Source organism: Streptomyces sp. NBC_01498 (assembly GCF_036327775.1).
Taxonomy (GTDB): domain Bacteria; phylum Actinomycetota; class Actinomycetes; order Streptomycetales; family Streptomycetaceae; genus Streptomyces.
This window is the reverse complement of the sequence record NZ_CP109598.1, coordinates 4,600,001-4,715,343: the sequence shown is the minus strand read 5'-3', so window position 1 is coordinate 4,715,343 and position 115,343 is coordinate 4,600,001. Positions and strand designations below refer to the sequence as shown.

General features: G+C 71.6%; 85 protein-coding genes, 1 tRNA gene, 2 rRNA genes and 1 other RNA gene (2 of these 89 running past the window's edge). 32 read left to right on the top strand and 57 right to left on the bottom strand.

Annotated features, from left to right (window positions below; translation table 11 throughout):
• Positions 1 to 1,250: the 5' portion of an FAD-binding oxidoreductase gene (locus OG875_RS20160; RefSeq protein ID WP_330175608.1), read on the bottom strand. 163 nt of this gene lie to the left of the window's left edge; the window shows 1,250 of its 1,413 coding nt (coding positions 1-1,250); it begins with the start codon at positions 1,248 to 1,250; its stop codon lies off the left edge, out of view.
• A gap of 98 nt (positions 1,251 to 1,348) precedes the next feature.
• Here OG875_RS20160 and OG875_RS20155 point away from each other — a divergent pair, with 98 nt between their 5' ends.
• The 5 genes from OG875_RS20155 (at position 1,349) to OG875_RS20135 (ending at position 7,433) form a co-directional block, all read left to right on the top strand.
• Positions 1,349 to 3,031 carry a tetratricopeptide repeat protein gene (locus tag OG875_RS20155; protein WP_330175607.1) on the top strand — a complete coding sequence of 561 codons (1,683 nt, stop codon included), beginning with the start codon at positions 1,349 to 1,351 and terminating at the stop codon, positions 3,029 to 3,031.
• 80 nt (positions 3,032 to 3,111) lie between these two features.
• Entirely contained in the window at positions 3,112 to 4,761 is a 1,650-nt protein-coding gene (locus OG875_RS20150) for a hypothetical protein (protein ID WP_330175606.1), read from the top strand.
• Positions 4,762 to 5,018: 257 nt separating this feature from the next.
• On the top strand, positions 5,019 to 5,786 hold the full coding sequence (locus tag OG875_RS20145; RefSeq protein WP_330177830.1) for an ABC transporter substrate-binding protein: 768 nt from the start codon (positions 5,019 to 5,021) through the stop codon (positions 5,784 to 5,786).
• Positions 5,787 to 5,799: 13 nt separating this feature from the next.
• Positions 5,800 to 6,585: an amino acid ABC transporter permease gene (locus tag OG875_RS20140; protein ID WP_330175605.1), complete on the top strand. Its 786-nt coding sequence runs from the start codon at positions 5,800 to 5,802 to the stop codon at positions 6,583 to 6,585.
• A 77-nt stretch (positions 6,586 to 6,662) separates the two neighbouring features.
• Positions 6,663 to 7,433 (top strand): amino acid ABC transporter ATP-binding protein, encoded by a 771-nt coding sequence (locus OG875_RS20135; RefSeq protein ID WP_330177829.1) that lies wholly within the window; start codon positions 6,663 to 6,665, stop codon positions 7,431 to 7,433.
• A gap of 121 nt (positions 7,434 to 7,554) precedes the next feature.
• Here OG875_RS20135 and hppD read toward each other — a convergent pair whose 3' ends face one another.
• Entirely contained in the window at positions 7,555 to 8,709 is a 1,155-nt protein-coding gene (gene hppD, locus OG875_RS20130) for a 4-hydroxyphenylpyruvate dioxygenase (RefSeq protein WP_330175604.1), read from the bottom strand.
• 132 nt (positions 8,710 to 8,841) lie between these two features.
• Between hppD and OG875_RS20125 the strand changes: the two genes are divergently transcribed.
• From OG875_RS20125 to OG875_RS20090, 8 genes are all read left to right on the top strand, one after another.
• Positions 8,842 to 9,360, top strand: a complete 519-nt coding sequence (locus OG875_RS20125; protein ID WP_330175603.1) for an Lrp/AsnC family transcriptional regulator — start codon at positions 8,842 to 8,844, stop codon at positions 9,358 to 9,360.
• Between the two features lie 42 nt (positions 9,361 to 9,402).
• Positions 9,403 to 10,050 carry an ABC transporter permease gene (locus OG875_RS20120; protein ID WP_330175602.1) on the top strand — a complete coding sequence of 216 codons (648 nt, stop codon included), beginning with the start codon at positions 9,403 to 9,405 and terminating at the stop codon, positions 10,048 to 10,050.
• Between the two features lie 91 nt (positions 10,051 to 10,141).
• Positions 10,142 to 11,371, top strand: coding sequence for a betaine/proline/choline family ABC transporter ATP-binding protein (locus OG875_RS20115; RefSeq protein ID WP_330177828.1), 1,230 nt, complete (start codon positions 10,142 to 10,144; stop codon positions 11,369 to 11,371).
• Positions 11,368 to 12,210 (top strand): ABC transporter permease, encoded by an 843-nt coding sequence (locus tag OG875_RS20110; protein WP_330175601.1) that lies wholly within the window; start codon positions 11,368 to 11,370, stop codon positions 12,208 to 12,210. Before OG875_RS20115 ends, OG875_RS20110 begins: the two co-directional genes overlap by 4 nt.
• Positions 12,211 to 12,260: 50 nt before the next feature.
• Positions 12,261 to 13,226 (top strand): glycine betaine ABC transporter substrate-binding protein, encoded by a 966-nt coding sequence (locus OG875_RS20105; protein WP_330177827.1) that lies wholly within the window; start codon positions 12,261 to 12,263, stop codon positions 13,224 to 13,226.
• 85 nt (positions 13,227 to 13,311) lie between these two features.
• Positions 13,312 to 14,001, top strand: a complete 690-nt coding sequence (locus OG875_RS20100) for an ArsR/SmtB family transcription factor (protein WP_443079150.1) — start codon at positions 13,312 to 13,314, stop codon at positions 13,999 to 14,001.
• 230 nt (positions 14,002 to 14,231) lie between these two features.
• On the top strand, positions 14,232 to 14,549 hold the full coding sequence (locus OG875_RS20095) for a hypothetical protein (protein ID WP_330175600.1): 318 nt from the start codon (positions 14,232 to 14,234) through the stop codon (positions 14,547 to 14,549).
• Positions 14,546 to 15,871: an MFS transporter gene (locus OG875_RS20090; protein WP_330175599.1), complete on the top strand. Its 1,326-nt coding sequence runs from the start codon at positions 14,546 to 14,548 to the stop codon at positions 15,869 to 15,871. The genes OG875_RS20095 and OG875_RS20090 overlap by 4 nt, the downstream gene beginning before the upstream one ends.
• Here the strand turns inward: OG875_RS20090 and OG875_RS20085 are convergent.
• The 6 genes from OG875_RS20085 to OG875_RS20060 all read right to left on the bottom strand — a co-directional run bounded on the left by OG875_RS20085 (position 15,801) and on the right by OG875_RS20060 (position 21,797).
• Entirely contained in the window at positions 15,801 to 16,598 is a 798-nt protein-coding gene (locus OG875_RS20085) for a S16 family serine protease (protein WP_330175598.1), read from the bottom strand. The genes OG875_RS20090 and OG875_RS20085 overlap by 71 nt on opposite strands.
• 67 nt (positions 16,599 to 16,665) lie before the next feature.
• Entirely contained in the window at positions 16,666 to 17,307 is a 642-nt protein-coding gene (locus OG875_RS20080) for an IclR family transcriptional regulator (protein WP_330175597.1), read from the bottom strand.
• Between the two features lie 379 nt (positions 17,308 to 17,686).
• Positions 17,687 to 19,471, bottom strand: coding sequence for a DEAD/DEAH box helicase (locus OG875_RS20075; protein ID WP_330175596.1), 1,785 nt, complete (start codon positions 19,469 to 19,471; stop codon positions 17,687 to 17,689).
• Positions 19,472 to 19,622: 151 nt separating this feature from the next.
• On the bottom strand, positions 19,623 to 20,018 hold the full coding sequence (locus OG875_RS20070) for a type II toxin-antitoxin system death-on-curing family toxin (RefSeq protein ID WP_330175595.1): 396 nt from the start codon (positions 20,016 to 20,018) through the stop codon (positions 19,623 to 19,625).
• A gap of 3 nt (positions 20,019 to 20,021) precedes the next feature.
• A complete protein-coding gene (locus OG875_RS20065; RefSeq protein WP_443079272.1) occupies positions 20,022 to 20,219 on the bottom strand; it encodes a CopG family transcriptional regulator in 198 nt (65 codons plus the stop codon).
• Positions 20,220 to 20,264: 45 nt separating this feature from the next.
• Positions 20,265 to 21,797: an MFS transporter gene (locus tag OG875_RS20060; RefSeq protein WP_330175593.1), complete on the bottom strand. Its 1,533-nt coding sequence runs from the start codon at positions 21,795 to 21,797 to the stop codon at positions 20,265 to 20,267.
• A 241-nt stretch (positions 21,798 to 22,038) separates the two neighbouring features.
• Between OG875_RS20060 and OG875_RS20055 the strand changes: the two genes are divergently transcribed.
• Positions 22,039 to 22,110, top strand: a tRNA-Cys gene (locus tag OG875_RS20055).
• Positions 22,111 to 22,187: 77 nt separating this feature from the next.
• Here the strand turns inward: OG875_RS20055 and OG875_RS20050 are convergent.
• A complete protein-coding gene (locus OG875_RS20050) occupies positions 22,188 to 22,955 on the bottom strand; it encodes an SDR family NAD(P)-dependent oxidoreductase (RefSeq protein ID WP_330175592.1) in 768 nt (255 codons plus the stop codon).
• A gap of 160 nt (positions 22,956 to 23,115) precedes the next feature.
• Here OG875_RS20050 and OG875_RS20045 point away from each other — a divergent pair, with 160 nt between their 5' ends.
• Positions 23,116 to 23,349, top strand: coding sequence for a hypothetical protein (locus tag OG875_RS20045; protein ID WP_330175591.1), 234 nt, complete (start codon positions 23,116 to 23,118; stop codon positions 23,347 to 23,349).
• Positions 23,350 to 23,426: 77 nt separating this feature from the next.
• Here OG875_RS20045 and OG875_RS20040 read toward each other — a convergent pair whose 3' ends face one another.
• The 7 genes from OG875_RS20040 to OG875_RS20010 all read right to left on the bottom strand — a co-directional run bounded on the left by OG875_RS20040 (position 23,427) and on the right by OG875_RS20010 (position 32,367).
• A complete protein-coding gene (locus tag OG875_RS20040) occupies positions 23,427 to 24,527 on the bottom strand; it encodes an RNA polymerase subunit sigma-70 (protein ID WP_330175590.1) in 1,101 nt (366 codons plus the stop codon).
• A complete protein-coding gene (locus OG875_RS20035; protein WP_330175589.1) occupies positions 24,524 to 26,833 on the bottom strand; it encodes a xanthine dehydrogenase family protein molybdopterin-binding subunit in 2,310 nt (769 codons plus the stop codon). The genes OG875_RS20040 and OG875_RS20035 overlap by 4 nt, the downstream gene beginning before the upstream one ends.
• Positions 26,830 to 28,311 (bottom strand): 2Fe-2S iron-sulfur cluster-binding protein, encoded by a 1,482-nt coding sequence (locus tag OG875_RS20030; protein ID WP_330175588.1) that lies wholly within the window; start codon positions 28,309 to 28,311, stop codon positions 26,830 to 26,832. The genes OG875_RS20035 and OG875_RS20030 overlap by 4 nt, the downstream gene beginning before the upstream one ends.
• Positions 28,308 to 29,204 (bottom strand): FAD binding domain-containing protein, encoded by an 897-nt coding sequence (locus OG875_RS20025; RefSeq protein WP_330175587.1) that lies wholly within the window; start codon positions 29,202 to 29,204, stop codon positions 28,308 to 28,310. Before OG875_RS20025 ends, OG875_RS20030 begins: the two co-directional genes overlap by 4 nt.
• Before the next feature lie 245 nt (positions 29,205 to 29,449).
• Positions 29,450 to 31,096 (bottom strand): beta-N-acetylhexosaminidase, encoded by a 1,647-nt coding sequence (locus OG875_RS20020; RefSeq protein ID WP_330175586.1) that lies wholly within the window; start codon positions 31,094 to 31,096, stop codon positions 29,450 to 29,452.
• Positions 31,097 to 31,467: 371 nt separating this feature from the next.
• Complete coding sequence (locus OG875_RS20015) at positions 31,468 to 31,761, bottom strand: DUF3039 domain-containing protein (protein WP_330175585.1); 294 nt, start codon at positions 31,759 to 31,761, stop codon at positions 31,468 to 31,470.
• A gap of 45 nt (positions 31,762 to 31,806) precedes the next feature.
• Entirely contained in the window at positions 31,807 to 32,367 is a 561-nt protein-coding gene (locus tag OG875_RS20010; RefSeq protein WP_330175584.1) for a YqgE/AlgH family protein, read from the bottom strand.
• 286 nt (positions 32,368 to 32,653) lie between these two features.
• Between OG875_RS20010 and murA the strand changes: the two genes are divergently transcribed.
• On the top strand, positions 32,654 to 33,994 hold the full coding sequence (murA, locus tag OG875_RS20005) for a UDP-N-acetylglucosamine 1-carboxyvinyltransferase (protein WP_330175583.1): 1,341 nt from the start codon (positions 32,654 to 32,656) through the stop codon (positions 33,992 to 33,994).
• A gap of 131 nt (positions 33,995 to 34,125) precedes the next feature.
• Here the strand turns inward: murA and OG875_RS20000 are convergent, their stop codons facing one another.
• From OG875_RS20000 to ftsE, 15 genes are all read right to left on the bottom strand, one after another.
• Positions 34,126 to 34,407: an HU family DNA-binding protein gene (locus OG875_RS20000; RefSeq protein WP_003954777.1), complete on the bottom strand. Its 282-nt coding sequence runs from the start codon at positions 34,405 to 34,407 to the stop codon at positions 34,126 to 34,128.
• A gap of 269 nt (positions 34,408 to 34,676) precedes the next feature.
• Entirely contained in the window at positions 34,677 to 36,110 is a 1,434-nt protein-coding gene (locus tag OG875_RS19995) for an NAD-dependent malic enzyme (protein ID WP_330175582.1), read from the bottom strand.
• 435 nt (positions 36,111 to 36,545) lie between these two features.
• On the bottom strand, positions 36,546 to 39,062 hold the full coding sequence (locus OG875_RS19990) for a HelD family protein (RefSeq protein ID WP_443079149.1): 2,517 nt from the start codon (positions 39,060 to 39,062) through the stop codon (positions 36,546 to 36,548).
• 61 nt (positions 39,063 to 39,123) lie between these two features.
• Positions 39,124 to 40,026 (bottom strand): anti-sigma factor family protein, encoded by a 903-nt coding sequence (locus OG875_RS19985; RefSeq protein ID WP_330175581.1) that lies wholly within the window; start codon positions 40,024 to 40,026, stop codon positions 39,124 to 39,126.
• A complete protein-coding gene (locus tag OG875_RS19980; protein WP_330175580.1) occupies positions 40,023 to 40,655 on the bottom strand; it encodes a sigma-70 family RNA polymerase sigma factor in 633 nt (210 codons plus the stop codon). Before OG875_RS19980 ends, OG875_RS19985 begins: the two co-directional genes overlap by 4 nt.
• Positions 40,656 to 40,721: 66 nt before the next feature.
• A complete protein-coding gene (locus tag OG875_RS19975) occupies positions 40,722 to 41,324 on the bottom strand; it encodes a CGNR zinc finger domain-containing protein (RefSeq protein WP_330175579.1) in 603 nt (200 codons plus the stop codon).
• Between the two features lie 117 nt (positions 41,325 to 41,441).
• The gene (locus tag OG875_RS19970; RefSeq protein ID WP_330175578.1) at positions 41,442 to 41,969 is read right to left on the bottom strand and encodes a GNAT family N-acetyltransferase; all 528 of its coding nucleotides are present in this window, start codon (positions 41,967 to 41,969) and stop codon (positions 41,442 to 41,444) included.
• A 78-nt stretch (positions 41,970 to 42,047) separates the two neighbouring features.
• Positions 42,048 to 43,475, bottom strand: a complete 1,428-nt coding sequence (locus OG875_RS19965; protein ID WP_330175577.1) for an acyltransferase family protein — start codon at positions 43,473 to 43,475, stop codon at positions 42,048 to 42,050.
• Positions 43,472 to 45,592 carry a glycosyltransferase gene (locus tag OG875_RS19960; RefSeq protein ID WP_330177824.1) on the bottom strand — a complete coding sequence of 707 codons (2,121 nt, stop codon included), beginning with the start codon at positions 45,590 to 45,592 and terminating at the stop codon, positions 43,472 to 43,474. The genes OG875_RS19965 and OG875_RS19960 overlap by 4 nt, the downstream gene beginning before the upstream one ends.
• An 86-nt stretch (positions 45,593 to 45,678) precedes the next feature.
• Entirely contained in the window at positions 45,679 to 46,371 is a 693-nt protein-coding gene (locus OG875_RS19955; RefSeq protein WP_330175576.1) for a hypothetical protein, read from the bottom strand.
• Positions 46,372 to 46,869: 498 nt separating this feature from the next.
• Positions 46,870 to 47,257, bottom strand: a transfer-messenger RNA (tmRNA) gene (ssrA, locus tag OG875_RS19950).
• A gap of 97 nt (positions 47,258 to 47,354) precedes the next feature.
• Positions 47,355 to 47,840 (bottom strand): SsrA-binding protein SmpB, encoded by a 486-nt coding sequence (gene smpB, locus OG875_RS19945; protein ID WP_330175575.1) that lies wholly within the window; start codon positions 47,838 to 47,840, stop codon positions 47,355 to 47,357.
• 18 nt (positions 47,841 to 47,858) lie between these two features.
• Positions 47,859 to 49,052, bottom strand: a complete 1,194-nt coding sequence (locus tag OG875_RS19940; RefSeq protein ID WP_330175574.1) for a S41 family peptidase — start codon at positions 49,050 to 49,052, stop codon at positions 47,859 to 47,861.
• Between the two features lie 67 nt (positions 49,053 to 49,119).
• Complete coding sequence (ftsX, locus tag OG875_RS19935; RefSeq protein WP_330175573.1) at positions 49,120 to 50,037, bottom strand: permease-like cell division protein FtsX; 918 nt, start codon at positions 50,035 to 50,037, stop codon at positions 49,120 to 49,122.
• Between the two features lie 35 nt (positions 50,038 to 50,072).
• Positions 50,073 to 50,762 carry a cell division ATP-binding protein FtsE gene (ftsE, locus tag OG875_RS19930; protein WP_329387078.1) on the bottom strand — a complete coding sequence of 230 codons (690 nt, stop codon included), beginning with the start codon at positions 50,760 to 50,762 and terminating at the stop codon, positions 50,073 to 50,075.
• A gap of 306 nt (positions 50,763 to 51,068) precedes the next feature.
• On the opposite strand from ftsE, the gene OG875_RS19925 reads away from it, so the two are divergent.
• Positions 51,069 to 51,266 (top strand): hypothetical protein, encoded by a 198-nt coding sequence (locus OG875_RS19925; RefSeq protein WP_330175572.1) that lies wholly within the window; start codon positions 51,069 to 51,071, stop codon positions 51,264 to 51,266.
• Between the two features lie 105 nt (positions 51,267 to 51,371).
• On the opposite strand, the gene OG875_RS19920 is transcribed toward OG875_RS19925, so the two are convergent.
• The 4 genes from OG875_RS19920 to OG875_RS19905 form a co-directional block, all read right to left on the bottom strand.
• A complete protein-coding gene (locus tag OG875_RS19920) occupies positions 51,372 to 52,190 on the bottom strand; it encodes a hypothetical protein (RefSeq protein WP_330175571.1) in 819 nt (272 codons plus the stop codon).
• A 376-nt stretch (positions 52,191 to 52,566) separates the two neighbouring features.
• Complete coding sequence (prfB, locus tag OG875_RS19915; RefSeq protein ID WP_330175570.1) at positions 52,567 to 53,673, bottom strand: peptide chain release factor 2; 1,107 nt, start codon at positions 53,671 to 53,673, stop codon at positions 52,567 to 52,569.
• 189 nt (positions 53,674 to 53,862) lie between these two features.
• Positions 53,863 to 55,113, bottom strand: coding sequence for a serine/threonine-protein kinase (locus OG875_RS19910; RefSeq protein WP_330175569.1), 1,251 nt, complete (start codon positions 55,111 to 55,113; stop codon positions 53,863 to 53,865).
• 188 nt (positions 55,114 to 55,301) lie between these two features.
• On the bottom strand, positions 55,302 to 56,987 hold the full coding sequence (locus tag OG875_RS19905; RefSeq protein WP_330175568.1) for a serine/threonine-protein kinase: 1,686 nt from the start codon (positions 56,985 to 56,987) through the stop codon (positions 55,302 to 55,304).
• A 415-nt stretch (positions 56,988 to 57,402) separates the two neighbouring features.
• Between OG875_RS19905 and OG875_RS19900 the strand changes: the two genes are divergently transcribed.
• The 5 genes from OG875_RS19900 (at position 57,403) to OG875_RS19880 (ending at position 67,402) form a co-directional block, all read left to right on the top strand.
• Entirely contained in the window at positions 57,403 to 60,696 is a 3,294-nt protein-coding gene (locus tag OG875_RS19900; RefSeq protein WP_330177823.1) for an FHA domain-containing protein, read from the top strand.
• A gap of 631 nt (positions 60,697 to 61,327) precedes the next feature.
• A complete protein-coding gene (locus OG875_RS19895; protein WP_330175567.1) occupies positions 61,328 to 62,740 on the top strand; it encodes an ABC transporter substrate-binding protein in 1,413 nt (470 codons plus the stop codon).
• Positions 62,741 to 62,744: 4 nt separating this feature from the next.
• Positions 62,745 to 64,109 carry a carbohydrate ABC transporter permease gene (locus tag OG875_RS19890; RefSeq protein WP_443079148.1) on the top strand — a complete coding sequence of 455 codons (1,365 nt, stop codon included), beginning with the start codon at positions 62,745 to 62,747 and terminating at the stop codon, positions 64,107 to 64,109.
• Positions 64,106 to 65,017 (top strand): carbohydrate ABC transporter permease, encoded by a 912-nt coding sequence (locus tag OG875_RS19885; protein ID WP_330175566.1) that lies wholly within the window; start codon positions 64,106 to 64,108, stop codon positions 65,015 to 65,017. The genes OG875_RS19890 and OG875_RS19885 overlap by 4 nt, the downstream gene beginning before the upstream one ends.
• Positions 65,018 to 65,155: 138 nt before the next feature.
• Entirely contained in the window at positions 65,156 to 67,402 is a 2,247-nt protein-coding gene (locus OG875_RS19880; RefSeq protein ID WP_330175565.1) for a bifunctional glycosyltransferase/CDP-glycerol:glycerophosphate glycerophosphotransferase, read from the top strand.
• Positions 67,403 to 67,538: 136 nt separating this feature from the next.
• On the opposite strand, the gene OG875_RS19875 is transcribed toward OG875_RS19880, so the two are convergent.
• The 9 genes from OG875_RS19875 to OG875_RS19835 form a co-directional block, all read right to left on the bottom strand.
• Positions 67,539 to 68,711, bottom strand: coding sequence for a helix-turn-helix domain-containing protein (locus OG875_RS19875; RefSeq protein WP_330175564.1), 1,173 nt, complete (start codon positions 68,709 to 68,711; stop codon positions 67,539 to 67,541).
• A 95-nt stretch (positions 68,712 to 68,806) separates the two neighbouring features.
• Positions 68,807 to 69,313, bottom strand: coding sequence for a hypothetical protein (locus tag OG875_RS19870; RefSeq protein WP_330175563.1), 507 nt, complete (start codon positions 69,311 to 69,313; stop codon positions 68,807 to 68,809).
• A 437-nt stretch (positions 69,314 to 69,750) separates the two neighbouring features.
• Positions 69,751 to 70,932 (bottom strand): glycosyltransferase, encoded by a 1,182-nt coding sequence (locus tag OG875_RS19865; RefSeq protein ID WP_330175562.1) that lies wholly within the window; start codon positions 70,930 to 70,932, stop codon positions 69,751 to 69,753.
• Positions 70,929 to 73,934, bottom strand: coding sequence for a bifunctional glycosyltransferase/CDP-glycerol:glycerophosphate glycerophosphotransferase (locus OG875_RS19860; RefSeq protein ID WP_330175561.1), 3,006 nt, complete (start codon positions 73,932 to 73,934; stop codon positions 70,929 to 70,931). Before OG875_RS19860 ends, OG875_RS19865 begins: the two co-directional genes overlap by 4 nt.
• Positions 73,931 to 77,599 carry a bifunctional glycosyltransferase/CDP-glycerol:glycerophosphate glycerophosphotransferase gene (locus OG875_RS19855; protein WP_330175560.1) on the bottom strand — a complete coding sequence of 1,223 codons (3,669 nt, stop codon included), beginning with the start codon at positions 77,597 to 77,599 and terminating at the stop codon, positions 73,931 to 73,933. Before OG875_RS19855 ends, OG875_RS19860 begins: the two co-directional genes overlap by 4 nt.
• A gap of 61 nt (positions 77,600 to 77,660) precedes the next feature.
• A complete protein-coding gene (locus OG875_RS19850; protein WP_330175559.1) occupies positions 77,661 to 78,488 on the bottom strand; it encodes a TylF/MycF/NovP-related O-methyltransferase in 828 nt (275 codons plus the stop codon).
• Positions 78,489 to 78,547: 59 nt separating this feature from the next.
• Positions 78,548 to 79,369: a methyltransferase domain-containing protein gene (locus tag OG875_RS19845; RefSeq protein WP_330175558.1), complete on the bottom strand. Its 822-nt coding sequence runs from the start codon at positions 79,367 to 79,369 to the stop codon at positions 78,548 to 78,550.
• A gap of 196 nt (positions 79,370 to 79,565) precedes the next feature.
• Entirely contained in the window at positions 79,566 to 81,113 is a 1,548-nt protein-coding gene (locus OG875_RS19840) for a glycosyltransferase family 4 protein (protein ID WP_330175557.1), read from the bottom strand.
• A gap of 1,283 nt (positions 81,114 to 82,396) precedes the next feature.
• Positions 82,397 to 83,023, bottom strand: coding sequence for a TetR/AcrR family transcriptional regulator (locus OG875_RS19835; RefSeq protein WP_443079147.1), 627 nt, complete (start codon positions 83,021 to 83,023; stop codon positions 82,397 to 82,399).
• Positions 83,024 to 83,179: 156 nt separating this feature from the next.
• Between OG875_RS19835 and OG875_RS19830 the strand changes: the two genes are divergently transcribed.
• Entirely contained in the window at positions 83,180 to 84,178 is a 999-nt protein-coding gene (locus tag OG875_RS19830) for an ABC transporter permease (RefSeq protein ID WP_443079146.1), read from the top strand.
• A complete protein-coding gene (locus tag OG875_RS19825; RefSeq protein ID WP_330175555.1) occupies positions 84,171 to 84,995 on the top strand; it encodes an ABC transporter ATP-binding protein in 825 nt (274 codons plus the stop codon). The genes OG875_RS19830 and OG875_RS19825 overlap by 8 nt, the downstream gene beginning before the upstream one ends.
• Before the next feature lie 108 nt (positions 84,996 to 85,103).
• On the opposite strand, the gene OG875_RS19820 is transcribed toward OG875_RS19825, so the two are convergent.
• The 3 genes from OG875_RS19820 to OG875_RS19810 form a co-directional block, all read right to left on the bottom strand.
• Positions 85,104 to 90,152, bottom strand: coding sequence for an NAD-glutamate dehydrogenase (locus OG875_RS19820; protein WP_330175554.1), 5,049 nt, complete (start codon positions 90,150 to 90,152; stop codon positions 85,104 to 85,106).
• Positions 90,153 to 90,545: 393 nt separating this feature from the next.
• Positions 90,546 to 91,214, bottom strand: coding sequence for an HAD family hydrolase (locus OG875_RS19815; RefSeq protein WP_330175553.1), 669 nt, complete (start codon positions 91,212 to 91,214; stop codon positions 90,546 to 90,548).
• Between the two features lie 45 nt (positions 91,215 to 91,259).
• A complete protein-coding gene (locus tag OG875_RS19810) occupies positions 91,260 to 91,766 on the bottom strand; it encodes a DUF6912 family protein (RefSeq protein WP_330175552.1) in 507 nt (168 codons plus the stop codon).
• Positions 91,767 to 92,060: 294 nt separating this feature from the next.
• On the opposite strand from OG875_RS19810, the gene OG875_RS19805 reads away from it, so the two are divergent.
• Positions 92,061 to 92,513: an Rv3235 family protein gene (locus OG875_RS19805; RefSeq protein WP_330175551.1), complete on the top strand. Its 453-nt coding sequence runs from the start codon at positions 92,061 to 92,063 to the stop codon at positions 92,511 to 92,513.
• An 826-nt stretch (positions 92,514 to 93,339) separates the two neighbouring features.
• On the opposite strand, the gene secA is transcribed toward OG875_RS19805, so the two are convergent.
• Positions 93,340 to 96,168, bottom strand: coding sequence for a preprotein translocase subunit SecA (gene secA, locus OG875_RS19800; RefSeq protein WP_330175550.1), 2,829 nt, complete (start codon positions 96,166 to 96,168; stop codon positions 93,340 to 93,342).
• A 240-nt stretch (positions 96,169 to 96,408) separates the two neighbouring features.
• Between secA and OG875_RS19795 the strand changes: the two genes are divergently transcribed.
• Entirely contained in the window at positions 96,409 to 97,014 is a 606-nt protein-coding gene (locus tag OG875_RS19795; protein ID WP_330175549.1) for a GNAT family N-acetyltransferase, read from the top strand.
• 55 nt (positions 97,015 to 97,069) lie between these two features.
• Entirely contained in the window at positions 97,070 to 98,278 is a 1,209-nt protein-coding gene (locus OG875_RS19790) for a winged helix-turn-helix domain-containing protein (RefSeq protein ID WP_330175548.1), read from the top strand.
• Here the strand turns inward: OG875_RS19790 and OG875_RS19785 are convergent.
• From OG875_RS19785 to mtnA, 7 genes are all read right to left on the bottom strand, one after another.
• Positions 98,271 to 99,032: a response regulator gene (locus OG875_RS19785; protein ID WP_443079145.1), complete on the bottom strand. Its 762-nt coding sequence runs from the start codon at positions 99,030 to 99,032 to the stop codon at positions 98,271 to 98,273. The two genes, OG875_RS19790 and OG875_RS19785, sit on opposite strands and share 8 nt — an antisense overlap.
• 190 nt (positions 99,033 to 99,222) lie before the next feature.
• The gene (hpf, locus tag OG875_RS19780) at positions 99,223 to 99,912 is read right to left on the bottom strand and encodes a ribosome hibernation-promoting factor, HPF/YfiA family (protein WP_330175547.1); all 690 of its coding nucleotides are present in this window, start codon (positions 99,910 to 99,912) and stop codon (positions 99,223 to 99,225) included.
• 317 nt (positions 99,913 to 100,229) lie between these two features.
• Positions 100,230 to 100,952 (bottom strand): ComF family protein, encoded by a 723-nt coding sequence (locus OG875_RS19775; RefSeq protein WP_330175546.1) that lies wholly within the window; start codon positions 100,950 to 100,952, stop codon positions 100,230 to 100,232.
• 172 nt (positions 100,953 to 101,124) lie between these two features.
• A complete protein-coding gene (locus tag OG875_RS19770) occupies positions 101,125 to 102,975 on the bottom strand; it encodes an LpqB family beta-propeller domain-containing protein (protein WP_330175545.1) in 1,851 nt (616 codons plus the stop codon).
• Positions 102,965 to 105,055, bottom strand: coding sequence for an MtrAB system histidine kinase MtrB (gene mtrB / locus OG875_RS19765; protein ID WP_330175544.1), 2,091 nt, complete (start codon positions 105,053 to 105,055; stop codon positions 102,965 to 102,967). Before mtrB ends, OG875_RS19770 begins: the two co-directional genes overlap by 11 nt.
• Position 105,056: 1 nt before the next feature.
• Positions 105,057 to 105,734, bottom strand: coding sequence for a two-component system response regulator MtrA (mtrA, locus tag OG875_RS19760; protein ID WP_003968748.1), 678 nt, complete (start codon positions 105,732 to 105,734; stop codon positions 105,057 to 105,059).
• A 246-nt stretch (positions 105,735 to 105,980) separates the two neighbouring features.
• Positions 105,981 to 107,129: an S-methyl-5-thioribose-1-phosphate isomerase gene (gene mtnA / locus OG875_RS19755; RefSeq protein ID WP_330175543.1), complete on the bottom strand. Its 1,149-nt coding sequence runs from the start codon at positions 107,127 to 107,129 to the stop codon at positions 105,981 to 105,983.
• Between the two features lie 183 nt (positions 107,130 to 107,312).
• On the opposite strand from mtnA, the gene OG875_RS19750 reads away from it, so the two are divergent.
• Genes OG875_RS19750 through OG875_RS19730 form a run of 5 tightly spaced genes read left to right on the top strand, consistent with a single transcriptional unit; the run spans position 107,313 to position 112,824 of the window.
• Positions 107,313 to 108,560, top strand: coding sequence for a DUF7544 domain-containing protein (locus tag OG875_RS19750; RefSeq protein ID WP_330175542.1), 1,248 nt, complete (start codon positions 107,313 to 107,315; stop codon positions 108,558 to 108,560).
• Between the two features lie 4 nt (positions 108,561 to 108,564).
• The gene (locus OG875_RS19745) at positions 108,565 to 109,254 is read left to right on the top strand and encodes a DUF4129 domain-containing protein (RefSeq protein ID WP_330175541.1); all 690 of its coding nucleotides are present in this window, start codon (positions 108,565 to 108,567) and stop codon (positions 109,252 to 109,254) included.
• On the top strand, positions 109,251 to 110,522 hold the full coding sequence (locus OG875_RS19740; RefSeq protein WP_330175540.1) for a DUF4350 domain-containing protein: 1,272 nt from the start codon (positions 109,251 to 109,253) through the stop codon (positions 110,520 to 110,522). The genes OG875_RS19745 and OG875_RS19740 overlap by 4 nt, the downstream gene beginning before the upstream one ends.
• Entirely contained in the window at positions 110,519 to 111,502 is a 984-nt protein-coding gene (locus OG875_RS19735; RefSeq protein WP_330175539.1) for an AAA family ATPase, read from the top strand. The genes OG875_RS19740 and OG875_RS19735 overlap by 4 nt, the downstream gene beginning before the upstream one ends.
• An 11-nt stretch (positions 111,503 to 111,513) precedes the next feature.
• The gene (locus OG875_RS19730; protein WP_330175538.1) at positions 111,514 to 112,824 is read left to right on the top strand and encodes a DUF58 domain-containing protein; all 1,311 of its coding nucleotides are present in this window, start codon (positions 111,514 to 111,516) and stop codon (positions 112,822 to 112,824) included.
• A 116-nt stretch (positions 112,825 to 112,940) separates the two neighbouring features.
• Here OG875_RS19730 and rrf read toward each other — a convergent pair.
• Together rrf and OG875_RS19720 are read right to left on the bottom strand one after the other, a co-directional pair.
• A 5S ribosomal RNA gene (rrf, locus tag OG875_RS19725) occupies positions 112,941 to 113,057 on the bottom strand.
• An 80-nt stretch (positions 113,058 to 113,137) separates the two neighbouring features.
• Positions 113,138 to 115,343: ribosomal RNA gene (locus OG875_RS19720) — 23S ribosomal RNA — on the bottom strand; it runs 919 nt beyond the window's last position.

Sequence of the window (115,343 nt, the reverse complement as noted above, 5' to 3'; positions counted from 1 at the left end):
AGCGCCATGATCTCGTCGAACGACTCGCGGGCCCGGCGGGACTCGTCCGCGTCCGAGGCGTCGAAGCAGACCGTGGGATGGGTGTTGCCGTCACCCGCGTGGGCGCAGACACCGATCGTCAGGTCGTGCTTGGCGGCGATACGGTCGATGCCCTCCAGGACCTCGGCCAGCCGTGAGCGGGGCACGCACACGTCGTCGATCATCGTCGTGCCCTTGACGGCCTCCAGCGCGACGAGCGCCATCCGCCGTGCCTGGAGCAGCAGTTCGGACTCGGCCGGGTCGTCGGCGGGGACGACCTCGGTGGCCCCGGCGGCCGTGCAGAGTTCACCGACGGCGGCGAGGTCGGCGGCCGGGTCGGCGGTGTCGAACGCGCAGAGCAGCAGGGCCTCGGTGGTCTCCGGAAGGCCCATGTTCGCCAGGGAGTTGACGGCGCGGACGGTGGTGCGGTCCATCAGCTCCAGGAGGGAGGGGGTGTGGCCGCGTTCCATGATCCGGCAGATCGCGTCGCAGGCGGCGGACGCCGAGGCGAACTCGGCGGCCAGCACGAGCTGTCGGGGCGGCTGGGGCTTGAGCGCGAGCACGGCCTTGACGACGACCCCGAGGCTGCCTTCCGACCCGACGAACAGCCGGGTGAGGTCGTATCCGGCGACGCCCTTGGCGGTGCGCCGGCCGGTGGTCAGCAGCCGGCCGTCGGCCAGGACGACCTCCAGGCCCAGCACATACTCGGCGGTGACGCCGTACTTGACGCAGCACAGCCCGCCGGACGCGGTGCCGATGTTGCCGCCGATGGTGCAGGTCTCCCAGCTGGAGGGGTCCGGCGGGTAGTACAGGCCGTGTTCGCCGACCGCGCGGGAGAGCACGGCGTTGACGACACCGGGCTCGACCACGGCGATCCGGTCGACCGGGTTGATCTCCAGGATCCGGTCCATCTTGATCAGGGACAGCACGACGCAGCCCTCGGACGCGTTGGCGGCGCCCGACAGTCCGGTACGGGCGCCCTGCGGGACCACGGGGACGCGCAGCGCGGTGGCGGTGCGCATGACGTGCTGGACCTGCTCGACGGTGCGCGGCAGGACGACCACCGCCGGGGTGCCCGCCTCGCAGAAACTTGCCATGTCGTTGGCGTAGGAGGCGGTGATGTCGGGGTCGGTGATCAGGGCTTCGGCGGGCAGACCGGCTCGCAGCTCGGCGAGCAGACCGTCCGTGGCGGCGGGGAAGGTGGGGGGCGCGTCCGCGACGAGATCGTCCATGGGCCCAGCGTGGCACTCCGGGGCCATCGGTGTGAACCCGTCTGCGATCCACCCGCGCACAACCAGGTGTGGTGGTCGTATTGACGCACAGTAATTACATGGACGCCACGGACTCCCTGCACGCGCAGCACATGAGGCACATCCGACGCACCGCGCTGGCCGGCACCGTGGGGGCGGTCCTCGTCGCGGGCGTCCTCGTCCTCGTACCCGACCGGGAACAGGCGCCGCCCGCGCCGGGCCCCGAGGCGCGGGCCAGTGCCGCCGTCGGCGCGGGCGCGCCCGCCTCCCTGCCGGACGTGGCGGCGCTGATCCGGGACCGCGAGGCATGGCTGCGGGACCACCCGAAGGACGCGGGCGCCTGGGCGGTGCTGGGCGCGGCGTACGTGGAGCGCGGCGGGCTGCGCGCGGACACCGCGTACTACCCGAAGGCCGAACGGGCGCTGCGCCGCTCGCTCACCCTCGCCCCCGGCGAACGGCGCAATCCGGCGGCCGCGGTGGGCCTGGCCTCGCTGGCGAACGCGCGCCACGACCACGCGGCGGCCCGGACCTGGGGCGAGGCGGTACGGAAGGCGGACCCGGCGCGCTGGACGGCGTACCCGGTCCTCGTCGAGGCGTACAACGGGCTCGGCGACTACGCGAAGGCCGGCAAGGCGCTCGACACCCTGCGGGCGCTGCGCCCCGGCACTCCCCTGGTGCTGTCCGTGTCGTCGGGGGTCTACCGCGACCGGGGATGGCGCGAGGACGCGGCGGCCAAGGCGGACGAGGCGCTGTCGCAGGCGCGTACGACCGCCGAGCGGGCGGAGGCGCTGCACGCCCTCGGCGGGCTGGCCTGGGAGCGGGGCGAGCCGAAGGAGGCGCTGCGGCACTACGACGCGGCGCTGAGGACCGCGCCGGACCACCATCCGTCGCTGGTGGGACGGGCGCGGGCGCGGGCGGCGCTGGGGCGCGGGCACGAGGCGGTCCAGGACTACCAGGCGGCCGTCGCGGAGCGCCCGTTGCCTGAATACGCCCTGGAAATGGGCGAGTTGTACGACTCGCTGAAGCTGGACGGGGACGCCAGGAGCGCGTACGCGCTGCTGCGGGACCGGACGACGCGGGCGCGGGCGGACGGGGTCAACGACGAGCTGCCGCTGGCCCGTTACGAGACCGACCACGGCGACGCGCGGGCGGCGGTGGAGCGGCTGGAGGCCGAGTGGCGGCGCGGCCATCGCGGTATGCGGGTGTCGGACGCGCTGGGCTGGGCGCTGTACCGGACGGGGGACGCCCGGAAGGCGCTGCCGTACGCGAAGAGGGCGACGGAACAGGGGATGCGCAGCGCGCTGTTCGCGTACCACCGGGGGGAGATCGAGCGCGCGCTGGGGATGGACGGCCAGGCGCGCCGCCATCTGGAGGAGGCGCTGCGGACGAACCCGTGGTTCTCGCCGCTGCTGGCGCCGAGGGCGCGCGCGGCGCTGGTGGCGCTGGGCGAACTGCCGGACGGCGGTCCGAAGGACATGTACGGCGACGGGGAGAGCACGCCGCTGACGGCGCCGTCCGCGACGCCGTCGGGTGCCGCGTCCTCGGCGGAACGGCGGCCGGCGCCGTCCGGGGCGGGGTCCGTGTCGTCCTCGGGCGCGGGGTCCGGGCAGGGTTCGGGCGCGGGGTCCGTGGCCGAGGCCGTGGCCGTGGCCGGGTCCGGGGCCGGGTCCGGGTCCGGGGCTGTGGGCACTCCGCCCGTATCGGCATCTTCCGCCGCCCTCAGCCGACCGGACGCCCGAGGTGGGCCCGTAACTGGGCCCTGAGGCCCTGCGTCTGGGCCCGCCCTCGTCCTTAGTCTCCTCCCGGCCGGGGGAAGCGGAGACAGCTGGGGCGAGGAGTCCGGATGAACGGCGCGCGACGTGCACAGGAACCGCGGCGACGGCGGCGGTGGGGGGAGCGCGGTCAGGGCGGTGTCGAGTACGTCGCGCTGATCGGCGTCGTCGCGGCGATCGTCGCCGCGATCGTGGCGGTCGCCGTCCCCGCCGACACCGCCGTGGCCCTGGACGACGCGGTGTGCCGGATCGTCAACGCGGCCGACGGCCCCGAGGAGTGCGACTCCGGTGACGGCGGGGAGGACGGCGACGGGGACGACGGGGACGGCGAGATACCCGACGGCCCGCCGGGCGACCCGTTCCAGCCCGCGAAGTGCCTGCTCTCCCAGGATCAGACCAAGACCACGGTCGTCATCCAGATCGTCTTCATCAAGATCAGCGGCTCGGAACAGCTCAAGGTCCAGCAGTGGTCGGACGGCACGGTCACCCTGGAACGGGTGACCGACAGCAGCGTCGGTGTCACCGCCAGCGTCTCGGCGGGCATTCCGGGGCTGAAGGACTGGGGCGGCAGCGCCTCGCTCAACGGCACGTACAGCAAGGGCAAGGGCCAGGGCGGGCAGTGGGTGTTCGCGAGCAACAAGAGCGACGACCCGCAGGCCGATCTCGCCGCGAACCTCGCCGACGCCGAGGAGTTCGCCGCCGCCCTCAAGCAGTCGGACGTGTGCGACGCCATGATCGGCTCCCCCGTCTCGCCGATCAGCCAGGTCGGGTGCAAGAACAACGCCGTCTCGCAGATGCAGGCGGCCAATCCGGAGCGGATGCCGGACGTCGACATCACCAAGACCACCACCGAGGCGTCGGGCGGTCTGAGCCTCGGCAAGTCCTTCAAGAAGGGCGCCGGCGGCAAGGACGCCAACGGCAAGTCCACGGACCTCGGCAGCGTTTCGGGCGACGGGCTGACCGGTTCGATGACCGAGGACGTCGTGGTCCTGCGGACCAACACCGGGCCGGACGCCGGGAAGATCACCTTCGTCTACACCTTCACCGTCGACGGCAAGGGCGGTCAGGTCGCCCAGGGCAAGGCCACCCGCATGCAGCAGGTGGCCGTGACGTACGACGCGGCGACGTACGACCAGGAGGAGCGCGACGGCAGGGAGCACCGCCCGCAGAAGATGGTGATCACCACCAGCGAGGAGAACGGCGCGGGCGCCGGCGTCCAGGTCGGCGCGGGCGCCAACGTGCCCGGTACGCCGGTGACCATCGACGTCGGCGGGGGCGGCGGCACCATCCAGTCGCAGATCCACACCGAGTCGGCGGAGCTGGTCCTGGACAACGACCCGGACAGCAAGCTCGTCGAGGACTGGCTGCGCGGCCGGGGCGACTTCCCCGCCTCCGACGCCCTGCCGACCCCGTCGGACGCGGCGGAGGTGCCGGGACCCGACGCGGGGCCGATCGAGCGGCTGCTGCACGACAAGGGCAAGCTGTCGCGGCTGGACTACAACGCCAACACCGACTGGTGGAACGCGTCGCTGGGCATCGGCTTCGGCATCTCGGCCGGTCAGGTGACCATGGGCTTCAAGCTGTTCGGCATCGACATCACGCACGAGGAGAAGGAACAGACGATCACCGGGGACCCGACGTACGCGACGGGGCCGAAGAACGGCGGCGCGCGCCCCTGGGTGGAGTGGAAGAACTGCACACAGACCAGTCCGATCGTCTGACCCCACCGGACCGGACGGCTCCGCTCGTGCGACCCGACCGGACCGGACGGCTCCGCTCGTGCGACGCACGGGACGGGGTCGTCCGGTGTGACGCACGAGGCCGGTTCGTCCGGTGTGACGACCCGGTTAACCCCGCGCCTGATCAGGAGACATCCGGCATCTCCGGTGGCAAGATCGGCGCAACTCGCACACCATGTCCCCTGTCGTCCGTCCCCCGCCCTGGAGGCGTCTTGTCCCCGCGTACCGCGTTGCCCGTGATAGCCACCGCCGCCGCACTCGTCGCACTGACGGCGTGCACGAGCACCAAGACGACCGCGTCGGACGGCTCGAAGGTGTCACTGGTCAACCCCGGCAAGCTCACGACCTGCACCCATCTGCCGTACGAGCCCTTCCAGTCCCGCCAGGGCGACAAGATCGTCGGCTTCGACGTCGACCTGGTGGATCTGGTCGCCAAGGAACTCAAGGTCACCCAGGAGATCGTCGACACGCCCTTCGAGGGCATCCAGACGGGTGAGGACCTCAACGCCAACAAGTGCGACGTCGCCGCCGCCGGGATGACGATCACCCCCGTACGGGAGGAGAACCTGGACTTCTCCGTGCCGTACTTCGACGCCACCCAGGCCCTGGTCACCAAGAAGGGGGCGGGGTTCGACTCGCTGGCGACCCTGAAGGGCAAGAAGCTCGGCGTCCAGCAGGGCACCACGGGCGAGGAGTACGCGAAGAAGAACGGCAAGGGCGTGGAGACCGTCCAGTTCGAAGACCTCGCGCTGCTGCTCACGGCCGTGAAGACCGGCCAGGTCGACGCCGCCGTCAACGACAACGGTGTCCTCTTCGAGTACGTGCGCAAGAACCCGGACACCGAGGTCACCGCCGAGTTCCAGACCGGCGAGAAGTACGGCGTGGGCGTGCGGACCGGCAACGACGCGCTGCGCGCGGAGGTCGACAAGGTGATCGAGGCGGCCCGGTCGGACGGCCGGTACGACGCGATATACGCGAAGTGGTTCCCCGCCGCTCCGAAGAACTGAGGGGCCACCACCGATGTCCATGACCCGCCGACAACGGACCCGTGCCATCAGGGGCGTTCAGTACGCCGTACTGGCCGCCGTGCTGCTCTTCGTCGCCCTGGCCGCCGACTGGGGCGAGATCCAGCGGGCGTTCTTCGACGTCGAGGTCGCCAAGGCGCAGTTCCCCGACATCATCACGACGGCGCTGGTCAACACCGTCGTCTACACCCTGCTCGGCTTCGGCTTCGGGCTGACCCTGGGACTGCTGCTCGCGCTGATGCGGCTCTCCCAGGTCCCGCCGTACCGCTGGCTGGCCGTCGTCTACATCGAGTTCTTCCGGGGCGTGCCGGCGCTGCTCGTCTTCATCGCGCTCGGGTTCGGTGTGCCGCTGGCCTTCCAGGTGGCGCTCAACCAGTACGTGACGGTGATGCTGGCCCTGGGCCTGGTCGGCGCCGCGTACATGGCGGAGACCATCCGGGCGGGCATCCTCGCCGTGCCCAAGGGGCAGACGGAGGCGGCGCGTTCGCTCGGGATGTCGCAGGGCCGGGCGATGATCTCGATCGTCATCCCGCAGGCCCTGCGGATCGTACTGCCGCCGCTGACCAACGAGTTGATCCTGCTGACGAAGGACTCGTCACTGGTCTACCTGCTGGGTCTGTCGCTGTCCCAGTACGAGCTGGCCAAGTTCGGCCGGGACGCCCTGAACCAGAACCGCAGCCTGACCCCGATCCTGATCGCCGGTCTCTGCTACCTGGTGATCACCCTGCCGCTCGGCCATCTGGTCCGGCGGCTCGAAGCGCGTACGGCAAGGGCGAGGTGAGCGCGGTGGAACCGGAGAAGTCCTCCACGACCGGTCCGGAGGCGGCTCCCGCGGAGACGTCCGGTGCGGCGCCCGCGATCGAAGTACGCGATCTGCACAAGTCGTTCGGCTCGCTGAAGGTCCTCACGGGCATCGACTTCACGGTGGGGCGCGGCGAGGTGGTGTGTGTCATCGGCCCGTCCGGTTCGGGCAAGTCGACGCTGCTGCGCTGTGTGAACCGGCTGGAGGAGCCGACGTCGGGCACGGTCCTGGTGGCCGGCGCGGAGGTCACCGACCCGGACGTGGACATCGACCGGGTGCGGCGCGGCATCGGGATGGTCTTCCAGTCGTTCAACCTCTTCCCGCATCTGACGGTGCTTCAGAATCTGACGCTCCCTCAGCGCCGGGTGCTGGGCCGTGACAAGACGGAGGCGGCGCGGGTCGCCCGCGACCGGCTGGCCCGGGTCGGTCTGACCGACAAGGAGTCGTCCTATCCCGCCCAGCTCTCCGGCGGTCAGCAGCAACGGGTGGCGATCGCACGGGCGCTGGCGATGGACCCGGAGCTGATGCTGTTCGACGAGCCGACGTCGGCGCTCGACCCGGAGCTGGTGGGTGATGTCCTCGCGGTGATGCGTTCGCTCGCCGACGAGGGGATGACGATGCTCGTCGTCACGCACGAGATGAGCTTCGCCCGCGAGGTGGCCGACCGGGTCGTCTTCATGGACGGCGGCGTCATCGTGGAGGACGGCCCCCCGGCGCAGGTGATCGGCGCACCGCGCCACGCCCGCACCCAGTCCTTCCTCTCCCGTGTCCTCGACCCGGCGGCGGCGGGGCTGGCGGAGGGCGGACCGCGGAACGCGAAGGAGTAGCCGGCTCGTACGAACACGGCGCGGCCCCACGGGAGTTCCCGTGGGGCCGCGCCGTGTTCCGGGGGAACGGCGTACCGGACCGCGCGTCCGGACCGCGCGCCGGACGTGAACCGGCGGATCGTCAGAGGTTGCCGCGCTTCTCCTGCTCGCGCTCGATCGCCTCGAACAGGGCCTTGAAGTTGCCCTTTCCGAAGCCCATCGAGCCGTGGCGCTCGATCATCTCGAAGAACACCGTCGGCCGGTCCTGGACCGGCTTGGTGAAGATCTGGAGCAGGTAGCCGTCCTCGTCACGGTCCACGAGGATCTTCAGCTCGCGCAGGGTCTCGACGGGCACCCGGGTCTCGCCCGCCCACTCGCCGAGCGTGTCGTAGTACGAGTCGGGGGTGTCGAGGAACTGGACGCCGGCCGCCCGCATCGCGCGCACGGAGGCGACGATGTCGTTCGTCGCGAGCGCGATGTGCTGGACGCCCGCGCCGCCGTAGAACTCCAGGTACTCGTCGATCTGCGACTTCTTCTTCGCGATCGCCGGCTCGTTGATCGGGAACTTCACCTTGAGGGTGCCGTCGGCCACGACCTTCGACATGAGGGCGGAGTACTCGGTGGCGATGTCGTCGCCCACGAACTCCTTCATGTTGGTGAAGCCCATGACCTTGTTGTAGAAGGTCACCCACTCGTTCATCCGGCCGAGCTCGACGTTGCCCACGCAGTGGTCCACGGCCTGGAAGGTGCGCTTCGCGGGGGGCGCGACCATCGGGGCGGCGGTGACGTAGCCGGGCAGGTACGGGCCGTCGTAGCCGGTCCGCTCGACCAGGGTGTGGCGGGTGCGGCCGTACGTGGCGATGGCGGCGCGGACCACGGTGCCGTGCTCGTCCTTGACCTCGTAGGGCTCCTCAAGACCGGTGGCGCCGTGCGCGGTGGCGTAGGCGTACGCGGCGCGGGCGTCCGGGACCTCGATGGCGAGGTCGATCACGCCGTCGCCGTGCTCGGCCACGTGGTCGGCCAGGAAGCGGCCCCACTCGGACGTCGGCTTGATGACCGACGTCAGGACGAAGCGGGCGGCGCCGTTGGTGAGGACGTAGCTGGCGGTCTCACGGCTGCCGTTCTCCGGGCCGGAGTAGGCGACCAGCTTCATGCCGAACGCCGTCGAGTAGTAGTGCGCCGCCTGCTTGGCGTTGCCGACGGCGAACACGACCGCGTCCATCCCCTTGACCGGGAAGGGGTCGGCGTCGCGCGCGGTGGACGGGACGGAATCGAGGTTCACCGAGGTATCTGCCATGACCGCAGCGTCCCGCCGATCCGCAAGGTGCGCAACACTTCGCGTATTCACTGGGCAGTCTGTACAGCAAGGCACCGGGCACACCGGACCATCTGCACAGGATGCCCACCACCGACCGCCCCAGGAGGCGCCATGGGAATCGACGGACTCGACGGCAGGCTCATCGTGCTGCTGGCCCGGGAGCCGCGCATCGGGGTGCTGGAGGCGTCCCGCAGGCTGGGGGTCGCGCGCGGCACCGTACAGGCGCGGCTGGACCGCCTCCAGGCGAACGGGGTCATCCGGGGATTCGGCCCGGACGTCGACCCCGCCGCTCTCGGCTACCCCGTCACGGCGTTCGCAACCCTGGAGATCAAGCAGGGCCAGGGCGCGGATGTACGCGCCCATCTGAGTGGTGTTCCCGAGGTACTCGAACTGCATACCACCACCGGAACTGGAGATATGTTCTGCCGACTTGTCGCCCGGTCCAACGCCGATCTTCAGCGCGTGATCGACCGGGTTGTCGGTTTTGAAGGGATTCAGCGGTCCTCCACGGCCATCGTCATGGAGAACCCCGTCCCGCTGCGGATCATCCCCCTGGTGGAACAGGCCGCTCGGGACACCGACGGCGACCGGTCGTACGAACGGCCGATCACCCGACCGGCCGACGCATGACGTACCACCCCGAACCACTACGAAACACCAGAGAGGAGCGCCGTGGACTTCTGGGACTATCTGGCCAACCGCCACCAGCAACTGCTCACCGACTCGTTCCAGCACGCCAGCGCCGTCTTCCAGTGCATGGCCATCGCCACCGTCCTGGGCGTCGCCATCGGCGTCCTGACCTACCGCAGCCCCTGGGGCGGCAATCTGGCGGTCCTCTCCACGGCGGCCGTGATGACCATTCCGTCGCTGGCCGCCATCGGCCTGCTCATCCCGCTGGTCGGCCTGGGCGTCGCGCCCACCGTGATCGTGCTGACCCTGTACGGGCTGCTGCCCGTCGTCCGCAACGCCGTCGTCGGACTGCGCGGGGTGGACCCGGACCTGGTCGACGCGGCCAAGGGCATCGGCATGTCCCGTACCGCCCGGCTGCTGAAGGTCGAGCTGCCGCTCGCGTGGCCGCCGATCCTCACCGGCATCCGTGTCTCGACGCAGATGCTGATGGGCATCGCCGCCATCGCCGCGTACGCCTCCGGACCCGGCCTCGGCAACGAGATCTTCCGCGGGATCGCCTCGCTGGGCAGCGCCAACGCCATCAACCAGGTCCTCGCCGGCACGGTCGGCATCGTCATACTCGCCCTGCTCTTCGACGCCGCGTACGTCCTGCTCGGCCGGCTCACCATCCCGAGGGGGATACGTGTCTGAGAAGACCGCCGAAACATCACCGACCGGTTCGCCGTCCACGGACGGCGTCGCCACGTCCACGTCCACGTCCACGGAGGGCGCGGCGTCCGGGATCGGTGCCGCCTCCACGAGTGGCGCCACCATCCACCTCGACGGGCTCACCAAGCGCTATCCGGGTGGCTCCCAACCCGCCGTGGACAACGTCTCCATGGAGATCAAGGCGGGCGAGACCGTGATCCTGGTCGGCCCGTCCGGCTGCGGCAAGTCCACCACCCTCAAGATGATCAACCGGCTGATCGAGCCCTCGTCCGGGCGGATCAGGATCAACGACGAGGACGTCACCGACATGGACCCGGTGAAGCTGCGCCGGCAGATCGGTTACGCGATCCAGTCGTCCGGACTCTTCCCGCACATGACGGTCGCCGAGAACATCGCGCTCGTCCCCAAGATGATCGGCTGGTCCGCGACCCGGGTGAAGGACCGCGTCGAGGAGATGCTCGACCTCGTCGGGCTCGATCCGCGCGAGTTCCACGGCCGTTACCCGCGCAAGCTCTCCGGCGGGCAGCAGCAGCGGGTGGGCGTGGCGCGGGCGCTCGCCGCCGACCCGCCCGTCCTGCTGATGGACGAGCCGTTCGGCGCGGTCGACCCGATCACCCGTGACCATCTCCAGGACGAACTGATCCGGCTTCAGCACGAGTTGCACAAGACGATCGTGTTCGTGACGCACGACTTCGACGAGGCGATCAAGCTCGGCGACCGGATCGCGATCCTGCGGGAGCGTTCGCAGATCGCCCAGTTCGACACCCCGGAGGCGATCCTCACCAACCCCGCCGACGACTTCGTGTCGGGCTTCGTGGGCGCGGGGGCGGCGCTGAAGCGGCTGAACCTGACACGTGTGAGGGAGGTGGAGATCGCCGAGTTCCCGACGGTGACGGTCGAGGACCCGCTCCAGTCGATCTTCAACAAGCTGAGCAGCGGCCCGCACAACGAACTGCTGATGCTGGACCGGAAGAACCGCCCGTACAAATGGCTGCGCCGGGGCGACCTCTCGCGCGCCAAGGGTTCGCTCGCCAACGCGGGACAGCTGGTGCAGGACACCGTGACCAGGGACGCGACCCTGCACGACGCGCTGGAGGCCGTGCTGACCGACAGCGGCGGCCGGGTCGCGGTGACCGGACGGCGCGGCGAGTACATCGGGGTCGTCGACATGGCGACGCTGATGACGTCCGTCCAGGAAATGCTGGAGGCGGACCGGCTCACCGCCTTCGAGCACCAGCACGAGCTGGCGGACCAGCGCCGGCAACGGGCGGGCCAGGGGCCCGAGGGCGGTGCGGACGCATGACCTCTCCCCCGCAGGAGGCAAGCCCGGCGGGCGGGTACGACGCCGGGGAACCGGCCCCCGTCGCCGAGAAGCCGGCGCCGGACACACCGCCCGCCGCTCCCGAACGCCGGATCACCCGCGCGAAGCTGCTGACGGTGCCCGCGTCGGTCGCGGTCGTCCTGGTCCTGACATACGTGTGGATCACGAACGTCACGCTCGACTCGATCGCCCGGAACTCGCTCGCCGACGGCAATGTGACGCTGCGCCTGTGGCAGCACGTCGAACTGACCGCGATCTCCACCTTCTGGGTGCTGGTCATCGCGATTCCGCTGGGGGTCGCACTGACCCGGCGCGGGCTGTCGCGGGCGGCGCCCCTGGTGACGGCGCTGGCCAACATCGGCCAGGCGACGCCGGCCATCGGACTGCTGGCGCTGCTGGTGATCTGGCTGGGCATCGGACCCTCGACGGCGATCGTCGGCATGGTCGCCTACGCGGTGCTGCCGGTGCTCGCCAACACCGTGGCGGGCCTGCGGGCCATCGATCCGCAGATGGTGGAGGCGTCGCGCGGGATCGGGATGTCCTCGCTCGCCACCCTGACCAAGGTGGAACTCCCGCTGGCCGTGCCGCTGATACTCGCGGGCGTACGGACGGCGCTGGTGCTCAACGTCGGAACGGCGACGCTGGCCACCTTCGGCGGTGGCGGCGGGCTCGGCGACCTGATCACCTCGGGCATCCAGACACAGCGCATGCCGGTGCTGGTCCTCGGCTCGGTGCTCACGGTGACGCTGGCGCTGCTGGTGGACTGGCTGGCGTCGCTGGTCGAAGTGGTGCTCACCCCGCGCGGACTGGAGGAGCGCTGATGCGACGGACACGTGTAACGCGGTACGGCTGCCGGAAGGCGCGCCGCAAGATGGTGACGGGCGGGCTGGCGCTGATGCTGAGCGCCGCCGCACTGAGCGGATGCGGTCTCAAGAGCGGCTCGCCGCTGGTGGACGAGGTCGCGCCCGGCTCGATCGGCAAGGGCGAACCCCTCAAGGGGGCCTCGCTGACGGTGACGTCGAAGAACTTCTCCGAGAACATCATCCTCGGCCAGATGATCGGTCTGATCTTCAAGGCGGCGGGCGCGGAGGTCGTGGACCGGACGAATCTGCCGGGCTCGATCAGCGCGCGCGAGGCCATCGTCAAGGGCGACGCGGACGCGATGTACGAGTACACGGGCACGGCCTGGATCACGTACCTCGGCAACGCGAAGCCGATCGTCGACTCGCGGGAGCAGTGGGCGGCGGTACGGGACGCGGACCGCGCGCACGACGTGACCTGGCTGCCGCAGTCCACGCTCAACAACACCTACTCGCTGGGCATCAGCAAGCGGAACAACGCGAAGTACAAGCTGAAGACGATGTCGGACGTCGCCGCCCTGTCGAAGAAGGAGCCGGGCGCGGTCTCGATCTGTGTGGAGAACGAGTTCGCGTCCAGGGACGACGGGCTGCCGGGAATGGTGAAGGCGTACGGGATGAAGATCCCCGCGTCCAGCGTGAAGAAAATGGACGCCGGAATCATCTACACGCAGGTCTCGGAGTCCGACTCCTGCCTGACCGGTGAGGTGTTCACGACGGACGGCCGGATCAAGGCGATGGATCTGGACACGGTCACCGACGACAAGCACTTCTTCCCGAACTACAACGCGGCGCCGGTGATCCACAGCGCGACGTACAAGAAGTACCCCGAGATCGCGGGGCTGCTCGACCCGCTGACCGAGCGGCTCACCACCGGCATCGCGCAGACGCTGAACGCGAAGGTGGACGTGGAGGGCCAGGATCCGCACGAGGTGGCGAAGGACTGGCTGATCGAGGAGGGGTTCATCAAGGAGGGCTGAGCCGGACGGGGGCGTTCCCGAAGCCCGAAGGAGTGGTTGCAAAGAAACCCTTGCAACCACTCCTTTGCATGTCTACGATGGAGTCATGGCCGAGAACCCCGATGTCCCCGCTCAGGACCCCGCCCCCCGCGACGGGTCCGGCGAGGACGTTCCCGTACCGGACATGCGCACCCTGGACCCGCGCTCGCTGCGCGGGCTCGCCCATCCTCTGCGGATCCGGCTGCTGACCGCCCTGCGGCACCACGGTCCGGCCACCGCGTCCCAGCTCGCCGACCGGCTGGGCGAGTCGAGCGGCGCCACCAGCTATCACCTGCGGCAGCTCGCCGAGTACGGGTTCGTGTCGGACGACCCCGGGCGCGGCAAGGGCCGGGAGCGCTGGTGGAAGGCGGCCGACAAGGGGTTCACGGTCGACACCGACCTGCACCACGACCCCAACCCCGAGGTGCGCGGGGCGCTGAACACCTTCCTCCACGAGGTCGCCAACCTCCACGGCCAGGAGGTGAACACCTGGCTGGGGACCATGCACGACTGGCCGGACACCTGGTCGACCCGGGCCGACTTCAGCGACTTCACACTGCGGCTGACGCCCGACCTGCTCTCCGAACTGGAAAGCCGGGTGCACGACTTGATCGAGGACTATCAGGACCGCGAGATAGCGGAGAGCGACGCGGACGTGGCGCAGGTACGCATCCATCTGCACGCCCTGCCGCAGCGCCGGCTCAACCTGCCCGACGCCGCACCCGATTCCCGAACGGGTGTCGGACCGGACGCCTGATCCGGCACCCGAGCCGGCGCCCGTACGAACCCCCGAACGACGCCTGAACCGACGCCCGAACGGCGCCCGACCCGACGCCCGACCTGGTTCCCGACCCGCTTCCCGACCTGGTTCCCGCACCGACAGCGGTCGCGCCCGGCTGCCCTGCCGTAGCCCGTCCGCTCCCCCTCCAGCCTCCGAGCACCACTGCCGCGCCCCACCACAGGCGGCGCGTGAAGGGACGATTTGTCATGTCATTTTTCGATACGTATCTCCAGCCGCACGCCCTACGCGAGGCCGAACTGCGCGCCGAGGCCGAGGCGTACCACGTCCGCGCCGTGGCCCGCGCCGCCGCTCACGAGCACGGTCCCAACCCCAGCCACAGCCCCAACCCCAGCCGCGACCCGTACGCCGTTCCGGCCCTCCCCACTCGCCCGGCTCTTACCGCCCTTCCCGCCCTTCCCGCCCCTCGATCCGCTCGGCTGCGGTCCCGGCTGGGCTGGCTGCTGGTCGAGTGGGGGCTCCGGCTCGTCGGCCCGTCCGCGCGGTCCCGGATCCGGGCCGCGTGAGCGCGGCAGTGGCGTGGCGGCGGTGGCCGCTCACCGCCGTCCTGACCGCCAACGCGATCTCCGCGACGGGCCGGACACTGAGCCTGATCGGTATCCCGTGGTTCGTGCTCCGGACGACCGGCAGCGCGGGAAGCGCGGGGGTGGTGGCGTTCTGCGCCACCCTGCCGATCGTCCTCTCCGCGCTCATCGGCGGCCCGGTCATCGACCGGATCGGGCGGCGGCGCGTATCGGTCGCCTCCGACCTGGTGTGCGCGGTCTCCGTCGGGGCGATCCCGCTGCTGCACCACGCCGGCGCCCTCCCGTTCTGGGCGCTCTGCGCGCTGGTGGCGCTGCACGGACTCGCCCACACACCGGGCGACACGGCCCGCTACGTCCTCGTGCCGGACCTCGCCGCGCACGCGGGCACCACCCTCCCCCGCGCCGCCAGCCTCTTCGACGCCGTCGAGCGAGGCGCAAGGATGGCCGGCGCGGCCCTCGCGGGCCTGGTGATCGCCCTGCTGGGCGCCGAAGTCGCCCTGCTGCTCGACGCGTTGACGTTCCTGCTGTCGGCGGCGCTGACAGCCGCCGGGCTGCGCGGGCTCAAGGCCGCGCGCCCGGTCAAGGACATGCCGCCGGTCTCCCCGCGTACGTACGTCGCCGAACTGCGCGAGGGCTACGCCTGTCTGGCGCGCACCCGGCTCCTGGCGGCGGTGGTCGTCATGGCGATGCTGATGAACGGCATCGACCAGGGCTGGAACGCGGTCCTGCTCCCCGTCCACGCGGAGCGGAACCTCGGCGGCGCCGCCGAACTGGGCCTGGTCATGGCGATGATCGGCGCCGGTGGCCTGCTGGGCGCCCTGCTGTACGGCGCGGTGGGCCACCGCTTCACCCGCCGTACGGTCCTCGCGGTCGCCGTCCTGCTCTGCGGTACGCCGCGCTTCCTGGTGGCCGGTCTCACCGACTCCACGGCGGCACTCGCGGTGGTCATGGGCGGGGCGGGCCTGGCGGGCGGGATGATCAACCCGATCCTGACGACGGTCATGTACGAACGCGTCCCGGACGAACTGCGCAGCCGGGTCGCGGGCGCGATGACCGCCGGGTGCGAACTGGCCATGCCCCTGGGCGGCCTGACAGCCGGTCTCCTGGTCGAGGGCCCCGGGCTGCCGGCCGCGCTGCTGCTGATGGGCGGCGCCTATTTCCTGGTGAGCCTGAGTCCGCTGCTGCCGGTGTGGCGGGGACTGGACGCGGCGCCGTCCGCGAGCGCCGCTCACCTCAGCAGGCCGGAACCTTCCCGCCCCGTTCCAGCGCCTTCAGGGACGACACCGCGCCCTTCAGGGTCGTGACGGGGATCAGGCGCAGGCCCTTGGGGAGTTCGGACCGGGCGTCCGCGCATTCCGCCGCCGGGACCAGGAAGACCGTGGCGCCGTCGCGGCTCGCCGCCTGGGTCTTCAGGGAGACTCCGCCGACCGCGCCCACCTCGCCGTCGGCGCCGATGGTGCCGGTGCCCGCGACGGACCGGCCGCCGGTGAGGTCGCCGCCCGAGCCGTCGCCGTCGAGCAGGTCGACGACGCCGAGGGCGAAGAGGAGGCCCGCGCTGGGGCCGCCGACGTCGGCGAGGTGGAGGGTGACGTCGACGGAGCCCGGCTCGCGGCCGAGCTGGGCGAGGGCCGCCTCGACAGCGACGTTCTGCGACTTCACCATCTCGTCGGTGTTGTGCCGCTCGATCTCCTTGTCGGACCGGCCCGCCGGGTAGACGGAGTCGCGCGGCAGCACCGCGCGGTCGGTCCGGAACCAGCCGTCGAGGACATCGGCGAGGTCGACGTCGGCGGACGGGCCCGTCGCCAGGATCGTCGTCATCCTCAGCTCGCCCTCGGGCTCGCGGGTCCGCGTGCCGTCGACGGTGATGACGGGCGTGCCCCGGTAGTCGCCGAGGACGTTCGCGGTCAGGCCCGGCTGGGCCACCGCGTACGGCAGCGGGGCGGCGCCCACGACGACGAGCAGCGCGGCGACGGGCAGCGCCGAGAGCGCGAGGGTGCGGGGGCGTGAGAGACCGGAGAGACGAGAGAGCACGGCGCCAATCTATCGGCCGGTCGGGGGAGGGGGTTCAGGGCCTGTCGCCGGGTGCGCCCGGCCCGGTTCAGCGCAGCGCGTCGGCCACCTCGCGCGCGGCGTCGACCACGCGCGGGCCCACCCGTTCCGGCACGGAGTCGGCGAGCATCACCACGCCCACGCTGCCCTCGATCCCGGTGACGCCGACGAGCGCGGCGGCGGCGCCGCTGGCCCCCGCCTCCAGCTCGCCGTGGGTGAGGGTGCAGCGGGCCTCGGTGTACGAGCCCTGCCGGGCCGCCAGGATGGCCTTGCCGGCCGCGCCCCGGTCCAGGGGATGCCGGAAACCGGCGCGGTAGGCGACGTGGTAGTCCGTCCAGGTCGGCTCCACGACGGCCACGGCCAGCGCCTCGGCGCCGTCCACGAGGGTGAGATGGGCGGTGGCTCCTATGTCCTCGGCGAGCGACCGCAGGGCGGGCAGCGCGGCCTCCCGTACGAGCGGGTGCACCTGGCGGCTCAGCCGCAGCACCCCGAGGCCCACGCGGGCGCGCCCGCCGAGGTCGCGGCGGACCAGGGCGTGCTGTTCGAGGGTGGCGAGCAGCCGGTAGACGACGGTGCGGTTGACACCGAGCTTGGTGGACAGCTCGGTGACGGTCAGCCCGTGGTCGGTGTCGGCGAGCAGTTTGAGGACACGTAGTCCCCGGTCGAGCGTCTGGGAGGTCTCCGCGGTCACGACGCCCTCTCCTTCGGAGTTTCGGAGTGAGTGACGACGGCCGTCTCACGTGTGGGGACGCGGCGCCGGTCCGACGGCGACGCACACGGAGGCCGTCGACAGGCCGGTCGTGGCGCACCGGCTGCGGTCCGCAGCGGTGGAGCCACGGCGCGTGTGTATTGCCGGGACAGTAGCGATCCGTACCGCTCAGCGGAAGACCTCGTCCAGAATCCGGTCATGGGCGGTCGGTTGGTCCCTCTTCGCGCCACAACGAGCACCAAAAAGGCACCAAGGAGGACAAAGCACTTGATTTCTACTGAATGGACGCGCGTAGAAGCACCCCGGAAACACCTCGGAGACGCCAGGACGGCGTCTCCGAGGGCGGAAAAAATCTTCGGGCTCAGCGCATCCGGGTGGCCCACTCCTGAACTTTTCGGATCCGTTCGCGGAGTTGGCCGCCCGTCGCCTCCGCGCTCGGCGGGCCGCCGCAGACCCGGCGCAGCTCGGTGTGGATCACTCCGTGCGGTTTGCCGCTCTGGTGGACGTAGGCGCCGACCATCGTGTTGAGCTGCTTGCGCAGTTCGAGCAGTTCCTTGTGGGAGACCACGGGGCGCCGGTCGGCGGGCAGCTCCAGCAGATCCGCCTCGGCGTCCGGCTTCTTGCGGCTGTGCGCGATCTGCCGGGCCTGCCGCTTCTGGAGGAGCATCTGGACCTGGTCGGGCTCCAGCAGTCCGGGGATACCGAGGTAGTCCTGCTCCTCCTCGCTGCCGGGGTGCGCCTGCATGCCGAACTCGGCGCCGTCGTACAGCACCCGGTCGAAGACCGCGTCGGACTCCAGCGCCTCGAAGGGCAGCGCGTCCTGCTCGCCGGTGTCCTCGTCGAGTTCGCGCTCGGCCTCCGCCATCTCCTTCTCGGACTCGGCGTACGGGTCGTCCTCGCCGGCCTTCTTGGGCTTGTCGAGGACATGGTCGCGCTCGATCTCCATCTCGTTGGCGAAGCCGAGGAGATTGGGGATGGTCGGCAGGAACACGGACGCGGTCTCACCGCGCCGCCGCGAGCGGACGAAACGGCCGACGGCCTGCGCGAAGAACAGCGGCGTGGAGATGGTGGTGGCGTACACGCCGACCGCCAGGCGCGGTACGTCGACGCCCTCCGACACCATCCGGACGGCGACCATCCAGCGCTCCTCATTCGCGCTGAACTCGTCGATGCGCCGGGACGCGGCGTCCTCGTCGGAGAGCACGACGGTCGCCTTGGTGCCGGTGATCTCGCGGATCAGCTTGGCGTAGGCGCGGGCCGAGTCCTGGTCCGTGGCGATGACCAGTCCCCCGGCGTCCGGGATGGACTTGCGCACCTCGGTGAGCCGCTGGTCGGCGGCGCGCAGCACATTGGGCATCCAGTCGCCGCGCGGGTCGAGCGCGGTGCGCCACGCCTGCGAGGTCGCGTCCTTGGTCATGGGCTCGCCGAGCTTGGCGGCGACCTCGTCACCGGCCTTGGTGCGCCAGCGCATGTTCCCGCTGTAGCTGAGGAAGATGACGGGCCGCACGACGCCGTCGCCGAGCGCGTTGCCGTAGCCGTAGGTGTAGTCGGCGGCGGACCGGCGGATGCCGTCGTTTCCCTCCTCGTACGCGACGAAGGGGATCGGGTTGGTGTCCGACCTGAAGGGCGTACCGGTCAGCGCGAGGCGCCGGGCGGCCGGCTCGAACGCTTCGAGACACGCCTCGCCCCAGGACTTGGAGTCACCGGCGTGGTGGATCTCGTCGAGGATGACCAGGGTCTTGCGCTGCTCGCAGCGGTTGCGGTGGAGCATGGGGCGTACGCCGACGCCCGCGTACGTCACGGCGACCCCGTGGTAGTCCTTGCTCAGCGGTCCCGCGCTGTACTCCGGGTCGAGCCGGATTCCGATCCGCGCGGCGGCGTCCGCCCACTGCTTCTTCAGATGCTCGGTCGGCGCGACGACGGTGACCTGCTGCACGACGTGGTGGTGCAGCAGCCACGACGCGAGGGTCAGCGCGAAGGTCGTCTTCCCGGCGCCGGGGGTCGCGACGGCGAGGAAGTCACGGGGCTGGTCCTGGAGATAGCGCTCCAGCGCTTTCTGCTGCCAGGCACGCAGCTTGCCGGCGGTACCCCAGGGGGCACGGCCGGGGAAGGCGGGTGAGAGGTGGTGGGAGGCGGTAGTAGTCACGGTCTCCGGTTCACGGGCGCTCGGGTGCACGGGTTACGGGACTCGGGGGCGGCGGGGCCCCGGGTTCGGATATGACAACCGGGCCACCCTACCGGCGGCCCGGCCCGATCCCGCCCCGAACGAACGGGGGGTCCCTCAGGTGCGACCCGGGTCACACGGCAGGCGCCCCGGCGAGGTGCAGGGCCCGCAGCCGGTCCCCGATCCGGCCGGGGTCCTCGACGCTGCCGGTGGCGACGTCGATGACGAGGTCGTACGCCTCGTCCTGATCGACGTCCAGCATGCCGATGCCATTGAGGTCGAGAAAGACAGCCGTCGACATCCACGCCATCCGCTTGTTGCCGTCCACCAGGGGGTGGTTGACCGCCAGCGACTGGAGCAGCGCCGCCGCCTTCTCGAAGAGGTCCGCGTACGCCTCGACCCCGAACATCTGCGATTGCGGGCGGTGCGCCGCCGAGCTGAGCAGCCCGAGGTCGCGGACCGCGACCCGCTGTCCGTCGCAGCCGAGTTCCGCCAGGTCGAGGGTCTCCTCGACGGTCAGGTATTTCATGCCCTACTCCCCCAGCCGCCGGAGCAGTTCGGAGTGACGCGCCGCGTAGGTGGCGCCGAGCCGCCGGACGGACGCCCGGTCGCCCTCGAGTCGCAGATAGTGGTCGACCGCCTTGAGCACGATGGCGTGCATGCTGAGGCCCTCGGCTTCCGCCTGGCGCCTGAGCGCTTCGTGCTGGTCGTCCCGGAGACGCAGGTTCATCGCCATATCGAAAAGGTACCGATCTTGGGGCCGGAGCAGTACCGGTTATCGCGCTGCCCGGACCCGGGTCGCCACCCATACGCCTGCCAGGGCCACGGCCGCCATCGGGAGGAAGACCGCCGCGAAGGCCGCCGGGTGGGAGGCGGTGGTCGTGGAGAGGTCGTGGGTGCCGACCGCGCCGCCGCCCAGGGCCGCGAACGCCGCGCCGCCCGCCGACAGGAGCAGGATGTTGGACAGGCCGTCGGATATCTGGAGGGCGGCGGAGTTGGTACCCGCCTCCTCCGGCGGGGAGAGCTTCAGCAGCAGCACGCTCGTGGACGCGATGACCGCGCCCATGCCGAGGCAGCCGACCGCCCAGGCGACGCCCACGACCCAGACCGGGACCGCCTCGATCAGGACGCTCGGCGCGGCGGCGATGGAGGCGGCGACCAGCACCATGCCGCCCATCAGCAGCCGTTCGCGGTGCCGTTCCGCTCGGGGGCGGGACTGGATGTACGAGCCGAGGGCCCAGGTCGCGCCGCCGACCGCCAGGGAGAGGCCCGCCAGTGTCGGCGACAGGCCCCGCTGGGTGACGAGCATCAGCGGGACGAAGCTCTCCGCCGCGATGAAGGAGCCCGCCGCGACCCCGCGCAGCAGGACGACGGACGGCATGCCCCGGCGGGCCCGGTAGGTGCCGGGCGGCAGCAGGCCGAGGACGGCGGGTACGACCAGGGCGGCGCCGGCCACGCCGGGGAGCAGCGAGAACCAGTTCAGGTCCTGGCCCGCGTACTGGAGCAGTCCCGCGCCCAGCGAGATCGCCAGCGCCAGCCGGATCCGGCGCCGGTCGAAGGGGGGTACGGGCTCCGTGGGGTCGGCGGGCCCGGCCGCCATCTGCCGGATCGCGGGCAGCGCCGTCGCCAGCGGCAGCACGACCAGGACCGGGATGCCGATGAACACCCAGCGCCAGCCGAGGTGTTCGGTGACCGTCCCGGAGGCGAGCGGGCCGACCACGGAGGGGATCACCCAGCTCGCGGCGAACGCGGCCATGATCGAGGGGCGCAGCCGTTCCGGGTAGGCGCGGCCGACCACCACGTACAGCGCGACGATCACCAGTCCGCCGCCGAGCCCCTGGACCGCCCGGCCGGCGATGAACTGCCACATGGCGCCGGCCGTGCCGGAGAGGAGCAGTCCGGCCGCGAAGGCGCTGATGCCGGTGACGAGCGGCCGGAGCGGGCCGCTGCGGTCGGCCCACTGGCCGGAGAGCACCATCGCGAAGAGGCTGGTGGTGAAGTACGCGGAGAAGGAGAAGGCGTACAGCGAGACGCCCCGCAGCTCGCGCGCCGCCACCGGCATCGCGGTACCGACCGCCGTGGCCTCGAAGGCGATCAGCAGGACGACGCAGATGATGCCGACGCTGAGCGCCCGGTGGGTCCTGCCGAGGATGCCGTCCCCACCGAGGTCCCCGCTGATGTCTCCACCGAGGTCCCCACCGATGCCCCCGCCGAGGTTCTTGGCCAGGGGCGGGCCGGGCAGGACGGGCGGGGCATGCGGGGCGGCTTCGGCGGCGACATCGGCGTCACCCGGTTCCAGGGCGGTCATGGGCTCAGCGTAAGGGGCTTGGTGACAGGTGGAACCTGTCGGTGGTCGTGACCGCGCTGGTCCCTTCGTCGTACGCCTCCGAGGCCCCCGCCGGGGTCCCGCCCGCCCGTGCGTGAACGGGGTGTGGCAGTCGCGTTGCGGGGCGCCCGGCGCCCTTGAGCGGTGCCGGGCGCCCCGCCTACGGTCGAATCACGACGCACCGCCGGAAGGTACGGAACACGTACGCGACGGCGGTCCGCACGGCCGTGTGCCCGAGTGGTTCAGGGGCTCGACTGCAAATCGAGTTACGTGGGTTCGATTCCCGCCACGGCCTCTCCTTCCCCCGTCGCGAACGCCTCCCCCGTCCGGGAGGCTCGCCCGGCTTCCCGGCCGGGCTCCTCGCCCGCGCGGTCAGTCCAGGCTCGCGCCCACCGTCATGTTGACCGCCGTCCCGCTGAGCGTCCGTGCCCGGTCCGACGCCACGAACGCCGCGATCTCCCCCGCCTCCGCCAGCGTCGCGGCCCGCCCGGTAAGCGTCCGCCCGTCGAGGAAGGACCGGATCGCCCGGCCCTCGTCGTAGCTCTCCGGGATGCTCTCGGGGAACCCGCTGGTGCGGAGGGTGAGAACGCGTACGCCGTACCGGCCGATCTCGGCGGCCAGTTGCCTGCGCAGCGACTCGACGGCGTCCAGCGCGGGCTGGAGCCCGCCGACGTACACGTCTCCGGCCACGGAGCGGTCGAAGGTGCCGCCGACGAAGAGGATCACCCCGGAGCGCCGGCCCGTCATGTGGCGGGCGGCGGCGCGGCTGGTGAGGAACTTCGAGCGGAGCGCCACGGTGACGGGCCGCAGATAGTCCTCGATGTCCATCTCCACCAGGGGCGTGCCCTGGATGTCGGCGTCGGAGATGACGTTGACCGAGATGTCGAGCCCTCCCGCCGCCGCGGCGACCTCGTCGGTGTGCCGGTCGACGGCGCCGGCGTCGAGCGCGTCCACGACGGCGGCACTCGCGCGGCCGGGCCCGCCGGTGGCGTTGATGTCGTCGGCCACGGCCCGCAGGGTCGCCTCCGTGCGCCCCGCCAGATGTACGTGCGCGCCCTCACGGGCGAAGGCGCGGGCGACGGCCGCGCCGATGTGGCCGCCACCGCCGTAGACGATCGCGGTCTTCTTCTCCAGCAGCATGGGCTCTCCTGTGTGAGGTGGTGGGTCGGTCTCTCACAGGTGCAACCCGGCGGGGCGGCGGAACTGATCGGGGCGGCGGGCAGAACTTTCCGCGAGGCGGACGGGGGCCGGGCGGACGGAGGCGGGGCGGGTGGAGGCCGGGCAGGTGGAGGCAGGGCGCATGGAGGCAGGGCAGGTGGAGGCGGGGCGGGTGGAGGCCGGGCGGGTGGAGGCCGGGCGGACGGAGGCGGGGCGGGTGGAGGCCGGGCAAGTGGAGGCAGGGCGCATGGAGGCAGGGCGGACGGAGGCCGGGCAGGTGGAGGCCGGGCAGGTGGAGGCCGGGCAGGTGGAGGCCGGACGCATGGAGGCCGGGCAGGTGGAGGCCGGGCAGGGCTGTGGTGGGGCGCGGCTGTGACGGGCGGAGCAGGCGCGCGCCGGGCGGCGGACGCGCGCGGGGCCGTCCGTGCGGCCCTGGCCCCCACCCGGCACGCGCTACTCCGCGCCTGGTCCTTCGCCCGGCCCCGCGTCCGGTTCCCCGGCCGGCTCTCCGGCCGACTCCCCCTCCAGCTCCCCCTCCGGCGGCTCCTCCGGCAGCCCCCACGGCGTCAGATCCGCCGTCAGGAACGCCGTGACGGCCGACACCCGCCCCGACCGCAGTGTCAGGACGTCCACCCCCACCGGCCGGAACCGGCCGCTCCCCTCGTCCAGCAGGTACGCGCCGAACGCGAGCTGACCGTTGGACCGGGTGGGCACGAACCGCCACCGCAGGGTGAGCGGGTACCGGACCAGGAACTCCCTTACCGCGTCCGGGCCTTCGTACCAGGTGGCGCCCGGCGGCATCGAGTACCGCACGTCGTCCCCGAGCATCGCCACGATCGCGTCCACGTCGCCCCGGTCCCACGCCCGCGCGTACCGCCGTGCCAGCGCCCGCAGTTCGCCGGGCGGCAGCGCGCCGAGTTCCTGGCGCTGGGTGCGGGAGTCCCCGGGGCGCCGGCCGGCCGCGAGGGCGCGGCGGGCCCGCTGAAGCGCGCTGTTGACCGAGGGCACCGTCGTGTCGAGGACGTCCGCCGCCTCACGCGCCGGGAAGTCGAGCACGTCGCGCAGCACGACCGCCGCCCGCTGCATCGGTGACAGCCGCTGGAGCGCGACGACGAAAGCGAGTTCCACCGATTCGCGGCGCAGCGCGGCCGTCCCCGGGTCGGCGTCGAGCAGCGCGTCGGGGTACGGCTCCAGCCACGCGATGTCGTCCGGCGGGCGTTCGTCGTGCCCGAAGCCGGTGGGCAGTTCGCGGCGGGCGCGGGTCTCCAGCAGGGTCAGACAGCGGTTGGTGGCGATCCGGTAGAGCCAGGCCCGTACCGGATCGTCCGCCGTGCCCCGTCGCTCCTCGAAGCGGTCGAGGGCGCGCCAGGCGCGCAGGAGCGTCTCCTGGACCACGTCGTCCGCGTCGTGGAAGGAGCCGAGCATCCGGTAGGCGTGCAGGTGCAGTTCCCGGCGGTAGGGACCCACCAGCCGGTCGAACGCCGGGCGGTCGCCGGTCCGGGCGAGCGCGAGTGGCCCGCCCCGGCCCCCCGCCCCGGTGTCCGGGGCGTTCACCCGCCGGACGTCACCACCGCCGACTGGGGCCGGATCGGCAGCCGGTTGACCGGGCGGCCGGTCGCCGCGCGGACCGCCGCCGCGACCGCCGCCGGGGAGGTCACGACCGGTACCGCGCTGGCGGGCTTGGCGCCGAACGGGGCCACCACGTCGCGTTCCTCGACCAGTTTCACGATCCGGATGTCCGCCGCGTCCAGGGACGTCGGCAGGGCGTAGCCGGTGAGGTCGGGACGGCGTACCAGACCGCGGTTGGTGCGGAGGTTCTCCGTCAGCGCCGTACCGATGCCCTGGGTGACGCCCGCCTCGATACGGGTGGCGAGCTGCGCCGGGTTGAGGACCCGGCCGACGTCCTGCGCGACGGCCATCTCCACGACGCGCACGGAGCCGAGTTCGATGTCGACGTCCACGACCGCGCGGATCGCGCAGAAGGCGAGCCCCACGAACGCGTCGCCCTGGCCCGACTCGTCCAGCGGTTCGGTGGGGTGCGGGCGGCACTGGGCCGTGGCCCACAGTTCCTTGCCGTCCATCGCCTCGGTGACGGTGGTCGACAGCACACCGTCGTACGAGGTGATCTTGCCGTCGGTGATCTGGAGCAGCTCCGTCGACATGCCGAACTTGTGGGCCAGCGGCTGGAGGAGCTGGGTACGGACCATCTTCGCGGCCCGCTCGACCGCGCCGCCGGAGACCCAGGTGTGGCGGCCGTGCGTGGCGGGTCCGGCCGGGGGCTGGTCGGTGTCGACCGACGCGACGTGGACCTCCTCGATGCCGAGCGTCTCCTGGACGATCTGGCGGGCGAGGGTGGAGAAGCCCTGGCCGGTCTCGACGGCCGCGCAGATGACGGTGGCGACACCGTCGTGGACCTTGACCGTGGCGGTGGAGACCTCGTCGGTGCCCTCGGCGCCGAGCATGTGGACCATGCCGAGCGCGTAGCCGACGCCTCTGCGTACGGCGCCGGGCTCGCCCGCGCCCTCCGGTCCGCCCGGCAGCAGCCAGGACGACTCGGGGATGTCCTTGGGGAGCTTGGGCAGCGGGAAGTCCCTTACGGCGCGCAGCAGTTCGGCGACGGGTGCCGGACAGGTCACCGTCTGGCCGGTGGGCAGGATGTCGCCGGTCGCCAGGACGTTGCGCAGCCGCAGTTCGGCGGGGTCGATGCCGAGTTTGGTCGCGAGCTTGTCCATCTGGCCCTCGTACGCGGCGCAGACCTGCATCGCGCCCTCGCCCCGGACGTGTCCCGAGGGCGGGTTGTTGGTGCGGACGGCCCAGCCCTCGATGAAGGCGTGCGGGACGATGTAGGGGCCGCAGGCGAACGCCACGGCCGCCGCGAGGGATTCGGACGAGGCGTCGGCGTACGCCCCGGCGTCGAGCAGGATCTGGGCCTCGACCTTGACGAGCCGGCCCTCGGTGTCCGCGTGGTGCCGGTAGCGCAGCAGCGTCGGGTGCCGGTGGGCGTGCCCGAGGAAGGACTCCTCGCGGGTCGCGGCCAGCTTGACGGGGCAGCCGGTGCGCAGCGCGAGCAGGCCGAGCGGGATCTGGAAGCCGGGGTCCTCGCGGTCGCCGGTGGCGCCGGGGACGCCGGTGACGACGACCTTCACCTGGTCGGGTTCGAGGCCGAAGCAGGCGGCGGCGAGGTCCCGGTCGGTGTGCGGGTCGGTGGAGCCGGTGTAGATCTCCACTCCGCCGTCGGGGCGGGGCACGGCGAGTCCGGCCTCGGCGCCGATGGGCGCGGGGTCCTGGCGGCCGATGCGGTACAGCCCTTCGACGACGACCTCGCCGACGAGGTCGGGGTCGCCGTAGCGCAGCGGGATGTGCCGGATCAGATTGCCGTCGGGGTGCAGCGGCTCGGCCTCGAACGCCTTCTCCGGGTCGGTGACGGGGTCCAGGACCTCGTATTCGACGGCGATGGCGGCGGCGGCCATCCGGGCGGTGTCGGGGTGGTCGGCGGCGACGGCGGCGATGGCCTCGCCGTGGTGGCGCACGAGGTCGGAGGCGAAGACGGGGCGGTCGGCGACGAGCCGTCCGTAGGAGGGGTCGCCGAGGACGTCGGCGTGGGTCACCACGGCGCGTACACCGGGCATGTCGGCCGCGGCGGAGGTGTCGATGGACACGATGCGGGCGTGCGGGTGCGGGGAGCGCAGCAGCGCGGCCCAGAGCAGGCCCTCGGCCCAGAGGTCGGCGGCGTAGGGGAAGGTGCCCTCGGTCTTGGCGCGGGCGTCGGCCGGGGGGAGGGACGCCCCGAGGCCCAGTGCGGGCGGCTCCTGCCGGGGGCCGTCGAGTGCCTGGGTCTCGGTGGCCGCGTCGTTGCTCACGCCATGCCTCCGTCGTGCGGGTCGAGAGGTGCGGTGCGGGCGCCGCCGGCGCCCGGTGGTGCCTGGTGCGGGATCCGGGCCTCGTCGGCGGCCTCGGCGCTCGCCGCGCGTTCGGCGATGACCTCGCCGACGGCGTCGAGGACGCCCCGGTATCCGGAGCAGCGGCAGAGGTTGCCGCTGAGTGCCTGGCGGGTCTCCAGCTCGGTGGGGGCGTGGTTGCCTTCGAGCAGGTCGTGGACGGTCATGGCCATGCCGGGGACGCAGAAGCCGCACTGCACGGCGCCGCAGTTGGCCAGGGCGCGCTGGACGTCGGACGGTTCGCCGTCGGAGGCCAGGCCCTCGACCGTACGGACCTCGGATCCGGCCGCCGTGGCCGCCGGGACCAGGCAGGAGGCGACGAGACGGCCGTCGACCTGGACGTTGCAGGCCCCGCACTCGCCCTGGGAGCAGCCGTCCTTGGCGCCGGCGAGGCCGAGGCGTTCGCGCAGCACGTAGAGCAGGGACTCGCCGATCCAGGCGTCGGTGACCGGGCGGTCGGTGCCGTTGACGCTCAGGACGTAGGAGTCGGCGGGGTGTTCGGCGCTGTTGTTGCTGCTGCTGAGGGGGGCCGGTTCGGGGTCCGGTTCCGGGTCGGTGCCGGCGGTCGGCTCGGGTACGGCCTCGGGGTCCGGGCCGGGTTCCGTCACGGCCTCCGGCTCCGGCTCCGGTCCGGTGCCGGTGTCCGTGTCCGGGGCCGTCTCGGGGGCGTGCGCCGGTGCGTCGGCGACCGCCCCGGGGGCGGGTTCGGGCTCCGTGACGGGCTCCGGCGCCGGTTCCGGTTCGGTCGCCCACGGGGCGCGCGCGCCACCCGGAAGGGTGGCCGGGGGCGCCCCGCCGGACCACTGCGAGGTGGAGGGCAGGGAGGTGGTGAACTCGCCGGACTCGTCGGGGAGCTCGTCCCCGATGACGGGGATCACCCACTGTCCGGCGGGCTGCTGTGCGGCGGACCGGTGTTCGTCGGACCGCTGTTCGTGGGGCCGCTGTTCGTGGGGCCGCTGTTCGTGGGACCGCGCCGGGGGCGCCTGGCCGGGTCCCGGTCCGGCCGTCCCCGGGGCGGTGGGGAAGGACCACTGCCCGCTCGCCGACGGATCGTGCGGCAGGTCCGGGCCGGGGCCGTACCCCTGCGGGTGGCCCTGGCCGTGGCTGTGCCCGTGTCCCTGCCCGTAGCCGTACGGGTCGGGCTGCGCCTGCGGGGTGTGCGGTGCCCATCGACCGGCGCCCCCCGGATCGGCGGCGCCCGCTCCGCTGTCCGGCCGCTGGTCGATCGTCGGTGGTACGTAGCCGTGGCCGCGCGCCGCCAGGGGCGCGTCCGCCGTGTCCTCGGGCGGCAGTTGGACGAAGGCGGTGGCGTCGGAGTCGTACTCGCCGCTCCCCGGGATCGGCCGCCAGGCGCCGCGCCCCTCCGGATTCCCGGAGTTCTCGTTCTCGTCGGTGGTCACGGCAGCGCCCTCCCCAGTGCTCGTCGAGCCAGCGTGGCGACGGTACGCCTCAGGTGCAGCACCGCGGGCGGCAGGGCGGGCGGCTCACTCCCGTCCGCCTCCGGGGGCGGGTCGGGGATACAGGCCGCGGCCACGTACTCCCCGAAGGCCGCCAGTGCCTCGGGCGCCAGCCCGCGGTCGGCGTCCCAGTCGATCAGCGAGGCGATCCAGCGCTCGGCCTCCAGCGGGCGCAGCGGCATCGGCGCGATGGCGCCGACCGCGCAGCGCACACCGCGGCGTGCCGGGTCGAGCACCACGGCCACGGACGCGGTGGCCCGGCCGGGGCCGGTGCGGCCGGTCGCCTTGAGGTAGACCTGCGGGGCGTGCAGCAGCGGGACCCGTACGAAGCCGATGAGTTCGGCGGGCGCCAGCATGTCGCGGCCCGCCAGCAGATGGGAGACGGGGATCTCGCGGCGCGCGCCGCCGGGGCCCGCGATGACGAGGTCCGCCTCCAGGGCGGCCAGCACGGGCAGGGAGTCGCCGGTGGGGGCCGCGGTGGCGATGTTGCCGCCGAGGGTGCCCGCGTTGCGGATCTGGGGCGGTCCGGCGGCGCGTGAGGACGCGGCCAGCGCGGGGATGAGGGCGGCGAAGTCGGGCCGTCCCATGCGCGCGTGGGTGAGGCCGGTGCCCAGCAGGGCGTGGCCGTCCTGGTAGTGCCAGCCGCGCAGTTCGCTGATCCGGCCGAGACCGACGAGCCCCGCCGGCCTGAGCAGGCCCTTGTTGACGGCGGCCATCAGATCGGTGCCACCCGCGACGGGCACGGCGGCGGGCATGGCGCTCAGCGCCGCCACGGCCTCGTCGAGCGAGGCCGGCAGCGTCACGGACTGCGCCGTCTGCGGTGCGTGCGTGGTCAACCCAGCTGCCCCTTCCCGGTGTCCCGGCTGTCCGTCTGTGTTGGCCGTACCGTACGTGCTCACAGGCCGGACGAGGCAACTCTGGCACATCTTCCGCGCCTGCCGGTCCGAGGGTCCATGAAGCGCACATCCGACCCCGAACGGGAGGAAGGTCCGCTTTCATGTCTCTTCACCGACAGATGCGGAATGACACCTTTCGCCATGTGTGATGGGACTTATTCGTACGGGCAACCCCGGGCGGGGGCTCACATGTTCGGGGGCGCCCCCTCGATGGGCCGGCCGAGAATGGCCGAATCGCCGTGGGGGCCCGGCCGCTTCTGCCAGGGCAACGGGCCGCCGGGCGGCCGGTATTCGACCCCCAGGGCGTCAAGGCGCTTGTAGTGCGCGGTCATTCGGCGTTCGAAATCGGCGTAGTCACGGTCCGGGGACGCGGGCAGTGCGGACCAGGCGACCTCGGCGAACGCGGCGAGTCTCGGGAAGAGCTGGTAGTCGACGCGGGAGCGGTCCTGCATCACCTCGGTCCACACATTGGCCTGGGTGCCCAGCACATGGGCGGCGTCGGCGCCGGCCAGCTGCGGCGGCACGGGCTCGAAGCGGTAGACGTCCTCCAGGGTGCGGACGTAGCCGATCGGCATCGGCTCGTCGGGACCCGCCGCCTGACGGTGGTCCAGATACACCTGCTGCTCGGGGCACATGACGACGTCGTGCCCGGCCTGGGCGGCGGCGATGCCGCCCGCGTACCCGCGCCAGGACGAGACGGCCGCGCCGGGCGCCAGTCCGCCCTCCAGGATCTCGTCCCAGCCGATGAGCCGGCGGCCGCGCGCGGAGAGCCAGTTGTCGAAGTGCCGGACGAACCACGACTGGAGTTCGTCCTCGTCGGCCAGGCCGAGGTCACGGATGCGCTGCTGGACGGCGGGCGACCGCTTCCACTGGTCCTTGGGGCACTCGTCGCCGCCGATGTGGATGAACGGCGAGGTGGCGGCGGGGAACAGGTCCAGCAGTTCCTCGAAGACGCCCTCGAAGAAGCGCAGGGTGGTGTCGGTGGGGGCGAGCACGTTGGGGTTGACGCCCCAGGTGTCCCAGACCTCCAGCGCCGAGGTGTCGACGACGTCGGTGTTGCCGAGTTCGGGGTGGGCGGCGATGGCGGCCTGCGAGTGGCCCGGGATGTCGATCTCGGGGACGACGGAGATGTGCCGCTCGGCGGCGTACGCGACGATCTCGCGGATGTCGTCCTGGGTGTAGTAACCGCCGTGCGGCTTCTCGTCCCAGAGGTCGGAGAACCGGTGGCCGTACTTGGTCCGGGCCCGCCACGCGCCGATCTCGGTCAGCTTCGGGTAGCGCTTGATCTGGACGCGCCAGCCCTGGTCGTCGGTGAGATGGAAGTGGAAGACGTTGAGCTTGTGCGCGGCCATCAGGTCGAGAAGGCGGAGCACGCCGTCCTTGGGCATGAAGTGCCGCGACACGTCGAGCATGACGCCGCGCCAGCCGAACCGGGGCCGGTCCTCGATGACCTGACGGGGGATCTCCTGCCGTACGCCCGGGGAGACCGGCGCCCGGCGGAACGCCTTGGGGCCGAGGAGCTGACGGAGCGTCTGGGCGCCCCAGAAGACCCCGGCCGCGCTGCCGCCCTGGATCTCGGCGCCCCACTCGGCGGTGATGTCCAGCCGGTACGCCTCGGGGGGCATCGACTCGTCGATCCGCAGCGACACGGCGTTGCTGCCGCCGGCCGGGCCGGGGGCGAGCGGCAGCCCGAGGGCGGCCCCGAGGGTGGCGCGCAGCCAGCGCTCGGTGCCCTCCGTCCCGGGGGCCGCCCAGAGGGTGGTGGCCGAGTCGGGGACGAAGCCACCGCTCTGCGGGCCTTCGACACTGGCGGGCGCCGGGATCAGGTCCATCACGTGAGTCCTCGTCCTCGTTCGGCTGGCATATGCCGGAGTCAATTGGGTCGCAAAGTGTCCTGGAGGACCCTAGGCCGGGCCCGGAGATTGGGACAAGTGGTCTCGACCAGTCGGTCTTCGGGCCCTGCGCGGGCACCGGCGTACGGCCCGACCGTTCGCGCACTCCCCCTCCTACCCGCTCACACCCCCGCGCACGCGAACGGCCCCGGAGCGCGCGTGCGCGCTCCGGGGCCGTTGCCGACGCCCACCGGCAACCGCCGGCGGGCGTCGGCAGCCACCGACAGGACGGGCCGGACCGGGACCGTGCGGGAAACCGGGCCGGACCGTACGCAGGACCCGGACTCAGCGAGAGGCCGGGACCGGCAGCCCTACTTCTTGTCCTTGCCGCCCTTGTCCTTGTCCTTGTCCCCGCCCGGACCCATGGACTCGTAGATCTCCTTGCACATCGGACAGACCGGGTACTTCTTGGGGTCACGCCCCGGCACCCAGACCTTCCCGCACAGGGCCACCACCGGAGTGCCGTCGAGGGCACTCGCCATGATCTTGTCCTTCTGGACGTAATGGGCGAAGCGCTCGTGGTCGCCGTCGCCGTGCGACACCTTGGGTGTCGGCTCCACGAGGGTGCCCGTACCTGCCCCGCGCTCGGGCTCAAGAGTGCTCATAAGCGTCAAGGGTACCCACGCCCGCGCCGTCCCGAGCGCCGCGTGTCAGTTGAGCGACGGGTCGTCCGGGTACGTGGCCACCATGGCGAGTTCACTGCGCTGCCGGCGCAGCACCGCCCGCCACAGACTCTCGGGGCGCGGCGACGACACGTCACCGGGCTCGGACTCCACCACGTACCAGGCGCCCTCGGCGAGTTCGCCCTCCAACTGGCCCGGTCCCCACCCCGCGTACCCGGCGAAGATCCGCAGGGAACCGAGGGCCCGCGCGAGCAGTTCGGGCGGCGTCTCCAGGTCGACCAGACCGATCGCGCCGTGCACCCGCCGCCAGCCGAGCGGCCCCTCGTCGCCGGGGATGACGGCGAGCCCGAGGGCCGAGTCGAGGGAGACCGGGCCGCCCTGGAAGACCACGCCGGGGTCCCCGGCGAGGCCGCCCCAGGACGCCAGGATGTCCCCGACGTCCACGGGTGTGGGCCGGTTGAGGACCACGCCGAGGGACCCCTCCTCGTCGTGGTCGAGCAGGAGCACCACCGCACGGTCGAAATTCGGATCCGCCAGGGCCGGAGTCGCGACGAGCAGCCGCCCTGTGAGCGAGGACACCTCGGTCATGCCTGACATGGTCCCGCACAATCGGCCGCCGCGGGGCCCGCCGGGGAGAGTGCGCGTGATCGCAGCTCAGGCGCACGGCGGCACGGGGAGCGCAGGGACACGCCGGACGGCGGACGGAACCGGGCGCGGAGAGAGAGGGTCACTCACCGCGACGGGCACCCGACAGAACGTGCTCCGCCGACGATTTCGCCGCTCCAGCACGGCCGTTGCCTTACGGCACAGGGGTGCGAGCCCCTTACTCTTTTGCTTTGGCCCCCTGTCCGACGACTCCCGGAACGCGAGATTCATGACCGGCACAGACGATGTAATGCTTGTCCACGGCGGAACCCCGCTGGAGGGCGAGATCCGCGTCCGCGGCGCGAAGAACCTGGTGCCGAAGGCCATGGTCGCCGCGCTCCTCGGCAGCGGGCCCAGCAGACTGCGCAACGTGCCCGACATCCGTGACGTACGGGTCGTCAGGGGGCTGCTCCAGCTGCACGGGGTGACCGTGCGCCCCGGCGAGGAGCCGGGCGAGCTGATCCTCGACCCCTCGCACGTCGAGAGCGCCAACGTCGCCGACATCGACGCCCACGCGGGTTCGTCCCGTATCCCGATCCTGTTCTGCGGCCCGCTGCTGCACCGCCTCGGTCACGCGTTCATCCCGGGTCTCGGCGGCTGCGACATCGGCGGCCGGCCCATCGACTTCCACTTCGAGGTGCTGCGCCAGTTCGGCGCGACGATCGAGAAGCGGGCGGACGGGCAGTACCTGGAGGCCCCGCAGCGGCTGCGCGGCACGAAGATCCGGCTGCCGTACCCCTCGGTCGGCTCGACGGAGCAGGTGCTGCTGACGGCCGTACTGGCCGACGGGGTCACCGAGTTGTCGAACGCCGCCGTGGAGCCGGAGATCGAGGACCTGATCTGCGTGCTCCAGAAGATGGGCGCGATCATCTCGATGGACACCGACCGGACGATCCGGATCACCGGGGTCGACACGCTCGGCGGCTACAACCACCGCGCCCTGCCGGACCGGCTGGAGGCCGCCTCCTGGGCGTCGGCGGCGCTGGCGACCGAGGGCAACATCTACGTGCGCGGGGCGCAGCAGCGGTCGATGATGACCTTCCTGAACACCTTCCGCAAGGTGGGCGGGGCGTTCGAGATCGACGACGAGGGCATCCGCTTCTGGCACCCGGGCGGCCCGCTGAACGCGATCGCCCTGGAGACCGACGTACACCCCGGTTTCCAGACCGACTGGCAGCAGCCGCTGGTGGTGGCGCTGACGCAGGCGGCGGGGCTGTCCATCGTCCACGAGACGGTGTACGAGTCGCGGCTGGGCTTCACCTCGGCGCTCAACCAGATGGGCGCGCACATCCAGCTGTACCGGGAGTGCCTGGGCGGCTCGGACTGCCGCTTCGGCCAGCGCAACTTCCTGCACTCGGCGGTCGTGTCCGGCCCCACGAAGCTCCAGGGCGCCGACCTGGTCATCCCGGACCTGCGGGGCGGCTTCTCGTACCTGATCGCGGCGCTGGCGGCGCAGGGCACCTCACGGGTGCACGGCATCGACCTGATCAACCGCGGTTACGAGAACTTCATGGAGAAGCTGGTCGAGCTGGGCGCGAAGGTGGAGCTGCCGGGCCGCTCGCTCGTCTGACGGCGGGTGTGCGGCCGTCGGCGCCCGTTCCCGCCCACCCACCCACCCGGACGGACAGGGCGGACAGCGCGGACAGACGAAAGGGCGGTCACCCCGACCGGGGGGTGACCGCCCTTCGCTCTGCCCAGGGGTTACTTGCCCTTGGCGGCTTCCTTGAGCTTGGAGCCCGCGGAGACCTTCACGCTGTAACCGGCCGGGATCTGGATCGGGTCGCCGGTCTGCGGGTTACGAGCGGTGCGAGCGGCCCGGTGGGTGCGCTCGAAGGTCAGGAAGCCGGGGATGGTGACCTTCTCGTCACCCTTGGCGACGATCTCGCCGACCGTCTCGGCGAGGGCGGCCAGCACGGCGTCGGCGTCCTTACGAGTCACCTCGGCACGGTCGGCCAGGGCGGCCACCAGCTCACTGCGGTTCATTTTGTTACTCCCGTGTTCTTCTTGCGTGTGAGGCGTGAGATCGAAGCCGATGCTGCCAGGCCCCTCCGACAATCCCCGTGACCGGGTCTGTCCTTCGGGTCCTGCGCCCCAGTGGGGTATCCCCGGGACATAGTCCCTGGGAAAGCATCCTGCCCCCACCAGCGGCGGGAAAGCCAATCCGGGCCCTGAAACCCCCGTGGAGCAGCGGGCTCATGGTCCGTCACCCTAGAGGTGGGGTCACGGTGCCGCGAATCGCGACGCGCCGGGCGTCAGACGGACGTGGCGGCGGTCACAGCGGGCCCGGCGGCCTTGGCGGCGGTGCGTACGGCACCGGCCACGGCGCCCGCGACCTTGTCGTTGAAGACCGAGGGGACGATGTAGTTCGGGTTGAGTTCGTCACCGGTGACGACGTCCGCGAGGGCCGCCGCGGCGGCCAGCATCATCTCGGTGTTGACGGTGCGTGACTGGGCGTCGAGGAGGCCCCGGAAGACGCCCGGGAAGACCAGGACGTTGTTGATCTGGTTGGGGAAGTCGGAGCGCCCGGTGGCCACAACTGCCGCCGTCTCGCGGGCGATTGCCGGGTCGACCTCGGGGTCGGGGTTGGCCAGCGCGAAGACGATCGCGCCGTCGGCCATGGCCGCGACGTCGCCGCCGTCGAGCACGTTCGGGGCCGATACGCCGATGAACACGTCCGCGTCGACCACGGCCTCCTTGAGGGTGCCGGTGACGCCCTCCGGGTTGGTGTTGTCGGCGATCCAGCGCAGGGGCGAGTCGGCGGTCGCGGCCACCAGGTCGGTGCGGCCCGCGTGGACCACGCCGTGGATGTCGGCGACGACGGCGTGCTTGACGCCGGCCGCGATAAGAAGTTTCAGAATCGCTGTACCGGCGGCACCGGCGCCCGACATGACGACCCGTACGTCCTCGATCGCCTTGCCGACCACCCGCAGGGCGTTGGTCAGCGCGGCGAGCACCACGATCGCCGTGCCGTGCTGGTCGTCGTGGAAGACCGGGATGTCCAGGGCCTCACGCAGCCGGGCCTCGATCTCGAAGCAGCGGGGCGCGGAGATGTCCTCCAGGTTGATCCCGGCGAAGCCCGGCGCGATGGCCTTGACGATCGCGACGATCTCGTCGGTGTCCTGGGTGTCGAGACAGATCGGCCACGCGTCGATCCCGGCGAAGCGCTTGAAGAGGGCCGCCTTGCCCTCCATCACGGGCAGCGCGGCCATGGGGCCGATGTTGCCGAGGCCCAGCACCGCGGAGCCGTCGGTGACGACCGCGACGGAGTTGCGCTTGATGGTCAGCCGGCGGGCGTCCTCGGGGTTCTCGGCGATCGCCATGCAGACGCGGGCCACCCCCGGCGTGTAGACCATGGAGAGGTCGTCACGGTTGCGGATGGGGTGCTTGGACTGCATCTCGATCTTGCCACCGAGGTGCATCAGGAACGTACGGTCGGAGACCTTCCCGAGGGTGACGCCCTCGATGCCGCGCAGCTCCTCGACGATCTCGTCGGCGTGGCTGGTGGAGCTGGCGGCGATGGTGACGTCGATCCGCAGCTTCTCGTGGCCGGACGCGGTGACGTCCAGACCGGTCACCGAACCGCCGGAGGATTCCACGGCCGTGGTCAGCTGGGAGACCGCGGTACCGCTCGCGGGCACCTCCAGTCTGACCGTCATCGAGTACGAGACGCTTGGCGCCGTTGCCATGACCGTGTTCCTCTGCTTTCCCTGGCTTCACTTGCCGCCCCGCCTCGCGCCGGGCGTCCGGCGGAACCGTCCGATGGTCGCACCTACCTGCTGGTAGGCGGTAACGGGGGTGAAACCGGGAGAGCGGGCCGGGAGACGGAAGCGGGTCCGCGTCAGTCTGTGACGCGGACCCGCTCCTGTGAAGGCGTGTGCCGGGGATTGTCCGTGAACTCTAAGAAGAAAAAGAACCCAACGGCGGAGCCCGGAGGCCCCCGGAGCTGCCCGGAGGAAGAAAGTGACACCGACCCGCCATGCTCGCCTCGCGGCAAGTGGTCGCTCGAAGCGACGAAGGTTGGGCCCGGGGGCTTGGATCGGGCCGGTGCCAACACCAGGCTAACAAACCGCCCCGGAAATGGATTCCCGCGCGCACGGGCCGGCCCGGGGCCACCGCCCCGGTCACTCCCTCAGCAGGTCGGGAACCCCCTGCCCGTCGGGGTCGTCGCGGTCCGCCGAGACCACCGTGAGCTGCTGCGTCGCCCGGGTGAGGGCCACGTACAGCACCCGCAGTCCGGCCGGCGACTCGTCGGCGATCTCCGCCGGCGAGACGACCACCGTGGCGTCGTACTCCAGCCCCTTGGCCTCCAGGCTGCCGAGGGCCACCACCCGTTCGCCGAGCCCGGCCAGCCAGCGCGCCGCCTGCTCCCGGCGGCCCATGGCGACGACGACGCCGATCGTGCCGTCGACCCGGTCCAGCAGCCGCGCCGCCTCCGCGCGTACGGTCCCGGCCAGATCACCGTCCCGTACGGCGCTGAAGCGCGGCTCGACGCCCGTGGAGCGGACGGCGGCCGGGGACTCCATGCCGGGCATCGCGAGGGCCAGGACGCGGGCGGCGAGCGCCGCGATCTCCGCCGGGTTGCGGTAGTTGACGGTGAGGGTGAAGTGGCGGCGCGGGCGGTTGCCCAGGGCCTCGTCCCGGGCCTCCGCCGCCTCGTCCGGGTCCGACCAGGACGACTGGGCGGCGTCGCCGACCACCGTCCAGGTGGCGTGCCGGCCCCGCCGGCCCACCATCCGCCACTGCATCGGCGTGAGGTCCTGCGCCTCGTCCACGATGACGTGGGCGTACTCGGTGCGCTCGGCCGCCAGCCGCTCCGCGCGCTCCCGCTGGGTCTCCTCGCGCGTCGGCATCAGCTCCTCCAGACCGGTGAGCTGGTCCAGCGGGTCCACCTCGCGGCGCCTGCGCGGGCGGGGCGGTGCGCCGAGCAGCTGCTCCAGCTCGTCCAGGAGCGCCACGTCGTGCACGGACAGCGGGCCGGTGCCGTCGGGGCCCGCGCGCCGCAGCGAGCGGGCGACCCGTCTGGTCTCGTTCGGGTTGAGGACGCGGCGGGCCCAGCGGCCGAGGCGCCGTTCGTCCGCCATCGCGGCCAGCACCCCGCGCGCGGTCAGCTCGGGCCACCACGCGTCCAGGAACTCGGTGAAGCTGTCCTCGGACGCCACGTCGTCGTCGAAGCCGGAGCGCAGCTCGGCGGCGAGTTCGGCGTCGCCGCGCGCCGAGTACTCCCCGGCCCGCGAGGCGGCGCCCGATCTGGCCCACAGCGCGTCGAGCAGCAGTCGCCGGGCGCGCGGGCGCAGCAGATTGACGGGCGCGGTGCCGCCGAGGACGGACTGTCTGATGCGGTGCAGGTCGTCGGCGTCCAGTTCCAGCCGGCGGCCGAACGCGACGACCCGCAGCCGGGTCGGGGCCGCCGTGCCGGACGCGCCGGCGGCGTCGTCGCCGCCGAGGGTGAGCTGGCCGGCGGGCCGCCCGGCGGTGGTACGCCGGCGGCCCCCGGCGGGCGCCCGGTCCCCCTCCAGCGCCCCCCGGGCGGCCTTGCGCAGCACCTTCAGCATGCGGGCCGAGCCCTTGACGCGGGCCACGGCCGGTTCGTCGTACGCGGTGGCCTCGGCGCCGTCCACCAGTGACCCGACGGCGCGGATCGCGACCTGCCCCTCCTCGCCCAGCGACGGCAGCACGCCCTCGGTGTACGCGACGAGCAGCGGGGTCGGCGAGACGACCAGGATGCCGCCCGCGTATCTGCGCCGGTCCTGGTAGAGCAGGTAGGCGGCGCGGTGCAGGGCGACGGCGGTCTTGCCGGTGCCGGGGCCGCCGGAGACCTCGGTGACGGAGGCGGCGGGTGCCCGGATGACCAGGTCCTGTTCGGCCTGGATGGAGGAGACGATGTCCCGCATGGTGTGGCTGCGGGCCTGGCCGAGGGCGGCCATGAGCGCGCCGTCGCCGATGACGGGGAGGGTCTCGCCGTTCAGGGAGGCGGTCAGCTCGGGGCGCATCAGGTCGTCCTCCACTCCGAGGACCCGGCGGCCCTTGGAGCGGATGACGCGGCGCCGTACGACCCGGCCGGGGTCGACGGGCGTCGAGCGGTAGAACGGCGCGGCGGCCGGCGCCCGCCAGTCGATGACCAGCGGCGAGTAGTCGGAGTCCAGGACCCCGATCCGGCCGATGTGCAGCGTCTCGGCGATGTCGGCGGTGTCGTCGGGGCGTACGGCGTGGTCGGCGGGCTCGACGGAGGTGTACGCGCCGTCGGGACCCTTCTCGCCGTCCTTGCCGGGCAGCAGGTCGACGCGGCCGAAGAGGAAGTCCTCGAACTCGTTGTTGAGCCGGTTGAGGTGCACCCCGGCCCGGAAGACCTGGGCGTCGCGCTCGGCGAGCGCGCCGGGGGTGCCGACCTGGCCGCGTTTGGCGGCGTCGTTCATCAGGAACTCCGCCTCGTCGATCTTCTCTTCGAGGCGGCGGTAGACCTGGTCGAGGTGTCGCTGCTCGACACCGATCTCACGGTCGCGGACGGTGTCGGCCCCCGCGGGGTGCGCGGGTTCCTTCCCCGTCGGGCGGGCGGGGTCGCTTATGGCGTCGTTTCCCTTGTCGCGTACGGGATCGACAACCGATCCGGCGGATTCAACAGCGGCATCCTGCGCGGCCACCGAGGCCCCCTTCTGACGTGCACTGGGCAGCCGTCAACCGTACGCGAAGGGGGCCGGTATGTCAGGCCTCGACCTCCACCAGAGCCCGGCCGTCGAAGGTCCGGACCTCGAAGTGGTCGATGTCGTCCCGGTTCATGGCCGAGCCGCCGTGCACGTACAGCGGGTTCTTGGCCGACTCGTGCGGGCTGTCCGGGAGGCCGTAGCCCCACGTCGGGACGGACCAGGACGTGACGACCTCCTCCTCGCCGGTCTTGGAGACGGCGACGAGGCTGCACTTCAGCGGGCCCTTGACGTTCTTCAGCTCCAGGACGGCGTGGGTGCCCCAGCCCTTGGGCTCGGTGCCGACGGTGGCGCTGACCTTCGTCGTGGGGTCGGTGGCGGCGACCTTCTCCGTCATGTGCTCGAAGAAGGCGTCCTCGGCGGGGCTGGTGGGGTGCGGGTCGGCGGCCTGATTGCTCGTGCCACCGCCGGAGGTGGTCACCACGGCGATGGTGGGGCCGCCGATGACCAGGGCCGCCGCGGCGGCGACCAGGTACATCGAGCGGCGCCGACGCTTGGCGCGCTTCTCCGCGACCTCGTCGACGAGCCGCCCGAGGAGGCGCGGGCTCGGCTGCATGGAGACGGAGGGCTCCGGGGCGGTGCCGCGGCCGAACGGGGCGGGCACGGGGGCGGGGGCGGGGCCGCCGAAGGGGTCGGCTCCGGCGAACGGGTCGGAGCGGCCGAACGGGTCGGACCGGCCGAACGGCGAGGACTGGCCGACGGGGTCCGGATTGTCCTTCAGCAGGGCGAGCATCGGCTCCATCCCCGCGAACTCCTCCAGATGGAGGGCGCAGACATGGCAGCCCGCCAGGTGCGCCTCGAAGGCGGTGGCGTCGGCGTCGTCCAGGATGCCGAGCGCGTACGCCGCCGCCGCGTCGTGCGTGATCGTGCCGTCGTCCTGCCCGGACTGTTCGTACGTGGTCATGCCGAGACCCCCCTCTCCTCCAGTGCGAGCTTCATGGAACGCAGTGCGTAGAACACACGCGACCGCACGGTGCCACTGGGTATGCCAAGCGTCTCGGCGGCCTCGTTGACCGTGCGTCCCTTGAAGTACGTCTCCACCAGAACTTCCCGGTGGGCGGGGGTCAAATCATCGAGGGCATCAGAGAGCGTCATCAACCACAACGCCTTGTCGATCTCGTCCTCCGCGGGCATGACCTCCAGCGGCGACGGGTCGACCTCCTGCGGCCGGGCCTGCCGGCTGCGGTGAGCGTCGATGACGATGCGTCGGGCGACCGTCACCAGCCAGGGTCGGACAGAGCCGGTCGCCCGGTTGAGCTGACCGGCGTTCTTCCAGGCACGGATGAGCGTCTCCTGCACGACGTCCTCGGCCCGCTGGCGGTCACCCGCGACGAGCCGCAGAACATAGGCGAGCAGGGGTCCGGCGTGCTCCCGGTAGAGGGCTCGCATCAACTCCTCGTCCGGCGGGGACGTGCTGGTGCGCTGTGCCTCGCTCCGGTGCCTGGCCCGGTGAGGTCGGTCGTCGGCCACGGCCGCATCCTTGCGCACCTGAACCTCCCGGGTCGAGTCCTTGAGATGGCTGGTTGTTCCCATCACAGGTCTCTTACGGGCGGCTTCGGTGATCTGCTCAACCGCGAGGCGGAAATCTTCGCGTTTTTCTCAGGCGCGGGCGACCGCCGCCCGTCGCCGGTGCCGGGCGACCCGTTCCCGGTTGCCGCACACCTCGCTGGAGCACCAGCGGCGGCGCCGCCCGCGCGAGGTGTCCAGATACACCCGGCGGCAGCTGTCGCCCTCGCACTGCCGCAGCCCGGCCCGCGCGACCGGGTCGGTCAGCAGGTCCACCGTGTCGCGTGCCACCGCAGCCAGCAGCGCGCCGCACTCGGGCTCGGCGCACAGTGTCCGGACGAGCGCGCCGCCCGGTTCGCGTACGGCCCTGATGCCGGGCGGGGCACCGGCGGCGATCACGTTGACGCGCTCCAGCGCCGCCGCCGCGTACCGCCCGTCGATCTCGGCGCGCACCAACTGGCCGACGCAGTCGCGCAGTTCGGCGAAGCGCCGGACCCAGCCGGTGTCGACGGCGGCCAGCGGGGTACCCGGTGGCACCAGGCCGGAGCGGGTGAGCCAGCGGCCGAGGAGTCCGGCGTCGTCGGCCCGTGGATGCTCCTCGAACCCCTTCGGGGCCGGTTCCCCGGTGGCGACCAGATCCAGGCACAGGCGCCCGGAGTCGAATCGCCACTCGTACGAGCCCACGCCCGTAGTCATGTGCCTGTCACCGCCTCGCACCGTCCTGCCGCGTTCTTCCAGAGTGCATGCCCAGGAACGCGGACGAAACCCCTCGGAAGGCGTCTCACTTCGGCCGCTTTCCGCGAATCGGGCGGCTCACGGCGCGGTGTTGGGGGGTCCGTCGTGCAGAATCCGCTGGAAGAGCTCGTGGTCGCGCCAGGCGCCGTCGATGTGCAGGTAGTTCGGCGCCGTCCCGATCAGCTCGAATCCGCAGGCGGCCAGGACCCGCCGTGAACCGGTGTTGGACGGCATCGTGCTGGCCTCGACACGGTGCAGGCCCAGATCCTCCAGAGCGGCCCGGCAGACCTCCTCGACGGCCCGGGTGGCCAGCCCGCGCCGGGTGTACGCGGCGTCGATCCAGTAGCCGATGTCGGCGCTGCGGAACGGTCCGAGGACGAGCGTGGAGAGGGTCGCCTGGCCCACCACGGCGTCGCCGTCGAGGTAGTGCCAGCGCAGGGCGGAGGGGTCGGCCAGCCGGTGGGCCTGCGCCTCCGGGGTGAAGAAGTCGGCGGGGTGGTCGGGCGACCAGGGACCCATGTGGTCCCTGTTGCGCAGCAGGGCCTCGGCGAGGGGGCCGGCGTCTTCCGCTCGCGCGGGCCGGAACGGAAGGGAGTCGTTGACCATCCGATTAAAATAGACGCCCCCCTTCCGGTTCGATACCTCAGCGAAGGCCCCGATCCACGGACGGTCACCCGGCGCTGGTCACACGCGCCCGTGCCGCCCGCCCGTCCGCCCGGCGCCGTCCCCGCCCGTCCCCGGGCTCCCGGCGATCCCCGGGAACCCAGGGCGGCTCCCCGGGTCCTGCGGGAATCCCGGCCCGTCCGCGCCCCGGGGCCCGTCCGCGTCCTTGAGGGCCCCGCCGCCCCGGGAGTCCCCGGAGCCCCGGGAGTCCTTCGAGCCGTCGGAGCCCTTCGAGCCGTTGGGCCAGAGCCTCGGCCGCCGCTTCGCCGCGACGTCCTCGACCCACCCGAAGGCCAGGATCGCCACCGCCAGCAGCGGCCAGATCAGCACCAGCGGCAGCACGTCGTACGCCCGGTCGATCAGGTCGCTGTGGTCCGACAGACCCGGGACCTCGTAGAGCAGGTCGATGAGCGGGAAGGTCGCCATGATCAGCAGGTTGTGCCAGAGGTAGATCGTCACGGCACGGTTGTTGGCCAGCGTGATCGTGGAGTCGTACCGCGCCAGCCTGCCCGGCAACTGCCGCCAGGCGGGCGCGTACTGGAGCAGGATCGCGCAGAACCCCAGCGACCAGGTCGCCTGGGCCAGCGGGATCTCGTCCAGGTTCCAGCCCTCGTCGGTGAGATGCCCGGAGGCCCACCAGAGCCCGAAGGCCATGGTGAACGTGGCCAGCGAGATCGTGATGTAGCGCGGTACCCGGGTGAACAGGCCGTCGTTGTGGGCGAATCCGAGGATCCAGCAGGCGCCGTAGACCGCGAAGTCCGTGAGCGCCTCACCGGTCTCGCCGGGGATCTCCACCAGTCCGGTGCCGATGACCGCCGTCAGCGCGAGCGGCGCCAGCAGCGTGGCCCACGGCACCCGCCGGAAGGCCCACAGCAGCAGCGGCGAGGCCAGCACGAACCACAGGTAGGCACGGATGTACCAGAGCGGGCCCGCAGCCTGGTCCGCCCAGGTCTGGTCGAGCAGACCGCCGGGGTCCCCGCTCTCCCACGGGTACGGCGGGGCCCCCACCGGGAAGAGGTAGTTGGCCAGCTTGAGGAACCACCACAGGCCCTCCTCCCTGACCGGCTTCCAGCCCATCGCGAACATCACCGGGACGACCACCAGCGCGAACGCCCACATCGGCGGCAGCAGCCGCCGCATCCGGGACCGGATCACGCCGAGCGACGGCCGGCCCAGCGAGCGCGCCATCAGCGAGCCCGCCAGCGCGAACATCACGCCCATGGACGGGAAGAGGATCGTCAGCCAGGCCCACCCGAAGAGGTGGTAGATCACCACCCGGCCCAGGGCGACGGTGCGCAGCAGGTCGAGATAGCGGTCACGCCCGGAGGGCCGTACCGCAGCTTCCGCGCCCGCCGGGGTGCCCGCCGGTCCCTGCGCCTTGTGCCTGGCCCGCGGAACGCCCCCGGCGCTCCCGCCGGGCCCCGCCGTGTCGATCGTGCCGCCGCTCATGCGACCGGCCTCCGGATGCCCTCGGTCCGCCGGGCGGTCGTGGCGCCCGGCGCCTCCACCGCGCCGGTCCGGCGCAGTTTCTGCCAGCGCAGCCGGCCGCCGGTGAGGGCGGTGATCCAGGACTGGAGCAGGACGACGTACATGAGCTGCCGGTAGAGGACCTGCTGGAGCGGGAGCGAGATCAGATGGACCATGCGCTCGCCGTCGAGCCGGAAGGCGTACGCGGCGCAGACCGCCTGGACGGCCAGGACGCCCAGCCACGCGAGGATCGTGTTGCCGGTGGGGCCGAAGACCAGGCCGTACAGCAGGAACACGTCGATGAGCGGCGCCAGCAGCGGGAACAGCACCATGAACAGCGAGACCAGCGGGAGTCCGACACGGCCGAAGCGCCCCGAGGGGCCGCGTTCGATCAGGGCGCGGCGGTGCTTCCAGATCGCCTGCATGGTGCCGTAGCTCCAGCGGTAGCGCTGGGACCACAGCTGCTGCACGGACTCCGGCGCCTCGGTCCAGGCGCGTGCCCGCTCCGCGTACACGACCCGCCAGCCGTCGCGGTGCATGGCCATGGTGATGTCGGTGTCCTCGGCGAGGGTGTCCTCGCTCATCCCGCCGACCCGTTCCAGGGCCTGGCGGCGGAAGGCGCCGACGGCGCCGGGGATGGTGGGCATGCAGCGCAGCAGGTCGTACATGCGGCGGTCGAGGTTGAAGCCCATCACGTACTCGATGTGCTGCCAGGCGCCGATGAGGGTGTCGCGGTTGCCGACCTTGGCGTTGCCCGCGACCGCGCCGACGGCCGGGTCGCCGAACGGCTGGACCAGCTCACGGACGGTGGCCGGCTCGAAGACGGTGTCGCCGTCCATCATCACGACGATGTCGTGACTGGCGTGCGCGATGCCGTTGTTGAGGGCGGCGGGCTTGCCGCCGTTGACCTGCCGTACGACATGGACGTTCGGCAGCCACATCGCCTCGACGATGTCCGCGGTGCCGTCCGTCGAGCCGTCGTCGATGACGATGACCTCGATCGGGTGGTCGCTCTCCATCAGTGAGCGGACGGTGTTGGCGATGCACTCGCGTTCGTTGTACGCGGGCACGAGCACCGTCACCGGTTCGGTGACCGGCGGGCCCCAGCTGAAGTCGCGCCCGCGCACCTTGCGGGCGTGGGCGAAGGACAGCACCAGCATCAGCCCGAACCGCCCGATCACCAGCACGCCGATCGCGGCGAGCCCGGCCACCAGGGCGGCGGTGGTGCCCTCCGAGACGGCGACGGCGCCGACGAACGCCTTGCCCTTGAGCAGTTCGACACCGGAGACGGGCGTGTGGGCGCTCGGGGCACCCAGCGCCTCGGTGAGGTTGGCGAACTCGAAGCCCCGGGCCTGCATCTCGGGCAGGAACGTGTCGAGCGCGGCGACGGTCTGCGAGCGGTCGCCGCCGGAGTCGTGCATCAGGACGATGGAGCCACTGGTGCCCTTGGGCGCGGCCCGCCGGATGATCTCGTCGACCCCGGGACGTTTCCAGTCCTCACTGTCGGTGTTGTTGAGGACGGTGATGTAGCCGAGGCTGCCGATGTACTCGGTGACGGGCCAGGACTTGTCGTCCATCGCGTCGGAGAACGAGGAGTACGGGGGCCGGAACAGCGAGCTGCGGATACCGGCGGCGCCGGCGAGCGCGAGCTGGTTCTGGGTCAGCTCCCAGTCGATACGGGACTTGGTCTGGTACGCGAGGTCCGGGTGGTTGAAGGTGTGCAGGCCCACCTCGTGGCCCTCGTCGACCATCCGCCGCACCAGATCCGGGTGGCGCGAGGCCATCGTGCCCGTGACGAAGAACACGCCGTGCGCGTTGTACTTCTTGAGCTTGTCGAGGACCTTGGGCGTCCACTCCGGGTCGGGACCGTCGTCGAAGGTCAGGACGAGTTTGCGGTCGGGAACCTTCAGCGCCTTGGCCGCGGTCGTGCCGCGCGCGTCGATGACGGGACCGCCCTTGAGTATCCGGTCCGGCACCTGGCCGGTGGCGTCCGGGGGACGTACGCGGTGGTCCGCGAGTATCTCGCTGTGCACATAGCCGCGCAGCATCAGCATCGCGAGAAGGGCGACGAGGAGCAGTGACGGCAGCAGATAGCGCATGGGAAGCCTGCGCCGGGAGACGCGCCCCTGCTTCTGCTTGTGCTGGCCGTGCTTGTGGGACGGGGCCCGCCTGCCGGGAGAGGTCATTACTGCTCGGAGCCTTCCGCGACTACTTGCTGGCTGTCTCCGACGGGCGTGTCGGTCGGTGTGTCGGGGGGAGTGGGTTCGCCCGAACCGGGGTCCGTGCCGGGGTCGGTCGTCCCCGGCTCCTCGGTCTCACCGGGGCCGGGACCGGGACCGGGGTCGACCGTGCCGGGATCGGGGTCGCCGCCGGGGTCCGGATCGGGGTCGGCGCCACCGGGCTTCGGGTCGGGGTCCGGCTTGCCGGAGGCCGACTCGGAGGGGTCCGGTGACGGGGAGCCGTCCGCGCTCGGCCCGGTCGAGGAGGGGCTGCCGGAGGCCGAGTCCGAGGGGCTGGGGCCGAGGTCACCGGCGCCCGGAGTGGTCTCGACGGTGGGCCGGTCCGACGGGGGCTGCTGTATCTCGACCTTGTCGGCGTCGCGCTTGTCGCTGACGCCGGGTATCTGGAGCCAGGGCGCGCTGGAACTGCCGCCGATCAGGGCGGCCACGAGCGCGACGGCATAACAGGCGCTGGCTATGGCCAGCACCCAGCCGAGCCGCCGGAGCTTCTTGCTCCGCCGGCCGCTCTCGTCGACGAAGACTGGACCGTCGGAGCTGTCCGTGGTCTGCGCCACGGATATCCGGCTGGTCTCCGCGGCCGGGCCGGGCAGCTCGGAGAGCTGCCGTCCCAGGCCGTCGAGCTCGACGGTGACGTCCATCGGCTCATGCGTACGCCCCTGTTGGGCGTTCTCTCGCCAATTGTCCACTGTTGTACGCACATCCCCCACAAGATCACTGGGTGCATGCATGAATCTGGCCGGAATACGGCCATCGGCCGAGCCCCCACCCGAGCCGAACGCCCCCTACCACGTGCACCCGAAACAGGAATGTAGCGCACGGGGACCCCACACGCGCTCCTGCTTCAGCAGTTGATAGGCATCTGTACGACTTCGTTGCCGAACGGTCGATCTTGAGGGAATCATTCCGGCCATCCGTTCATTGCGCCCGGGGCGGCCCCGAAGCGCTGAACTGCCTTTGTTCCCGGGTGTGTCGGTCCGGCGGGGCGCCGCCGACGGACGCGTGGCCGAGGACGACCGGCTCCCCGGACGGCGCCCTGTGTCCGACATCACCGGGTGCGGCGGCGGCCGAACTCCCGGTCCGGGCACGGCGAAGGCCCCGCCGCGTGATCGCAGCGGGGCCTTCGCCTCACATGGGAATTGTGGAGATGGCGGGAATCGAACCCGCGTCCAACGGTGCGGAACCAGGGCTTCTCCGAGTGCAGTCCGCTACGTTTTTACTCGGCCCCGGAGGTCACACGGACAAGCCTCCGACAGGCCCAGTCACTGTTTGATTTCCCACCGTGTCCCGTGACCGGACGCGATGGTTTAGTTCCCTAGTTGATGCCAGGATCCGGGTCGGGAACAGCCCCGGGCTGACACTCCACGGAGTCTTCGCTAGCTGCTAATTAAGCAGCGAGAGCGAAGGTGGAGGAATCGCGCTTGGAATTGGCGATTATTGTTTGCGACATATGGTTAACGAGATCATTGCCGCTTCCTCGACTCGCTTCCCCTGCCTCGACATCCGCTGTCGAAACCGATCATCCCCATGTTGATTTTTCAAACGCCGTCCCTGCTGTGCGGGACTTCCCCCATGGTACGTGACCGATGAGGGGCGGGGCCACCTTATTCCGCCCGCCGGGCGATCAGGCCCGCTGACGGCGGCGTACGGCCGAGACCGCCCGCTCCGTTTCCCGCCGGTCCTGCTTCTCGCGGAGGGTCTGGCGCTTGTCGTACTCCTTCTTGCCCTTCGCCAGCGCGATCTCGATCTTGGCCCGGCCGTCCTTGAAGTAGAGGGCCAGCGGCACGATCGTGTGACCGGACTCGTTCGACTTCTGCTCCAGCTTGTCGATCTCCAGCCGGTGCATCAGCAGCTTGCGCTTGCGGCGTGCCGAGTGGTTGGTCCAGGTGCCCTGGGCGTACTCGGGCACATGCACGTTGTGCAGCCACGCCTCGTGGTCGTCGATCTGGACGAAGCCGTCCGCCAGGGAGGCCCGTCCCTGGCGCAGGGACTTGACCTCCGTACCGGTCAGCACGAGACCGCACTCGTAGGTGTCGAGAATGAGGTAGTCGTGCCGCGCCTTCTTGTTCTGCGCGACCATCTTGCGCCCTGGGTTCTTTTCCTTTGCCATAGTGCGTTCATTTTCGCACTACGACCCGCCCCCGAGGCCACTCAATACCGTCCGGGCCCGCTCCTGGGCCCGCTCGTCCACCACCAGATCGGGTGTGATGCCCTTGTCGTCCACCTTGTGACCCGCCGGTGTGCGGTAGTGCCCGACCGTCAGCTCGGCCACGGAACCGTCCGGCAGCCGGCTCGGCATCTGCACGGAGCCCTTGCCGAAGGTGGGCGAACCGACCGTGATCGCCCGGCCCCGGTCCTGGAGGGCGCCGGTGACCAGCTCGGCGGCGCTCATCGTGCCGCCGTCGACCAGCGCGACCAGGGGCCGCTCGGTGTCGCCGCCCGGGTCCGCGTACAGGGCGCGCTGCTCGCCGCGTATGTCGTACGTGGCGACCAGGCCGCCGTCGAGGAAGGCGGAGGCCGCCTGGACGGCCTCGGTGACCAGCCCGCCCGCGTTCCCCCGGAGGTCGAGCAGGACGCCGGCGCCCCGGGGGGCCTCCAGGACGGCGTCCCTGATCTGCTTGCCGCTGCCCTTGGTGAAGGCGGCGACCTTGATCACGAGCGCGCCCTGGGCGTCGGTCCGCAGGATGACGGCGTCCGTACTGAGGCTGGCGCGGCGCAGGGTCTCGGTCCACTCGCGGGCGCCGCGGGTGAGACCGAGCACCACGGTGCTGCCCTCGGAGGCGTACCCGGCCCGGCCGGTCGCCCCGTGCGCACCGTCCCCGCGCAGCAGCGCGACGACCTCGGTCACGGGTCGGCGGCCCACCGGCCGGCCGTCGATCGTACGGAGGATGTCACCGGCCCGGATCCCGGCGCGGGCGGCGGGCCCGCCGGGCTGCACCCGGCTCGCCGCGATCCGGCCGTCGGCCAGCCGCTTGGCGGAGAGACCGACCCCGGTGTACTTGCCGTCCAGCGCCCGCTCGAACTCCGCGTACTCACCCTTGTCGTAGACGGCGCCCCAGCGGTCACCGCTGCGGCTGACGACGTCCTCGGCGGCCTCGGTGGCGGACTTCCCGTCGGCCATGGCCTCGGCGGCGGCCCGTGCGACCTCGTCCCGGTCGGCGGTGGAGGCGACGGAACGGGTGCTTATCCGGGCGGCCTCCTCCTCGGCGCGCGGCAGCGAGTCGGTGGCCGCGGCCGTGGCGAGCACGCTCGCGAAGAGCAGGGTCAGGGCCGCCCCGCGGTAGAGCCCGTGGGGTTTGAGGTGATTTTCGTGGCCCGGCATGGCGACGAGTCTAGGACAACCCCCGGCGCCGCAACGCGGCTTGGCGAGACGACGCCAGGGGCGATCATCACACCTTGAGGTACTTGCGCAGCGCGACCGAAGCGGCAACGGCCGGCATGAGGAGACCGATCACCAGCACCAGCGGGAGGATCGCCAGCACGGCGTCCCAGCCGATGAAGTTGACCAGTTGCATCTTCTCCTCCAGCGCGATCCCGCCGTCAATGAGGAAGTAACGCCCGGCGAGGAGAAGGACACAGGCGACGAGCCCGCCGATCAGCCCGGCGAACGCGGCCTCCATGATGAACGGCATCTGGATGTAGAAGCTCGACGCGCCCACCAGCCGCATGATGCCGGTCTCCCGCCGTCTGCTGAACGCGGACACCCGGACGGTGTTCACGATCAGCATCAGGGCGATGACCAGCATCAGCGCCATGACCCCGAGTGCGGCGACGTTCATGCCCTGCATCAGGTTGAACAGGTTCTCCAGGATGTTGCGCTGGTCCGCGACGGACTGCACCCCGTCCCGGCCCTCGAAGGCGGTGGCCACCACCTTGTACTTCTCCGGGTCCTTGAGCTTGACCCGCAGCGACTCCTGCATCTGGTCCGGGGTGATCATCCCGGCGATGGGGGTCTCGCCGTACTGCTCGCGGTAGTGCTTGTACGCCTCGTCGGACGACTCGTGGAAGACGCTCTCGACGATGTCCATCTTCTTGAGGTCGCCCTCGATGGACTTGCGCTGGTCCGCGGTGACCGGGCCCTTCGCGCACTTCTCGGTGGTCTCGGCGTCACCCTTGTTGCAGAGGAAGATCGAGACGTTGACCTTGTCGTACCAGAAGTCCTTCATCACGCTGACCTGCTCGCGCATGAGCAGCGCGCCGCCGAACAGAGCGAGCGACAGGGCTACGGAAATGATGACGGCGAACGTCATCGTCAGATTTCGGCGGAGACCGACGCCGATCTCCGACAGGACGAACTGGGCGCGCATGGCGTCCTTTCAGCTTTCGATGCTCTTCGCGTTGCTCAGTGCTGGTAGCCGTAGACGCCTCGCGCCTGGTCTCGCACGAGACGGCCCTTTTCGAGCTCGATCACACGCTTGCGCATCTGGTCGACGATGTTCTGGTCGTGCGTCGCCATCACGACAGTCGTGCCGGTGCGGTTGATGCGGTCCAGCAGCTTCATGATGCCGACGGAGGTCTGGGGGTCGAGGTTGCCCGTCGGCTCGTCCGCGATCAGCAGCATGGGACGGTTGACGAATGCACGGGCGATCGCGACGCGTTGCTGCTCACCGCCGGAAAGTTCACCGGGCATCCGGTCCTCCTTGCCGCCCAGCCCGACGAGGTCGAGGACCTGGGGGACGGATTTACGGGTCTCGCCGCGGGACTTGCCGATGACCTCCTGCGCGAACGCGACGTTCTGCGCGACGGTCTTGTTCGGCAGCAGACGGAAGTCCTGGAAGACCGTGCCGAGTTGGCGGCGCATGCTCGGCACCTTCCAGTTCGACAGCCGGGCGAGGTCCTTGCCGAGGACGTGCACCATGCCGTGGCTGGCGCGCTCCTCACGCAGGACGAGGCGCAGGAAGGTCGACTTGCCGGACCCCGAGGAGCCCACCAGGAAGACGAACTCGCCCTTCTCGATCTCCAGGGAGACGTCACGCAGGGCGGGTCGGTTCTGCTTCGGATAGGTCTTGGAGACGTTGTCGAATCGGATCACGGGTGCACCACGGTCGGCCGGGAGTAGGTGAGCGAGACCTTACGCGAACCGGCGCGGACCGCGCAGTCGGCCACAGGGGTTGGTCCGGGCTTGGGCGATTTATCACGGATGCACGGCGCGCGCCACCCGGAAGGCGCCGGGAGTCCTCCGACGGGGCGCGCCGAATCGGGCGGGAGCTGGCAGAGTGGGAGGGGGAACGGCCGCAGCCGCGGAACGGCGGCGGCGTTCCCGGAACGTCGGGGTTCCCCGGATCGTTGAGGGCGGAGACAGTGCCCGCGACCCCGCGGCGCGGGAGGAGGAGAGCGCATGACCTTTGACCGACTGGTGTGCGCCAACTGCGCCGGGCCCGTCAGCGAGGGCCGGTGCCAGGTCTGCCGGGCGAACCGGCAGCGGCTGGAGCAGCAGGGCCCGCTCGGCCCGCTGAGCCCGATGGCGCTGCTGACCCTGCTGCTGGTGCTGATAGCGGCGGTGACGCTGGTGGCCGTGGGCCATCAGACGGCCTGATTCCGGACGACAGGCCCCGGCGGCAGCCGGAGACAGCGGGAAGGGCCCGGACACCTCGTGGTGTCCGGGCCCTTCCGTGCGTACGTGGTGCCTGGGGCGGATGCCTCAGGCGGCGGTGGCGCGGCCGCTCACCAGACGCGGGAGCATCCGGAAGCCGATACCACCGGCGATCATGGTCGCGGCGCCGAGCAGCAGGAAGGTGGTCTCGGCGGCGCCGGTCTCCGCCAGCTCCTCCTTGGCCTCGCCCTGCTGGACGGGCTGCGAGCCGGCGTTGTCGGTGTCCGTGCCGGTGCCGGGGGTGGTCCCGCCGGTCTGGCCCTCGTCGGTGCCGCCGCTCTGGCCCTCGGTGGCGCCGCCGGAGCTGGTGCCGCCGTCGGTGCCCTCGGAAGTGCTGCCGCCGTCCGTCGTGCCGCCGTCGGTCGTGCCACCGTCCGTGGTGCCACCGTCGGTGGTCCCGCCGTCGGTGGTGCCGCCGTCGGTGGTGCCACCGTCCGTCGTGCCGCCGTCGGTCGTGCCGCCGTCGGTGGTGCCACCGTCCGTCGTACCACCGTCGGTCGTGCCGCCGTCGGTGGTGCCACCGTCCGTCGTGCCGCCGTCGGTCGTGCCACCGTCCGTCGTACCACCGTCAGTGGTCCCGCCGTCCGTCGTGCCGCCGTCGGTCGTGCCACCGTCCGTGGTGCCGACGGTGGTGTTGCCGCCGTCCGCGCCGTCGGTGGTGCCGCCGTCGGTCGAACCGACGGTGGCGCTCCCGCCGTCCGCGCCGGAGGTGTCACCGTCGTCGACCGCGACAGCGACGCCGAGACCGGCGACGCCGACCTCGATGCCGACGGCGGAAGCGGCGCCCGCGGCGGTCAGCGAAGCACCGGCGGCGATCACGGCGCCGGCGGCGATCCGCGCTACGCGTATCCGCGTCTTCTTGGTCATGTGCTTGCTACCCCCAGTAGCTGATCGTGAGTGGTGCAGCGTCCGGGGCCGGTCGGCAGCGGGGTCCGTGTGCGCAGGTCCCCCGATCACACGCGCCCCAGAAATTACGCATGCCACGCGCCAGACTTCCGACTTTTCAAATGAGCGTCAAGGCCGTTGCGCGCGTGATGCCCGGAATGAAGCCAGTTGTCCGTCGGGTGCGGGGTAACTGTGACATAAACGGGAACTGCCGCCTCCAGCAAGGCAGTTACCTTGTCGACAAAGCGAGTCCCTTTCGGGGGGCGGCGGTTGAACTGGCGACCGAGGTCGGAGCCCCGGCCCAGGGGCCTCAAGTTCCTTGCGACAGAGGGGACTTGGCGCCGCCGACGGAGGGTGCTCAGCGCTCCTGCTGCTTGCGCCACCGGATGCCGGCCTCAAGGAAGCCGTCGATCTCGCCGTCGAGCACGCCCTGCGGGTTGCCGACCTCGAAGTCCGTACGGAGGTCCTTGACCATCTGGTAGGGGTGCAGGACGTACGAACGCATCTGGTTGCCCCAGGAGTTGCCGCCGTCGCCCTTGAGGGCGTCCATCTTGGCCTGCTCCTCCTGGCGGCGGCGTTCCAGCAGTTTCGCCTGGAGGACGTTCATGGCGCTGGCCTTGTTCTGGATCTGCGAGCGCTCGTTCTGGCAGGAGACGACGATGCCGGTGGGGAGGTGGGTGATCCGGACCGCGGAGTCCGTGGTGTTGACGCCCTGGCCGCCGGGGCCCGACGCGCGGTAGACGTCCACGCGCAGCTCGGTCTCGTCGATCTCGACGTGGTCGCTGGACTCCACGACCGGCAGTACCTCGACGCCCGCGAACGAGGTCTGGCGCCGCCCCTGGTTGTCGAACGGCGAGATGCGGACCAGCCGGTGGGTGCCCTGCTCGACGGAGAGCGTGCCGTACGCGTACGGCGCCTTCACGACGAAGGTGGTCGACTTGATGCCGGCCTCCTCCGCGTACGAGGTCTCGTAGATCTCGGTCGGGTAGTTGTGCCGCTCGGCCCAGCGGACGTACATGCGCTGGAGCTGCTCGGCGAAGTCCGCCGCGTCGACGCCGCCGGCCTCGGCCCGGATGTTGACGAGCGCCTGGCGCTCGTCGTACTCGCCGGACAGGAGGGTGCGGACCTCCATCTCGTCGAGCGCCTTCTTCACGGAGGTCAGCTCGGCCTCGGCCTCGGTGCGGGCGTCGGCGTCGCCCTCGCTCTCGGCCAGTTCGAAGAGCACCTCGACGTCGTCGATCCGGCCCCGGAGCGCCTCGGTCTTGCGCAGCTCGGCCTGGAGGTGCGACAGCTTGCTGGTGATCTTCTGCGCGGCATCGGGATCGTCCCAGAGGGACGGGGCCGCGGCCTGGTCCTCCAGGACGGCGATCTCGGTCCTCATCCTGTCGAGGTCGAGGACGGCCTCGATCGACCCCATGGTCGCGGAGAGGGACTTCAGCTCTTCGGATACATCGACGACTGCCACGGGCCCAGCCTAACGGCTGGCGGCCGGAACCCCGCCGCCGCTCCCTCGGGAGTCCGCCGTACCCGGGGCGGGCACGGCGGACGGGGCTCCTTCGTGGAAGCCTGGCGGCCCACGCGGGGCCGGGACGTGAGCGGCGTGCGCCGCGCGGGGCCGGGGCGCGGGCGCCGGGCCGGCCGCGTGGGCACCGTCCTACGGAACCAGGGGTGACGACCGCGTCGTGCCGCCGGAGTCGGGTTCCGCGCCGTCGCTGCTCGCCGCGAGCCAGCCGCCGACGCCGAGGACGGCGAGCAGCAGGACGGCCGTGACGCCGACCGTGATCCGGCGCTTGCGCACCGCCTCCGCCTTGTGCCGGGCCGAGCCGGGTCTGCGCTGGCCGGCCGCGCGCGGGGCCCTGGCCGTGCCGCGCGCCCCGCCCGCCAGTTCGTCGGGGGCCGGGACCCGCATGCTCGTGTGGGTGTCGCGGTTGGAGTCGGGGGCCGCTCCGGGGACCAGCGGGACGGCGCCCCGGCGGCGGGGCCGTTCGGCCTCCGGCGGGCGGGCGCCGTCGGCGTCGCCGTACGGCCGTTCCTCCTCGGTGACCTCGGCGTCGGGCTCGTCCACCTCCAGGGAGGGGATGCCGGCGAGCTGCGGGAGCTGTTCGCGGAGCCGGGCGGCCAGTTCGGAGGCGCGCAGCCGGGAGGCCGGGGCCTTGGCGAGGCACTGGACGAGGAGCTGCCACAGCTCGTCGGGGATGCCGGGCAGCGGCACGACGGTCTCGGTGACATGGCGGCGCAGGACGGCTCCGGGATGGCCGCCGCCGAAGGGCGTGAAGCCGGCGAGGAGCTCGTACAGGACCGTCGCGAGCGCGTAGATGTCGACGGCGGCGCGCGGTGGGAGGCCCTCCACGATCTCGGGCGCCAGATAGTCGGGGGTGCCGATGATCCTGGTCGCCTTCGTACGGCGGGGGGTGTCGATCAGCTTGGCGACGCCGAAGTCGGTGAGCAGCGCGGGGTGGGAGCCGCCGGGACCGAGCGGGCCCTCCATGTCGAGCAGGATGTTCTCGGGCTTGACGTCGCGGTGGACGACACCGGCGGCGTGCGCGGCGGCGAGGCCGTCGGCGACGTCCGCGACGACGGCGACCGCGGCCTCGGGGGCGAGCCGGCGTTCGCGGTCGAGGCGGGTGCGCAGGTCGGTGCCGCGCACCAGGTCCATCACGAGCGCCAGGTCGTTGCCGTCCACGACGAGGTCGCGGACGGCGACCACGCGCGGGTGGTCGAGTCCGAGCAGCGCGGTGCGTTCCTGCACGAAGCGCCCGACCAGTTCCTGGTCGGAGGCGAGGTCCTCGCGCAACAGCTTGATGGCGACGGGCCCTTCGGGTCCCTCGCCGAGCCACACCGTGCCGGCGCTGCCCCGTCCCAGGATCTGGTGGGCGGTGTACCGGCTGCCGATTTTCCGTGCCAAGACTGCTCCCTCAGCGGCTGGCTTTGCCCCGTCAACGTACGCGGGTGTCGGGGGGTTCACTGCCCGGTACCGCGTCGACGTTCACTTCTGCGGGGGAATTGACCGCGCGGGTATCGACAAAGCGACAGAGTCGGGGGTGTCGGAGGGCCGCGCGGGCGGCACCGGCGGGAAGTCCCGCCGGTGCCGGATCAGTTGGTGCCCGAGCCGGAGCCGGGGGTGGACGCGGGGTCCGTACCGCCGAACTCCGAGACCCAGTCGGACACCGTGTTGTAGGCGTCCTTGATGGCTTCCCAGTAGCTCTGGCCCTGGCCGATCCAGCTCTGGAGCGGGGTCAGCTCCCAGATGAGCCAGCCGGCGACGAAGAGCAGGAGCAGCGTGAACAGACAGCCCTTGAGGCAGCCGAGGCCGGGGATGCGCATCGGGTTGGCGCTGCGCTGGCGTGGCTGCCGGGGCTGGCGCGGCGCGGGTGGCGCCGGCTGCTGGGGCGGCGGCTGCGGCGGCGAGTACCGCTGTTGCTGCTGGGCCGGCGGCGAGTAGCGCTGCTGCTGGGGCTGGTGCTGCTGGGACGGGTAGGGCTGGGGGGCCGGCGGCTGCTGCCGCTGCTGGGGCGGCGGGGGCTGGCGGCGCTGGGCTCCCTGGCCGCCCTGGCCCTGGGGTCGCTGGGGCCTGCGGCGGAGCGGGTCCTGGCTCGGGTCGAGGTACTGGACCTGGGTCTGTTCGTTGCGGTCGCGCGCGGCCCTGAGCTGGTTCTGCCAGGGGTGCGGGTCCTCGGGGCGCGCTCCGCCGTCGGGGCCGGAACCGGGTCCGCCGGCGCCGACCGGCAGGACCGACGTGGCGTCGGCGGAACCCGGCGGGCTGGTCGGCAGGACGCTGGTCGCGGCGCCGGGGTCGTACGACCCGGCGTTGCTCGGCAGGACCTGGGTCGGGTCGGCGGCGCCGGGCTGGTCGGGCACGGCGGTGGGCGAGGGGTCCGGCGCCAGCAGGGCGCCCACCCCCATCGCGGCGTTGACCTGGGCGGAGTTGGCGTGGACGCCGATCCCGGAGGCGACGGTGCGCAGCGCGCGGGCGAGGTTGACCGCGCTGGGCCGCTCGTTGGGCTCCTTGCGGAGGCAGCGCTCGATGACCGTCCACAGCGGGTCGGGGACGGTGGAGGGGCGGCGGGGCTCCTCGCTGAGGTGGCGCTGGAGCACTTCGAGGGCCGTACCGCCCGCGAACGGCGGGCGGCCGGTGACCAGCTCGTACATCAGGATGCCGGCGCCGTAGATGTCGACGGCGGAGGTCTGCGGGCGGCCCTCGGCCGACTCCGGCGCGACGTACGCGGGCGTGCCGACGAACTCGTGGGTGCGGGTGAGCCCCGGGGAGTCGGCGAGCCGGGCGATACCGAAGTCGGTGAGCATCGGGTGCAGCCGGTCGCCGTCGTCCTTGAGGAGGACGTTGGCGGGCTTCAGGTCGCGGTGGACGACGCCGTCGGCGTGGCTGGCGGCCAGCGCGTCCGCGATCTGGGCGGTGAGCAGGGAGGCGGCGACGGGGCTGAAGGGGCCGTTCTGCCGCAGGTAGTGGTGCAGGTCGGGGCCCTGGACCAGGTCCATGACGAGGGCGAGGAGATCGCCCTCCACGACCAGGTCACGGGTCCGGACGATGTTGGGGTGGGTCAGGCGGAGCAGGACGGAGCGCTCGCGGAGGAAGCGCATCACGACGTCCGCGTCGTTCGCCAGCTCCTCCTTGAGGACCTTGATCGCGACGGTCTCGCCGGGCTGCCCGGCCACCGCGGCCTCGGCGCCGGCGGTCTCCCGCTGACGGGCGCGCCAGACGGTGCCTGTGGCGCCGCGCCCGATGGGCTCCTCCAGGAGGTACTTGCTGCCTACCGGCCGCACGTCATGCGCTCCCTGCTGCTGGTGGTCCTTGCACGGTCCCGGGGCCGCCCCGGTGTCCGACCCACTGTAGAGGTCCCGGCCGGTTTCCCGTCGCGGTCGTGTTCGAGAGGAAGACGCGCGGTTCGTCCCGGCGGTTGCCCGTCACGGGTACCCGCCGGGACCACGGTTGACCCCAACACGCCCACAACCACGCACTTTTGCACCCACAGTCGACCATTCAAGATCACTTGCTCCTGGTCCGTGGACGGATTGTCCGTGGCAGATGCGAAGATGCCATCCAGCACTCGATGTGTGGGGTCGTTCGCTCACCGTCCGTGCCGACCTGTACCGGACGAGGTGTCGGTGCCGGGTGGGGGGATTCACACAGGGCAGCACCCCTGCCGGGCACCCCGCGCAGAAGGGACCGCCGACGGCGATGCAGATCCGGCTGACCGTCCTCGCGCCGCGCAGCGGCCATCCCGTGGGGCGCGCGTGCGACGTGCTCGTCACCGCCCCGGCGGGGACGGCGCTCGCCACCGTCGCCTCCGGTCTGGCCTCGGCCGCCGCCGGGCCCGACGTCCCGGGCACCGTCGTGCTGTACGCGGGGCGGGAGCGGCTGGACGCGCAGCGCCGCACGCTGGGCGAGCCGCCGCTGGTGGACGGCGCCGTGCTCTCCCTCCAGGTTCCCGGCGAGGACGACGCGCCCGCCGACGACGTCCCGGCGCAGCTCCATGTGGTCGCGGGGCCGGACGCGGGCGGCGTGCATCTGCTGCACGGCGGACAGATCCGGATCGGCCGGTCGGCGGACGCGGACGTACCGCTGGACGATCCGGACGTCTCACGGCTGCACTGCGCGGTGACGGTGTCCGAGGACGGCCGGGTGTCGGTGGCGGACCTGGATTCCACGAACGGCACGACGCTCGAGGGCGGCCGGGTCGGGTCCCGGCCGGTGCCGCTGCCGCCGGGCGCGCTGCTGCGGCTGGGCGAGTCCGCGCTGCGGCTCACCTCCGGCGGCGGTATGCCGGCGCTGACGGCCACCCCGGACGGGGAGGGGCATCTGCGGGTCGGCCGCGCGGAAGCCGGGCGGGCCGGGGGCGAGGACGCCGGGGCAAGGCTGTCCCGCGACCGGCCGGCGGTGTCGGGGACGTACGGCGGCCCGCGCTCGGGCCCGGACGCGGGGAGCGCCCCGGGAGGGCGGACCGTGCACGCGTACGGCCACGAGGGCCCCGCCGTCACCCCGCGCGTGCCCGATCCGCGCGGCACGCGCTCGGAGGCCGACACCCGGTACGGCGACGCGCTGTACGTGCCGCAGCCCGGCGCGGGCGGCGGGCGCCCCGCGCACGACCGCACGGAGAGCGAGACGACGCACGGCGCGGCGGACGACGGCCCGCAGGGGCACAGCCGGGCGCCCGGCTCCCGCCGTCAGGGCACGCCCACGCGCGGCACGGAGCTGCCGGAGGGCCCCGGCAGACGGCGCGGCATAGGCGCCTGGGCGCGGCGGCTGGCCGGAACGCGGGACGAGGAGTTCCCCGGTGACGAGGAGACCCCGGTGGCCGGCGGCCACCCCGGCGCGGGCCGCGCGCCGCTGGACGAGACGTGGCCCGACCCCGCCTCCGTACTGATGACGGCGCTGGGCCCCGGCCCCCGGCTCTGGGAGCGCGGCCCCCGGCACCCGGAGTCGCTCGTCGTCCGGCTGGGCACGGCGGAGAGCGGCGGGCCGGGCGCGGCGCCCGTGGTCCCGGTGACGGTGGGTCTGCGCGAGGCCGGTTCGCTGGGCCTCGCGGGTCCCCGGGAGCGGCTGACCGGCCTCGCCCGGTCGGTCGTGGCGCAGCTCGCCGCCCTGCACTCCCCCGCCGATCTGGAGATCGTGCTGGTCAGCGCGGACCGGGCGACGGGTCTGGAGCGGCGCAAGCGGGAGTGGGGCTGGCTCGGCTGGCTGCCGCACACCCGTCCGGCGCACGGCCAGGACTGCCGGCTGCTCCTCGCGTACGACCGGGACCAGGCCGCCGCCCGGCTGGACGAGCTGACCCGCCGGCTGGACGAGGGCCCGCTGGGCACCGCGTGGGCGTCGGCGGACGACGTGTCGGTCGCGGAGTCCGCCCGGCGGTACCGGGGGCCGGTGACGCTGCTGGTCCTGGACGGCGATCCCGGCTCGGCGGCGCTGCGGGAGCGCGCGGCCCGGCTGGCGGGCGCCGGTGCGGTGGCGGGCGTGCATGTGCTGTGTCTGGCGGAGACCCCGGCGGCCTCCGCGCTGTCCCCGGTCACGGCGACGTACGAGACGGCCTGCGCCGCCTCGGTGGTCTTCCGTGAGTGCGGGGCGATGGCCGTGCTGAGCGGCGATGTGGCGACGGCGCTGCGGCTGCTCCGTGCGACGGTGGGGCAGCCCCTCGGCCAGGGCGCCCTCGCGGCGGTGGACGCGGTGTCGACGGCGTGGGCCGACCGTTTCGGCCGGGCGCTCGCGCCTCTCCGTACGGAGGCGGGCGGGGGCGCGCCGGGCCGCGGCCGGCAGGCGGCGGCGCTGCCCCGGTCGGCCCGGCTGCTGGACGAGCTGGGGCTGGCGCGGGCGACTCCCGCCTCGCTGATGGCCCGCTGGGCGTCGGCGGCGGACGGCGCGACGGCGGTGCTCGGCACGGGGCCGCACGGCCCGGTGACGGTGGATCTGGTGGAGGAGGGCCCGCATCTGCTGATCGAGGGGCCCCCGGGCAGTGGTCGTACGGAGTCGCTGCGGGCGGTCGCGGCGTCCCTGGCGGCGGGCGGGCGCCCGGACCGGCTGGGGGTGCTCCTGGTGGACGGCGCGGGCGGCGAGCGCGGCGAGGGGCTGGGGGCCTGTACGGAGCTGCCGCATGTGACGGAGCACCTGGTGGCGTCGGACCCGGTCCGGATGCGGGAGTTCGCGCGGGCGCTGGGGGCGGAGCTGAAGCGGCGCGCGGAGGTGCTGGGCAGGCTGGACTTCGCCGAGTGGCACAACCGCCGTGAGGTGGCGGAGCGCATGGTGGGCCAGCGCGCGCCGGGGCCCGCCGAGCGGGGCGGGGCGCCGCGTGAGCGGTTCGAGCAGCAGGTGTCCGGGGACGGCAGGTCCGGTGGCACCGGGCCGGGCGGCCCGGAGCGGTCACCGGCGGCCGGCGGTCCGGGCGGTGCGCAGCCGGGCGGCGTCAGGGTGCGCCAGGGCGTGTCCCGTACGCGCGGGGAGCCGGGCCCCGGCCCGCTCCTCCCCCGGCTCGTCGTCCTCGTCGACGACTACGACGCGCTGGTCGCGCCCGCGCTGGGCAGTCCGGGCCGCCCGGCGGCCGGTTCGGTGGTGCGGGCGCTGGAGGCGATCGCCCGCGACGGCGAACGGCTGGGCGTGCATCTGGTCGCCACCTCGGCCCGCCCCGACCGGACGGCGGAGACGGACCTGGCGGCCCGGACCCGGCTGCGGGCGGTGCTGGACACCCCGCTGCCCTCGCCCGGCCCGGACGATCCGCTGCCGGGCCGCGGCAGGCTGGGGCGTCCGGACGGTCAGGTGACGCCGTTCCAGGGCGGGCGGGTGACCGGGCGGATTCCGCGTACGGCGACGCTGCGGCCGACCGTCGTTCCGCTGGAGTGGGAGCGCATGGGTGATCCGCCGGCCCGAAGGCCGGTGCGTGAGCTGGGGAACGGGCCGACGGATCTGGCCCTGCTGGCGAGTGCCCTGGAGCGGGCGGCGCGTTCGGTCTCCGCGGTACCGGTCGGCCCGCTGGGACCGGTGTAGGCCCTGCCCCCGGGCCGGGCCCCGGCCCCGTTGCAGGGCCCCGATCCGCACGCCCCGCCCCGCTCCGGCCGGTCCGCCGGCGGGGCGGGGTACGCACAGGTCGCGACGCCCCCACAAGATGGACAAACCGCCCCGTAGTGCGTGCGCTTCACCCGCTCCGCCGACGCGCCCGGCGTGCGCGCCCGCCGAACGGGGCCCGCCGGGCGGGAGGTTCAGGCCAGGGCCCGGCACCCGCCGTACGGGGTCCGACGGGGCCGGCTTTCCGGACAGTGCCAGGTGTCCGGGCGGTCCGGCGGGGAAGCCGGGTGTACGGGGTGCCTTCCGGGTGTTCTCCGGGCGGCGGGACGGTGACCGAAAGCGGACATCCCGCATTCGGCGGCCGGATTGGTCCAGACCTCGGGGCCTGGCCGTGCCTTCACCTCTCTGAAATTACCCCTACGTCCGTAAACCACGTCACGAGCCCATCACGATCTTCGAATTGAAGCCCAGGACAGTATTGCGGCCTGCGGTCACGGCGCGTAGGACTTACCGCACGGGACACAGGACGGCGTCGTCGACTCGCTCGGGGCGTCGGTCCGCATGCGTAAACATGCGTCAAGATCCGCACGCGCACAGGAGAGACGGGGCAGTTATGCGTACAACTCTTAATGACCGCAAGGCATTTGGAGCAGGAGCAGGTTCACCGGCACGGGGGACGCGGGGAACACGGAGAGCGGCGGTCGCCATCGCGGTCGTCGGCGCCGTGGTGCTCACCGGATGCGGTGGCGGCGACTCCGACGACAAGGGGGACGCGGGAGCCGAGAGCAAGAAGCCCGCGACCACGGTCGAACTGCCCAAACTGGACGGCGAGAAGATCGAGGTCGCCGCCGTGTGGACCGGCCCCGAGCAGGCCAACTTCACGAAGGTCCTGGACGAGTTCGAGAAGCGGACCGGGGCGACCGTCACGTTCGTCCCCGCGCAGGACCCGATCGTCAACTTCCTCGGCACCAAGATCGCCGGCGGCAGCCCGCCGGACGTCGCGATGCTGCCGCAGGTCGGCGCCATCACCCAGGCCGTCGCGAAGAAGTGGGCCAAGCCCGCCGGGGCCGAGGCCAAGGCGCAGCTGGCGAAGAACTACAGCCAGGGCTGGCAGGACCTCGGCGCCGTGGACGGCGAGCAGTACGGCGTGTACTTCAAGGCCGCCAACAAGTCGCTGGTCTGGTACAACAACACGGCCTTCGAGAACGCGGGCGCGGCCGAGCCGAAGACCTGGAAGGACCTCCTGACGACCGCCGAGACGATCTCGGCGTCGGGCGTCACCCCGGTCTCCGTCGGCGGCGCCGACGGCTGGACCCTCACCGACTGGTTCGAGAACGTCTACCTCTCGCAGGCCGGTCCGGAGAAGTACGACCAGCTCGCCAAGCACGAGATCAAGTGGACGGACCCCTCGGTGGCCGCCGCCCTGACGACGCTCGCCGAGGTGTGGGGCAAGCCCGCCCTGGTGGCGGGCGGCGCGGACGGCGCGCTCCAGACCGAGTTCCCCGCCTCCGTCACCCAGACGTTCACCGGCGGTGACGCGCCGAAGGCCGCGATGGTCTTCTCGGCGGACTTCGCCGGTGTCAACGTGACCGAGGCCGGTGCCAAGGTCGGCACCGACGCCAAGGTCTTCCCGTTCCCGGCCGTGGGTGCCGACTCCCCCGTGGTGACCGGTGGCGACGCGGCCGTGGCGCTGACGGACAGCAAGGGCGCGCAGGCGCTGCTGACCTTCCTGGCCTCCACGGACGCCGCGCAGATCTGGGCGGAGGCGGGCGGCTTCGTCTCGCCGAACAAGTCCCTGGACGGCGCCGCGTACCCGAACGACGTGCAGCGTGACATCGCCAAGGCGCTCATCGACGCCGGTGACGACTTCCGCTTCGACATGTCGGACCAGATGCCGCAGTCGTTCGGCGGTACCCCCGGCAAGGGCGAGTGGAAGGCGCTTCAGGACTTCCTGAAGAACCCGAAGGACGTCAAGGGCGCCCAGCAGCGCCTGGAAGCGGACGCCGCCAAGGCGTACACGAGCTGACGCGGTGAAGACCAAGGAAACGGGGGGTGCCGGCACTGCGGTGCCGGCGCCCCCGCCCCCCGCCGGGGGGAAGCGCAAGAGCGTGACAGGCACACGTAAAGGTCTGGCGATGGCGTTCCTGCTGCCGTCGCTGATCCTGCTGGGCGCGCTCGTGGTCTACCCGATCGGGTTCTCCGTCTACCGGTCGTTCTTCGACCAGTCCGGCGACGCGTTCGCCGGATTCGACAACTATGTGGAGATATTCGCCGACGACACCATCCGGACCGCGATCAAGAACAACTTGATCTGGGTGGTCGTGGCCCCCACGGTGGCCACCGCCCTCGGTCTGATCTTCGCCGTACTCACCGAACGGGTGCGCTGGGGAACGGCGTTCAAGCTGATCGTCTTCATGCCGATGGCGATCTCGATGCTCGCCTCGGGCATCATCTTCCGGCTGGTGTACGAGCAGGCCCCGGAGCGCGGCATCGCCAACGCCGTCGCCGTGGGCGTGCACGACACCTTCGCCGAGTCCGCCGGATACCCCAAGGCCCGCCCGCTGCCGGTGCACCCGCTGAAGGCGGGCGACGCCAAGGGCTCGTTCGTCACCAAGGAGCCCGTCTCGGCGGGCAGCCCGGCGCTGATCCCGCTGATCGGCGTACCGGCCGGGAAGATGCCGTCCGACGCCCGGCCCGCGAAGACGGCCGAGGGCGGCGGCGACGGCATATCCGGCACCGCCTGGCTGGACTTCACCAAGGGCGGCGGCGGCAAGCCCAATGTCGTCGACCCGAAGGAACTCGGCCTGGGCGGCCTGAAGATCGAGGCGGTCAAGGACGGCAAGGTCGTCGCGTCCACCACGGCCGCCTCCGACGGTACGTTCACCCTGCCGGCCTCGGCCGACGGTGCCGTACTCCAGCTGCCCGAGAGCAACTTCAGGGAGCCGTACAACGGCGTGGACTGGCTCGGCCCGTCCCTCGTCACCCCCGCGATCATCGGCAGCTATCTGTGGATGTGGGCCGGGTTCGCGATGGTGCTGATCGGCGCCGGTCTGGCGAGCATGCCGCGGGAACTCCTGGAGGCCGCGCGGGTCGACGGCGCCAACGAGTGGAACGTGTTCCGCAGGATCACCGTCCCGCTGCTCGCCCCGGTGCTGGCCGTCGTCATGGTCACCCTGATGATCAATGTGCTGAAGATCTTCGACCTGGTGCTGATCATCGCGCCGGGCTCCTCCCAGGACGACGCGAACGTGCTGGCCCTCCAGCTCTACCGCTCGTCGTTCGGCACGGACGCCGACGTCGGCGTGGGCAGCGCGATCGCCGTATTCCTCCTGCTGCTCGTGATCCCGGTGATGCTCTTCAACATTCGCCGGATGCAGAAGGAGAACCGCCGATGACCACGACTGACATCCCGGTCGGGAAGGCAGCCTCCACGGCACCCGCCGCCCGGCCGAAGGCGTCCCTGGCGTCCCGGATCGCCGGCCGGGCCGGCAGCGGCGTGGTCCAGGTCTTCCTCGTCCTGGTCGCCCTGTTCTGGCTGATGCCGACGATCGGTCTGCTGCTCTCCTCGCTGCGCGGCTCCTCGGACATCGCGGCGAGCGGCTGGTGGCAGGTCTTCACCAAGCCGGCGCAGCTGACCACCGAGAACTACTCGGAGCTGCTCTCCAACGACATCATCATCAACTCCCTCTGGTCCACGGTGATGATCACGGTCCCCTCGACCGTGCTGGTCGTGGTGATCGGCTCGCTCGCCGGCTACGCCTTCGCCTGGATGGAATTCCCCGGCCGCGACTGGTGGTTCATGCTGGTCGTGGGTCTGCTGGTGGTCCCGGTCCAGGTGGCGCTGATCCCGGTCTCCGAACTCTTCGGCGAGATCGGCATCTTCGAGACGACGTTCGGCGTGGTGCTGTTCCACGTCGCCTTCGGTCTGCCCTTCGCGATCTTCCTGCTGCGCAACTTCTTCGCGGAGATCCCGAGGGAGCTGCTGGAGGCCGCGCGGCTCGACGGCGCGGGCGAGATACGGCTGTTCACCCGGGTCGTGATGCCGCTCGGCGGTCCCGCGATCGCCTCGCTCGGCATCTTCCAGTTCCTCTGGGTCTGGAACGACATGCTGGTGGCCCTGATCTTCGCGGACTCCGAGTCCCCGCCGATCACGGTCGCCCTCCAGCAGCAGGTACGGCAGTTCGGCAACAACATCGACGTGCTGGCGCCCGGCGCCTTCCTGTCGATGATCATTCCGCTGGCCGTGTTCTTCATGTTCCAGCGGCAGTTCGTCTCCGGGGTCATGGCGGGGGCGGTCAAGTAGGGCCTTCTCGGGCGCCCGTTCGACGGGAAATCACGCAAAAGGGGCGGGCCGGTCGATCGACCGGCCCGCTCCGGTGTGGTTGTCCCCCGTATGCCGCGTCTGGCGTAACCCGGTCACTCCATCGGGCGTTCCCGAGCCATGGCCCGGTTCAGCATCATCGTCCCCGCGTACAAGGTCCAGGCGTATTTGCAGGAGTGTCTGCGATCGGTGCTCGGCCAGACGTACGAGGATTTCGAACTCATCGCCGTGGACGACGGATCACCCGACGCCTGCGGGGCGATCATCGACGAGGTCGCCGCCACCGACCCGCGCGTCGTCGCCGTGCACCTGACGGAGAACGAGGGCCTCGGCCCCGCCCGCAACGCCGGGATGGCCCGCGCCACCGGCGACTACCTGATCTTCCTCGACGGCGACGACACCCTCACCCCCGGCGCGCTCCAGACCGTCGCCGACCGGCTCAAGGAGACGGACGGCCCCGACGTCCTCGTCTACGACTACGCCCGCACCTACTGGTCCGGCGAGATCGTCCGGAACATCCTCGCCGGACTGCTCGACGAGTCCGGCCCCGCGCCCTTCCGGCTCGCCGACCGCCCGGAGCTGCTGCGGGTCCTGATGGTCGTCTGGAACAAGGCGTACCGCCGCGAGTACGTCGAGCGCCAGGGCCTCACCTTCCCGCCCGGCTACTACGAGGACACGCCCTGGACCTTCCCCGTCCTGATGGCCGCCGACTCGATCGCGACACTCGACCGGGTCTGTGTGCACTACCGGCAGCGGCGCCAGGGCAACATCCTCTCCACCACCAGCCGCAAGCACTTCGACATCTTCGACCAGTACGACCGGGTCTTCGCGTTCATCGACTCACGGCCCGCCCTGGACGACTGGCGCCCCGTGCTCTTCCGCCGGATGCTCGACCACTTCTCCAAACTCGTCGCCGTACGGGGGCGGCTGCCGCGCCGCAGCCGCCCCGAGTTCTTCCGCCGGGCCCGCGCCCACCACCGCCGCCACCGCACGCCGGGCTCCGCGCCGCTGCTGCGGGCCCGGCTGCGCCACACACTGCTGCGGTTCGGCGCCCACCGCACCTACCGCGCCCTGTGGACCGCGCAGCGCGCGCAGCTCGGCGCCGCCCGGATCGGCGCGGCACTGGGGCGGGCGCTGCGCGCCGGGGCCCTGCACCTGCACTACCGCCTCCAGCGGTGCCTGCCGGTGCGGGAGAACCGGGCGGTCTTCGCCGCGTACGACGGCCGGGGCTACGCCTGCAACCCGGCGGCCATCGAGGAGAAGGTGCGCGAACTGGCCCCGCACATCGCCACGTCGTGGATCGGCCGCCCCGAGTACCACCACACCGTGCCCACCGCGACCCGGAAGCTGCGCCCCGGGACCTTCGCGTACTGGACGGCGCTGGCCCGTGACAAGTACCTCGTCAACAACGTCAACTTCGACCGGCGGCTGGTCAAACGCCCCCGGCAGGTCCTGCTCCAGACCCATCACGGCACCCCGCTCAAGTCCATGGGCCTCGACCTCCAGGACCATCCGGCCGCCGCCCGCCACACCGAGTTCGACCGGCTCCTCGCGGGCGCCGACCAGTGGGACTTCTCCCTGTCCGCGAACCGGCACTCCACCCTGGTCTGGGAGAAGGCGTATCCGGCGGGCCACACGGCGCTCGAATACGGCTATCCGCGCAACGACGTCTTCCAGCACGCCACCTCGTCCGACGTGGCCCGGCTGCGCGAGACCCTGGGCATCCCCGAGGGGCACACGGCCGTGCTGTACGCGCCGACGCAGCGCGACTACCGGCGAACGCCCTACGTCCCGCTGGACCTGGAGCGGCTCGCCCAGGCGCTGGGGCCGCGCTTCGTGGTGCTGACCCGGGCCCATCACACGTACGAGGCGCCGCTGCCGCACACCCCGCACCCGAGGATCATCGACGTCTCGGGCCATCACCGGGTCGAGTCGCTGTGCCTGGCCGCCGACGCGCTCATCACGGACTACTCGTCGCTGATGTTCGACTACGTCAATCTGGACCGGCCCGTCGTCATCCACATCGACGACTGGGAGGCGTACGAGGCGGCCCGCGGCACGTACTTCGACGTACGGGCCTTCCCGCCGGGCGCGGTGGCGCGCGACGAGGACGACCTGATCGACATCTTCACCACCGACCACTGGCGCGGCTCGCGCTCGGCGCAGCTGCGGGCGGCGTTCCGGGCCCGGTTCTGCCCGTACGACGACGGGCGGGCCGCCGAGCGGGTGGTGCGCCGGGTGTTCCTCGGGGAGACGGCGGGGCTGCCGGAACCGGTGCCGCTGGAGGAGCGCACGCCGGCACCCTCACCGCTGTCGCTGCCGCACCAGCGGCAGGGGCGGCGGCATCTGTCGGACGCGGGGCGCTAGGCCGGGTCCGACACATATTGCCTGGCGCGCGACGCCCGGCACGCACGCACGCGGTGTTGTCGGAGTCGGCCACGTACGCCCGGACCATCCACGACGACGATCCTCCGCCTTGCGATCGCACGCACCGGCGGGGACATCAGCCGCTCCGCGACGGGCCGCCGACGCGCGTAGACAGGCCGTGCGGGCCCTGCGGTGCGGGCCCGACCGGGCCCGGGGCGAAGTGGCGGGCGAAGAGGGCGGCCACCAGATCGCGACGGCTGCGCACCCCCGTCTTGTCGAACACCGCCTTGAGGTGGTCCTGCACGGTGTGCGTGGAGAGCCGTGCGCGGCGCGCGATCTCCGCCGTCGGCAGGCCGCGCAGCACCAGGGTGGTGACGTCCCGTTCCCGGGCTGTCAGCCCGTACGCGGCGACGATCAGGGAGATGTGCTCACCGGGCTCGACCGGTTCGACCACGACGGCGACCCGTGCGGGTCCCGGCCCGTCGATCCGCCAGGCGTTGAGGCGCACCCGGCCCCGGGTGCGGGTGAGGGTCCAGGAGGTGAGTGTGCCGGGCGCTCCCGGGGCGCGTACGGCGGCGGCCACCGCGTAGACGGCGGGCGGCAGACCGCGCGGGCGGATCGGTCCCGAGGGCGGCAGCGGGCCCGGCACCGGGGTGTCCGGCAGATCGTCGAACCACCCCGCGACCGTCGGCGTCAGCTGCACCGGCCGGTACTCCTCGTCCAGCAGCATCAGCCCGGGTGCCGTGCGGGACGTCTCCTCCTGCGCCCGCCGGGTCAGGTGGAGCCGCCGCAGGGTGTCCCCGAGCGGCTGCGCCAGCGCGGCGGCGAGGGCCAGTTCGGCCGGACCGAAGGCGGGCGCGTCGTCGGCGAGCCCGAGGACCAGTGCTCCCCAGGCGCCGTACCGGTCCCGCAGGACCACCCGCAGTTCGTCCCGGAAACCGAGCGGACCGGCGATGTCGCGGTAGCGCGGACTGCGCGGGAGGTCACCGCCGGTCGCCGTGCTCATCAGCCCCAACGGCACCGGCCGCAGGGCGAGTTCGGGCAGCGGGTTGACGTCACCCTCGCGGTACTCGATGTCGAGCATGCGCGGCATCAGCGCGTCCGGCACGGCGTACCGGTACATACCGCCCGTGTTCATCAGGCTGTCCGGGTCGACGGTGACTCCCGCCCACACACTGAATCGCAGTGCGGGACGGGTGACGCGCCCGACCGCTTCGAAGAAGTCCTCGACGGTCCGCGCGGCTCCCGCCGCCCGGACCGTCGCGTCCCGGACCCTGACCATCTGTGCCGTTCCCCCATACCGCACCATTCGGTCAGGTTAGCGACACCTCCCTTGCCCCGCCGCAGGGTTGGAAGCGGTGGTGTGTCGCCGGGGTGTGCCGGACGGCGCACCCCGGCGGCTGCTCAGCCCTGGTTGTGCAGCGTCAGGTTGAGCTTGGCGTAGTCCTTGCCGCCGTTCTCCTGGCTGAGCAGGGATATCTGGCTGAGCTGGGTGACCTGGTCGGCCGGGACGCTCGAAACGAAGCTGTACTCCGCGTCCAGGTCGTTGTTGGTGTCGTTCGTGCCCTCGAACAGAAGCAGCGTGACCTCGATGAGCGCGCTGCCGTCCGGGTTGGTCCGGGCGGCGGCGTGCATCTCGGTGCGGATCTCGCCGCCGCAGGTGGTGGACCACCACAGCGAGGCGGCGGGTACCTCGTTGGCCCATCTCTGCGCGGACAGACTGCCGTTGCAGTACGTCCCCGCCGACCAGCCCTCGTCGTCACGGATGGTGTAGGTGCCGTCGATGACGATGTTGCGCCACACAGCGGCCGACGACTCGGCCGCGCCCGCCGCCGGTGCCACGGCCGTGGCCATCCCGGCCAGAGCCGCTCCGGCGGCCACCGCCCCCACGAGCCTTCTGCGCATGGTCATGTCTCTCCCTCGTTGTCGCGCCGTAGGCGGCCCCGGCCGCGTACGGCTGCATGGAACCCCGTACCGGCCCTGCCCGCCCGCATGGCCCGCCGGAGGCGGACCGCCCCCCGAAGGGGCCCTGAAAAGCCGGGAGTCGAGCGTGTGCCGGTGACAGCGGGAACGGTGGTACGGGAGGTACTCCCGCGCTCGCTGTCGTGGTACAGACTGCTGGGGCCAGGGCGGGGTGCCCATCCCAGAAATGTGGGGGGGTACGGGGGGTCGCGATGTCCGGTGCGGCGCGCATGGCACGACGGAGCATCGTCGTCGCGGCCGGCCCGGACGTACTCGGCCGGCTCCGACAACGCGGGGGGCACCTCCCATGCCCCCAGGAGAGTGTGCGGACCGGTCGTCGGGCCGGGCGGGACCGCGCGGACCCGGCCTGATCCGAACGACAGGCCCTAGAGGTCCAGCAGGGCGAACAGGTCGTGCCAGCGGCGCAGGATCTCGGTCTGCGACCAGCGCTGCACGTTGACGCGCGCGCGGTCCCCGAGGGTGTCGCGCAGCCGGGGGTTGCCGGTCAGCCGCAGCAGCCGGTCGGCGAGCGCGTCGGTGTCGCCGGGCGGCGCGAGGAGCCCGTCCTCGCCGTCCCGGACGATCTCGCGTACGCCGGGCGCGCAGTCGAACGCCGCGCACGGCACCCCGCTCGCCATGGCCTCCATCAGCGCCAGCGGGAAGCCTTCGCCGCGTGAGGACTGGACGAAGACCGAACTGTCCGCGAGCGCGCCCGGCACGTCGTCGGTGCGGCCCATCCACTCCACCGAGCCGTCCAGTCCGAGCGACGTGCACTGCTTCTTCAGCGCGGGCCCGTCCTGGCCCGCCCCGTAGATCCGCAGCCGCCATTCGGGCCGCTCCCCGGCCACCAGGGACCAGGTCTCCAGGAGCAGGTCGATGCCCTTCTGGTCGTCGAGCCGGCCGATGCTGGCGACGGTCTTCGCGGTGCGGGGGGAGGGGAGTTCGGGCAGGGAGCCGAGCGCGTTGGGGAGGGCGCCGACGTTGTCGAAGCCCTCGGCGATCCAGGCGTCGGCGTCCTCCTGGGTGAGGGTGAGCCAGCGGTCGACGCGCGGATAGCTGTTCTTGATCCAGCGGTGGCGGTGGCAGCGCCTGCTGTACTCGTACGACTCGTGGCTCATCCCGATCAGCCGCAGACCGGTGGTGTCGGCCTCCAGGACCCACTCCATCGGCCAGACCTGGGTGACGATCACCAGCGCGCCGGGACCGGCCGCCCGGAAGATGTCCGAGAGCCGGGCGACGGCCCGCCGCTTGTCGGCGACCCTGGCCCGTTCGCGGCGGCGTGCGGCGAGATCGAGGAAGTCCCGGGGCGTGCGCGGGCGCCAGGGGGTCGGCGGATGGGCGGGGTAGAGCGCGGTCACCGGGTAGGCGGGCGGCTCGGGGAGGGTCAGTTTCAGCTCGGCCTCGTGGATGCCGACGACCTGGACGCGGTGGCCGTGCGCGCCGAAGAGACGCGCCATCTGATGGGTCCAGGCGGTGACGCCGCCGAGGACGTCGGTGGCGTTGGCGAGGAGGATCAGCTCGCGGGGTGTGCTCGGGGACGGTGGTCGGGTCCGTGCGTCCGTCGTCATCGGCGGGGCCTTCCTGCGAGCAGTACGTCCAGGGCGGTCCGCGCGGCCAGACCGCTCTCGAAGCCGCCGAACTTCTCGGCGAACCGGGCCCGCGCCGCCCGGTGTTCGGTGTCGGACACCTTCAACCCGGCGATCGCCTTGTGCAGTTCGTCCTCGGTGCCGACGACGGGGCCGGGGGCCTCGGCCCGCAGGTCGAAGTAGCTGCCGCGCTCCGCCGCGTACGCGTCCAGGTCCGGTGTGTGGAAGACCATCGGCCGGTCCAGCAGGGCGTAGTCGAACATGATCGAGGAGTAGTCGGTGATCAACACGTCGGCGAGGCAGAGCAGTTCACTCACGTCGTGGTGGCCGGAGACGTCGATCACGGTGCCGGGCGGGCAGACCGGGAGGACGGCGGACTCCAGATAGTGCGCCCGTACGAGCAGCACGTGGTCGTCGCCGAACCGGTCCGCGAACCGCCGTACGTCCAGCGGCAGCCGGGTCGCCCGGCCCTTCTTCGGCGTGCCCCGGAACGTCGGCGCGTACAGCACCACCGTGCGGTGGTCGCCGATCCCCAGCTCGGCGGCGGGCGCCGGGCGCGGGAAGCGCCCCCGGCTCTCGTCGGTGGCGCGGGCCCGTACCAGCCGGTCGTTGCGCGGATAGCCGCAGCGCACCAGGGACTCGGCGGGCTGCCGGTAGTCGCGTGCCAGGGTCGCGACATCGTGCTCGGACCGTACGAGGAAGTGGTCGAACCGCGCGAGCGCGGCGCTGAGCCTGTCGCGCTCGGCGGCGTTCTGCGCCTTGATCCGGCTCTCGGCGAAGCCCATGCGCTTGTACGCGGAGCCGTGCCAGGTCTGGAGGTAGGTGGTGCCGGGCGGTTTCCGCAGTTCGAGCGGGAAGCCCTGGTTGTCGACCCAGTACTGGGCGCGGGCCAGCGCCCACAGATAGCGCCAGGACAGCCGCCGGACCAGCCGCGCGTCCGCCGGGAAGCCGTCGGTGGACGTCGCGTACGACCAGGTGGAGCGCACCTTCCGGCGGCCCTGCGCGCGCAGTTCCTCGTGGATGGCGCGCGGGCTGTCGCCGTAGCAGGTGCCCATGTGGCTCTCGAAGACGACCGAGCCCTTGCGGACGGGCAGCCGGATCAGCAGCCGGTTGTAGACGCGCGTCTTGACGGGGCGCGCGGAGAGCCGGTCGAAGCGCCGGCGCACCGCCCGCAGCAGCCGCTTCGCGTTGCGGGCCGGACGGAAATGGGTGAGGTAGTGGACGGCCGCCGCGGCGAGCCGTCCGGGGCGCCGGCGGGCCACCAGTTGCAGCGCCAGATGGTGCTTGACGGTGACGTACGGCTGCCAGCTGTCGCCGAAGAGCCGGCCCCGGCGCGGGCGCGCCCGGTAGTGGCCCGCCGACTCGGCCCGGTCGCGCTCCAGGAACAGCGGGCCGGTGGTGGTGCCCCCGGGTGTGTGGAGGGCGAGGTGCGGGTCGCAGACCCGGTCCCGCGCGCCGCCGACGCGCAGCAGCGCGCCGATGTCGACGCCGGCGCGCCAGCGTACGGTGCCGGACTCGCGCCACACCTCGTCCACCGGGGTACGGAAGACGCGCCGCCCGTCGCTGCCGCGCGCCAGGAACTCCAGGGTCGCCGTCAACGGGGTTTCGGGCGGGAGCAGTTCGAGCGGGGCGGGGAGCCGTCCTTCGAGGACGAACCGGTCGCCCTCCTGGCCGCAGTGGGTGAGGTGGTTGAACAGCGGGGTGTCGGTGAGCGTCCGGTACTGGTGGCCGAGGTCGGTGACGTCGAGCGCCGCCCGCTTCCCGGGGTCGTCGGGGAGGGCGGCGTGCCAGTAGATCCGGCCGTCGTGTTCGGCGAGCGGGGAAGCGACGGTGCCGGGCCGGGTGAGCGCGTACCCGGCGGCCAGGACACCGTCGGCGTCCCCGGCGAGGAGGAGTTGGAGGCAGACCCGTTCCAGGGGCGGCAGGTCGAGCCTCAGCCCGGGGCGGGTCCGGGCGGCGGGCAGCGCGGCCACCAGGGCGGCGGCGCGGGCGCGCGTCCCGGCGTCCAGTTTCGGGAACTGCCGGGCGAGCGGCACGAGCCGGTCGGCGAGGAAGGCCCGGTCGCGCGCCTCACGGACGGAGGGCCGGTCCCGCAGCGACGGCAGGTCGGCGATCCGCACGTGCGCGGCGAGCTGTCCTTCGAGGGTGCCGGCCGGGTCGTCGGCCGCCCGGCCGCCGACGATCAGGTTGGGGACGAGGGCGATCCGGTCCGCGGTGAGGGCCAGCCGGGCGCCGAACAGGAGGTCGCCGCCGTCGTCCAGGTCCTCGGCGTAGCGCAGCCCGGCGCGTTCCAGGAGGGTGGCGCGTACGCAGAATCCGGTGACCAGGGCGTCCCCGACGACGAGTTCGGGGGCGTCGGCCGGATCGTCGACGGTGCGGGAGCGCGCGTACAGTCCGCTCTCCGCGAGCCGCGCCGGGGTCTGCTCCTTGGCGCGGCGGCCCGCGCGCCGGGTCCACCGGCCCGCGACGACGTCGGCGCCGGTGCGTTCGGCGGCCTCCCAGAGATTGCGGCAGGCGTCCCGCTGGAGCCGTTCGCCCTCGCCGAGGACGATCACGTACCGGCCGTGTGCCCGGTCGAGTCCGTGGTTGCGCAGCACGGCGGTGGTGGGGGTCTCGGCGCCCGAGGTGACGACACGGACCCGCGCCGGGTCCAGCGCGGCGAGTTCGTCGGCGAGGGCACGTACGTCGTCGGCGGCCGACTCGGCGTCGGGCGTCCCGGCCTCGGCGGGCGCCACACCGGTCAGGCCGATCACCAGGACCGCCTCGACGGCGCGCATGGTCTGCGCGACGACGGACTCGACGGACCGGCGCAGCGCCCCCGGGTCGGTGCCGGCGGTGACGACGCAACTGACCTCGACGGGGGCCCCGGCCCGTGGTCCGGGTCCGGGTCCGGCCGCCGCATCGGCCACCGCTTCGGTCGCCGCTCGGGTCACGGCCTCGGTTTCCTCCGCGGCCCCCGCCTCGGTCCCGTCGCCGCCGCTCATACGGCGCTCCCCACGGGCATCAGGTCCGCGACCCGGCGCGCGGCGGTGCCGTCGTCCAGGTCGCAGAACGTCTCCCGGAACCGGTCGTACGCGGCCGAGGACACCCACGCTCCCGGCGCGCGCAGGGCCGACACGAGCCCGGCGGTGTCGGCGACGACCGGTCCGGGCGCCGACGACTCGAAGTCGAAGTAGAAACCGCGCAGGGTGTCGCGGTAGTGCTCCAGGTCGTACACGTGGAAGTACATCGGCCGGCCCGTCTGCGCGAAGTCGAACATCAGCGACGAGTAGTCGGTGACCAGGGCGTCGCTGATCAGCAGCAGGTCGGCGACGTCCGGGTAGCGGGACACGTCCCGGACGAACCCGGCCGGGCCGCGCCCCGCGCCCGGCACCGTGCCGCCGACCAGGTAGTGGCGGCGGACGAGCAGGACATGGTCGCCGGCCAGCTTCTCCGCCGCCTGTTCCAGGTCGAGCCGGAGGTCGAGCCCGTACCGGCCGCCCTTCTTGGGCTGGTCCTCGCGCCAGGTCGGCGCGTAGAGGATCACCCGCTTGCCCTCGGGGATGCCGAGGGCCTCGCGGACGGCGTCGGCGACCTTCTCCCGGTCGGGCGCGTGCAGCAGGTCGTTGCGCGGATAGCCGCACTCCAGGACGGTGCCCTCGTAACCGAAGGCGCGGCGCATGATCGGTGTGGAGAAGCCGTTGGGCGAGACGAGCACGCTCCACTGCGCGGCGCGGCGCGGCAGGGTCGCGATGTACGCCTCGTCGGCGTACGCGCTGCCCGCGAGGTCGCGGCCGATGCGCTTGAGCGGGGTGCCGTGCCAGGTCTGGACGACGAACTGGCCGTCGGCGCGCTCGAACCACTCGGGCAGATGGGTGTTGGTGACGACGCAGCGGCTGCGGGCCAGGGCCTCGTACCAGTCGGCGCTGTGCAGTTCGACGGCGCGGGCGCCGCTCGGCAGGGTCACCTGCCGGTCGCGCACGACCCACAGATGTTCCACGGGGGCCTGTCTGCGCACGAGTTCCTCGTGGACGGCGCGCGGCGAGTCGGAGTACTGACGGCCGTCGAAGCTGCTGTAGAGGACGGCGTCGCGCAGTGGTCCGGCGGTGCGGCACTCGGCGTAGCGGCGGCGCAGCCGCTGCTGCCGGTACGCGCCCCGGTCCTGTTCCGGCAGGGCGGAGCCGGAGTGCAGCCGGAGCAGGTCCTGGTGGTGCCGGTCGAGGGTGAACTCGCGCCCCTCCAGGGTCCGTACGAGGGGCAGCGACGGGTGCCGGGCGGGCTGGACCCGTACGGCGGTGTAGCGCTCGGGGTCGCTCTCGCCCGGCTCGCGGACGGACAACAGCCAGCTTCCCTCGGCCAGTTGGCGTACGCCGTGCAGTCCTTCGACGGCGCCGGGCCGCAGGGTCGTGACGAAACGGCCGTCGGCGAGGAGGTCGAGCGGGAAGACGTTCTCCTCGCCGTGGCCGCTGTGGCGCAGCACCAACTCGGCCGCGTCGAGAGCCGATCCGTCGCGGGCCGGTCCGCCGAGGGCGGGCCGGCTGCCCCGGAGGACCAGCGTGCCGTCGGCGGCCCAGTCGAGGGCGTCGACCACGGGCTGCTCGGTCTGGTCGCCGAGGACGAGATCGCCCGCCGCGTTGGCGGTGACGTACACCTCGCGGCCCTCGCCCAGCGGGTAGTGCCCGGGGCGGACCGTGCCGCGCGCGGCGACGGCGAAGCGGCTGCCGTTGGCTCGGACGAGGTGGACACCCCAGGGCACGGTGGCGGGGCGGTGGGCCCCGGGGTCGCCGAAGACGCTCAGCGGGACGTCGGCGCTGAAGGTGCCGTTCGCGACCCGCAGGGGGACCTCGTGGACGTCCTTGGTGAGCCAGTTCTGGACGGCCAGCGCGTTCGGCGGGCTGTGCGTGCCGTGCAGCAGCCCCTCGATCCGTACGGCGGCGGTCTCCGGGTCGCGCGTGTCCCGGTCCCGCGTGTCCCGGTCCCGCGTGTCCCGGTCCCGCGTGCCGTCCACGGCCGTGTGGCGGGTGAGCAGGGCGCGTACGGGCTCGACTCGCAGTTCGAGCTTGTTTCCGTCGAGGGTGGGCACGACACGGGTGGTGTCGTTCACGTAGTGCACGGCCGGGACGGCGGGCACCGTGGCCGCACCGGTCAGCCGCAGCGGCGCCCGGCGCAGCCGCCCCGCCCCGAACACGCCCATCTCCAGCTTCCAGACCGTACGGGCGGAGCCCGAGCCCGGCGGCCTCGCCCGAACGAGCCGGCGCGGATCGACGACGGTCTCGAACCCGGCCCAGTCGTAGGCGTGCAGGCCCTGCCGGGACTCGTACGTCGCCGCCGGCATCCGTACGGTGCGCGTCCACAGCGGCAGCAGCCGCCGCCTCCCGGTGCGCAGCCAGGCGGCCTTGACGGACCTGCGGCGGGCGTCCGCCGGGATGTTGCGCACGTACGCGTACCCCTTGAGGTGCAGTCGCCCGCCGCGCCACACGGCCTCGGTGAGATGCGCGGTCACCGGCAGTTCCTTGGGCTTGAGGGTGGCGACGGCCCGGGGCAGACCGCCGGTGAGCACCGGGTACTCGGCGCGGGACCTGCGCAGTCCCCGGACGCCGAACGCGCCGGGGTCGGCCTTCTCGTGGGCCAGCAGCGCGAGGAGTTCGGGCATCCGGCGCTCACGGATCAGATGCCACTTGACGCGCAGCGGGAGCGGCAGGGCGTCGAAGACGCTCTGCTCGACCGTCGCGGCGAAGGTGTTGGCGTGGTCGAGGAAGGCGGCGTGGAAGTTGGCGTCGCCGTCGGGCAGCGCCTCGATGAACAGCCACAGGTCCCCGGAGAGGACGTGCTGGTGGTAGCGCCGGAGCGCGTCGGCCCAGTCGGTGTCCCGGTCGGTGTCCCCGTCGGGGACGGGGAAGTCCCGGTCGGAGACGGTCCGTTCGGTGGTGGCGGGTGCCCGCCCGCGCTCCCTGAGGAAGTCGCTGACCGCTGTCACGGCGGCGACCCGGTCCCGGATGCCTTTCGGCACGGCGCGGTCGGCGGTGATCGAGCCGTCCCTGAGCCGCCAGTGGTAGACGGGGGCGGACAGCACGTCCACCGCGCTCGCCAGGAAGTACGCGGGCAGCACGACGGCGATGTCCTCGTACAGCACCCCGGTGGGGAAGGTCAGGGCGTGCCGGTCCCAGAAGGACTTCCGGAAGACCTTGTTGCAGGCGATACGGTCCCCGAGGAGCACCCAGTCGCGGGTGATCCGCGTCCCCGAGCGCGCGTTCGCCATCGGCTTGCGGAACATCGGCGCCTGCGCCAGCGACCCGCCGGGCCCGAGCCTGAGCACATTGCCGGTGGCGAAGTCGGAGCCGGAGGCGTCGAGGGCGGCCAGCATCCGCTCGTACGCGTCCCCGGGCACCGTGTCGTCGCTGTCGACGAAGGTGAGGAACTCCCCCCGGGCGTAACGGATTCCGGTGTTGCGCGCCGCGCCGAGCCCGGCGTTGCGCTGGTCGACCAGCCGGAACCGGTCGTCCCGGTCGGCGTACCGTCTCGCGATCCGCGCGCTCCCGTCGGTGGAACCGTCGTTCACCATGACGATCTCGACGTCGGCCACGGTCTGTCCGGCCAGGGAGCGTAGGCAGTCGTCGAGGTAGTCCTCCACGTTGTAGACGGGCACGACGACGGTGAGGCGGGGGGTCATGCGCGGTGCACGGTCCTTCCGAACTTCTGCGGTGGATACGGGGCCGGGCCCCGGGAGAGCCTCAGGGCTTGACCGCGATGCGGCCCTCGTCCATGCGCAGCATGAGGAGCCGTTCGCCGGTCTTCTCCAGGAACTCGTCCACGGCCTGGCGCGAGCCCTGCCAGTAGCCGTAGTCGTCGATGAGCAGCACCCCGCCGCTCACCAACCGGGGGTAGAGAAACTCCAGTTCGTGCTTGGTGGAGGCGTACCAGTCGGTGTCCAGGCGCAGGATCGAGATCCGCTCGGGCGCCTGCGCGGGCACGGTGTCCTCGACCATGCCCTGCACGTAGTGCACGCGCTCACCGGGATAGGGCACCCCCGCGAAGCCCGCCTGTACGTCCTCCAGTGAGGCGACCGCCCAGATCGGCCGCTCCCTGGACTGGGCGGCGAGCAGTTCCTCGGCGGACCTGCCGTCGCGCCGCAGGTCCTCGGCGGTGGGCGGCGGCATGCCCTCGAAGGTGTCGAAGAGATACAGGTCGCGGCCGGTCTCGCCGAGCGCGAGCAGGGTCTTGGCGCACGCCTGCATCGAACCGCCGCGCCAGACACCGCACTCGACGATGTCGCCGGGGATGTCGTGGCGGACGACGTGGCGGGTGGCCAGGATGAAGGCGTTGAGCCGTTCCGGGGAGGTCATCGTGTACGGCTTGACCGCCCGGATGATGTCCTTGGCCTCGTCGTCGTAGTCGGCGGGAAGCGCCGCCGGCTTCGGCTTCGGCCGGGGCTTCGGCGGGGCCGGGGCCGTGGCGGCGGGGGACGGCACCGCCGGCCGGGGGCCGGGGACCGGGGTGCGCCTGAGCTGGTATCCGGTGAGTCTGTCGAGGGCGCCGTTCACTGCGCTTCGCCATGCCATGCCGACGGACGGTACGCGCAGAACTCCGCCGATGTCACCTTTCGTCAACTCCCGCTCTCTTATGCCTCTTTCGTGTCTGTCTGGGCGGCGACGGCGCGGACGGCTCCGGGCTCCGGCTCGGTGGCGGGCGCGGGGACGGCGGGGACGGTGGGCGCGGCGCCGGGTCCGGAGGCAGGCACGGTGGCGGGCGCGGCGGCGGGGCCCCGGCCGGGGCGTTCCCGCCCGGCGACGGGTTCGGGCAGCGGAATGCCGTCGACGCCGCCGACCCGGTTGGCGTACCGCACGGTCAACTCCCGTACGGCGTACTCCCACAGCCGCCTCCTCGGCCGGACCGGCCTGCGGAACACCCCGACCGAGTCGCCCCAGTAGGCACGCTTGCCGCTGATCGCGGCGTAGTCGAAGCGGATGCCCTTCATCGGGGGGAAGTCCGTGTACGCCTCGGCCAGTTCGAGCCCGGCGAAGGCGGCCATGGCGCGGAAGCCGTCGGGGTAGTACCGCCAGCAGTCCTGCGCGTCGTGCGCGTGCCCGCGCGAGGGCGCGGTGACGAACGCCAGGCCGCCGGGGCGAAGGACGCGGGCGATCTCCATCATCGACGCCCAGAAGAACGGGATGTGCTCGAAAGCCTGGCCGGAGATCACGAAGTCGGCGCTGCGGGACCGTACCGGGACGCGATACGGCCTGCGCATCACCCGGTCGACGTTGGGGCCGTCCAGCACGTCGACGCCGATGTACTCGACGTCGCGCCCGTCGAGCAGGCTCCGGTGGGTGAGTGACTGCCTGGGCGAGACGCGCGAGCCGAGGTCGACCACCCGGTGGCGGCCGGTGGCGGGCATGTACTCCTTGACGCAGAGCTCCATCTGCTCGTACGCGGACCTGTGCACGGTGACTCGCTTTCCATCCGGCTCGTGGGGTGCGGCGCTCCCCCGGACGCCGGTGACGTCTCCCGACGTCCGAGGACATCAACGCCCGTACGGCCGTATGGTCACGTGGCGGCACGCGGCCGACCGCTCACCGGGCAGGCCGGCCGACGGGCAGGCAGCAGGCCGACGGGCGGGCCGGTACCCGGGTGCGATCCCGTCAGGTCGCGGTGGCGCCCGCCGGATCGCCGGGCTCGGTCTCCTCCCGACGCCGGCCCTCGTCGGGAACCGGCGCGGTCGCGGTCACGGGCGCCGGGGCGGTCAACAGCCGTCGGTAGACGCCGTCGAGGACCTCGGCCTGGGTCTCCCAGGTCCACTGCGCCAGCAGTCCGGGGCGGTCGTAGGCCGCCCGGTAGGCGGCCGGGGCGTCGAGCACGGCGCGTACGGCCCGTACGAAGTCCGCCGTGTCCTCGGCGCGGAAGACCTCGCCCTGCCCGGTCTCGCGGACCTTCTCCGCCATGGTGCGCACGTCGCTGACCACGATGGGCAGCCGGGCGTGCGCGTACTCCATGAACTTGGTGATCAGGGCGAGTTCGTGGTTCGGCCAGTGGTGGATCGGGATGACGCCGATGTCGGCGGCGGCCAGGAACGGCACGATCTGCCAGTGCGGGACGTACGGCAGCGGGTGGACGCGGTCGGCGACACCGAGGTCGGCCGCGTGGTCGAGCATCTTGCGTACGGCCCAGCCGTCCGGCGCCGGGACGACCAGCGCCGCGTGCGTGTCCGGCAGACCGGGCAACGCCTCGATGAGCGTGGCGAGTCCGCGCTGCGGGGCGAGGGCGCCGCTGTAGACGATCAGGGGCGTTCCGGCGTCGATGCCGCACAACTCCCGCAGATCCGGCACGGGTTCCCGGGCGCGGTCGGCGGGCGGTCCGCCGTCGGGGGCGTTGAGCACGACATCGGGCAGCCGGGGCAGCCGGTGTTCCTTCCGGAGCAGTTCGGCCAGGGACGGCGAGACGGTGACGACGGCGTCCGCGTACCGCGCGTACTCCCGCTCGTGCGCGACATGGGCGGGCATCCAACGCCGGTACCCGGCACGGGGTTTGATGCCAGGCAGATACTCGTGCGCGTCCCAGACCAGGCGCACCTTCCGGCCCCGGGCACGGGCGCGGTGCACGGCGCGGGCGCCGACCCCGATCATCCGGAAGTCGTTGGCGTGGACGAGATCGGGGTCGAGGGCGTCGATCACCGGGCCGAACGCGAACTCGTAGTCCCACAGGTACGGTTCGAGCCTGCGCCAGCAGCGGTCGCCCAGCAGCGCGCGCCACATGGCCGTACGGAGCCGCTCCGGCAGCGAGTCCGGGTCGCGTCTGCCTTCTACGAGGGCGAGTTGACGGTGCCGGAAGCGGACCCAGCGGGCCAGCACCCGGGCCGCGGTGCGCCGGATCAGGAAGCGCCGGCCCTCGGCGGATCTGCGGGCCAGCAGATCGGCCCGCCACGCCTTGACCCACTGCCGGCGGTGGTGCGCGATGCCGCCGCGCCGGTAGGCGAAGAGGCGGGGCAGAACGACACGGCGGTAGTCCCGGCGGCGCTTGGCGAGGGACATCACGACGGGAAGGAGCCGGACGTCCGCCCCGCCGAGGGTCCAGCGGTGCCGGTCGCGGTCCGGGGACTGGCCGAGGAGCACCACGTCCCAGCCCGCGTGAGCCATGGAGCGGGCGGCCTTCTGGACGCGGGAGTCGCCGTTGACGGCGTTGTCGACGAGCATGACGACCCGGCCCCGGCCGCGTCCCCGGGAGCCCGCCGGCGGCGTTCGGTGTCGCCCGGGATCTGGTGTGGAAGCGACACTCATGGGCCCGTCCTTCGGCTCGTCTTCGCGCACGCGTCCTCGCGCGCCCGTCTTCGCGCTCGTCCTCGCGGAGGGACCTGCCCCGGTCCGCCCCACCGGGCAACGAAGATTCATCCGGCAGGGCTACGGAGCCCGGCGCCATGTCACCCGTACGGCGGCGGCGAAAAGCCGGTGCGCACGCCGGGGCGGGTGGGTCGGCGGACCCGGCGGCGGGGCGCGGGCGGGGCGGCGAGCGCTCAGCGGGCCCGGCGACGGGGTTCGTGGGCGGGTCGGCGGGCGCTGCGAGCGGGTGGGTCGGAAGACCCGGCGGCGGGGCGCGGGTGGTGGGCAGGCGCTCCGGGCAGGCGGGTGACGAGGCAGGGGGCAAATCTGGAGCGGACCCGGCAGCGGGTGGTCGGCGGACGTTCCGGCCGGGCGGGTGGGCGAGCCGGGCGGGTCATCGGCGGGCGGATCGCCTGCCCGGCAGATCAGCCGCCCGGTCGCAGGCGGGTCAGCCGGCCCGGCCGGGGGCGGACCCGGCGGCGCGCGCCCCGGGCGGAGACCAGTCGGTGCTCCGGGCAGGCGGGTCAGCCTGCCGGGCAGCAGGCGGTCGGGCGGGTGGGCGGGCGCTCCGGGCAGGCAAGTGACGAGGCAGGGGGCAAGCCTGGAGCGGACCCGGCAGCGGGTGGTCGGCGGACGTTCCGGGCGGGCGGATGGGCTGACGGGCCCGGCGACGGGGCTCGCCGACGGGTCGGCAGGCGCTCCGGTCCGGTGGGTCGGCGGGGCGCGGGTGGTGGGCGGGCGCTCCGGGCAGGCAAGTGACGAGGCAGGGGGCAAACCTGGAGCGGACCCGGCAGCGGGTGGTCGGCGGACGTTCCGGCCGGGCGGGCGGATGGGCTGACGGGCCCGGCGACGGGGCTCGCCGACGGATCGGCAGGCGCTCCGGTCCGGTGGGTCGGCGGATCCGGCGCCCGGTCGCAGGCGGGTCAGCCGGCCCGGCCGGGGGCGGAGCCGGCGGCGCGCGCCCCGGGCAAACGACCGAGCCACGCTCCAGGCAGGTGGGTCATCCGGTCGGGCGGGGCAGGGTCGCTCCGGGGAGGCGGGTCAGCCGCCCGGTCGCAGGCGGGTCGGCGGCCCGGCCGGGCAGGGGCGCTCCGGGTACGCGGGGCAGTCGGCCGGGCGGTAGCCGATCGGCGCTCGGCGGGCCGGGCAGCAGCCGGTCATCACTCCCGTCGGCGGGTCAGGGCCGTGACGGCCGTGGTGGCGAGGTCGTCGAGATAGCCGGCGGGCAGATCGCCCCGTACGACGACCAGCCGCCAGTAGAGCGGCCCCGCGATGAGGTCGAGCGCCAGGTCGGGGTCGGTGCCGGCGGGCAGTTCGCCGCGGGCGACGGCCTCGCGGACGACCACCGCCGCGATCCCGTGGTCGCCGTCCAGCAGGGCCGACTTGATGGCGTCGGAGATCTCCGGGTGGCGGGCGGCCTCGACCAGCAGGTCGGGGATGACGCGGGAGGCCAGCGGATGGCGCAGGGCGTGCGAGGCCACTTCGAGCAGGGCGCGTACGTCCCCGTACAGCGAACCGGTCGCCGGTACGGGCAGCCCCTGGGCCGCGACGGCGGAGACCAGGTCGAGGACCAGCGCGAGTTTGGACTTCCAGCGCCGGTACACGGCGGTCTTGCCGACACCGGCCCGGCGGGCGATGCCCTCGATGGACATCCGGGCGAACCCGACGGCCGCCAGTTCCTCGAAGACGGCGGAGCGGATGGCGTCGGTCACGTCCTCACGGAGCACGGCGGCTCCCGCGGGGGCGCGGCGTGCGAGGCGGGGGTCCGGGGGCATGGCGCCGAGCATAGCGTCATGGGCGTCACGACGAAACGGTTGCGTTGCGACGTGCTTCCGTTCTAACCTCACCGTTACGACGAAACGGTCCCGTCCCGTCGTCTCCACCGTCGACCGCCTCGTTCTCCCGCCGCCCCCGCTCGATGCCCCTCGTCGAAAGCGACCTTCGTGAGCCAGACGACCGCTTCCCCCGCCCCGGTCCGGGCCCCCGGCACCGCCCCTCCGACCCGCCCGGGGGCACCGGGCCCCTCGGACACCCCGGTATCGGCCGCCTCCCTCCCGCCGCTCCCCACGCTCCCGCCGGACCTGCGCGCCTTCGCCGCCCGGCACGGTCTTACCGAGAGCGGCGCCCGGCCCTCACTCCCCGCGTACCTGCGCGGGCTGCACTCCCGCCGCCACTTCGTCGTCGCCTTCGCCACCGCGCGGCTGACCTCGCAGTACAGCAAGGCGAAGCTCGGCCAGCTCTGGCAGATCATGACGCCGCTGCTCAACGCGACCGTCTACTACTTCATCTTCGGCGTCCTGCTCGACACCAAGGACGGGGTGGCGGACTTCGTCCCGTTCCTGGTCACCGGCGTCTTCATCTGGACGTTCACGGCCGGCACCGTCACCGCCGGGACCCGCGCGATATCCGGGAACATCGGCCTCGTACGCGCCCTGCACTTCCCGCGCGCCTCCCTCCCGCTGGCGCTCGCCCTCCAGCAGGCGCAGCAGCTGCTCTTCTCGCTGGGCGCGCTGGCGGTGATCCTGGCCGTGTTCGGGCAGTACCCGAGCCCCGCCTGGCTGCTGGCCGTCCCCGCCCTCGCGCTCCAGACCCTGTTCAACACCGGGCTGGCGATGATCGTCGCGCGGCTGACGGCGGCGACGCCCGACCTCGCGCAGCTGACGCCGTTCGTGCTGCGTACGTGGATGTACGCGTCCGGGGTGATGTGGAGCCTGGACACGGTGTTCAAGGACCAGACCGTCCCGCACCTGGTCCGGCTGGCGCTCGAATGCAATCCGGCGGCCGTCTACATCGATCTGATGCGCTTCGCGCTCATCGACAGTTTCACCGCCGGTCAACTCCCGCCCCATGTCTGGCTGGTCTCGACCGGCTGGGCGGTGCTCGTCGGGGCCGGCGGATTCCTGTTCTTCTGGCAGGCGGAGGAGAAGTACGGCCGTGGCTGAGACCCGTACCGGTAGTGATACGGCTGCCGAGACCGACACCGAGCGTGTCCCGACCGTCGTCGTCGACGGCGTCCACATCACCTACACCGTGCACGGCACCAAGGGCGGCAAGGGAAGTGCCACCTCGGCGCTCAACCGGATCGTCTCGCGCCGGCGGAGCCCCGGCGCGCGCGAGGTGCACGCCGTACGGGGCGTGAGCTTCGTCGCGTACAAGGGAGAGGCGATCGGTCTCATCGGTTCCAACGGCTCCGGGAAGTCGACCCTGCTCAAGGCGGTCGCCGGACTGCTGCCGCCGAGCCGGGGCAGCGTCTACACCCGGGGCCAGCCCTCCCTCCTCGGCGTCAACGCGGCGCTGATGAGCGACCTGACGGGCGAGCGCAACGTGATACTCGGCGGGCTCGCCATGGGTATGACGCGCGCGCAGGTCAGGAGCCGTTACGCGGACATCGTCGAGTTCTCCGGGATCAACGAGAAGGGCGACTTCATCACCCTGCCGATGCGGACCTACTCGTCCGGCATGGGCGCCCGGCTCCGCTTCTCCATCGCGGCGGCCAAGACCCATGACGTACTGCTGATCGACGAGGCGCTGTCCACGGGGGACGCCGGGTTCCAGAAGCGGAGCAAGGAGCGCATCGCGGAACTGCGGGCGGAGGCGGGCACGGTCTTCCTGGTCAGCCACAGCAACCGGACGATCCGGGAGACCTGCGACCGAGCGATCTGGCTGGAGTCGGGGACGCTGCGGATGGACGGCCCGGCGGCGGAAGTCGTCGCGGCGTACGAGGAGTTCACGGGGGCCCCGAAGAAACGCACGCGCTGATCCCGGCGCGCCGTCGGGCGCGGGGGAACGGCGCGAAGGCCGCAGGGGGCTGCCCGGCACCGTGGTGCCGGGCAGCCCCCTGTCGATGTCCCCTGGACGGGGACCGGTCTAGGCGTGCGACCGCAGCAGGGTCCGCATCGTCCGCATCGCGACCGACAGGTTCGCCAGGTCGAAGGAGTCCGAACTCTGGATCTCCTCCAGCGTGGCACGTGAACGCCCGAGAATCGCCGCGTTCTTCTGCTCCCACGCCTTGAACCGCTCCTCCGGCGTGGCGGTGCTGTCGCCGACGGACAGCACGTCCGACGTCAGGGCGGCGTGCGCCGCGTACAGATCCTCACGGATCGACGCGCGGGCCATGGACTGCCAGCGGTCGGCCCTCGGCAGTTCGATGATCCGGTCCATCAGCTGGGTGATCCGCAGCCGGTCGCCGAGGTCGTAGTACACCTCGGCCACGGCCAGCGGGTCCTTGCCCGTCCGGTCGGCGATCCGCACGATGTCGAGCGCGGGGAACGCCGCGGAGAATCCGGCGACCCGCAGCGCCAGCACCTCGGGCACACCCTCCCGGGTGAGCTCGCCCACGATGTTCTGGTACCACTCCAGATCCGCGCCGCGCAGGAGCTGCGGCAGCTTCTGCCAGACCTGCTCCACGCCCTCCGCGAAGAACTCGACGGTCCCGGCGATCTCCACCGGCTGCGGCCGGTTGCCCAGCAGCCAGCGGGTGCCGCGCTCGACCAGCCGCCGCGAGTGGAGCCTGATCCGGGTCTGGACGTCGGAGGCGACACTGTTGTCCAGCGCCTCGACCGAGTCCCAGACCGCGCCGAGCCCGAAGATCTCCCGGGCGGCCGTCTGCGCCCGTACGATCTCCTCGATCGACGCCCCGGTCTCCTCCCGCAGCCGGTGCAGGAAGGTCGAACCGCCGGTGTTCACGGTGTCGTTGACCAGCACCGTCGTGATGATCTCGCGGCGCAGCGCGTGCGTGTCGATCTGCTCGGAGAACTTCTCGCGGAGCTGCGCGGGGAAGTACGCGTAGAGGAGCTTGCGCAGATACGGGTCGTCCGGCAGCTCCGTGGAGATCAGCTCGTCGGCGACGGTGATCTTGGTGTAGGCGAGCAGTACGGCGAGTTCGGGCTGGGAGAGCCCCTTGCCCGCGTTGAGCAGTTCGCGGATCTGGCGGTCGGCGGGCAGGAACTCCAGCTCCCGGTTGAGATTGCCGTCCCGCTCCAGGCGGCGCATGAACCGCTGGTGCGCGTGGAGCAGCGAGGGTGCCTGGAGCACGGCGTTGGTGAGGGCCACGTTCTGCGCGTAGTTGTTGCGCAGCACCAGGCGGCCGATCTCGTCGGTCATGGCCGCCAGCAGCTTGTTGCGCTGCTTGACGGTCATGTCGCCTTCCGTCACGAGGCTGTTGAGCAGGATCTTGATGTTCACCTCGTGGTCGGAGGTGTCCACACCGGCGCTGTTGTCGATGGCGTCGGTGTTGATCTTGCCGCCCCGGCCGTCGGCGCCGCGCCGGGCGAACTCGATGCGGCCGAGCTGGGTCGCGCCCAGGTTTCCGCCCTCGCCGACGACCTTGGCGCGCAGGTCCTCGCCGTTGATCCGGATGGAGTCGTTGGCCTTGTCGCCCACGTCCGCGTTCGACTCGGCGGACGACTTGATGTACGTACCGATGCCGCCGTTCCACATCAGGTCGACCGGTGCCTTGAGGATCGCCCGCATCAGATCGGCCGGCGTCAGCTTGGCCACGCCTCCCTCGATCCCCAGCGCCTCGCGCATGTGCGCGTTGACCGGGATCGACTTCGCCGTACGGGGGTGGATCCCGCCGCCCGCGGAGAGCAGTGAGGTGTCGTAGTCCGCCCAGGAGCTGCGGGGCAGTTCGAAGAGGCGGCGGCGCTCGGCGAACGAGGTGGCCGCGTCCGGCTTCGGGTCGATGAAGATGTGCCGGTGGTCGAAGGCGGCGACGAGCCGGATGTGCTCGGAGAGCAGCATGCCGTTGCCGAAGACGTCACCGGACATGTCGCCGACACCGGCGACGGTGAAGTCCTCGGTCTGGGTGTCGTGGCCCATCTCGCGGAAGTGCCGCTTGACGGACTCCCAGGCGCCGCGCGCGGTGATGCCCATGCCCTTGTGGTCGTAACCGGCGGAGCCGCCGGAGGCGAAGGCGTCGCCGAGCCAGAAGTCGTAGGCGATCGCGACCTCGTTGGCGATGTCGGAGAAGCTGGCGGTGCCCTTGTCTGCGGCGACGACCAGATACGTGTCGTCCTCGTCGTGCCGCACCACGTCGGCCGGGTGCACGACCTCGCCCGCCACCATGTTGTCCGTGATGTCGAGGAGGGCCGAGATGAAGGTCTTGTAGGCGCCGATGCCCTCGGCGAGCCAGGCGTCGCGGTCCACGGCCGGGTCGGGGAGGTGCTTGGCGACGAAGCCGCCCTTGGCGCCGACCGGCACGATGACCGTGTTCTTGACCATCTGCGCCTTGACCAGGCCGAGGATCTCCGTACGGAAGTCCTCACGCCGGTCGGACCAGCGCAGACCGCCGCGGGCGACCTTGCCGAAGCGCAGGTGAACGCCCTCGACACGGGGCGAGTAGACCCAGATCTCGTACGCCGGGCGGGGCGCGGGCAGGTCGGGGATGGCCTGCGGGTCGAACTTCATCGACACGTAGCTGTGGTGCCGGTCGGCGACGGAACGGCGGCCCGCACCCGCCTTGCCGTCCGGCCCCTTGCTGGTGCTCTGGAAGAAGTTGGTCCGCAGCGTGGCCTTGATGACGGTGAGGAACGAGCGGAGGATGCGGTCCTCGTCGAGGCTGGCGACCTGGTCGAGCGCGCCGGTCAGTTCTTCGAGGAGCCCTTCGATCAGCTCCGTGCCGGCCCGCTGGCGGTTGGGCGCCATCCGGGCCTCGAAGAGGGAGACCAGCAGCCGGGTGGTGTGGACGTTGTTACGGAGGGTGTCCTCCATGTAGTCCTGGCTGAAGGTCGCCCCGGCCTGGCGCAGATACTTCGCGTAGGCGCGCAGCACCATCGCCTCGCGCCAGTTGAGTCCGGCCCTCAGCACGAGGGAGTTGAAGCCGTCGTTCTCCGCCTCGCCCGTCCAGACGGCGGCGAAGGCGTCCTGGAAGCGCTCGCGGACGTCCTCGGCGAGGCGCTCGTCCTTGGGCTGGCCGCCCTCGCCGTGCGGCATGCGCAGGCCGAAGTCGTAGATCCAGGCGTGGGCGCGGTCCGCGCAGCGCAGCTCGTACGGCCGCTCGTCCACGACCTCGACGCCGAGCTGCTGGAGCACCGGCAGGACGGCGGAGAGGGAGACCTGCTCACCGGTGCGGTAGATCTTGAAGCGGCGTTCGCCGGGTGCGGCGCCGACCGGTTCGTACAGGGAGAGCGCGAAGTCCTTCTCGTCACGGCTCAGTTCCTCGACCCGGACGAGGTCGGCGACCGCGGAGCGCGGCGAGTGGTCGGCCTTGTAGCCCTCGGGGAAGGCGTTGCCGTAACGGCGCAGCAGTTCGGCGGCGCGCTCCTCGCCCAGCTCGGCGTTGAGCGCCTCGCCGAAGCCGTCGGCCCAGGAGCGGGCGGCCTCCACGAGCCGGGCCTCGATGCGTTCGACGTCGGCGTCGGTGAGCCCGGTCAGCGGGGTGCCCTGCGGGACCCGTACGACGAAGTGGATCCGGGAGAGGATCGACTCGGTGTTCCAGGCGGTGAAGTCGACGCTGGTGCCGCCCAGCTCCTCCTTGAGGATGTCGATCACACGCAGCCGCACGCCGGTGGTGTAGCGGTCGCGCGGCAGGTAGATCAGGGCGGAGTAGTAGCGCCCGTACTCGTCCTGGCGGAGGTAGAGGCGCAGCCGGCGCCGCTCCTGGAGGTACAGGACGCTGGTGACGATGGAGCGCAGCTGGTCGACCGGCGTCTGGAACAGCTCGTCGCGCGGGTACGTCTCCAGGATCTGCATCAGGTCGCGACCGTCGTGGCTGTTGGGCGAGAATCCGGCGCCCTCCAGGACCTCGGCGACCTTGCGCCGTACGACGGGCACACGGCGTACGGACTCGGTGTACGCCGCCGAGGAGAACAGGCCCAGGAAGCGGCGCTCACCGACGACGTCGCCCTTGTCGTCGAACTTCTTCACGCCCACGTAGTCGAGATAGCTCGACCGGTGCACGGTGGAGCGGCTGTTGGCCTTGGTCAGGACGAGGACCTTGTGCTCGCGGGCCTTGGCGCGGACGTCGGCGGACAGCCGGTTGAACGACGGGCTCACCGGGTGGTCCTCGTCGTCGGCGTGCCGCGGGTCGGAGCGCAGGATGCCGAGGCCGGTGCCGGGGACGGCGGTCAGGGAGTCGTCGCCCGTCAGCTCGTACTCGCGGTAGCCGAGGAAGGTGAAGTGGTTGTCGGCCAGCCAGCGCAGCAGTTCGCGCGCCTCGTCGACCTCCTGGACACGCAGGTCGTCGGCGGTCGGCTCGTCGGGCAGCTCGTCCGCGATACGCAGAGCGGACCCGCGCATCTTCTCCCAGTCCTCGACGGCCTCGCGGGCGTCGGACAGGACTCGCAGCAGGTCGGAGGTGATCTGCTTGAGGTCGGAGCGGTCGGTCTCACGGTCGATCTCGACGTGGATCCAGGACTCGGTCAGGGTGTCGTGCGCCTGCTCGGCGTCGTCGCCCCGGCCGCCCGGAAGGACCTCGACGAGCTTGCCGGTGACATCGCGGCGGGCCAGGATCTGCGGGTGGACCACGGCGTGAATGCCGCGGTTCTGCCGGGTGAGCTCGTTGGTGACCGAGTCGACCAGGAACGGCATGTCGTCGGTGACGACCTCCACGACGGTGTGGGTGCAGGTCCAGCCGTTCTCCTCCACGGACGGGGTGTGGACCCGTACGTTGGCGGTGCCCTGGGGGCGGTTCTCCGCCAGGCGGTAGTGGGAGAGCGCCGCGCCGTAGATGTCGACCGGGTCGCGGTCGGCGAGGTCGTCCGGGGCGGTGTGGAGGTAGTACCTCTGGAGGAAGGCGAGCAGGGACTCGCCGTCCGGCTGCTTCCCGCCGTCCGTGGCTTCGTCGGTCGCCGTCGCGGCCGAGTCGTTCCGGGAGGTGCCTCCCAGACCCCCAGCCCCCCCGGCTGGGCTGTTCTCAGCGACCCGGGCCGCCCGTGCGAGCAGCTCGGCCTTGGCTTCGTCCAGCTTGGTCTGCATGTCCTCTGGCTCCTGTCGCGCGCCGTTGCGTGACGTCGATGAAAGAAGCAGCACAACGCCACGACGCGGGGTGTCCGGTCGGAGTCGACGCTATGCCGCGATGAGAGATGTCCGGGGCGTTATCGGCCAAACTTGACGGCTGCGCCGGATCGGGGAGATCGGTGCGGCCCGGGGCGCGGTGGCACTCCGGGCGAGGGCCGGGAGCTTCGCTGCTCCCACGGCTTATCGCACTGATCACGGCCCCAGGCTATCCCGCCGCACCCCTGACCCGTCATGAACCGCATATGCACAAAGAAAGGGCGAGAAATTTGCCGTTCCGGACAGTGACAAGCCGTCCGCCGACGGACGTGGGGACGGCGGGTCCGTGGTGGGGCGGCCGTCGGCCGGCCGCCGTCAGGCCATGCTCTGCGCGAGATCGACGGCGTCGGCGAGGCTGTCCACGACGGGGACGCCCACCGCCTCCAGGCTCCTGCGGCTGTGCGAGCCCCCGGTGTAGAGCACCGCGCGGGCGCCCACATGGGCGGCGGCCAGCGCGTCGTCCACCGCGTCACCGATCACCACCGTACGCGCCGGAGTTATCCGGCCTTCGGCGGCGAGGGCGGTCAGATGGCGCTCCATGTGCACGGCCTTGGTGCCGCCGGAGGGTCCCGTCCGCCCGTCGACCCGGACGAAGTGCTGGTGGATCCCGTACTCCCGCACCACGGGCACCAGTTGTTCGTGCTCGTACATGCTGAGGAGGGACTGGCTGCGACCGGCCAGCGTCCACCCCGACAGCAGTTCCTCGACACCCTCGGTCAGCGCGCAGGCGACGCGCCGCTCCACGTAGTACCGGTGGAAGGTCGCGTCCATGACCAGCCACTCGGCGTCCGTGGGGAGGCGGCCCATCAGCCGCTCGTAGAAGACCGGGATCGGCATGCAGTACAGGTCCCGGTAGCGCTCGGCGGTGATCGGCGGCAGGCCGATGTCCGCGAACGCCGCGTTGGTCGCCCCGATGACCGCCGTGAAGTCGTCGAGCAGCGTGCCGTTCCAGTCCCAGATCAGATGTGCGTCGTGCGTCCCCATGCCCGGAAACGTTACCGGCAGGGTCTGACAACGCGGTGCGGAACCCTACGCGACGATGCCCGGAATCTCCTGGACGCCGAACCAGAGCAGTTCGTGGTCCTCGGCCCCGTCCACCGTGAACCGGGCGTCGTCGTCGCCGTGGTCGGCCGCGCCCAGCGCCGCCGCGGCGGCGGTCACGTCGGCCTCGGCCTCGTCCGCGTCGACATGGACGGCCGCGGCCCTGGCCAGCGGGACGGCGGAGGCGATCCGCACCTCGCCGAGCCCGGCGGAGTCCAGCCCGCTGGCGGGGTCCGCGGCGGCGTCCTTGTCGGGCACGTCGACGGCGACCACGACCCGGCGCCGCGCGGCGGACGGATCCCCGGCCAGCTGCCGGAGCGAGGCGGCGGCGGCACGGTTGAGGGCCGCGTACTCCAACTCCTCGATGTCGTCGGAGAGATACCACTCGCGCAGACCGGGTGTCACCGCGTAGGCGGTCAGCGGCCCTGGACCCAACTCGCCCGTCTTGTGCGCCTCGGCGAGACCGGAGAGGGTCAGGGGGACGTAGACGCGCATGCGATGACCGCTTTCGTAGTCGGGAAGCGGTCCCAGGATACGTCCGGCACATCCCGGCGGTCCCTCGTGGGAGTGACACTGCGGAGCCGTTCCACGTCCACTTGAATACGCAGAGTGACGCGGGCGTCGCAGGTTGGACCGGGTCGACCACCCGGACAGGTGACACGCAACGCGTCGGCATCCCCGCCCGCCGGTCCTTGCGACGGCCGCGGATCACCCGTAGAAGATCACCAACACAAGTTACCGCCCGGTAATGCCGATGCGGCCGGGCCGGCGGAACGGGGGGCGATCTGCGTGAGCGACACCGGGACCAGCAGGGCGTACGACAGGGCGGCGGCACGGACGGTCGCCTCCACCCGGCCACCGGCCAGACGCGACTCCCGCAGGCCGGGCCGGGTGGTCCCGCAGCACCGGGGCCCCTGGCTCCAGCCGCACGAGCGCTTCGCGGAGCTGCTGCTCGCCGTTCTCAGCGGCATGCGGCCGGTCCACTCGATGCTGGGCCAGACCGTCGGCAAGGCGTACGACCAGCTCGTCCGGCTGGCCCCGACGACCCCGCTGCGCGCCCGCAACACCACACCGCACATCCGCAGCTGCCGGAGCTTCCACCCCCGGCCGGGCGTGGTCGAGGCATGGGCGATCGTCGCGGCGGGCGACCAGGTCCGCGCCATGGCGTTCCGCCTCGAACAGGGCCCCGACCTCCGCTGGCGCTGCGCGGCGGTGGAGGTGGCCCCACGGCGACAGGGGTAGCGGGTGCCCCCGGGGATGTCCGCCGTGACGGAGGCCGGGGAGGGCGCCGGGGGCCCGTACGGCGGGCCTGGGCGCGGGGGCGGCCGTACGGCTGGGGCCGTGCAGGAGGCGGTCACGGGCCTGGTGCGCCTCGTACGGACTCTGCAGGCGGGCCCCGGCGGCGCGGGAACGCGGTCGGTTGGCGGCTACAGACCGGCTGCGGGCCCACCGCACGCGCGCACCTCCGCCGACCGACCACGGCCGACACCGGCGCACAGCCACCCCGGCCACGGAGCCTCGTGCACGAGCGCCTCGCCCGCCTCGTACGGACGCTGTACGAGGCGGGCGGGCCCCAGCGGCGCGGGAACGCGGTCGGTTGTCCGCTACGGAACGGTCGCGGGCCCACCGCACGCATGGACCTCCGTCGATCGACTGACGGAACCCGGCCACACAGGAACACGGCCGACACCGGCACACAGCCACCCCGGCCACGGAGCCTCGTGAAGGAGTGCCTCGCGCGCCTCGTACGGACGCTGTACGAGGCGGGCGGGCCCCAGCGGCGCGGAAACACGGTCGGTTGGCGGCTACGGAACGGTCGCGGGCCCGCCGCACGCGCGCACCTCCGCCAATCGACCACGGCGGAACCCGGCCACACAGGAACGCGGCCGACACGCGCCCACGGGCGCCCCAAACCCCGCTCCAAGCCCCAAGCTCCGCCAGTCGACCAGCAGTACTGACCAGGCGGGAACACCGTCGGCACCGGCCCACACACGACGGGCGGGCCCGGACACCAAGTGTCCGGGCCCGCCCGTCGTGCACACGCCTCGCGGAGCGACCCCGCCGCCTACTACTTCTTGCGGCGGCGCCCCCCGCCCTTCTGGGCCTTGCGGCGCTCCGCGCGAGTCGTGCCCGCGCCAGCCTCCGTACGGTCCACCCCGCCGTTGCTCTCGAAGTCGCCCTCGACGACGCCGCCCTCACCGTCGACCGTCGGCGCCGAGAAGTGCAGCCGGTCCCGACGCTGCGGAGCCTCCAGGCCCTTCGCCCGGATCTCCGGCCGCGCGCCACCGCCTGTGCGGGCGCCCGCGTCCGCCTTCGCCAGCGACGTACGCTCGCCCGCGTCCTGCACCGGGACCTCCTCGACCTGCTGCTCGACCTGGACCTCCAGGTTGAACAGGTAGCCGACGGACTCCTCCTTGATGCCCTCCATCATGGCGGTGAACATGTCGAAGCCCTCACGCTGGTACTCGACCAGCGGGTCCTTCTGCGCCATCGCGCGCAGGCCGATGCCCTCCTGGAGATAGTCCATCTCGTAGAGGTGCTCACGCCACTTGCGGTCCAGCACGGACAGCACGACGCGCCGCTCCAGCTCACGCATCACGTCCGCGCCCAGCGACTTCTCGCGCGCGTCGTACTGCTCGTGAGCGTCGTCCTTGATCGACTCGGCGATGAACTCGGCCGTGATACCGGCACGGTCCCCCGTCGCGTCCTCCAGCTCCTCGATCGTCACCTTCACCGGGTAGAGCTGCTTGAAGGCACCCCACAGCCGGTCCAGGTCCCACTCCTCGGCGAAGCCCTCCGCCGTCTCCTGGCGGATGTAGTCGTCGATCGTGTCGTCCATGAAGTGCCGGATCTGGTCCTGGAGGTCCTCGCCCTCCAGGACCCGGCGGCGCTCGCCGTAGATGACCTGACGCTGCCGGTTGAGCACCTCGTCGTACTTCAGGACGTTCTTGCGCGTCTCGAAGTTCTGCTGCTCCACCTGCGACTGCGCCGAGGCGATGGCACGGGTGACCATCTTGTTCTCGATCGGGACGTCGTCCGGCACGTTCGCCATCGACATCACGCGCTCGACCATCTGCGCCTTGAACAGCCGCATCAGGTCGTCGCCCAGCGACAGGTAGAACCGGGACTCGCCCGGGTCGCCCTGACGGCCGGAACGACCGCGCAGCTGGTTGTCGATCCGGCGCGACTCGTGGCGCTCCGTACCGAGGACGTACAGCCCGCCGAGGGACACGACCTCGTCGAACTCCGCCTTCACCGCCTGCTCGGCCTTCTCCAGCGCGGCGGGCAGCGCGGCGGCCCACTCCTCGACGTGCTCCACCGGGTCGAGCCCGCGCTGGCGCAGGTCCGCCTCGGCGAGGTCGTCGGGGTTGCCGCCGAGCTTGATGTCCGTACCGCGGCCGGCCATGTTCGTGGCGACGGTGACCGCGCCCCTGCGCCCGGCCTGGGCGATGATCGGCGCCTCACGGTCGTGCTGCTTGGCGTTGAGCACCTCGTGCTGGATGCCGCGCTTCGACAGCTGCTGCGACAGGTACTCCGACTTCTCAACAGAGGTGGTGCCGACCAGGACCGGCTGGCCCTTCTCGTGCTTCTCGGCGATGTCGTCGACGACCGCCGCGAACTTCGCGACCTCGGTGCGGTAGATCAGGTCGGGCTGGTTGACGCGGACCATCGGCCGGTTCGTCGGGATCGGCACGACGCCCAGCTTGTAGATCTGCTGGAACTCGGCGGCCTCGGTCATCGCCGTACCGGTCATGCCGGACAGCTTGTCGTAGAGGCGGAAGAAGTTCTGGAGGGTGATCGTGGCGAGCGTCTGGTTCTCGTCCTTGATGTCCACCCCTTCCTTCGCCTCGATCGCCTGGTGCATGCCCTCGTTGTAGCGGCGGCCGGCGAGGACACGGCCGGTGTGCTCGTCGACGATCATGACCTCGCCGTCGATGACGACGTAGTCCTTGTCCTTCTTGAAGAGTTCCTTGGCCTTGATGGCGTTGTTCAGATAACCGACGAGCGGGGTGTTGACCGACTCGTACAAGTTGTCGATGCCCAGCCAGTCCTCCACCTTCGCGACCCCGGACTCGTGGATCGCGACGGTGCGCTTCTTCTCGTCGACCTCGTAGTCGCCGGTCTCCTCGATGCCCTTGAGCTGGTTGCCCGCCTCGCCCTTGGTGAGCCGGGTGACGAGCTTCGCGAAGTCCCCGTACCACTTCGTCGCCTGGTCGGCCGGACCGGAGATGATCAGCGGCGTACGGGCCTCGTCGACCAGGATGGAGTCGACCTCGTCCACGATCGCGTAGTTGTGACCGCGCTGGACGAGCTCCTCCTGGGACCACGCCATGTTGTCGCGCAGGTAGTCGAAGCCGAACTCGTTGTTCGTGCCGTACGTGATGTCGAAGCCGTACTGCTCACGGCGCTGCGCGGGCGACATGTTGGCGAGGATGCAGCCCACGCTGAGGCCGAGGAACTTGTGGACCCGGCCCATCATCTCGGAGTCGCGCTCGGCCAGGTAGTCGTTGGTCGTGATCACGTGGACGCCCTTGCCGGAGAGGGCGTTCAGGTAGCAGGGCAGGGTGCCGACGAGGGTCTTGCCCTCGCCGGTCTTCATCTCGGCGACATAGCCGAGGTGCAGCGCCGCGCCGCCCATCATCTGGACGTCGTAGTGGCGCTGGCCGAGCACGCGCTTCGCCGCCTCGCGGACGGTCGCGAACGCCTCGGGGAGCAGGTCGTCAAGGGTCTCACCGTCGGCGTACCGCTGCTTGTACTCCTCGGTGAGGGCTCGCAACTCGGCGTCGGAGAGGGCGGTGAAGTCCTCCTCGATGGAGTTGACCTGGTCCGCGATGCGGTGCAGTTTGCGCAGGATCTTGCCTTCGCCTGCACGCATGAGCTTGTTGAAGACGGACACTGAGGTTGGTCTCCTTGCCGGTCGGGCCTGGCACTGGGTCTGGTGATGGACACTGGCGCGGGCGCGGCAGGCCGACCCCGCCGCAACGGCCATCGTAAGCGAGGACCCGGCCGCGTCGGGAGGTCCACGTGACGCCGGCCTCCCGTTCACCCGCCATGAGAACGCGCGGGACGTACGGAAGGTGCCGGTGCGGTACGAAAAGCGCTCGCGCCCGGCACGCCCGCTCAGCACACTGCCCCCATGGAGCCCCTCACCGCCCGGTCCGCCCCGCCCGACGCCTCGGCCACCTCCCTGACCACCGAGCGGCTGCGGCTGCGCCCCCTGGCCCCGGACGACATCGACGCGGTGTACGCGGCGTGCCAGGACCCCGACATCCAGCGCTGGACGACGGTGCCCTCTCCGTACGGAAGACAGCACGCCGAGGAGTTCGCCGGGCGGACAGCCCCGGAGCTGTGGCGGGCCGGGAGCAACTTCGTCTTCGGGATCCGGCCGCGCGACGGCGGCCCGCTGCTGGGCAGTGTCAACGCCCACGGCGGGTCCGGGCTGTGGGAGGTCGGCTACTGGACGGTCCGGGAGCACCGCGGCCGCGGCTTCACGACGGAGGCCCTGCGGGCCCTGACCCTATGGGTGTTCACCGAGCTGGGCGCCGAGCGCGTCGAGTGGCGGGCCGAGGTCGGCAACGAGGCGTCGCGGGCCGTCGCGCTCAAGGCCGGTTTCGTCATGGAGGGCACGCTGCGCGCCGCTCTGCTGATGCGGGGGACGACGCGTGACGCCTGGATCGGCGCGCTCCTGCCGTCCGATGTCGGGCTGCCGTCCCCGCATCCGTATCTGCCCGGTCACCCCTGACCGGGGCGCCCACCGGCCCGGGCCGGCTGTCGGTGCCGCCGTCTATCGTTCGGGCATGACCACTGTGCCGCCCGCAACCGCTGTGCCGCCCGCTGCCGCCGAGCTGTCCGCCGACGAAGCCCGCCGTATCGCGCTGCGCGCCCAGGGGTTCCTCGGCGCGCCCGACCGCCGGGGCGGCGTGCGGGGTGTGCTGCGGCATCTCGGGGCGGTGCAGCTGGACACGATCTCGGTGCTCGCGCGTTCCCACGAGCTGATTCCGTACGCGCGGCTGGGCGCCGTGGGCCGCGGGACGGTCGAGGAGGCGTACTGGACACCGGCGGCGGGCCCGGACGCCTCTCCCCGGCCGCACGCCTTCGAGTACTGGTCGCACGCCGCGTGCATCCTCCCGGTCGAGGAGTGGCCGCATTTCGCGTTCCGCCGCCGCGCCTACCGTGCCCGCCCGCAGTGGCACCACGAGCTGTCGGACGGGGCGTACGACGCGGTGATCAAGCAGCTGCGGGCGGAGGGGCCGCTCACCGCGACCGAGCTGGGCGGCGCCAAGAACGGCGGGGAGTGGTGGGACTGGTCCGAGGCGAAGGTCGCGGTCGAGCGGGCGCTGATGTACGGCGAGGTGGTGTGCACGGAGCGGCGCAGCTGGAAGCGGGTCTACGACCTCGCGGAGCGCGCCGTCCCCGGTGAGCTGCTGCACGACGAACTGGACGACACCGAGTGCCTGCGGCGGCTCGTACGGCTCGCGGGACAGTCCCTGGGGGTGGGCACCCGCGCGGACATCGGGGACTACCACCGCATCAAGGGCGAGCAGGTCGACGCGGTGATCGCGGACTCCGGGCTGGTGCCGGTGACGGTCGAGGGCTGGGCGAAGCCCGCCTGGGCCGATCCGGCGGCGCTGGAGAGCGTGCCGCGCGGGCGGCATCGTACGACTCTGCTCTCACCGTTCGACTCGCTCGTCTGGGAGCGGGCCAGGACCGAGCGGATCTTCGGCTTCGTCCATCGGCTGGAGGCGTACGTCCCCAAGCCCAAGCGGATTCACGGGTACTTCGCGATGCCGCTCCTGTCGGGCGGCAGGCTGCTCGGGCGGGTCGACCCGGCGCGCGAGGGCAGCACCCTGGTCGCCCGGCAGGTGTCGCTGGGCACGCCCGCCGCGGTCGAGCCCATGGGCCGGGCGCTGCGGGAGGCGGCCGAATGGGTGGGCTGCGACTCCGTACGGATCGAGCGTGTCGACCCTCCCGGCCAGGCGGCGGCGCTGGCGCGGGCCGTCATCTGATTTCGAGGATCTTCTCCCGCATCGCGTAGACCACGGCCTCCATCCGGGAGTGCAGCTGGAGCTTCTCCAGGATGTTGCGGACGTGGTTCTTCACGGTGTTCTCGGAGATGAACAACTCCTTGGCGATGTCGCGGTTGTTCATTCCCGTGGCGACCAGCTTGAGGACTTCGAGCTCGCGTTCGGTGAGCCGGGGCGCGGGCACGAGCCGGCGCTCGTCGGTGCGCTGGATCATGGACTTGAACTCGGTGAGGAGTTTGGAGGCCATGGACGGGCTGATCTGCGACTGCCCGTCGGCGACAGCACGGATGGCGGTGGCCACCTCGTCCGTGGAGATCTCCTTGAGGAGGTAGCCGGTGGCGCCCGCCTTGATCGCGTCGTAGAGGTCGGCCTCCTCGTCGCTGATCGTCAGCATGATGATCTTGGCGCTGGGGGCCACCTCCTTGATGGAGGTGCAGGCTTCGATGCCGCCGCGTTTGGGCATCCGGACGTCCATCAGAATGATGTCGGGCAGCAGGTCGGCGGCCTTGTCGACGGCCTCCGCGCCGTCTCCGGCCTCCCCCACGACCTGGATGTCCTCCTCCTGGGCGAGCACGATCTCCAGCCCTCTGCGGAAGAGCGCGTGGTCGTCCACGACCAGGACCCTGATCGGCTCGGCGCCGGGGTCGTCCGGCACGGAGCCGGTGTCCGGTCCGGGACGACCGGTCGTAACGCCGGCACGCTGTGCGTGGTGCACCGGCCCGAAGCTGTCCGCCATCGTTCCTCCCCCTGAAGGCCATGGGCCGAAGTACATGCGAGCTACACCAACCCCGTTTCAGGGAGCGGGCGTTGACGTGCGTGGCCATGATTTCATGCCCGGCCGACAGAGCGGTGGTCCAGCCGTCGCGCGGTGGTGCCCCCGCGGCCCGATCAGGGCCTGCGGGGGCACCGTGGAGAGGCGTGTCGTGTCAGCCGCCGAGCGCGCCGCCCGCGCCCGCTGCCTCGGACTCGGCCAACTGGTCGGTCCGCAGGTGGATGACGCCGTAGTCGTAGGCGTGGCGCCGGTAGACGACGCTCGGCTCCTTGGTCTCGGAGTCCACGAACAGATAGAAGTCGTGTCCGACCAACTCCATCTCGTAGAGCGCCTGGTCGAGGGTCATCAGGGCCGCGGTGTGCGTCTTCTCACGGACCACCAGCGGTCCCTCGCCCTGCACCTCGAGCGAACCGATCCTGGTGGTGGGCACGCCGTTCGGCGACTCCTCGGCGGGGGCGGGGCCCGAGCCGTTCAGATGGGCCACACCCGGAACGACGTCGACGACCTCGGCGGCCGAAAGCCGTCCGTTGCCCCGGCGGTTGAAGCGCTTCTCGTGCTGCCTGCGCAGCCGCGCCTCCAGCTTGCCGGTGGCGAGGTCGAGCGCCGCGTACGGGTCGGCGGCGGCGGCCTCCGCCCTGATGACCGGACCGCGGGAGTGGAGGGTGATCTCCACCCGGTCGCAGCGGTCGGCCTGACGCGGGTTGTGCTCCTTGGACACCTCGACGTCGAGGCTGATCACCTTGCCGTCGAGCTTCTGGATCTTCTCCAGCTTCAGCTTCTCGGCCACGTGCTTGCGGAACCGCTCGGGTACCTCTGTCTTGCGGCCCTTGACGACGATGTCCACGCAGAACTCCGTTCCCGGATTCGCTCCGCCACGTTGCGGAGCCTCTCCCTCTTGCACCCGACCCCGATGGTCACCGGAGCCTCGGACTTGGTGACTTTCACCTCCTCCTCCCCCGTGGGCAAGATCCCCATTCCCTCCGACTTCGAGGTTGTGGAAAATGCTCCGAACACGCCGCTGCATATCGGTGAGGTACGGCTTTCGCTTTCCCTCACAACCGAACATAGCTCTCTTGGGCGGGTATCGGCACCCGCTACCCGCGCGTACGTCCGTTCCGGTGTTGTACGACCCTCACCACCTGCGACGAAGCAAAATCGGGATCAGTTCCGGTTTATTTCGAAAGAGAGCGGCGGTGCGGCGACCACAGCGGCGCTCACCTGTGTGAAAGCGGGATACCCCGATCTCGTCGCGGCATGCATCGCGCGGCACGCTTCCACGAGCGAGGCGCCCGTTGTCATGAGATCGTCCACCAGCACCACCCTGCCGCCGTCCAGCAGCCCGGCGCCCCCGGCGGCGACCTCCAGGGCCCCGGACAGATTGGCGAGCCGCTGAGGGGCGCCCAGGCCCGACTGGTCGGCCACCTCGCGGCGCTGCCGCAACACCGGAAGCACCCGGGCGGGCCGCCCCGTACGCCGCAACTCCCCGGCCGCCGCCAGGGCGATACGCCGGGCCGCGTCGTGTCCCCGCGCCCCGACGGCCCGTCTCGTCGACGGAACGGGGACGAGGATCAGCGGGCCGACACCCGTGCCCGGCGGTACGGCGGCCCGCACCGCCCCGGCCAGCGCCCGGCCCAGGGGCGCCGCCAGCTCCAGCGCGCCGCGCTCCTTGTGGGCCAGCAGCACGGCCCGTACGGCGTCCTCGTACGGCGCTGCGGCGTGCACCACCGGCAGCCCCACGGGCTCGGGCACCGGCCGCGCCCGGCACGGCCACGTCCCGTACAGCGCCCGTCCGCACGCGTCGCAGAGCGGCGTCCTGGGACTCCCACAGCCGCCGCAGGCGACCGGCAGCACCAGCCCGGTGATTTCTCGCCACCACCCCCGCATGTCACCACTGTGCCAATGACGGGGACGCGCGACCAGCCCTGTGGACAAACCCGGTTCCGCTCCGGTCCATACGCCCGCCCCGGGCCCCGTCCGGACCCCCGTCCCGTCCGCCGTGGAGTCGCCGCCGACCAGGAGGTCTCCCGGCGGCCGGCCCGCGTCCTCCGGGACCCGGCTAGCCCGGGTAGACGGGCGACGAACCGTCCTTGACCATCGTCTGCCAGTTCGCTCCGCTCGGCAGCCGCACGATGCCGGCGTCGTCCGAATCGGCCACCAGCGGCTGCCGTTCGTCGTCCGCGGCGGCGATCGCCGTGACCTGGTTCAGCCCCGGCAGCACACCCGCCGCCGAGGTCGAACCGTCCGTCTGGATGTAGCTCACCTGCTGCACCCCGCCCGCCTCCTTGCCGACCACGACGAGCCGGCTCGGACCGGCCCACGACACGGCGGTGACCGTCTCCATACGGGGTGCCACGGCCTTCAGTTCCGTCACGGACACCGTCTCCTCCGTGGCCGGTCCACGCCGCTCCACCCGGCCGATCTGGAGCGTCGTACGCCCGTTCTCGGAGAGCAGGAGCGCCACCCGTACGCCGTCGGCGGACACCCGCAACGCCTCGATCCGCGCGTCGCCGAGCCCGTCGACCCTCACCTCGCGGGGCGCCTCGGCGCCGTCGGCCAGGCGCAGCAGCCGGGGCTGCGCGGGATCGCGGTCGGCTATCCAGAGATCGCCGTTCCCGTCCCAACTCGGCGCCGACAGACGGTTCTCCTTCTTCGCTCCCCCGCTCACGACGAGCGGGTCACCGACTTCGCCCGCCGAGATGACCGACCCGACATACAGGGACTTGGCGTCCTGCGAGACACCCGCCGCGTGCTTCTCGTCCCGCGCCACGGCGACCTGGCCCAACGGCGTCGTGCCGTCGCCGAAGGGGCCCCGCACACGTGGCGGGTCGATGGGTTCCTTGCTGCTGACCGACAGTTGGGCGAGCCGTCCCTTCGCGTCGATGAAGTACGGGTTGTTCGCGCCGTCCGAGGTGCGGTCGGCGGCGAACTCCTCGGCCTGGTCCCCGCTCAGCGCGCATAGCGAGGAGCCGTTCTGACGCAGCAGTTCGACCTGTTCGCCCCGGGTGGATGTCAAGTCCCGCAGTGTGAAAAGCAGTTGAGCCGCCATTTTGCGGCACTGCTCCCGGCCGACCTTGTCGACCTTCGCGTTGAGCGGCACCTTCAGCGAGTTCCGGTCGTCGAACTCCAGTGTCCGGACGCCGCGCTTCAACGCCGTACCGGGCGGGAAGGGCGAATCCACCACCGGCCGCATCCAGTCGGTCGGCCCGTCGAGCAGCACCTTGACCGCCTGGGTCACCGGGTCCATCCGCGTCACCGGGTCGATGCGCTGCCGGATGTAGACGGGGTCCGCGACGAGCCAGCGCTGCCCGGAGGCGAAGTAATACTTGTTGACCGCGCGGTAGTTGCGCTGGAAGTCGGACTCACCGAGCACCAGGCCCTGCGGCAGGTCGTCGATGCGCCACTCCTTGCCGTCCGGCACCTTCTCCTGGACGAGATGGATGGCACGGTCGTACGGCTCCGGAGACACGGGCCGGTAGGCGTGTCCGGCGTCGACCGCCGCGATCTGCTCGCCGAACAGCGGATACGTGAGGCCGGGCCCCTCCGGGCCGGAGGGCCCCTGGGGGTCGGCCGGGTCGGGCGCGGCGGCCAGCACCGTCGTACGGGAGTCCGGCTGCCAGCTCTGCGACGCCTTCTTCGTCAGATACTTGCGCGCCACCGCGAAATCGGGGTCGTCACTGGTCATCGCCTCCAGGAAGCCGTCGACGATCTCGTTCGGATCGGCGCCCTCGGCGGGCGCGACGGGGTAGACCCGCACCTGCGAGTCGCCGCGCGCGGACGCCTTGACGGGTTCGACGTCCCCGCTGTTGGGGATGGACGCGCAGCCCGCGAGCAGCGCGGCGCCGCACCCGAACACCAGGGGCAGCCGCGCCGGGCGTCCCCGGCCGTGACGAAGGCGGTCAGCGCCCACGAGTTGTGTCCTCCCGCTCGGCCGCCCGAGCCGGGGACCCGGCTGCGGAGACGGATGACGACGGCGGTGACGACGGCGTCGTCGGTGTAGGCGTCGTCGCCGATCCCGGTTCCCGGTCCGCCGGGTCCGCGGAACGCGGCACCACCCGGGCGCCGTTGCCCGGCAGAGCCGCCGGATCGACCGCGCCGGAGGGCGGGGGCACCGACGCGCGCGGCGGCACCGGAAGCGACGGGCCCGGCGCCGACTGGGACGGCACGCTCGCCAGCCGGTGCGCGCCCTCCTTCGGAGCGCCCTCGGCGATCCGCTGCCGGCCGCGCCGTGAATCCTCCGGCTCCAGCGGTATGGGCGAGCCCCGCAACGACTCGTCGGCGGTACGCGGCAGGGTCAGCCGGAACTGCGACCCGCCCCCCGGCTCGCCCCACGCCTGGAGCCAGCCGCCGTGCAGCCGCGCGTCCTCGACGGCGATGGACAGGCCGAGGCCCGTACCGCCGGTGGTGCGGGCCCGCGCGGGATCCGCCCGCCAGAAGCGGTTGAAGACCCGTGTCGCCTCGCCGGGCTTGAGGCCCACTCCGTAGTCCCGTACGGCCACGGCGACCGCGCCGCCCGCCACCGCCATCCGTACGACCACGTCCCGGCCCTCACCGTGCTCGACGGCGTTGACGACGAGATTGCGCAGCACCCGCTCCACCCGGCGGGCATCGGCCTCGGCCACCACGGGCTGCTCGTCCCCCAGGACGCGGATCCGGGTGCCCTTCCGCTCGGCGAGCGGTTCGGCTCCGCCGATCACCCGGCGTACGACCACGCGCAGGTCTATCGGCTCCGCCTCCAGCGCGGCGGCACCGGCGTCGAACCGGCTGATCTCCAGCAGGTCCGAGAGCAGCGACTCGAAACGGTCGAGCTGGTCACCGAGCAGTTCCGCCGAGCGCGCGGTCACCGGATCGAAGTCGGCACGGGCCTCGTGGATGACGTCGGCGGCCATCCGCACGGTGGTCAGCGGAGTACGCAGCTCGTGCGAGACGTCCGACACGAAGCGGCGCTGCATCCTGGAGAGCTCCTCCAGCTGCTGGATCTTGACGTGGAGGCTCTGGGCCATCTTGTTGAAGGCTTCGCCGAGCCGGGCGATGTCGTCCTCGCCGGTGACCTTCATGCGCTCCTGGAGCCGGCCCGTGGAGAGCCGTTCGGCGATCCCCGCGGCCATCCGTACGGGGGTCACCACCTGCCGTACGACCAGCCAGGCGATGGCCCCGAGCAGCACGACGACGAACAGCCCCGCCGTGGCCAGCGTTCCCTTCACCAGGTTGAGCGACTGCTCCTCCTGGGTCAGCGGGAACAGGTAGTACAGCTCGTAGGAATTGCCGTCGACATCGGTCAGCCGCTTGCCGATCACCAGCCCGGACTCGGACTCCCGTCCGTCCGTGTACTGGATCAGGGTGTACTTCTGGAACGTCCCCGTGCCGGTGGCGACCTCCGACCGCAGATCCGCCGGAACGCTCGTGATGTGGTCCACCCCGCCGGACGCGCGCGGGAAACGACTGCTGGACCCCGCGCCGTTCCCGTCGGCGCTCAGCGCCACCACGTTGAACGCGCTCTGTCCCCCACTGGCGAGCTGTACGACCAGGTCGGAGCGCCAGTTGACGGAATTACGGCTCGACCTGCCGTCCGCCCCGCCGTCCCCCTGCCGGCCCGGCTCGACCGGCGCGTCGGCCTTCTCCTTGGCGACGGTGAAACCACCGGCCGCCTGGCTCTGGGCCGCCTTCTCCTTGGCGTCGAGCAGGCCGTTGCGGACCTGGCCAATCACCACGAAACCCAGCAGCAACACCACACCCAGCGACATCAGCAGGGTGGTGGTGACCACCCTGAGCTGGATGTTCCGCCGCCACAGCCGCACGGCGGGCAGCACCGGACGCCGCAGCCAGCGCACGACGAGCCGCAGCACGGGGCTCCCCGCCGCCCCGTCCTGGATCAGCCGGCCGGGGTGGCGGAGCCTGCGCAGGAGAGCGGCCCCACGGCCCCCGCCGGCGGTGCGCCCCCCACGGACTCCCGGCGCCCCGGGCTTCGGGGCGGTGTTGCCGCTGGACATCTCAGCTCGGTCCGGCCTTGTAGCCGACACCGCGCACGGTCACGACGATCTCCGGGCGCTCCGGGTCCTTCTCGACCTTGGAACGGAGCCGCTGCACATGCACATTGACCAGTCGGGTGTCCGCCGCGTGACGGTAGCCCCACACCTGCTCCAGGAGCACCTCACGGGTGAAGACCTGCCACGGCTTGCGGGCCAGCGCGACAAGGAGATCGAACTCCAGCGGAGTGAGGGCGATGGACTGCCCCTCCCGCTTCACCGAGTGGCCCGCCACGTCGATGACCAGGTCACCGATGGTCAACTGCTCGGGCGCGGGCTCCTCCGACCTGCGCAGCCGTGCCCTGATCCTGGCGACCAGCTCCTTGGGCTTGAACGGCTTGACGATGTAGTCGTCCGCGCCCGATTCGAGCCCCACTACCACGTCGACCGTGTCGCTCTTGGCCGTCAGCATGACGATCGGCACGCCGGACTCGGCCCTGATGAGCCGGCACACCTCGATTCCGTCGCGGCCGGGCAGCATCAGGTCCAGCAGCACCAGATCGGGCTTGGCCTCACGGAAAGCGGCGAGGGCCTTGTCACCGTCCGCGACGAACGACGGCTCGAACCCTTCGCCTCGCAGCACGATGCCGAGCATCTCGGCCAGTGCGGTGTCGTCATCGACGACAAGGACACGTCCCTTCATATCGACATCATCCCATTTTCATTTCCGATACGTAGACTTGCGTGATCCAGCTCACCGACCTGGGACGACGTGGACATGTGTCCTCCGTGGACCGTCGTGGCCCGCTGCTGTCGATGTCAACCACAGACGGCACACCCTGTCTCGATGACCTGGTCCTTCGACAGGAACCATAGCGAGCCGCCCGCCCGGCCAACCCCGACGGAGCCATTCCCCTTGTTCCCGGGCCATCTCCGGTCCCCCGGCCCGTCAGCCGCCCACCTCCGCACGAGCCCGTGCGCACAGCCCGGCGATCCCGTCCCGGGTCACCGGCGACAACGCCCCGTATTCGGTGACCAGCGCCGTCACCAGCTCCGGAGGTGTCACGTCGAAGGCCGGGTTGTACGCCTGCGTCCCCAGCGGCGCGACCGCCATCCCGCCGCCGATCTGCACCCCGGCCCCGGCCGCCTGCGGAGCTGTCAGCTCGGTCACCTCCTGCCCCGGCCGCTGCTCCACCTCGATCGACGCGCCGTCCGGGGTCTCCAGGTCCAGCGTCGTGGTCGGCGCGACCACGACGAACGGCACATGGTGGTACTTCGCCAGCACCGCCAGCGGATAGCTGCCCACCTTGTTCGCGACCGAGCCGTCGGCGGCGATCCGGTCCGCCCCGATGAGCACGGCGTCCACCTCGCCCGCCGCGAACAGCGAACCCGCCGCGTTGTCCGTGAGCAGGGTGTACGCGAGCCCGTTGCGCGCCGCCTCGTACGCCGTCAGCCGTGCTCCCTGGAGCAGCGGACGGGTCTCGTCCACCCACAGCCGCCGGAGCCGCCCCACCCGGTGCGCCGCGAGGGCGACGGCGAACGCGGTTCCCTCGCCGCCCGAGACCAGGGCCCCGGTGTTGCAGTGGGTCAGGATGCGGTGCCCGCCGCCGGGCAGCAACTCGTCGAGAAGCGCCAAGCCGGATGCCGCCATCCGGGCGCTGGCGACGGCGTCCTCGCGATGCAGGTTCCTGGCCTCCGCCAGTGTGGCCGCCGCCGCCCGCTCCTGATCGGCGCCCCCGGCGATCGCCGCCCGGTGCACCTCCAGCGCGCGCCGTACCCCGTATCCGAGGTTCACGGCGGTGGGCCGCGCGCTCTCCAGCAGCGCTGCCGCCTCGTCCACGTCGTAACCGCGTGTCGCGGCGAGGGCGACGCCGTAGGCCCCGGCGATCCCCAGGAGCGGTGCCCCGCGCACGGCGAGCGTCCGTATCGACTGAACCAGCGCCGGCACGTCGGTACAGACCAGCTCCGCCTCCTCGACCGGCAGTCTCGTCTGGTCGAGGAGGACCAGTACGGGCCCCTCCGGCAGCTCGTCCCAGCGCAGTGCCGGGGACATGGACGGCTCGGCGGCGATCGGGGATGGTGCGTACTGATCGGTCATCCGCCCAGTCTGCCCGCTACCGCGCGGACTATGAAGGCGAGAAGGAGCGGGAGCACCCCGCCCGCCGGCGGGCCCCGCGTGGCACGATGGCTGCCAGCCTCCCGCTCTCCTGGGCAGACGGGCACCGTTGAAGCGCCGGCTCCCCGAGCCTGCCTCCGCAACCAATCCACGAGGTGGACGACCGTGAACGACACTCCGGGCTGGGCCTCGCCCGGATCTGCCCCGTCCGACGGCCAGGACGCGAGCGTGCCCCGGCCCGCCGCGCCCGCCGACGACTCCGGCACGCCCTCGGACACTCCTCCGAAGTGGTCCAAGACCCAGCCACCGGCCGGACAGTGGTCCCCGCCGAGTACTCCCGGCCCCGCTCCGCAGGTTCCCCGCCCCACGGCGGCTTGGGGCGGCCCCGGACCCGGCGGCGGTCAGCAACCCGCCTGGGGACGCCCTCCGGCCGCCAAGCCCGGTGTCATCCCGCTGCGCCCGCTGGCCGTGGGAGAGATCCTCGACGGTGCCGTGTCCACGCTGCGCGCCCACTGGCGCACCGTTCTCGGTCTCACGATCGTCGTCGCCACGTTCATGCAGGTCGGCAACATACTCGTCGAGCGCTATCTCCTGCCCGAACCCGTGGAGATAGACCCGAACGCCGACCCGGCGGAAGCGCTGAACCAGGCCGTCGACTCGTTGCAGGCCAGCCTCATCGCGCTCGGGCCCGCCCTGTTCATCACCATCCTCGGCACGCTTTTCGTCACGGCCGTGCTCACCGTCGTCGTCAGCCGCTCCGTACTCGGCCGCGAGGTCACGCTGTCCGACGCCTGGGCCGAAGCCCGGCCCCGGCTGCTGCAACTGCTGGGCCTGACGCTGCTGCTGCCCGTCATAGGCGCCGCTGTCATGACCGTCGGCATCCTGCCGGGCCTTGTGATCGGCTCGGCCGTCGGCGGCGCGCTGGCGATGCTCGGCGGACTGGTCGCCACCGGCGCGACGATCTGGGTCATGATCAGCCTCAGCCTCGCCTCGCCTGCCCTGATGCTCGAAAGGCAGGGGATCGTGGCGGCGATCCGCCGTTCCGCCAAGCTCGTGAAAGGAACGTGGTGGCGGATCTTCGGCGTCCAGCTGCTGACGCTGCTGCTGACCTTCGTCATCAGCATGATCATCGCCCTGCCGTTCGATCTTGTCGCGTCCGCCGTGAACGGCGGAGGCGTCAGTGGCATGTTCCCCGAGGCCGGTACGGATGTGGGCTGGCCCTACCTGATCATCACGGGCATCGGCACCGTGATCAGCGCGTCCATCACGCTGCCCATGTCCGCGGGTGTCTCGGTACTCCTCTACGTGGACCAGCGCATCCGGCGTGAGGCCCTGGACCTCGAACTCGCCCGTGCCGCCGGTGTACCGGGCTACGGCTCCGAGCGGCCTGGCGACGACGCTCCCAGGAGCTGATGCCGTGTTCGGCACGGGGGGCATCACCACGGCGTGGCCTGCCACGCGCGTCAGCGACGAGATACCGGTGGACACGTCGCGTGTCCCCGCCCGCGAGGCCGCCGAGGACGAACTGTCCAAGCCGATGTACCACGAGAACGACCCGAATCTCCTCCAGCGCGCGATGGACCGCCTCTGGGAGTGGATCGGAGACCTCTTCAACTCCGTGGCCGGCTCCGGCGTGGCAAGTCCCGTCGGCCTCACCGTCATCGGGGTGATCGTCACAGCGCTCGCCGCTGCCCTGTGGTGGCGCCTCGGCAGCCCCGGGCGCGCCACCGGCCGCAAGGACGTCCTCTTCGAATCCGGCCCACGCGGCGCGGCCGAACACCGCGCCGACGCGGAGGAACACGCGACGGCGGAACGATGGAACCAAGCCGTCCAGGAACGGATGCGCGCCGTCGTCCGCTCGCTGGAGGAGCGCACGATCCTCGACCCCCGCCCCGGCCGCACCGCCGACGAGGCCGCAGCCGACGCGGGCCGCGCCCTCCCCGACCACGCGACCGCCCTGCGCGCCGCCGCCAGAGCCTTCGACGACGTCACATACGGAGGACGCTCCGCGAACCGCCAGACATACCTGCGGGTGCGCGACCTGGACCTCGGCCTGGAGAACAGCAAACCCCAGTTGAGCGACGTCATCCGGGGAGCCGCCGAATGACCGGCACCACCACGACGCCCCCACACCGCACGACGACCAGCCCCACCTCGATGTCGCCCAGCGCCCAGCAGGTCTGGAACCGGGTCAGAGGACTGCTGGCCGCCCTCGCGGTCCTGCTCGTGGCCGGGATCGCCCTGGCCGCCGTACGCTCCGACGACCAGCACGGCCGCCTCGACCCCCGCTCCACTGATCCGCAGGGCAGCCGGGCCGTCGCCGAACTCCTCAAGGACCGTGGCATCCCGACCCGCGTCGTCACCACGCTCGCCGAGGCAACCGAAGGAACCGGTCCCGACACCACTCTGGTCGTCGTCTCCCCCGATCTGCTGACCTTCCACCAGCAGCACGCCCTGCGCAGAGCGACCGAACTCTCCGGTGGCCGCACGGTCCTGCTCTCCGCAGGACCGCCCTCCGCCGGCGTCCTGGCCCCCGGCGTCACGGTGTCGACACCGGCACCGACGACCGCACGCGAACCCCGGTGCTCCCTGCCCGCCGCCAACGACGCGGGCGCCGTCGACATCGGCGGTGAGCGCTACACAGCCCCTTCCGCGGACAGCGACGCCTGCTACCCCACCGACGGCCTGGCACACCTGCTCAAGGTCGACACCGGAGCCGGAGGCGACACCGTTCTGCTCGGCTCCCCCGATCTCCTTCACAACGAGCGCCTCGCCCACCAGGGCAACGCCTCGCTGGCCCTCCAACTCCTCGGTTCCCGGCCTCATGTCGTCTGGTACCTCCCCTCGCTCAGTGATCCTTCCGCCACCACATCCGGCGGCGACAACGGTGACGCGATCGGCGGTTCCGACGGCGACGAGGGCCGGGACGGAGAAGAGAGCGAGACGAGCTTCCTCGACCTGATCCCCTCCGGCTGGCTCTGGGCCACTGTCCAGCTCGCCCTCGCCGCCGTACTCGCCGCTGTCTGGCGCGCCCGTCGGCTCGGCCCCGTCGTCGAGGAACAGCTCCCCGTCACCATCCGCGCCTCCGAAGCCACCGAGGGCCGTGCCCGCCTCTATCGCAAGGCCAACGCCCGCGACCGCGCCGCCTCGGTGCTCCGATCGGAGACCCGTACCCGCCTCGCCTCCCTTCTCGGTGTCCCGCCGTCCGAGGCCCACTTTCCGGAGACTCTCGTCGCCGCTGTTTCCGCTCGACTCCCCGACCCCTCGCGGGATCCCCGCACGCTGCTCTTCGGCCCGGCGCCGGCCGACGATGCCGCTCTCATCCGCCTGACGGACCAACTCGACGCCCTCGAAAGAGAGGTACGCACCTCATGAGTGCCCCGACCCCCGAGACCACTGGGACTTCGGACAGCGCCCGAGCCTCCCTGGAGGCCCTGCGCACCGAGATCGCGAAGGCCGTGGTCGGCCAGGACTCTGCCGTGACCGGACTCGTCGTCGCCCTCCTCTGCCGGGGCCACGTCCTGCTCGAAGGAGTCCCCGGCGTCGCGAAGACACTCCTGGTACGGGCCCTCGCCGCCTCCCTCGAACTCGACACCAAGCGAGTCCAGTTCACCCCCGACCTGATGCCGAGCGACGTGACCGGCTCTCTGGTCTACGACGCGCGCACGGCGGAGTTCTCCTTTCAGCCCGGCCCCGTCTTCACGAACCTGCTGCTCGCGGACGAGATCAACCGCACGCCGCCCAAGACCCAGTCGTCGCTGCTCGAAGCGATGGAGGAGCGTCAGGTCACGATCGACGGCACGCCTCGTCCGCTCCCCGACCCGTTCCTGGTCGCGGCGACGCAGAACCCGGTCGAGTACGAGGGCACCTATCCCCTCCCCGAGGCACAGCTCGACCGCTTCCTGCTGAAACTGACGGTCCCTCTCCCGTCACGCGCGGACGAGATCAGCGTCCTGACCCGTCACGCGGACGGTTTCGACCCGCGCGATCTTCAGGCGGCCGGTGTGCGTCCCGTCGCCGGTCCGTCCGACCTCGAAGCGGCGCGCGCCGCGGTCGCCAAGACGTCCGTCTCCCCCGAGATATCGGGCTACGTCGTCGATATCTGCCGTGCCACCCGTGAGTCCCCCTCGCTGTCTCTCGGCGTCTCTCCCCGAGGCGCCACCGCCCTGCTCTCCACCGCCCGTGCCTGGGCCTGGCTGACCGGCCGCGACTACGTCACGCCCGACGATGTGAAGGCCCTCGCGCTGCCCACTCTGCGGCACCGTGTCCAGCTCCGCCCCGAGGCGGAGATGGAGGGAGTCACCGCGGACTCCGTCATCACCGCGATCCTCGCCCACGTCCCCGTGCCCCGATGAGGCGATGAACCATGGCCCTCACCGGACGAGCGGCACTTCTCGCCGCTCTCGGATCGCTTCCCGTCGGTCTTCTCGCCCCCAGTTGGACGGGAATGCTGGCGGTCAACGCGCCCCTCTCGCTCGCAATTCTGTGCGACTACTGCCTGGCCGCGCCAGTGCGAGGGCTCCAGTTCACCCGAAGTGGTGATACGTCAGTTCGGCTCGGCGAAAAGGCCGAGGTCCAGCTCACGGTCGTCAACCCCGCGCGCCGCACCTTGCGTGCCCACGTCCGCGACGCCTGGCCGCCGAGCAGTTGGCCGGCGGGCACCGAGCAGTCCGCTTCCCGTCACGCGTTGACCGTCCCCGCCGGTGAACGGCGCCGCCTCTCCACCTTTCTCCGCCCAACACGCCGGGGCGACAGGCGAACAGAGCGAGTAACCGTGCGCTCCTTCGGCCCTCTTGGGCTGGCCGCGCGCCAGGGAAGTCACGACGTGCCCTGGACGGTGCGGGTCCTCCCGCCGTTCACCAGCCGCAAGCACCTGCCGTCCCGGCTCGCCCGTCTGCGAGAGCTCGACGGCCGGACCAGCGTGCTCACTCGCGGTGAGGGCACCGAATTCGACAGCCTTCGACCGTACGTACCGGGAGATGACACGAGGTCCATCGACTGGCGTGCCACCGCACGGCAGTCGGCGGTGGCGATCCGCACCTGGCGGCCCGAGCGGGACCGGCACATCCTGATCGTCCTCGACACAGGTCGCACCTCGGCGGGCCGTGTGGGTGATGTGCCACGCCTCGATGCGTCTCTGGACGCGGCTCTGCTTCTCACCGCCCTTGCCACTCGCGCAGGGGACCGAGTCGACCTGCTCGCCTACGACCGCCAGATCCGCACCCAGGTCCGAGGACGATCGGCGAGCGACGTGCTCCCCGCGATGGTGCACGCCCTCTCCACGGTGGAGCCCGAACTGGTGGAAACAGATGCACGCGGCCTCATCGCCAACGTCCTCAGAAGCGCCCCACGCCGTTCTCTCGTCGTGCTGCTGACCACTCTCGAAACAGCTCCGGTGGAGGAAGGGCTCCTCCCCGTTCTCGCTCAACTCACGAAGCGACACACAGTTCTCGTCGCCTCGGTGGCCGACCCGCATGTCCGAGGGATGAGCGCGGCGCGTGGCTCGGTGGACGCGGTCTACGAGGCCGCCGCCGGCTCCCAGGCCCAGTCCCAACGACGCCGTACGTCGGAGAAACTCCAACGCCAGGGCGTCACGGTGGTCGATGCGCTTCCTGACTCACTCGCTCCGGCCCTGGCGGATGCCTATTTGGCACTGAAGGCAGCAGGGCGCCTCTGAACGGATGTGGGCCGGAGGGATGTAGGAGGTAAAGCCCCGTCCTGCCCACAGAAAGGTTTTGGACGCAGAAATGCCTCAACCCCCGGCCATGGGCCGGGGGTTGAGGCAGAATGATTGTTCGGCGGCGTCCTACTCTCCCACAGGGTCCCCCCTGCAGTACCATCGGCGCTGAAAGGCTTAGCTTCCGGGTTCGGAATGTAACCGGGCGTTTCCCTAACGCAATGACCACCGAAACACTATGAAACTGTTGAACAACCGGGCGAAAACACAGTCATTCGTTGTCTCAGAACTAACACAGTGGACGCGAGCAACTGAGGACAAGCCCTCGGCCTATTAGTACCGGTCAACTCCACACCTCACAGTGCTTCCATATCCGGCCTATCAACCCAGTCGTCTACTGGGAGCCTTACCCCATCAAGTGGGTGGGAGTCCTCATCTCGAAGCAGGCTTCCCGCTTAGATGCTTTCAGCGGTTATCCCTCCCGAACGTAGCCAACCAGCCATGCCCTTGGCAGGACAACTGGCACACCAGAGGTTCGTCCGTCCCGGTCCTCTCGTACTAGGGACAGCCCTTCTCAAGACTCCTGCGCGCGCAGCGGATAGGGACCGAACTGTCTCACGACGTTCTAAACCCAGCTCGCGTACCGCTTTAATGGGCGAACAGCCCAACCCTTGGGACCGACTCCAGCCCCAGGATGCGACGAGCCGACATCGAGGTGCCAAACCATCCCGTCGATATGGACTCTTGGGGAAGATCAGCCTGTTATCCCCGGGGTACCTTTTATCCGTTGAGCGACGGCGCTTCCACAAGCCACCGCCGGATCACTAGTCCCGACTTTCGTCCCTGCTCGACCCGTCGGTCTCACAGTCAAGCTCCCTTGTGCACTTACACTCAACACCTGATTACCAACCAGGCTGAGGGAACCTTTGGGCGCCTCCGTTACTCTTTAGGAGGCAACCGCCCCAGTTAAACTACCCATCAGACACTGTCCCTGATCCGGATCACGGACCCAGGTTAGACATCCAGCACGACCAGAGTGGTATTTCAACGACGACTCCACAACCACTGGCGTGGCCACTTCACAGTCTCCCACCTATCCTACACAAGCCGAACCGAACACCAATATCAAACTGTAGTAAAGGTCCCGGGGTCTTTCCGTCCTGCTGCGCGAAACGAGCATCTTTACTCGTAGTGCAATTTCACCGGGCCTATGGTTGAGACAGTCGAGAAGTCGTTACGCCATTCGTGCAGGTCGGAACTTACCCGACAAGGAATTTCGCTACCTTAGGATGGTTATAGTTACCACCGCCGTTTACTGGCGCTTAAGTTCTCAGCTTCGCCACACCGAAATGTGACTAACCGGTCCCCTTAACGTTCCAGCACCGGGCAGGCGTCAGTCCGTATACATCGCCTTACGGCTTCGCACGGACCTGTGTTTTTAGTAAACAGTCGCTTCTCGCTGGTCTCTGCGGCCACCCCCAGCTCACACTGCAAGAGTGATCACCAGAAATGGCCCCCCTTCTCCCGAAGTTACGGGGGCATTTTGCCGAGTTCCTTAACCATAGTTCACCCGAACGCCTCGGTATTCTCTACCTGACCACCTGAGTCGGTTTAGGGTACGGGCCGCCATGAAACTCGCTAGAGGCTTTTCTCGACAGCATAGGATCATCCACTTCACCACAATCGGCTCGGCATCAGGTCTCACCCTCAATAAGAGACGGATTTGCCTATCTCTCGGGCTACACCCTTACCCCGGGACAACCACCGCCCGGGCTGGACTACCTTCCTGCGTCACCCCATCGCTTACCTACTACCACCTTGGTCCGACGGCTCCACCACTCCCCTTTGCCCGAAGGCTCCAGGACGGCTTCACGGTCTCAGCATCAGAGGATTCAGTACTGGGCGTTTCAAAGCGGGTACCGGAATATCAACCGGTTGTCCATCGACTACGCCTGTCGGCCTCGCCTTAGGTCCCGACTTACCCTGGGCAGATCAGCTTGACCCAGGAACCCTTAGTCAATCGGCGCACACGTTTCCCACGTGTGTATCGCTACTCATGCCTGCATTCTCACTCGTGAACCGTCCACCACTGCCTTCCGGCGCGGCTTCACCCGGCACACGACGCTCCCCTACCCATCCGCACGCCCGTTGGGGCTATGTGTACGAATGACACGACTTCGGCGGTACGCTTGAGCCCCGCTACATTGTCGGCGCGGAATCACTTGACCAGTGAGCTATTACGCACTCTTTCAAGGATGGCTGCTTCTAAGCCAACCTCCTGGTTGTCTCTGCGACTCCACATCCTTTCCCACTTAGCGTACGCTTAGGGGCCTTAGTCGATGCTCTGGGCTGTTTCCCTCTCGACCATGGAGCTTATCCCCCACAGTCTCACTGCCGCGCTCTCACTTACCGGCATTCGGAGTTTGGCTAAGGTCAGTAACCCGGTAGGGCCCATCGCCTATCCAGTGCTCTACCTCCGGCAAGAAACACACGACGCTGCACCTAAATGCATTTCGGGG

Excerpts from the sequence above, each read along its gene's own strand:
- OG875_RS20155 (WP_330175607.1), top strand. The coding sequence starts at position 1,349 with ATGGACGCCACGGACTCCCTGCACGCGCAGCACATGAGGCACATCCGA.
- OG875_RS20150 (WP_330175606.1), top strand. The coding sequence starts at position 3,112 with ATGAACGGCGCGCGACGTGCACAGGAACCGCGGCGACGGCGGCGGTGG.
- OG875_RS20140 (WP_330175605.1), top strand. The coding sequence starts at position 5,800 with ATGTCCATGACCCGCCGACAACGGACCCGTGCCATCAGGGGCGTTCAG.
- hppD (WP_330175604.1), bottom strand. The coding sequence starts at position 8,709 with ATGGCAGATACCTCGGTGAACCTCGATTCCGTCCCGTCCACCGCGCGC.
- OG875_RS20125 (WP_330175603.1), top strand. The coding sequence starts at position 8,842 with ATGGGAATCGACGGACTCGACGGCAGGCTCATCGTGCTGCTGGCCCGG.
- OG875_RS20110 (WP_330175601.1), top strand. The coding sequence starts at position 11,368 with ATGACCTCTCCCCCGCAGGAGGCAAGCCCGGCGGGCGGGTACGACGCC.
- OG875_RS20105 (WP_330177827.1), top strand. The coding sequence starts at position 12,261 with ATGGTGACGGGCGGGCTGGCGCTGATGCTGAGCGCCGCCGCACTGAGC.
- OG875_RS20100 (WP_443079150.1), top strand. The coding sequence starts at position 13,312 with ATGGCCGAGAACCCCGATGTCCCCGCTCAGGACCCCGCCCCCCGCGAC.
- OG875_RS20095 (WP_330175600.1), top strand. The coding sequence starts at position 14,232 with ATGTCATTTTTCGATACGTATCTCCAGCCGCACGCCCTACGCGAGGCC.
- OG875_RS20070 (WP_330175595.1), bottom strand. The coding sequence starts at position 20,018 with ATGAAATACCTGACCGTCGAGGAGACCCTCGACCTGGCGGAACTCGGC.
- OG875_RS20065 (WP_443079272.1), bottom strand. The coding sequence starts at position 20,219 with ATGAACCTGCGTCTCCGGGACGACCAGCACGAAGCGCTCAGGCGCCAG.
- OG875_RS20060 (WP_330175593.1), bottom strand. The coding sequence starts at position 21,797 with ATGACCGCCCTGGAACCGGGTGACGCCGATGTCGCCGCCGAAGCCGCC.
- OG875_RS20050 (WP_330175592.1), bottom strand. The coding sequence starts at position 22,955 with ATGCTGCTGGAGAAGAAGACCGCGATCGTCTACGGCGGTGGCGGCCAC.
- OG875_RS20045 (WP_330175591.1), top strand. The coding sequence starts at position 23,116 with ATGGAGGCAGGGCAGGTGGAGGCGGGGCGGGTGGAGGCCGGGCGGGTG.
- OG875_RS20020 (WP_330175586.1), bottom strand. The coding sequence starts at position 31,096 with ATGGACCTGATCCCGGCGCCCGCCAGTGTCGAAGGCCCGCAGAGCGGT.
- OG875_RS20015 (WP_330175585.1), bottom strand. The coding sequence starts at position 31,761 with ATGAGCACTCTTGAGCCCGAGCGCGGGGCAGGTACGGGCACCCTCGTG.
- OG875_RS20010 (WP_330175584.1), bottom strand. The coding sequence starts at position 32,367 with ATGACCGAGGTGTCCTCGCTCACAGGGCGGCTGCTCGTCGCGACTCCG.
- murA (WP_330175583.1), top strand. The coding sequence starts at position 32,654 with ATGACCGGCACAGACGATGTAATGCTTGTCCACGGCGGAACCCCGCTG.
- OG875_RS20000 (WP_003954777.1), bottom strand. The coding sequence starts at position 34,407 with ATGAACCGCAGTGAGCTGGTGGCCGCCCTGGCCGACCGTGCCGAGGTG.
- OG875_RS19995 (WP_330175582.1), bottom strand. The coding sequence starts at position 36,110 with ATGGCAACGGCGCCAAGCGTCTCGTACTCGATGACGGTCAGACTGGAG.
- OG875_RS19985 (WP_330175581.1), bottom strand. The coding sequence starts at position 40,026 with ATGACCACGTACGAACAGTCCGGGCAGGACGACGGCACGATCACGCAC.
- OG875_RS19980 (WP_330175580.1), bottom strand. The coding sequence starts at position 40,655 with ATGGGAACAACCAGCCATCTCAAGGACTCGACCCGGGAGGTTCAGGTG.
- OG875_RS19975 (WP_330175579.1), bottom strand. The coding sequence starts at position 41,324 with ATGACTACGGGCGTGGGCTCGTACGAGTGGCGATTCGACTCCGGGCGC.
- OG875_RS19970 (WP_330175578.1), bottom strand. The coding sequence starts at position 41,969 with ATGGTCAACGACTCCCTTCCGTTCCGGCCCGCGCGAGCGGAAGACGCC.
- OG875_RS19965 (WP_330175577.1), bottom strand. The coding sequence starts at position 43,475 with ATGAGCGGCGGCACGATCGACACGGCGGGGCCCGGCGGGAGCGCCGGG.
- OG875_RS19960 (WP_330177824.1), bottom strand. The coding sequence starts at position 45,592 with ATGCGCTATCTGCTGCCGTCACTGCTCCTCGTCGCCCTTCTCGCGATG.
- OG875_RS19955 (WP_330175576.1), bottom strand. The coding sequence starts at position 46,371 with ATGGACGTCACCGTCGAGCTCGACGGCCTGGGACGGCAGCTCTCCGAG.
- smpB (WP_330175575.1), bottom strand. The coding sequence starts at position 47,840 with ATGGCAAAGGAAAAGAACCCAGGGCGCAAGATGGTCGCGCAGAACAAG.
- OG875_RS19940 (WP_330175574.1), bottom strand. The coding sequence starts at position 49,052 with ATGCCGGGCCACGAAAATCACCTCAAACCCCACGGGCTCTACCGCGGG.
- ftsX (WP_330175573.1), bottom strand. The coding sequence starts at position 50,037 with ATGCGCGCCCAGTTCGTCCTGTCGGAGATCGGCGTCGGTCTCCGCCGA.
- OG875_RS19925 (WP_330175572.1), top strand. The coding sequence starts at position 51,069 with ATGACCTTTGACCGACTGGTGTGCGCCAACTGCGCCGGGCCCGTCAGC.
- OG875_RS19920 (WP_330175571.1), bottom strand. The coding sequence starts at position 52,190 with ATGACCAAGAAGACGCGGATACGCGTAGCGCGGATCGCCGCCGGCGCC.
- OG875_RS19900 (WP_330177823.1), top strand. The coding sequence starts at position 57,403 with ATGCAGATCCGGCTGACCGTCCTCGCGCCGCGCAGCGGCCATCCCGTG.
- OG875_RS19895 (WP_330175567.1), top strand. The coding sequence starts at position 61,328 with ATGCGTACAACTCTTAATGACCGCAAGGCATTTGGAGCAGGAGCAGGT.
- OG875_RS19885 (WP_330175566.1), top strand. The coding sequence starts at position 64,106 with ATGACCACGACTGACATCCCGGTCGGGAAGGCAGCCTCCACGGCACCC.
- OG875_RS19880 (WP_330175565.1), top strand. The coding sequence starts at position 65,156 with ATGGCCCGGTTCAGCATCATCGTCCCCGCGTACAAGGTCCAGGCGTAT.
- OG875_RS19875 (WP_330175564.1), bottom strand. The coding sequence starts at position 68,711 with ATGGTGCGGTATGGGGGAACGGCACAGATGGTCAGGGTCCGGGACGCG.
- OG875_RS19870 (WP_330175563.1), bottom strand. The coding sequence starts at position 69,313 with ATGACCATGCGCAGAAGGCTCGTGGGGGCGGTGGCCGCCGGAGCGGCT.
- OG875_RS19865 (WP_330175562.1), bottom strand. The coding sequence starts at position 70,932 with ATGACGACGGACGCACGGACCCGACCACCGTCCCCGAGCACACCCCGC.
- OG875_RS19860 (WP_330175561.1), bottom strand. The coding sequence starts at position 73,934 with ATGAGCGGCGGCGACGGGACCGAGGCGGGGGCCGCGGAGGAAACCGAG.
- OG875_RS19855 (WP_330175560.1), bottom strand. The coding sequence starts at position 77,599 with ATGACCCCCCGCCTCACCGTCGTCGTGCCCGTCTACAACGTGGAGGAC.
- OG875_RS19850 (WP_330175559.1), bottom strand. The coding sequence starts at position 78,488 with ATGGCATGGCGAAGCGCAGTGAACGGCGCCCTCGACAGACTCACCGGA.
- OG875_RS19840 (WP_330175557.1), bottom strand. The coding sequence starts at position 81,113 with ATGCTCGTCGACAACGCCGTCAACGGCGACTCCCGCGTCCAGAAGGCC.
- OG875_RS19835 (WP_443079147.1), bottom strand. The coding sequence starts at position 83,023 with ATGCTCGGCGCCATGCCCCCGGACCCCCGCCTCGCACGCCGCGCCCCC.
- OG875_RS19820 (WP_330175554.1), bottom strand. The coding sequence starts at position 90,152 with ATGCAGACCAAGCTGGACGAAGCCAAGGCCGAGCTGCTCGCACGGGCG.
- OG875_RS19815 (WP_330175553.1), bottom strand. The coding sequence starts at position 91,214 with ATGGGGACGCACGACGCACATCTGATCTGGGACTGGAACGGCACGCTG.
- OG875_RS19810 (WP_330175552.1), bottom strand. The coding sequence starts at position 91,766 with ATGCGCGTCTACGTCCCCCTGACCCTCTCCGGTCTCGCCGAGGCGCAC.
- OG875_RS19795 (WP_330175549.1), top strand. The coding sequence starts at position 96,409 with ATGGAGCCCCTCACCGCCCGGTCCGCCCCGCCCGACGCCTCGGCCACC.
- OG875_RS19790 (WP_330175548.1), top strand. The coding sequence starts at position 97,070 with ATGACCACTGTGCCGCCCGCAACCGCTGTGCCGCCCGCTGCCGCCGAG.
- OG875_RS19785 (WP_443079145.1), bottom strand. The coding sequence starts at position 99,032 with ATGGCGGACAGCTTCGGGCCGGTGCACCACGCACAGCGTGCCGGCGTT.
- OG875_RS19775 (WP_330175546.1), bottom strand. The coding sequence starts at position 100,952 with ATGCGGGGGTGGTGGCGAGAAATCACCGGGCTGGTGCTGCCGGTCGCC.
- mtrB (WP_330175544.1), bottom strand. The coding sequence starts at position 105,055 with ATGTCCAGCGGCAACACCGCCCCGAAGCCCGGGGCGCCGGGAGTCCGT.
- mtrA (WP_003968748.1), bottom strand. The coding sequence starts at position 105,734 with ATGAAGGGACGTGTCCTTGTCGTCGATGACGACACCGCACTGGCCGAG.
- mtnA (WP_330175543.1), bottom strand. The coding sequence starts at position 107,129 with ATGACCGATCAGTACGCACCATCCCCGATCGCCGCCGAGCCGTCCATG.
- OG875_RS19740 (WP_330175540.1), top strand. The coding sequence starts at position 109,251 with ATGACCGGCACCACCACGACGCCCCCACACCGCACGACGACCAGCCCC.
- OG875_RS19735 (WP_330175539.1), top strand. The coding sequence starts at position 110,519 with ATGAGTGCCCCGACCCCCGAGACCACTGGGACTTCGGACAGCGCCCGA.
- OG875_RS19730 (WP_330175538.1), top strand. The coding sequence starts at position 111,514 with ATGGCCCTCACCGGACGAGCGGCACTTCTCGCCGCTCTCGGATCGCTT.